Genomic DNA, 115,343 nt, shown 5'->3' with positions numbered 1-115,343 from the left:
TGATCACCGCAATACGCGCCAACTCCTCATACGGGATCGTGATATCCGTATGGCACTGATAATACGCCTTCGACACATCTTCTTTGCGCAGGATGGATACGGAGTTATCCTTGGCTATAATCTCCTTCCCGTTGGGATTATATACCCTGACATCCTCGCTCCAGCTATAGCAAGTATCCCCTACCGCAAAATGAGGACCCATCTTCTCGGCGATCAGGATCGGCATCTTCTCTTCGATCCCGTATTTCCTCGCCGCCACATAAGCCGTGGTGTTCGTCCCGATGGCGAACTCTCCCAGCGGGAGGGACGGGTGCTTATGGAGGATATTGTCGAAAATGTACTCCTTATTCTCTGTCTCCTTCTCGAAATTCCCGCAATGGTAATCCGTGATCATCCCGTCGGCAAATGTGATCTCAAGATCCCTGTACTGCAGCTCATTCAGGTAGACCTTGCTTACATGCAGTGTTCCGTCGGTCCCTTCAAGTACCGGAGAAGTGAATACTTCCCCTACCGGTATATTCACGTCCGCCACGCAGTTCTCGAATATCGTCTCTTTCTCCGGATTGCCGAGCTTATGCAGATACACCTTAAGATCCGTCCTGTTGCCGTTGCCGCCCAGGATATGGACATATTCACCCTGATCCAGGGCATCGATCAACGTCTGCTGTACCCGCTCATAGGTCTTCGCATCCAGGGTATTGATACGGATGATCTCGTCGAAGATCTCTTCATACTGTTCCCCGATCTCCGGCAGCGGATAGGCAACGATCGTAAAGCTCCTCTCATCACCCCTGATATACTGGTTGACGATCTGGCTCTGCCGGCTTAAGAAATGAAGCTGCAGTTCCTCCTGCTTCTTCGTAAGGCGGATCACTTCTTCCTTCTGCACAGGCGTAAACGGCTCTTCACCGAACATATCAATACATGCCGGCCCTGCCATCTTTCCTGCCTGGGCCTTATGGCGCTCATATGTGGTCTGGATCACCTCAAGCTTGCGCTCCACGAACTTCTTATCCAGGAATAACGCCTGGTCATTGCGATGGTCATACTCATACTGCTTATTGGCGATCGCCCCGTAATAGCCGATCTTCAGGTGTTCTCGCTTCGTCAGCACGCTGACCGGAGAACGGTTCACAACAGGTCTTAGGCCCATTTTCTCAAAATTCTCTATAGCCCTGCGGATCACCCTCTCGAACCCAAGCACATAGCGGATCTCCACAACACCCTTCTTCGACAGATCCTTCCCTGTATTGACGAATCCTGTTCGAAAGCCTTCTGTGTAGACATCTGCCATCTTCCGGATCACTTCCTCCGGAAGTCCGCTGAGATGCCGTGCCGTGCGAAGCTCGTTCTCACTGATATACTCGCCGAACCTGTACAGGTACCTCAGATCCTCAAGGTCGCTGTTCCGAATGATATCCACAGCAAAGGACACTTCCGGATCGACCTGTTCACGGATCCTGTCTGCAGCAAACACATCACAGTAATCACTGGCATACCAGTAAATATGATCCCTGATCTGACTGATCCGCTCATTCTCCGGCGTCTCCTCCTCGAACAGATTATAGACCGCTATCAGAAGCTCATACAGAATATCCAGATACTCTGTCTTCTGTTCAAACACATATGCAACAGCGCCCCGAAGCTCCGTATACAGGAAGCTTAAGATCTGCCCATATTCCTCTCCCAGCTTCCGAACCGCATAAGACGGGTTCGCATAGCTTGTCTCATACGCCCCCGGCAAGATATCCTGATACAGCCGCCGGTTCCATTCTGCAAGCTCGCCAAGTCCCATCTCCCGGAAGGTTCCGTCTGTGAGCTTCATCCTGACCTCATCGATCATCCCGACAAAATCAGCCATCTTCCGAAAATACTCCCGGAAGGGAGGCTTCACCGTCTCCTCAGTCCTGATATCACGGATACGTCCCGCCGCTAATTCATATCTCTCATCTATCATCTCACAAGCCCCCTGATAAATATTACCGCAAGTCCGAGAAATACCGCCGTATTGATGCCGATTCCCACCTTGCACGTGATGTAGTTCCTGTCTCTCTCCTTAAGGCCGCGCAAACCCAGCCATATCCCGATTCCGGTAAGCGCCATGGTCCCCAGTCCCACAAATCCTATGAGCATACCGACCTCTCCCTTCTCCCGAAAAGAGATAGACACCATTAAAAACAACAGAAGAAGAACCACAAAAGCATAACCGCAGGAATAGATCCCTTTCCTCGCATGGCGAGGCTTCGCCTGTCCATACTTCGTGATTCTCTTCCTCTGCTTCTCTCTGGCTTTCGCCAGCGCCTTTGCCCTATCTTCTTCTGTTACGATCTTTCTTCCTATTAACATATCTTCTCCTTACTGCGGCGCAGATTACGAATATGACATAACCCGCAAGCCCTCCTATGGTATTCAAAAGCAGATCGTCCACATCGAAGCTGCCCACCTTCGTGATCAACTGAAAAGTCTCTACACAGAGACTAAGCCCGAAACTATAGAAGACCGTCGTGAAAAAACTCCTGTATCGGCTTGCCATCGGCATAAAGAAACCAAACGGCATAAAAATGATCACATTTCCAAACAGATTCGTAAACATGGCAAACATGCCGACCTGGTCCCTGTAATTCCAGAATCTCTTGATCTCCCTGAAAAGCACAAGGTTATAACGGTACTCCTCCATCTCGCCTGTCCGCCCATACCAGTCAGAAAATAATAGAAAATATATAATAAACGCAATATACAATACAAATAATATCTTTCCTAAAAACCGGATTCTCTTATATCCTTTCAAATTCAAACAGCAGGATCCTTTCTAAAACGTAAGTCCTTTTTTCCATTTTAGCAGACGCGCTCCGCTCACGATCGTAATAATGCCGGCTGTGATCCCCACGATCGTCACGACAACACCTACCGCAATACTTGCGATCCCGGCAAAATTCATCGCCTTATAGATCTTTTCATTCATACAAGCCTTCCTCCTATACACCGTACTGTTTATAATATGCGTCAATTGCAGCTTTTAATGTATCATCAATAATAATTCTTCCCCGGCACTCCCTGTTATAAAGATATTCTACCACCTCGTCCATGGTCACAATCGCATTCGCCCCGAATCCATACAAATCCTTGATCTCATCTAACGCGCATTTCTTCCCGCCTTTGCCGACCTCCATGCGGTTCAGCGATACCATAAGCCCCTTCACTTCCACGTCTGCCTGGGCCTTGATAATCGGGAAGGTCTCTTCGATGGATTTGCCGGAGGTCGTCACATCCTCAATGATCACTACTCTGTCTCCATCCTTAAGCTTACTTCCCAGGAGAATCCCCGTATCACCGTGATCCTTCACTTCCTTGCGGTTCGAACAGTACCGGATATCCTTCCCGTATAATTCGCTGATCGCCATCGCCGCCGCAACCGAAAGCGGGATTCCCTTATAGGCCGGCCCGAACAGTATGTCAAAATCAAGACCGTAGTTATCGTGGATCGCTCTCGCGTAGTATTCTCCGAGCCTGCGAAGCTGGGTTCCCGTCACATAGGCGCCTGCATTCATGAAGAACGGCGACTTCCTCCCGCTCTTCAATGTAAATTCTCCGAATTTCAAGACATCAGATTCTACCATGAACTCGATAAATTCCTGCTTATATAATTCCATCCTTCTAAACCTCCCATATCTACAGACTTTATTCTATCATAACTCAAATCTATTTTCAATTTATTCCTGCAGGCAACGAGCCAAGCGAGCATGCTTGCATGCACATTTGGCGACTGCAGCAGGGTCTTTGACTATCTCACCGCGCCGACCAATTCCCGGACGTCATTCATCCGATTCTGCCTTAAGTATTCTTCTATCCCCTCGATGATCTCCATCGTCACCGCCGGATTATGGAAATTCGCCGTTCCCACCGATACGGCGCTGGCCCCCGCGAGCATCATCTCGATCGCATCCTCAGCGCTGGCAATCCCCCCCATACCGATGATCGGAACCTTCACAGCCTGGGACGCCTGATATACCATCCGCACGGCGATTGGGTGAATGGCTGGACCGGAGACGCCTCCCGTCTGGTTCGCCAGAGCAAAAGTCCGCCGATGGATATCGATCTTCATCCCCGTCAGCGTGTTGATCAGAGATACCGCGTCGGCTCCTCCTGCCTCTACAGCCTTCGCCATCTCGGCAATATCCGTCACATTGGGACTGAGTTTCATGATCACCGGCTGTTTCGCGTACTTTTTGACTTCCTTGGTAATATCCTCCGCTGACTTAGGACTCTGTCCGAACGCGATACCCCCTTCTTTTACATTAGGGCAGGAAATATTGATCTCCAGCATATCTACAGCTTCATCCGCAAGCCGTTCTGCAACCTCGCAGTAATCCTCAGCGGATTTCCCGCAGACGTTGACAATAATCTTCGTATCATACTGTCTTAAGAAGGGAATGTCTCTCTCACAGAATAGATCGATCCCCGGATTCTGCAGTCCGATGGCATTCATCATCCCTCCATAGACTTCCGCGACCCGGGGCGTAGGATTCCCCGGCCACGGAACATTGGCAACTCCCTTCGTAGTCACCGCTCCAAGTCTGTTAAGATCTATAAACTCCGCGAACTCCGCACCGGAACCAAATGTACCGGACGCTACCGTCACCGGATTCTTCCATTCTACTCCCGCAATATTAACCTTCATATTCATCAGATCTCCACCTCCGTCGACAGGAATACCGGACCGTCCTTGCAGATCCGTCTGTTATGCACATTGCTGTGGCTGTCCCGCTCCTTCGTCTGACAGACACATCCAAGACAGGCGCCGATCCCGCACGCCATCCTCTCCTCCAGAGATATATAGCATACAATGTTATTTCTACCAGCATATTCCTTGACCGCGCGCAGCATAGGCCCAGGCCCGCAGGCATAGATAATATCCGCGGCAAGCGCATGTCCGGCAATGGCATCCAGTACATTCCCCTTCGTCCCCACACTGCCGTCCTCCGTGGAAATGTAGACTTCACCGTTCCTCTCAAATTCCTCTCTAAGGAACGTATGGGCATCACGGTACCCGACAACGATCTGCTTCTTATCACATTCCAATTCTTTGGAAAGCTCCAGGATCGGAGGCACGCCGATACCGCCGCCGATCAGGAACGCCTTCTTCCCCGCGGCTTTCTCCATGGGAAACCCATTCCCCAGCGGCCCGATGATCGGAATCGAATCTCCGGCGCTCAGTTTGGAGAATTGCTCCGTACCTGTCTTCTCACCTGTCACACGGTATACCACACGCAGCGCCGCACCCGCCTTATCAATCTCACAAATACTGATGGGCCTTGGAAGCAGCTTGCCCGAGTCCATGGTATACATAGATATAAACTGGCCCGGAACCGCATCCGGCGCAGACTCCGCCTGAATCCACATACTGTATATCCCGTCCGCAAGCTGCTCCTGCGATACCACAACCGCTAACTCTTTCCTTCTCTTCTTCATTACATTTCTCCTAGTCATAATGTATTGTTCAACGCTTCTCTGATATCCGCAGCCATATCCTCTACCGCAGCCCTTGAGGCTTCCCCGAACGCTTCTTCGCCGTATTTTGCGTATTTCTCCTGTCTGTACGCAGCAATGATCCCGCGGGAGGAATTCACGATAGCGCCAAGGCCGTCCTCATTAAAGAAATGCACCAGATCCTTGCCTTTTCCTCCCTGTGCGCCGTATCCTGGCACCAGTATATATGCCTTGGGCATGATCTTCCTTAAGACCTTCCCCATCTCCGGATAGGTAGCGCCCACAACCGCTCCCACATAGCTGTATTCCTCGCCCATCAGGCTTTCTCCCCAGGCAGCCACCTTCTCGCCTACCAGTTCATACAGAGGCTTGCCGTCCACCAGCCGATCCTGGAATTCGCCGCTTGAGGGATTCGAGGTCTTGACCAGTACGAAGATCCCCTTCTTCTCCTCCTTACATACCTTGAGAAATGGGTTCACCCCATCTGACCCCAGATACGGGTTCACCGTCGCGAAATCCTCATCAAAAGGCGCGAAAGATCTGCTTCCCACCTTAACATGCCCCAGATGCCCCACCGCATATGCCGCCGAGGTAGAGCCGATGTCTCCTCTCTTCACATCGCCGATCACCACCAGCCCTTTCTCCCTGCAGTAGTCCACCGTCTTCTTGAAAGCCATAAGCCCCGGAATCCCGAACTGCTCATACATGGCGATCTGCGGCTTCACCGCCGGGATCAGATCGTAAGTCTGATCCACGATCTCCCTGTTAAACTGCCATATCGCCTCCGCCGCCCCCTCCAAGGTCTCGCCGTACTCTCCAAACGCTTTCTTCTGTATGTGCCCCGGCACATAATCCAGCATCGGATCAAGCCCTACGACGATGGGCGCTCCTGTCTTCTTAATATTCGCTGTCAACTGATTGATCATCTGCTTTATCTCCTTTCATACACAACCCTACCGTCCACCAGAGTATATACCGTCTCTCCAGTCACCTCATATCCGTCAAACGGCGTGTTCTTCCCCTTCGACACAAATGTATTCTTATCGATCTTATAAGTCCTTCTCGGATCGAAGATCGTAATATCCGCAGTCTTCCCCTCTGAGATACTGCCCTTGTCCTCAAGCCCCAGGATCTTCGCCGGATTATAGCTCATCTTCTCTGCCATATCCATCACAGTCAGTACGCCCGTCTTCACAAGAGAAGTATAGGTAAGCGCGGCGGAAGTCTCAAGCCCTACGATCCCAAACGCCGCATCTTTCATAGACTTGTCCTTCTCTTCGCCGGCATGGGGGGCATGATCCGTAGCGATCACATCCATCACCCCGTCTTTCAGGCCCTGCTTGAGAGCCTCCACATCCGCCCGGCTCCGAAGCGGCGGATTCATCTTATAATTGCCGTCGTCTTCCCTGATATCATCCGAGCTCAGGATAAAATGATGCGGGCATACCTCCCCGGTCACCGGAAGTCCTTCCTCCTTCGCCATCCGAAGAAGCTTCACACTGTCTGCCGTGGAGCAGTGGCACAGGTGGAGCCTCACCCCAGTCTCCTTCGCAAGCAGGATATCTCTCGCGACGATCACATCCTCCACGGCATTCGTGATTCCCCGAAGCTCCAGCCGCTCGGCGTTCTCATCCGCATTCATAACTCCCCCTTCTACCATCGTCTGGTCTTCGCAGTGGGCAAATACCGATATCTTGCACTCCTTCGCCGTCTTCATCCCCTGTCTGTAGAGCGAAGCGTTCATAACAGACTTGCCGTCCTCGCTGACGGCATGGCAGCCTGCCTCAGCCATCCCCCGGATATCTGCCAGTTCCTTCCCTTCCTGCCCCTTCGTAACGGCCCCAAGCTGGATCACGTGAGTTAGGGATTCTTCCTTCGCACGTTCATGAACCCTTAGAACCTTCTCCTTGTCATCTGTGACCGGCTTTGTGTTCGGCATGGCGCACACAGTCGTTACCCCGCCCTTCACTGCCGCTCTTCCTCCGGTCTCCAGAGTCTCCTTGTATTCCAGCCCGGGATCCCGGAAATGAACATGGAGGTCGATCAATCCCGGCAATACATAACAATGCTTCGCGTCGATCACCCGGTCAGCCTGCCTGTCAATGTGCTCTGCAACCTTGCAGATCTTATCTTCCTCAATGTACACATCCGATATCCCGTCTTTTCCGGTAAGCGGATCTACTACATGTCCGTTCTGAATCAGAATTGTCATATACACCCCATCCTTTCTAGTTTCACTATATTCTATCATACCAAATACAAAAAGGGAATGCCTAATGCATTCCCTTCTGAATCAATTCATTCTACCCGATCTTCTCTTTCAATACTTCCAATGCCTGATCCAACTGATTATCAGCCTCAGGATCTTCTTCGTTCTTCTCGTACTCGATCTCCACATCCGGGGTGATACCTTTGCCGTTGATATTCCTCCCCTTCGGGGTGAAATACTCCGCGATCGTAAGCTTCACACAGGTTCCGTCCTTCAAGTCGAATATCTGCTGTACGACGCCCTTGCCATAGGACTGTGTCCCCACGATCGTACCAATCCCGTAGTCCTGGATCGCTCCCGCATAGATCTCCGATGCACTGGCGCTGTTGCCGTTCATCAGGACTGTCAGCGGCAATTCGAACCGGCGCCCGGCGTCAGATTTCGTCTCCTGCCTGTTGCCGTCCTTATCCTCCGTGTAGACGATCAGCCCTTCCGGAAGCATAAGATCCAGCATCTCGCAGACCGTGCTTAAATTGCCGCCCGGATTATTCCGAAGATCCACGACCAGACCCTTCATGCCCTGATTCTTAAGGTCCTCCAGCGCCTGCTCATACTGCTCATAGGTCACCAGGTCGAATTCCGAGACCGCCACATAGCCGATTTGATCCTCCAGCATCTCATACTTTATCGTCTGCGCCTGGATCGTATTTCTCACCGCCGTCACCGTGACCTCTTTCCTGTCGTCGCCGCGGTATACCGTCAGTTGAACTTCCGTCCCCTTCTCTCCCTTGATATGGGATACCACTTCTGTCAGATCCTTGCCTGTCACTTCCAGATCTCCGACCTTATAAAGGATATCGTCGTCCTGCAGACCAGCCTCCATAGCAGGGGACCCCTCATAGATCTGCACCAGCGTTACGATCCCCGTCTTGACATCCTGGCTCAGCACCGCGCCGATTCCGTCATACTCTCCTTCCGTGGTCTCCACGAGCATTCTCGTCTCCTCTTCGTCATAGTAGACAGAGTAGGGATCTGACAGCCCGCTTATGAATCCCTTATAGATTCCTTCTTCAAGCTCCTCTTCGTCTACTTCGCCAAGATAGTTCTTATCGATCAGCCCTTTCAATACAGACATCTTCTTATCCGTGTCTGCAGAATGCCTCCCTGTGCCGGCAACGAAACTTCCTGCCCGCAATCCGCAGGATACAAGCCCTACGATCAATAATACAGCAAGGGCGCCGCAAAGCGCCCCTTTTATAAAACTCTTCTTATCCTTCATTCGACCTCTACCTTCATATATCTTCTCTTTGCCCGCACAGCATGGGCTTGAACTACAGATAGTTACGCGGATTCGTCGGCGTCCCGTTAAGCATAACCTGGAAATGCAGATGCGGACCGGATGAATTGCCTGTTGAACCTACCGCACCGATATTCTGCCCCTTGCTTACTGTCTGTCCCGCGCTGACATACATGGAATTGCAGTGCATGTAATATGTCTGCAGGCCATTGCCGTGGTTGATTACGATCAGATTACCCGCGTTGCCGCTATAACTTGCGGAAGTGACCGTCCCTGATGCCGCCGCATAGATCGGAGTCCCCGTTCCGGCCGCAAAATCCATTCCCTTGTGGTTGGTACTCGCACCCGGGATCGGCTGTGCGCGCCATCCGAACTCGCTGGATATATAAGTGTATCCCGGACAAGGATGGGTGAACATACCATTGCCCGATACCACGGATGCCCCGGCAGAACCGCCGCCGCTCCCGCTGGAATTACGTGCCGCAGCCGCTGCGGCAGCCGCGGCTGCCGCCTCTTTCTGCTTGCGCTCTGCCTCTGCCGCCGCTTCCTTCAGCTTCTTTAACTTCTCCTGCGTAGCGCCGATATCGTCACTGAGCTGTGCGATCTCATCTGCTTTGTTCTCCACAAGGTCATTCAACTCACCCTGCTTCACAATCAGGTCATTCTGCATGACCTCGAGTTCTTCATACTCCTTCTTAAGAAGCGCTTCCTGCTCTTCTACGTCCTTGACGATCCTCTGGAACTCCACCAGCATATCCCGGTCATATTCAGATATCGTCGAAATGTACTCCGCATTGTTCAGAAATTCACTGATTGTCTTGGACTCGCACAGAATCTCTATAAACTGTGCATTCCCGTTCTCATACATGTACTTGATTCTCTTCTTCATGCTTTCGTACTGGTCATTCTCGTCGACCCTCGCCTGTATCAGTTCTTCTTCTTTCGCACTGATCTGGGTCTCCTTCTCGTCGATCTTCGCCTTCGTCTCCTCCATCTCGGCGACGATCGCACTGAGCTGTCCCTCTAAGGCACTCTTCTCCTCTTCTGCGGCCTCCTTCTTCCTCTCAAGCTCTTCCGCCTCCTTCTCAGTCTCACTGATCTCCGAAGCGCTTGCCTGTGAGGCAAGACCAAGACAAAGTACCAATATCAGCAGCAGACTGACTGCCTTCCTTCTTAATATCATATGTCCCCTCCATATTATTTATAACTGATCTGACCCGTAATCTGTTACCAAATTATACCTGAATTATACCTTCAGATGCTTACGGATCGTGAAGAAACTTCCAATAAAACCAATTCCTACTCCAAGCGCGATCCCGACCGGAAGAAGCGTCTTATAGACATCAAATACCGGAAGGAAATCTATGATATTGTTCAAAAGGCTGAACTTGGTCATTATATAAGAAACAGCCTTATCATACATAAAATACAGCATCACCAACGGAATCAGCGCTCCGATTACACCGATCATCAGACCCTCTATCACGAAAGGCGCCCGGACGAAACCATCCTTCGCCCCTATGTATTTCATGATCGCAATCTCCTCACGCCTTACCGTGATACCCATGGTTACTGTGTTGCTGATCAGGAATACGGATACCGCGAGCAGGATCGCAATGATCGTAACCGACACATATCCCACCAGCTTATTCACACTGGTCAGAGTCTTAGCCACAACATCAGAACGGTTCACCTTCCTGACTCCCGAAAGCCCCTTCGCGAATTCAACGATATCCTTCTGCCTGGAAACATCTGACAGATACACCTCGAAGTTATCGGAATTCCCCAGCGGATTGTCTGTCTTGAATCCATCCGCAAGATCTCCCGCCTCTCCGAAATAATCATCCTTGAATCTCTCCCATGCCACCTCGGCGCTGACGTATTTGACTTCAAGGACGCCTTCCGCATCCGCAAGCTGCTCCCCGATCTTGTCCTTTGCAGCCTGCGTGGTTCCCTCGTCGAAGAGCACGGTAATCGCAACGCCCTCCTCAGCCTTCTCTACTATGTAATTAAAGTTCACTACAATGGAGTAGAACAGGCCAAACAGGAAGATACAGGCTGACATCGTCGCTATAGACGCCACGGAGAACATCTTATTTCTCCCTATGTTCTTAACCCCTTGCTTCATCGAATATCCGAATGTACTAATTCTCATTTTTATACCCACCTTTTTTCTCGTCGCTTACGATGACACCCTTTTTCATCGTAACGACCCGCTTCTTCATCGCATTTACAATCTCCTGGTTATGCGTAACAACCAGTACGGTCGTTCCTCTGTCGTTCGCCTCTTCAAGAAGCTTCATAATCTCCCATGAATTTGTCGGGTCCAGATTACCGGTCGGCTCATCCGCAAGCAGGATCGCAGGCTCATTCACAATAGCCCTGGCAATAGCGACTCTCTGCTGTTCACCGCCTGACAATTCCTTCGGAAATGATTTATACTTCTGAGCCAGACCCACAAGCGACAGCGCCGCAGGGACCTTCTTCTTGATGATCCTGGTAGGCGTCTCTGTAACACGCTGGGCAAACGCTATATTATCATAGATATTCCGGTCCTTAAGCAGACGGAAATCCTGGAACACGACCCCGATCCCTCTCCTGTACATAGGAATCTTACGCCGCTTCATCCGGTTCAAATTCTGACCGTTCACAATAATGGTCCCCGATGTAGGCGCAAGCTCTTTCATAATAAGATGGATCAATGTAGACTTACCCGATCCGCTGTCGCCCACGATGAACACGAATTCACCCTGCTCGACCTTGAGATTCACGCCGTTTAACGCAGCAATCCCTTTAGAGTATTCTTTTGTCACTTCTTTTAATTCGATCATACTTTCCTCCTGATTATTACTATGCATTCCCGAAAGATACTGAAAACACATTAATACTCCATTGATTCCATATACTTCATATACTTTACAACCATAAGGGCAATCTTAAAAGTAATGGCATCCTCAAACACTCGAAGATCCAGGCCGGTACTCTTCTGCAGCTTATCCAGACGGTATACCAGCGTATTACGGTGGATATATAGCTGTCTGGACGTCTCTGATACATTCAGATTATTCTCGAAGAACTTGTTGATCGTCGTCAGGGTCTCTTCGTCGAAATCATCCGGCGACTTCCCCTCGAAGATCTCACGGATGAACATCTTACACAGCGGGATCGGAAGCTGATAGATCAACCGCCCGATACCTAAGGCGCTGTACGCGATCACATTCCTGTCCCCAAAGAAGATCTTACCCACATCCAGGGCAAGCTTCGCCTCTTTGTAGGACTTGGACACCTCCTTGATATCGTTGACGATCGTTCCGTATGCTATCAGGACATCTTCTTCCCCATCTTCTACAAGCAAGGCATAGATACTCTGGGCCGTCTTCTCTAACTCCGCATGACCGTCACTGGGTTCTAACTCCTTCACTATGATGATATTCTTCTCATCGACCGCCGTCACAAAGTCCTTCGCGCGGTTACCCAGAAGATTACGCACATTATCAAGAGCATTGCTGTCCTTCTCATGCTTTGTCTCAATAATATATATAATACGTCTTACCTCTGTGTCAATATGTAATTTCTTGGCACGGTTATATATATCTACCAAAAGTAGATTATCAAGCAGAAGATTCTTAATAAAATTATCCTTATCAAACCTCTCTTTGTATGCGATCAGAAGATTCTGGATCTGAAACGAGGCAATCTTCCCTACCATGTATACATCATCGCTGCCGCCGTTGGCAAGAAGCACATACTCCAGCTGATGCTCGTCAAAGATCTTAAAGAACTGATATCCCTGTACCACCTGACTGTCGGCAGGGGAGTCGACAAAAGAGACTACCTCTTCTTCATAATCCGCCTGCTCTGAAAATGTACTCGCAAGAGACTTGCCATCCGTATCCATAACACAGAAATCGATCCGCGTAATTCCTTTCAAGCCTTCAATCGTATTCTGAAGTATTTGATTAGATATCATATTCTATATCCTCCCCTCATTTCAATATGCATAATTCACAACAAAAAAAGGGACTGTCTGGTTAAAATGCATACCGCTAGACTCTATATTAATATATATAGACAAAAAAATAAAGAGGAAATCATACTTTTTTGTTGATTTCCTCAATTTTTAAGAATTTCATTTGATTTACAGCCATGTACATAGTGACGAAAAATCATCTGCGCTTGCTCTTCTCAATCTCTTTTTTAAAAATATGCCGGACAAAAAACTGGGCGATCCTTCCCTGTCCCGCGCCGTTCTTCCCTACCGGTATGTTCTCTTTCCCAAGGCCGAGCCACAGCCGGGCATCCAGAAGGCTCTTGTTCTTCAAGATAAATTCTTCTTGCAGCGGAGACGCCAGCGCCGCGAGGATACAATCCACTTCCCCGCCGTTGATATCATTCACCAACATATCGTCCGCCCGGTTACTGGCAGATACCTTCGCAAGCCCTACGACCTGCAGCCCGTAATAATTCTTCTGCAGATAATCGAAGATCGCCTGCCCCTCAGCCTCGGATTCTACCAGAAGATAGATCCTCTTGTGGTTCTTATGCAGATACCTCATGAACATCTTAAGAAAGACACGGCCTTCCGTCTCCTGAAGGTGCTTCCTGTCCGTGATATCCGCCGCTTCCAGGATCGTCTTATCTCCCGCCAGAATCAGATCAAATCTGCATATATCTTCCTTGAGCTGCTGCATACTGTCCATCTGCATCAGTCCGCCCACCGTTGCCATCTCTACGATATTCACCGGTTCCGTTCCCATGTATTCCATGGTCTTCTTCATAGCTTCTTTTGCTGAACAATTATCTATATCAATATCCAAAACGCTAATCTTACTGTCCATATCCTCACCCGTAAATGAATTTTCCAGTTTTTCGATTATAGCAAATGGACCTTTTCTTTTCAACCTTTATCGTTAAATGTTCATACTAATTAATATTCGTAATAATTTCGTTACTTTTAATGTGCATCCGGACATTGACTCAGTTCTTTCTTCTTCTTTGTCATCAGCCCTCCGATCCTCCCGGTTTCCTTTGAAGAGAGGGATCTCCATCCTTCCTCCATCACCTTGTCAAGAAGGCCTAATTCTTCAGCAATCTCGTATTTTAATTTTTCTTCCTGTGTCAGCTCGTCAAGCCGGATCGGCTTATTCTTTTTACCTGCCATGGATATTCCCCTTTCACTCTTTTAGAACCGCAGGACGATATCCCATATACGGTTCTTTCACTAAGTATTAACAGGAGTGAAGGGGAATATACATCTTAATCTAATATCTGCCCGGCGCGTCCGGAATGATGATAGCCGCGACGATATAGACGAAGATCCCGGTTCCGGTAAAACCGAAGATCGCCAGCACCAGCCTGATCAATGTCGCGTCTATGTTAAAATATTCTGCTATGCCTCCGCATACTCCGCAGATCATACGGTTTTCTCTTGAACGATATAATTTCCTTGGTTCCATATATTTCTCCTCCTACTCAAATTCTATGATCACAGAACCTACGCCGCCTTCAATCTTGATCTCTTTAGCTGCGCCGTTATCAATGCTCTGCTCTCTCCCAAGTCCTGAATAACTGCTGTCTCCGCAGATGATCTCCCCGATACCGCATTCGATATCATAGTTGTATTCTTCCTCCTGACCGGACGCGGTATACGTGATACTTCCCACTCCGCACTTCAGATCTGCCTGGCTTCTGACGTCTCCTCTGGCCTCGACCGTCCCTGCGCCGCAGTTAAACTCTGCTTCGTCCGCCAGAAAATCGTCTACGATCGCCTCTCCGGCTCCCACCTCTACCGCCAGGTCCTTCGTGTAGATGTTCTCGATATACAGCGTTCCTGCACCCAGACTTAAGGATATTTCCTTGAATGTCGTCTCTCTGGGGAGCGTAACCGTGATCGTCCCTCTGCCTACATTATTCACACCGTATATTTTCTTCTTGCTGGTAAGCTTAAGCTCACTGCCTTCCTGATAGCACCGAAATCCTAACTTCTGGCTTAAGTTATCCGTGTCCACCCGGATCTCGCTGCCTTCTCCTTCCTGGAACCTTACTTGCCCGGCAAAGATCTCCATATCGATCTCTGTCACTTTGTCAAAAGTCTTATGGATATTCTCTGCGGTCCGCCCGGGATCCTCCTTACTGCTCCCCCATCCGTTGTTATGCCATCCGATCCCGTACGGGAAACGGTCATGTATCATACCTGTTGTAACCCCCATTCCAAATGCAATCGCGCAGCATACCAGGCCAAGCGCCAGAGCTGAGCCGCACACGATCCAGAATATCTTCCATCCTCTTCTCATCTACACCACCGCCCTTCTCTGAAACGGCCGGCTTACGATCCACACGAATCCTCTGCATATCCCCGGAAGGACGATCATACATACCCTTACGCTTGCCACAGTAAGCACTACGCCCACAACGGTAAGGATCAGCCCCGTTCCGATCAGCGCCAGACCGACCGCGATCTCCGGCGCCAGACTCACCAGCCCCGCTATGAATACACACACACCTGCGAACGCGATCGCAACCGACGCAATCACCAGCGTGAAGAACAATACCAAGATCGTGAATCCCACAGCGGCTATCGTAATCAGAATTGCGGCCGCAACCGGAATACCGACCGGAATCGCCACGAGAACAAGCATGATGATCAGAAAGATCTTAAGCGCGCCGTTCGTCCTTGGCGGCGTCTGTTCGCCGCTTCTCTCATAGCCATATCCATGGTAGTCATATTCTCTCCGGCTCTGCTCTGTGTTCCGGTATCCATGCCCTTCCGACTTCTGTCCGCTCTCCTTGTATTCTCTTCCGACAGGCACATCCTTATTCTCGAATCTTGAATCCGTATATCCCTTCTCGGTGAATTCTCCATGTTCCTTGGAGGCACCTCCAAGATCCGCCTTAATCGTTGCCGCCACCTGCGCAGGATCGCCAAGCTCAGCGATTACCTGCTGCTCATTCTCTTCCCCTGCATCATCAAAATAATCATTATAAAACTTCATTGCATCTCTTCGTTCCTCTGCCGGAACATCCTGTAACAATGCGGCTAATTCTGTCATAAATTCTATGCGGTTCATACAGCCACTCCTCCCTTAAACAATTCATTGATCTTAATCGAATAGCTCTTCCATTCCCTCCGGTACAGATCCAACTGCGCCATGCCTCTTGCCGTCACCTTATAATAACGCCGGTTCCGTCCGTCGATCTGCCTGTCGTACACTTCCAGGCATTCATCCTTCTGAAGCCTTCTCAGCACTGGATACAGGGTGGATTCAGATACTTCTATGGTCGTCCTGACATCCTGAGTGATCTTATATCCATAGGTTCCTTCTTTCTCTCGGGATACGACCGCTAAGACGATAGCATCAAGGAGAGCCGCTCCGGTGTTAAATACCATATACTCACTCCTTTACTTGGAATATAATAATATCTATTCATACAATATTATTTTTATGTTCATATTATATGTTGTATAATATGATTTGTCAACCTATATTATAAATTTTTTTCAACTACACGGCTGCAAGGCAAAGAAATAAGACACAGCGCAGGTAATGTCAATCTCTTGTCAAGCAAGGTCTGTACTGCTCAGCTCTGACGCTTAAATTTATACTTACACTCTCAGAGTACATTGGATTTTATTTTCTCATTTTGCTTTATCAACGCAATCTTATTTAAGCCATAAAATCCCTGTATTCTGCTTTTTTAACTTTTGTTGTTATCTGCTCCTTCACCACCTTTCCACATGGTCCTCTATATCAACCGTATTTGTATCTTTTTAGCGATCTCTTCCTTGTATTCTCTCAATGGAGTCTCTTTCATGGATTCCAGTATCCTCCTGTGCTTTTGCTCCCTACTCTGCTTTACCTTTTTCCATATTTTTTCCCAAGCCTCCATGATCTGGCTGATCATGTGCCCAATCTGGATCAGATAATAATGGTTTTTCAGTGCCTGATAATTCCTGCTGTACTGGTGTTCCAGATGGTATCCCTGCCTTTTCTGCGCGTTGAACCCATCATTCTCGATTCTCCATCTCATCCTTCCGCGCTCCACCAGTCCTGCCACATTTTTTCTGGTGATTGGCAGATCTGTGAGAAACCAGAATTCTTTCCGGATCGTTTCTGCTTTTCCCTTTTTCCTGCCCTTTTTGCAGATATGCTCCCCGCTTTCTCCATACTCTGCCAGATTTACCTGATGTCCTTTATAATCTATATCTGTCACGTAATCATACCATTCCTTCCCAGTCTGTGTTTCGCGCTCCTGGTAATTCTTCTCCATTTCTTTCAGTTCTCTGTATTCTTCCCCAATGCTCGGGATGCTCCCCTCCTTATACCGCAGGATATACCGCCAGTTTTTTCCTTTGCATCTCTCAAAGAAACCTTCACAGGCATACAGACTGTCCCCGCACAGGCAGATCGGCAACCTTGGAAACGCTTTTTTCAGCTTTTCCATTAAACGCCAGCAGGCCTTCCTTTCACAGTCCTGTTTCTCCATTTCTTTTCCCTCTTCATTATCCACAAATTCCGTCTGAATACTGATCAGGATTTTCGGATGCAGTACCAGCTTTGCTTCCAGCACATAATAATAGTTCTCCTGATACTCTTTTTCCGTCCCCTTGTTATGGGTCCGGTGCAGGCTTTTCCCATCCAGTTCCCTCCGGCTGCTGCAAAGCTGCGTTCCATCTATGATCACCTGCCAGTACTTGCCCCTGATTCGCATATTTTCAAAAGCCCGGCTGCAAAGAAGCCTGCTGCAAAGGCGGTTTAAGATGTCCTGCAATTTTTCCGGATCTACTTTTTCCAGATACCGGTTGATGGTTTCCCAGTAGGGAAGCTCCTCCACGGTCTGTTCCTCCCCGGATAGATGCCAGATGTTTTTGATCATTTCACTGGAATTGAATTCTTCACTTGTTTTCCTCATACTGCTGATGTAAAATAGAGAAGAAAGGATACGGGTCATAAGAAGTAACACAGCAGGATAGGTAATATAGCTCTGGTTTCTGGGATCTGGAATCTGTTTTAACAGGGGTAAAAGATCTGGGAAAAAATGCCGGATTAGCTTGGCTAATTCACATGCAAGGTTCAACTGTTCCAGGTGTTCCCTAACCTCTTTTCTTCTGATTTTTATTCTTGCTTCATAGTAAAACCTCCTCTCTTTTATGGTGGTGCGAAAAAATAGTTGTTTGGTTACTTCTATTATCGCGCATCTTCCCATAAAATGGGAGGTTTTTTTATTAATTTTTTTTTAAGCGTCAGAGCTGTGTACTGCTATAATAAAAATGCTGTTTCAGGATAACAGTTCAGGTATTCAAATATTTATACTTCGGGAGGAATACAAGATATGAACCAACAAAAGAAAAGTCTGCTGTCCGTACATATCGCCGTACTCGGATTCGGCTTATCAGGTTTGTTCGCAAAACTGGTCGGACAGCCGGCGATCGTGATCGCCTGGGGAAGAGTCGTCTTCTCTTCCATATTTTTATTCATATTATTAAAGGCACGGAGACAGTCCATAACATTAAACTGCCGGAGAGATTATCTTCTCCTTGCATCGGCCGGGATCCTCCTAGCGATCCACTGGACAACCTTCATGCAGTCCATACAGGTTGCGACCGTGGCGGTGGGAACCTTGACCTTCTCGACCTATCCGCTGTTTGTCACCTTTTTGGAGCCTTATTTTTATCATGAGAAATTACAGAAAACAGATGTGGTCTGCGCACTTATCATGCTGGCAGGAGTAATGCTGATCGTGCCGGAGTTCCATCTTGACAACTCCATGACGCAGGGCGTGATCTGGGGAATGATCGGAAGCCTGTCATATGCGCTGCTGTCCCTGATGAACCGGAGATTCTCAGGCAAATATCCCGGGACGCTGGTATCGCTGTACGAGCAGGGAACCGCCGCCCTCGTGCTGTTCCCTGCGCTTTTTATCCTCCTTCCCGCGTTCACCGCAAGAGACATCGCAGGACTTCTGATCCTTGGTATCGCATTCACCGCGGGATCTCACTCCTTATTCATCAGCGGTCTTAAGCACGTGAAAGTACAGACTGCAGGAATCATATCCAGTCTGGAATCCGTATACGGGATCCTGGCGGCGCTTGTGGTCCTTAAGGAAGTCCCCGGCCTAAGAGAGCTTATCGGCGGCGTGATCATCATGGGAGTAGTCTTCTACTCTACCCTGGCTTCCGCCGGCGAACAGCACACCTCCGACTGACGGCAGCATGATTCCGTCCATCATGCGCCGTTATCACGTTATCATAAAAAGCGGAGCATCACGGCCGCCGCGCACTGCGCCGCCAGGATCACCGGAAGCCCCACGCTGAACTTCGGATGGCGCGTCTTATGCCGGAATACCTTCATTCCGGCATATGCGCCTACGCTTCCTCCAAGCAATGCAGCCGCGATCAGCGTCTTCTCCGGCACTCTCCACTGGTGGTGCACCGCGCACCATTTATCATATCCAAATATCCCAAAACCAACGGCATTTATCACGGCTAGATACATTCCTCCAATACTCATTCTTACACCTCTACCTCCTGTCCGATCGTAAATGAATAGATGATCTTCTCCTTTATCTTCTTCTCTGTCATCTGTTCCAACGCCTTTCCATAATAATCAAGCTGGGCATGATATTTCTCCGCCAGTTCTTCTGCCCGGAAGACCTTATCCGTCTTGTAATCCAGCACCACAAGACCGTCCTCCTCTTCAAAATACACGTCGATGATCCCCTGTACCAGGATCAGCTCTCCCTCCTGTTCCTCAGGATAGATCTCCCTTGCATCCACGCCAAGGACAAAGGGCTGCTCCTTCCATAGCTTCCCCTTCTTCGCCGCCTCCTTCATCCTTTGGCCTGCAGAGCTCTTAAGAAAGCGAAGGATATCCTCTGTCCGGATACAGTCCGCCATCTCCCGGCTCATCTTTCCTGCTTCTTTGAATGCCTCTGCCGCGGCGCTCAGATCATCCGCGTCATATTCCAGAGAGAAGTCAAGAAGCTCCATCAGCCTGTGGTACGCTGTACCTCTTGAGGCGCCGGTAAGCTCTTCCTCTTCCTGCAGGAATCTCGGGATCAGCGGCACTACATCCGGCTCCTCGTAAGGTGTCTCACCGTTTTCCAAGGATTCCTCCCCTAAGGATTCCAATAAATAGATCCGTTTCTTAAGCTCAGACACTGTAAACTTAAGCTTCTGATTCCTGCTGTCCTCATAAGGGTAACGATAGGCAAACTGCCTTTCGATACTCTGATTCATCTCCGTATCATAGACTCTGTCCGAATCCCAATTTTCCAGAGCCGCCCGGTGAAGCCTGCCTGCCGTCTCCTCCGTCACCTCTTCCCGCACGATATCCTCGAAAGTCAGAACTTTCCTTACGATCGGTACGTCTTCCTTCACCCTCATAAGCGCAGGAAGAATCCAGTCCCAGTATGTGACCGCTTTACTCAGCCGCCCAAATGACAGCGCTTCCTCCTTGCGGTTCCTTACCATCTCATATCCGGCCCATTTTTTCTCCAGATTCGATATGGTCCCTGTAATGATCAATTTCTCCTTCGCCCTGGTAAATGCTACATACAGCACCCGCAGCTCTTCCCCAAGACTATCCAGCACCTCTTCCTTCTGCATGGCTTTCTTGATAATACTGGGACTCTTGGTTCTCTTCTCAATATCAATGGCATCCAGCCCCGCTCCCATCCTGGAGTGGAGGATGACGCTGCTTCTCGCATCCTGCATATTGAAGCGTTTCCCCATTCCCGAAGCGAATACAACCGGGAATTCCAGTCCTTTGCTCTTGTGGATGGTCATGATGCGCACGGTATCCGACTGCTCATCCTCTATGCTTGCCTCTCCGTAGTCCACATTATACTTCTGAAGCTGCTCGATATAGCGCACGAAATGAAACAGCCCCTTATAGCTGGCCGCCTCAAAACTCCTCGCTTTCTCCACCAGCATATCCAGGTTCGCCTTCCTCTGCCGGCCGCCCGGCATGGCGGCAGTCAGGTCCCCGTATCCCGTCTCTTCCAAGATCTTCCACAGAAGCTCGTGCATCGGCGTATAGGGAACGATCCTCCGAAACCTGTCTATCTGTCCCAGACAAGCTTCCAATTTCCCCCGGACCGCCGGATCCTTCCCCTCTGCGCGGTAGCTTAAAACAGCCTGACAGAAGGGAAGCCCCCTGTACTCTGCCCTGATCACCGCCAGCTCTTCTTCCGTCAATCCGCCAAAGGATGAGGCCAGTACCGCTGCCAACGGGATATCCTGCCTTTGGTTATCAAGAACCCGCAGATAGTCAAGCAGCACCCCGATCTCCTGTGTCGCAAAATATCCTTCCCGCGTTCCCGCGTAAGCCGGAATTCCTTCCCGGTTCAGCACCTCGGTAAATAGATCGGCGAAGCCTTCCACACTCCTTGTGAGGATCACGATATCCGAATAGCGGACCGGCCGGAACTCTCCCGTCTTCTTATCGATCACCTGATGATGCGACCTAAGTTCCCGGATCCGGGCAGCGATCGCCCTGGCTTCCAATTCCCGTTCGCCGATCCCTCCGGAAGTCTTCCCTCCCTCCGGATTCCGGGCGGCTTCCTCCTGCTCATTCACATCGCTGTCAATGATCAGCACCTCCGTCTCAAGATTCTCACCTTCTTTATAATCCGCCCCCACGTACAGCGCCGCCTGGTCGTCATAGGCGATCCCGCCAAGCTCACGGGTCATGATCTGCCGGAAGATATGATTCACACTGTCAAGAACCTCCCGTCTGCTGCGGAAGTTCTTATGCAGGTCAATACGCTGTTCTGCCGGCGCAGCCTTCTCAGACTCCAAGGCGCCGGAACCGGTCTCATCTCCCGGTTTATCTTCCTCCGGCAGCGCATATGTATGAAACTTCTCCATGAAAAGCTCCGGCCTTGACAGGCGGAACCGGTAGATACTCTGCTTCACATCCCCCACCATGAAGATATTATAGCGCCCCTTAGATACCGTAGAGATACTGGTAAGGATCGTCTCTTGTATCAGGTTGCTGTCCTGGTATTCATCGATCATGATCTCCTGAAACTGTTCCTGGTATTCCTTCGCCGCCGCAGACGGTACAAAGCCTTCCCCGTCTTCGCCTCTTTCTGTCAGGATCCTGAGCGCATACTGCTCCATATCGGAGAAATCTATCATATTCCGGGCGCGCTTCTTCTCCTCGAATCTCTGTGAGAACGCCTGCACCAATCCGGCAAGCTCTTCCATCGCCGGACGGCACGCCTGGATATCCAGAAGCATCCCTTCCGCATCCTGATAGAAATACTGCTCCGCCAGATCTTTCACGATCCCCTTCACTTCATCCCGTATTGCCTTAACCCCGGCCACTTTCTCCTCCGATACCGTCTTATCCCGGTTTGCCGCAAGCCGCACCCAGGAAATCTTAGCCGCCGCCCTGCACATTTCCTCAAAATCACTGACAGATATCAGCTTCTCTATAATCTGCTGATCCTTAAAGAGCGCCGTTTCATAAACCGCAGGTCCGTCCGCTTCCTGACAGAGGGCGATCCCGGCCTCTATAAGCTCTGCCGCTTCCTTAAGATATCCCGCCGTGTTCTTCATGATCAGCCGTATAGAATCGCTTGCCTTAAGCTCTTCAAGCGTATCGATCTGATAAGACCTCACACAATCCCGGATCCATCTATCGGCATCCGGATAGCTCCGGGAGTATTCATAGATCTTAAGGATCAGCTCTTCGATCTTCTTATCATTCCTCCCACTTCCGTATGCAAGGGTAAAATCAAGAAAACGCTGCTCTTTCTGCTGATACTTCTCCTCTAATACCTCTCTTAGCACATCCTGCCTAAGCAGCTTCAATTCACCCTCTTCGCCCACACGGAAGCCCGGATCAATATCGATGGCATGAAAATGATCCCTGACCACAGACAGACAGAAGCTGTGGATCGTGGTGATCCGGGCATTGTGGATCAGCGTCGCCTGCTGCTTTAAGTGTTCGTTATCCGGTTCCTCCTCAAGCTTACGCTCTATGGCATTGCGGATACGCTCCTTCATCTCTGCCGCCGCCGCCTCTGTAAATGTTACGATCAGCAGATGATCCACATCCACAGGATGGGTTCCTGAAGTCAGCATCGCAATGATGCGCTCCACCAGAACTGCCGTCTTCCCGGAACCTGCCGCCGCCGACACCAGGATATTCCTGTCTCTTAATTCGATGACCTGCCGCTGTTCTTTCGTCCATGCTACGCCCATCACTTACTCCTCCCCTCTTCTGCCATCATTGCCGCAACCGCTTCTTCCTTGCTCATCTTCCCGATATCCCGGTATTCATATCCCGGAATCTTCATATCAAATCCGCAGATATGCCGGTACTGACAGTAATCACAGCCCGTCTCCTGCCCCTTCCGGTAAGGGGAAACTTCCGTCCTCCCCTCAAGAATTCCCCGATGTGCTTCCTTAACCTTCCTTGCCGCATGCCGCATCATTAGCTGAAACTCCTCCTCTGGTACTGCCTTCGAGTTCTTGGCAAGGCTACCGTTCTTATTATATTTGATCGGAACCGCAAGAGACTCCCCGCTCTGGCAGCGATCCATATGCAGGAGCACATCGTCCTTAAGATTGATCAGCCCGTCCGGTTTAAGCTCCTTCAAGATGGCTTCCTCTTCCCCCCCTTCCTTCTTCTTATCCACCAACGGATCGTGGATCCGATAATAGAACACTCCTGCCGGAACCACCTCACGGTCAGGATAAAGCTGCTCCTCAAGGCTGACTGCCGCATCCATATAAACCATCAACTGCAGCTGCAGTCCATGATACAAGGAGACCACATCGAAAGCCTTACTCCCAGTCTTATAGTCCACCACCTTCACGTAGACCTTCTCCCCCTCTTCATAAGTATCGATCCGGTCGATCTTCCCGTTCGCGAAACGGATCTCATTGGCAGACGGACGGAAATCCCCCGCCTCAAGCTGCTTAGTCAGCGCCCACACCGTCCGCTCAAGCATCCGTTTCATACGAACGATCAGATATTCATCCCGGGCAGAACTATAGAGGATCGCATTCCCGTAATCCGTGACGGCTTCCTCCACGCTCTCTTCTATATACTGCCTTCTGGCATCCTCCGAGACAACCGTCCAGTCAAGGCCGTCCTTCTCAAGCTTCTTCGCATATTTCTCCAGGGCGCTGTGACACACGTTACCCAGATCCACCGCCTGAAACTCATACTGCTGCCTCTCTCTGAGCCCAAGGCCGTACGTCAGGAAATGTGCAAACGCACAGACCGCAAACCGCTCCATCCTAGTAATACTGTCCTCAAAATCCTCCCCGTAGAGCCTCCTTGCCACAGCCTGGGTCAGACCATCCGCCGGCCGGCGGTAATACCCTGCCGCAAGCAGCTCTTCCACCTTCTCCTTCCAATTTCCGCTCTTCTTATACCAGCTATACAGCTCCTTCCACACATCATCCATGCCGTTATCAAGACTTCTGAGCCCCTGGATCAGATACTCAAGCCCCATCTTCTCTGTCAGCTCCCGCTCCTTAAGCGTCTTCTCCTCCTCGTCCACAACAGAAAGCAGCGGATACATCCTCCTTAAATCCTGTATCAGATATGCCGGACGGATGCTCTTGCCCTCCGCGGACACCTTACTATAGTAGATCTTAACCTTCTCCGAGGGTTTGGTCAGGTTCGAATAGAGGTAGAATTTCTGGATATACGCTCTCTCCTTCCCGCCCGGCGCCAGCGCCAGCTTCTCCTTCTGGAAATGCTCCCGGTCCCGCTCGGACAGCAATCCTGTGCGAAGCAGCGCCCCCGGAAGCTGCGAATCATTGGCTCCAAGAAAGAATAACGCACGGATGTCCTTAAGCCTGGTCCGCTCCACATCTCCAGCTACCACCTGATCTGTCCCCGGCGGGATCACGCCCACCCGCGCCTCCTCAAGCCCCGCGTCCAGAAGGCGGCAGTATTCCTCAAGACCAACCCGCTCATCTCCCAGAAGCTCCACAAACTTATCGAATAACTCCACAACAATCCGGTACACCTGAGCATATTCTTTGGCAAGGGCAAGCTCCCCCATCGCCTGGAATTCTTCTTCCTGCCTCTTAAGCCTTACCTGAAGCTCCTCTCTGACCATGAACTCATATACTGCAAGCGTAATATCCCTGACCGTCTTCTGCCTCTGCTTTAGCACGAACATCAGCGGATCTGCCTTCTCCACCAGCAATACCCGGAAATGATTCATGCGCTCCAGATCCTTCGCACTCATACCCTTAATGAGACGTACCCATCTCTCCTGCCATCTCTTATATCCCTTGATGCCAAGGCCCAGGACATAATTCTCCAGTTCATCCACTTCTTCGAAGGTAAAGCCGGCAAGATTCGTCCGAAGGAAACGGAACACACTCTCATAGGTGAAGTTCTGCTCTGCCATATTGAGAAGGCTCCGGATATATTCTACGAAGGAATTCAAAAGCACACTCCTCTTGTGATCCATGAATGCCGGTATCTCATACAGATCAAACGCCCGCTCAAGATAATCTCCGTACACATCCATATTGCTTACGATCACGCCGATCTCCCGGTAACGCATCCCCTCTTCGCGCACCAGACGCCGGATCTCCCCCGCCGCGGCCAGCGCTTCCTCCCTGGGATTCCTGGCGGCGTGGATGCTCAACGCGTCTGTTTCCTTGTCAAATGTTCCGGCTCCGTAGCGGAACAGGTTCTTCTCCAAGAACGCAAGCGCTTCGTTACCGCTGAACCGATATACCGGCTCTTCGTATCTGCAGATCGGTTCTTCTATCTCAATTCGGCTCTCTCTCGCCAGAGAAACCAGTGTAGTCACCATATGCTTGCTGAGCGCAAATAACTGATATGGGTGGCGGTACACATACGGATTCTCCCTCTCATCCATAGTCACCGTCACCATAACCTTGCGGCATCTTCGCATAAGCTTAAGAATCAACCGGTTCTGCACCGGCGTAAAGCCTGTAAACCCGTCCAGAACAACGGTGCTGTTCCCCAAAATTTCCGACTGCCCCACCATACGGTTCAATACATCCAGAAGTTCCTCCTTCGTGATATATTTCTTCTCAAGATACTCCGTAAATCCCCGGTACAGGACCCCGATATCCTTTAATTTGTAGTACAGCCTGGAATCCTCGCCGATGGTCTCCATCACCTTCTCTAACTCCTCCTGCCCGATATCATACTGGGTGAATTCGGAGATGACGGACTTGACCTCGCTGATATAGCCAAGCTTCTTCATATTCCCCTTCAGGATACACAGCTCATCCTCGTAATCCCCCGCAAGCTTGCGAAGGATCAGATTCTTCCCCTCATCGTCAAGTACGGGAAGCATCTCCCCGCCGATCTCTTCGAATACGCGGTAAGCGAGCCTTGCAAAGCTTAGGACGTCGATGTTCATGATCCCTTTCCTTGGATGCATGGTAACCAGGTCCTTCTGCGTCTGCATGGTAAACTGCTCGGGCACAAGGACGATGTAATTCTGCTTCGGGCAGCGCATAGATTCCTCGATGATATGATGATACAGGTGATATGATTTGCCGGAGCCTGACGGCCCGAATATGAATTGCAGGGACATATGCTTTCCTCCTCATTTCATGGTATTGTTTTATTGTACTATACATATTTTCCAAAAACAATCATCAAAATATACCCTGTGCAGTTCCTTGTTCCAAACCGCACAGGGCATTTCTATCCCGCAAATTACCGTTTTTTGATACTGTGTCCTAACGCCACCTGCTCCAGATTCGCAGGCAGGTTCCTGATTCTGCGTCCCGTTGCGTCCGCGATCGCGTTCACGATCGCAGGCGCAACCGCACAGGTCGCCGGTTCTCCCAGCCCCTTTGCACCAAGCGGTCCATATCTTCCCGGAATCTCCAATACGATCGGCGTCGTCTTCGGCATGTCAAGTGATGTAGGGATCAGATAACCGTCCAGATTACGATTCATGATCTGTCCTTTATGAAGCTCCACCTCTTCCATAACGGCATAACCTACCCCCATGCTCACACCGCCCCGGATCTGCCCTTCTGCTTCCGCCTTGTCAAAGGCATGTCCTACGTCGTGCACAGCGAAGAATTCATCGACGCTTACGAATCCTGTCCGCGTATCCACCGTTACCTCCGCAGCCGCAGCCCCGTATACATAGGAGAGATATGCGTCGCCGACACCGCAGCTCTTATCATATTCCAGGGGCGGGGCCGCATAATATCCAAGGGCATTCAGATGATCGCTCGCTGCGAACACATCGCCGATCACCTGCTGAAGCGAAACTTCATTGTCCGGCTGACCGGCCGCAATGATCTTATTGTCCTTAAACTCTACTTCCCGGGTATGCAGATACTTCTCCGCATAAGTGATCAGTTTCCCGCGCAATTCATCTGCCGCCCGGTAGATCGCACCGCCGGAGAACACCGTTCCCCGGGTTGCCACCGTCGGTCCCGCATCTGTAAGGAAGGTCGTGTCCACTCCGCTGTAACGGATCTTTTCATGGGGGATTCCCAAAGCCTCGTGAACGATCTGCACCACCATTGTACTGCCTCCCTGGCCTACCTCCGCGATACTGGAACAGACCGATACGCTTCCATCCGTCTAAATAGAAACCATTCCGCTGGCGGTATCGATCCCCTGGCCTGCCGCCCCGAAGGATTCTCCTCTGTGAAGCAGCGATATTCCTAACCCCTTCTTGCTGCGTTTGTGCATCTCATTATATTGCCGGATCCTTTCGCGCCGCGCCGGGAAATCCACCACATCTTCCAATGCTTCCAGACACTCGGGGAGAGTAACATCCTCCATGATCTGGCCGAACGCGGAAGGTTTTCCATTTTCCAGCATATTCAGCTTCCTGACCTCAATCGGGTCTTTCCCCAGATATCCTGCTATCTCATCGATCAACATCTCTGAACAGAAGTCCACCTGCGGGGAACCAAATCCCCTCAGCGCATCCGAGTAGACCTGATTCGTATATACGCTTACTGCTTCTGTATCGATAGCAGGGACACGGTAAGGTCCGGAAGCCTCGATCGCCATACGGCTGGTAACCGGGAATGTCTTACTGGTATAAGCGCCCCCGTCCAATGTCAGCCGGATCTTCATCGCAAGCAATCTGCCCTCTTCATCGAACCCAACCTTATAATCTGCAAAAAGCGGGTGACGCTTCGTGCCTTCTATAATAGATTCCTCCCGATTCAAAACCACTTTGCACGGACGTCCCAGCAGGCGGCTTACCAATGCCGCCCGGGCGGATGCCATTGCAATATCATAATTCTTCCCTCCGAAAGATGCGCCTATAGTCGTCAGCACGACACGCACATCCGTAAGCGGACATCCCAGCGTCTCCGCAACTACCTTTCTGATGGGAAACGGACTGTTCACCGGACAGCGCACCAGCGTTTCCCCTGTGGCAGGATCATAGGAAGCCACCGCCGCCTCCGTCTCAATACACACATGCTGTACCCGCGGAGTCGTATAACTGCGGCTGATTACGTGCGGAGCCTCGACCAATGCTTTCTCGGCATCTCCCCGCCGGGTAATATACCTCGCGATACGATTTCCCGTCTCATGAACCTGTGGAGCATCCGGTTCCAATGCCTTCGTTGCATCCAGAAGAGCCGGGAGCTCTTCATATTCGACCCTGACCCTCTCTGCCGCATCTTCCGCAGCAGAGAGGCTTTCCGCCGCTACCAGCGCAACGCCGTCACCGATATAACGCACCCTCCCGAGACACAGAACAGGCCGCTCTCTTGGCAGCGACGGGATGCCGGGGATATCCTCAGCCGTAATGATCCGTATAACTCCCGGCATCCGGGACGCCTCCTTGCAGTCGATCGAACGGATGATTCCATTCGGCACCGTGCTGCGGACAACCTTGGCGTATACCATCTGCGGCAATTCAATATCATTGGCATAGACCGCCCTGCCAGTTACTTTTGCTAAAACATCTTTACGTTTATTCATTGCACTTTCCTTTCACCCATGCCGGAGCGCCGCCCAGATGAGCGGAAGTCCGGCTCCGATCTGCAGGCCGATCCCCTTCATCCGGATCGGGAATACCTGTAAAAGTGTAGCCAACGGAAGCGCCTGTGCCATCTGCGGCATCCCTCCGTTCAAGTCAAACACAAGATCATGCTCTTTCTGTCTTTCGTATCCATTTTTTATCTCCTTTTCATTTCTACTCCTTTTTACTTGCATGCCGTACCGCCTGTCTTTTTACATCGTTCAGTTGTCTCCTCCCTCCTCTTCTTATATTTTCCAAACAATACCGGCTCAAGATTGCAAGGATTAAGCATGCATCTTCCATGTAACAAAAAAGGAGCCTGCGACCTTTGTGAAAGGTCGACAAACTCCTTGCTTCTGAATACGATTTTGTTATATTTTTATTGTAACAATTTTTTTCTATTATGTCAATATTTTATTAAAAATATCTATACCAAGCATCTATATCGTCTCTTTACATCAGCATATTGATCAGAAAGCTATTGTCCCCCTCCTGCTTCTCATCATCCGCATTCTGGGCGACCTGGCCCATGCGCTCCTTCGCCTTCGCGAGCATCGCCTTGACCTTCTTGACCTCATTCTCGTCGCACATATCGTTGGCAAGACCATTCTCACAGTCTGATAAATCCTTTTTCAGAAGGCTTATGACCATCTGCACCTGCTCCGGCGTCTTCGCGGAGGCAAGCTGTCTTGCACGCTTCCCCTGGTTAAATCCAACCTTGCCTGAGGGCTTCTTCTCTTCCTCCGCACCCTGCGTCTGATCGGCGCCGATCTGCAATTCGTCAAACTGATTCTCCTTCAGGAGATCTGAATCCTTCGCATTCCCTTCCGTATTCCCCGGCTTCTCTGCCATGATCTCTGCAATACGGTCTCCCGCGAAGATCTCGTCAAGCAGTCCTTCCGGTATCGGCTTCCCGGCAGTCCATCCCGGCACCTTCTCCTTGATCGAATCAGAAACCTCCTGCGAAAGCTTAAGTCCCAACTGCCCAAGTGTCCAGCACGCAGACAGCCGGTCCTCCCTGTCGAGCGTCTTGTAATACTCATTCAAGGTTCCCTGGTAGGCTCTCTCCTCTGCCGCATTATCTCCCGACATCCCGTTATACTTATAATATGCCTGCTTCACATTCTTAAGAACATGCTCCTTCATCTCATCGGACACATCGATGATCTTCTTATAGTCCGATCTGCCGGTAACCAGCATCCCCTCCACCCCATATGAATTCTTGAAATGTCCGGATCTTAAATCCTCAATTGTGTTCAATACTGCCTTCATCTTGCTCTTCTCCCTTCATTATCATATCATTTCGTAACATTACCGCCAGGATAAATGTCCTGCCTTTCACCTTCCAGTCAACCGTCCCCTGGTATTTCTCTGCCGCGCTCTTGATATTCATCATCCCGATCCCATGTATCTCCTTGCCTTCCTTATCACTTACCGGGAACTCCGCCTGCGGCTTTCGCCTCACACTGCCGTCAAAACTATTCTCAATCTTCAAAAGCAATAACTGCCCTCTGACCAAAGCTGCCAGCCGGATATATGTTTTCGCCGACGCATCTCTCTTCTTAAGCTTCACGCAGGCTTCCATGGCATTGTCCAGCGCATTTCCAAGAATCATACCGATATCATAGCTTCTGATATGCAGCGCCTCCGGAAAGAGCAGCCCCTCAGCATTCAGTTCAATCTCCGGTATGCTGCGGATGATCTCGTGATATTTCATATTAAGGAGGGCGTCCACAACCGCATTCCCCGTCCGGAATGCAGGCTCCATCTGATCCATAGTCTGATCGATCTCGGACAGATATCTTTTAAGCTCCTTTGTCCCCTGTCCCTCGCTCACCGAAGCTAATTGCTGAACGACAGCCAGAGTATTCCTCATATCATGCTTCATACTCTGAATCCCGGAATGGAGCCGTTCAATCTCTCCGATATGCTCCTTAAGACCTTCCACCTGTTTCTCCAGAACGATCCGGCTGTTCTTCTCTCTGTTCAGCTTCAGGATATCCTGGATGGACTTGACCCCGTACAGGACCGATGCCAGAGACAGCAGAAGAATCGCCGGAAGCACAGCCATCAGTACCGGATATCTGTGGTATAGGAATTCCTGGGAATTCTCTTCCACTATTACGAATGTCACCCGCAGCAAGGTACACAGAAGCAATGCCGACAACGCCGGAATCAGGATGAACAAAAGCTGCGTTCTCGGCATATCAATATCCTTCTCCCGGTAATCCCTCACAATGCGCCTAAGAGAACCCCGGATCAACAGAACCGCTATCATGATCTGAAGGAAATGCATCCCTGCCACGCTGATTTCTGACAGAAGCCGGAAGGTCTCAAGCTTCGTGAACGTTCCCGTCTTCAGACACCAGTTCCACAGGGAGAGTAACAGGCCTGACGGCCAGTCCATCAATATGACTGCCAGATAGACGCTGACGCCGATCACAGCCTGGAATGCGACCGCAAGGAAGCATGTGACCGCATGGCGCGCCTGATATAAGAAGAGCGCCAGAACCGCAAGAATACAGAGCGACACCGCCTGCTTCCCGATCACGGCACGGCTCTCATACTCTGCCGGCCAGATCACATAAAGCAAAGTCCGAAGCAGCGTATAGGATACCGCCGCAATGAGACCGCCGCACCGGCCCTTCACTCTGCACTCCAGGAAGCTTCCGAAAAAATACTGCAGATAATATCCCTGAGCCAGAAATAATACAAACTGCATAAAAGAAAAATAGAATTCCATCGGTTTAGACACAGGATACTCCTCACTTTCAAAAGAGTTTCTTATGTTAATATCGGCAGAGTGATCCGTTTGTATTGATAAAATGGAATAAAACGACCGTTTTTGGGAATAAAATACTGCCGCTGCCTTTTCACACCAAAAAAGTACAATTCACATCAATGCCGGGGATAAGAAGTAATGACTACACAAAAACTCTTGTAATACTGAAGAAAATACACTATTATATTCTTGTTGTATTATATATAAATGTTTGATCATGTAATGAATCTTAAAGGTAGGTGTCTATAATGGATATAGCAAAACAAATCATTGACCAAAGAATAAATAAGATATTAGCAGATAATCAGGAAATTTTTACGGATAACGATAATGAGAGAAATCGTTCCAAAGCATTTTTGCTGCTAGGAGTTGCTGCCTATTTAGACATTGATCTGATGGAGGCAGTACAGTTTTTGACTGATGGGGGAAACGACGGGGGATTTGACGCAGCTTATATTGTAGAAGCACAGGATTCACAATTAAATGTAGTATTGTTCCAATTAAAGTATTCAAGAAAACTGGATAAAGACAGTAATTTTCCGGCTAATGCAGTTGAAAAAGCTGTGAATACCATAAAATGTGTGTTTGATCCTTCTACGCATATTGAATTAAATGTACAGAGCAGAAAAAAAGTAGAAGAGATTCGATCTTTTATATTAGACGGTGCAATTCCATATGTGACATTCGTGATGCTTAATAATGGTCTGGCCTGGAATCAAGAGGGTCGAAATCATATTAATAATGCTTTTGCAGGTCAGAGCCAAGTTCGATTTGAGCATTTCTCCCATATTGATATTATGCGCTATATTAATAGGGAACAAGTTATTAATACACAAATTTCTTTGAGCGGAAAGGCTATTCAGGAAAATTTTAATTATAAAAGAGTAATTCTCGGACGTGTTTCCGTAATGGAAGTATACAAATTGATGGAAGAATTTGGGGATAGTCTGCTGGAAAAAAATATCCGTCGCTATTTAGGAAAAAATGTAGTGAATGATGGAATCACAGAAACTCTATTGGATACAGATAAACGTCAGAATTTTTTCTTTTTCAATAATGGGGCGACAATGATTTGCAAAAAATTTAGTTTTAATGCGTTGCAAGAACAGAATTGGATGGTTAAAACGGATGACTTACAAATCATAAACGGTGGACAAACATGTAAAACGATACATCAAACTGTAAAAGAAAATCCCAATCTGGATTTTTCACAGACATATCTGTTAGTACGTCTTTATGAAGTGGAAGACACTGAAAATCCGGGTATCATTCAGGATATTATATATGCGACAAATAGCCAGAATCCGGTGGACTTTAGAGATTTAAAATCAAACGATGAATGTCAACGGATTTTGGAAATCGGCGCACATGATCTGGGATACGTCTATAAACGAAAGAGAGATAATACATTAAATATAAATGCGATACCATCGACAGTCGCGGCTGAGGCTGTCTTCGCAGTATGGCGGGAATGTCCGCATTTGGCAAATTATAGACGTAATGAATTTTTTGATAAATATTATTCATTGATTTTTGATAACCTGAATGCTGCTCAGATGGTGGTTGCTGTACTGATATTTCGTTATTGTGATAATAATAGAAAGAAAGAGAGTGAACTGGATGGAATTAAGGAGCACCGATTGTATAGTCAATATTTTTTGTCATATATGATCGGTAAGCAAATATTAAAAAAGTCAGGTATTACATTGCAAAAAATCACTCATATTAATTTTAATGAAATAAAAAATTACTTTGAACAAAACAAGGAATTGATGTACAGTAAGGCAGAACAGGCAATGGTGAATATCCTAAAAGACTATTTTAACAATGAAAATCTGTCGGAGATAGATGGACGAACGATGGCGGCAGCATTTAGGCGATTTGATATCATGGAGCGATATCTGAAAAATGAAATGTGGTGGGAAGAAAATATGGAATGAGAGTATCCTTTAGACACAGGATACTCCTCCGTTCTGTAAAAACCACATATAGGCCTTCACGAATTCACCATGCTTCTTCTTAGTCAGATAGACCGTCCCGCCGCCGGCAAGACTGATGCTGTCCGCACTGTACTCCACGATATACGCCATGTTGACCAGATATCCCCGATGACACCTGTAGAAGCGCTCATCCAGTTGCTCCTCCAGCCCGCTCATGGCGGCATAGATCTCTATCGTCTCTTTTACCGTGTGGATCTCCGCCTTCTTCGCCTTGCTCTCTATATATAAGATATCGCCCTGATCTATGGTAAGGCTTCTCCCCTTCGTTCGGACGAAGAGCTGCCTGCGCCGCCCATCCTTCTTCTTCTTCGCTTCCCCGACCGCCCGGCCGAGAACTTCGCGAAGCTTCCCCTCATCTATCGGCTTCAGCAGATAGTGAAACGCCGACACATCGAAGGCTTCAAACACGTACTCTTTCATCCCTGTGACAAAGATCAGTACCGTATCCTCCTGCTGCCTTCGAAGCTCCCTCGCCGTATCGATCCCGCTTACGCCCTCCATCTTGATATCCAGGAAAATGATATCGAACTTCGTATGAGCGGCAAGCAGGCCTTCTCCTGCGGCGTAAGACCAAACCGTGCAATCCGTGAAATATCTGTGTATGAAGTTCTTGACCTGTTCTCTGATGATCCTCTCATCATCGACAATCGCTATATTCAAAGTCTCACCTTCCGCTTTCGAAAACCTGTTATTTGCATTATATCTTAAGCGGTTCCCTATAAACCGCTTCAAGCGCCACATGTATCGCGCCTAAAACCCCCTCCTGATTCTCCAGCTCAGAAAACACCAGCCTAGGAGGATATGGTACGTGTACTGCAAGCATCTCACTCCACTTCTCGGAAAACAATCTGCCGATGCTGTTCCCAAGTCCGCCGGATATGATAACCGCTTCCAAGTCCAATACTGCTGAAATATTGATCAGCGAAATTGGTAAGTAGGTAAGTCCCTTACGGGGCTTACCCCTCTCAGAACCGGACGTGCAGCTTTCCCGCATCCGGCTCCCTGCAAAGCTAATACATCTACAACTATCCGTATATACTTACATAGATACGTGGTCGGACGAGTGGGAATTGTCTCATCAATTCCTTATATCCTTCCTTTGTATAGCTTCTTCTCTGGCTTCTTCTATTCAGCCAGTAGAATAACCTGAACCATACTACATTATAGAATGAGTTCAGGCTTCTTGAATTGTCAGTAATTCCGTAGTAATGATAGTAACCAGTTAAGATTTCATTCAGCTTCTTTACTATCTGGTTTATACGTAGAAATCTCATATCTCTTATCGTAGCATTTATTTCCTTGCTTTTCTTTGCTAGTTTTTTCTTACTGGTCTTCCTCTTCACTCTGAACTTTCCCGTTCTTCCATGCGAACAGTAATGCGTGAATCCGAGGAATGTAAAGGTCTCCGGTTTCCCGTCTCCACGTTCTTTCCGGTTCCTTTCTGCAAATCGGCCGAATTCTATCAGCCTCGTCTTTTTCTCCTCCATTTCCAGTCCAAAGTGCATCATTCTGCGCTTTAAATATTCATAGAACATCTCTGCGTCTGTTTTGTATTGAAAGCAGACTACAAAATCATCCGCATATACCACCAGCCCTGCGTACCCTTTCATGATCGGCTGCATTTTCTCCTTGAACCACCACACCAGTACATAATGCATATATATGTTTGCGATTACTGGTGAGCAGACCGAACCCTGTCCGGCTCCTTCCTCTGTCTCTTCATATCTGTAATCTTCCATGATTCCGGCTTTTAACATCCGGCGTACCAGCCTGATGATATTTGGGTCTTTTATTCTTGATTCTATGAACTTTATTATCCATTCATGGTCCAAGTGGTCGAAAAATCCTTTTACATCCGCATCCAGTACCCAGTTTGTCTTTTCTTTTTCCAGCATTCCGTTCAGCTTTCTTAATGCCTTATGACAACTTCTCCCTGGTCGGAATCCCATCATTTCATCATAGAAATGCGGTTCGAACACTGCTTCCAGTACTCGTCTCAATGCTTCCTGCACCAGTTTGTCTTCATAGCAATAGATACTGAGCGGCCGTGTCTTTCCGTTTTCTTTCGGTATCTCCACTCTTTTTGCTGGCTTGGGCTTGTACGCTTTCTTCTTAAGCTTTTCCTCTAATTCTTCCAGATTTTCCTCCAGCCTTGCCCCGTATTCCTCTTTGGTTATCCCATCGGTTCCTACTGCTTTCTTTCCATCCATTTCCTTGTGGCACTCTTTTAATAATTCCTTATTTATCAAATGCCCTATGGACGTAAATACCATGTCTGGATGTTCGCCTGATAGTTGTGATATTCTCGCCAATTTCGTTTCCATAGCTCCTCCTGTCTCTGCGTACAGTCTATGTTTCCTCTTTGATATGACTTTGCATGGCTAGCCTGCGAGGACAGGCATTTCTCGACTTCCACTGTATGTTTTACCGTGTACTATTCGGCCATCCGACTTCTGCTGGCCATTTGCGGTTCTCCCTTCGACAGTTGTTCCGCATACCTGATGTACGCAACTCATCTGGAACCAGACAGACCTCCTCCAGTTGACTTGAAATCCTTGATTGCATGACCAACCTCAAAACTCCGGGGAAGCAACTGTATTCTCGCTCTTAGTGACTACAGTTGTGTTGCTTTCAGTGTATAGGAGCACCTCTGCCTTCCCACTTTCATTTTCATATCGAAGCTATGTGCAGTTATGCCCTGCAATCTCGCTGTCTACGCTTAGCAGACAGCATCTCTGCTGTCCACCCAAGACTCGCTTGGTGCGGTATAGCTTGTACCTTACACCGTAGGACTTTCACCCACCGAATTCCAAGCCCTTAGCTGGGCGCACCCTACATACAAAAATATCTCATCCAGAATAAGCTTCGCATAGACGTCGTTTTTCTTATATTTCTCAATCAGCTTATTGATCTCATCCTGGAAATCAGGCCGCATGATATAGTTCTGGATCTTATCTCTGGATATCGTATTCTCCAACACTCCGACCTCGTCAAATTCTGTCCGAAGCTTCGACGGATCCCCTACCATGAATCCAATCTCTCCCGAAGCCCGGTGTGCCCCCGGATATAATTCACCATTGATGATAAATGCAGCCCCGACACCGACTCCGTAGTTGATCAGCGCAAAATTCTTAAGCTCTCTGCCTGCCCCATGCCACATCTCCCCAAGCGCACCCAGATTGATGCTGTTCTCAATGACGACAGGCACCGTAAATTCTTCCCCGATCTTCGTTCTGATCTGAGCCAGATCGATCGGCGGCAAAAAGGGGGCCAAAGTAACACGGTCTTCTGAAAGAACTCCCGGGACGCCGATACAGATGCTTAAGATAGCGGATTTATCCTTTCCGCTGGCTGCAGCGACATCTAAGAGCATCTCTCTGAGCTCGTCGACAATCCCTATCCCGCCGTCTTCAGTGTTCGTCGGCCTCTCAAGGCTTGACAATTCCCGGCCGAGAAGGTCCGCGAACATCACCCGGATGCGGAACCTCCCAAGATCGACTCCTAATACAAATCCCCGTTCCGCATGATAAGACAGCAGCGTGGATTTGCGTCCCAGGGAATTGTCCCCCTCACCGACCTCCACCACATATCCGATATCGATCAGGCTCTTTACATTGGACGAGACCGCCGGAAAACTCATGCCCAAGTGCCGGCATAAGTCCGCCCTTGACATCGTTCCCCTTGTCCTAAGGCAGTTTAATATCAATATTTTATTTGATTCTCCCAATGCTTCAGGCGTGCCGCCTTTTGCTTCGGGTATACTGTCCTTACTCATAAGACCTCCCCAACGAATATGCAGTCCGCATTTATTGTAATTATTATATCACTTTCATTTCACCGCCGCAATTATTATGTGATCTACCCTATCTGCTGGTACAACTCCACATAAGAATCCCGCATAAAACAAATCTGCTTTTCCAGCAGCGCATCATGTTCTGGATTCTCCTGTATTATCTTCAAAGCATTAACCGCTTCCTCCATAGAATCATACTCTGCTTCCCATATCATGGTATTGACCGCTCCCTGCTTGACTGTCTTTTTCATGCTGTAAACAGCGTTGTTTCTCAACTGTTTTTCAAGCAAAATAAGTCCATGAATTTCACTCCCGGTTTTATCATGGTTCTCCATACCTTTGGCAGGGATTTGAAATGGAACCCACACATCCTCTGCCTGATCTCTGAGGGCGGCTACAGTGATAACGGTTTCTGGCGTAATGTCAATCACTTTAACTATACTTTCCTCCGTAATTCTTTCCGCACCGCACTTCTCAATGTAATGGAAGCCAGGATCGGACACTCTTTTAAAAATGACGATGACCCGTTTGAAGACGATTTTGGAGAAGAAGGTTTTTATATCTTCTAAATCCTTGACCGTCTGTTTTGTATACCTTAAACACATATCTATCTAACATATGTTTTTCTTTGTGTCTCAATAGGTCGGAATTTCCTATAAAGCAGCGAAAGCACTTCCTATACGATAAAGGCGGTGATGATGCAGGAACCTGGGGGGAAAAGGCAGCGACACGATGCAGGCAGCGGAAGGGAGCTTCAACAAGAAGTCCCCCCCATGAGCCGAACGGCATCAAAGACCCCGAATATTCCATCGAGTGCGGCGTGCAGGAATTAAAAGCCGCCCTTGTTTCAGTCGAGGTGGAGAACCCGATTGACCTGGAGCGTATCAAGCTCGCCTTGCAGGGCTACAACTTCGGCAACGGGTATATCTCATGGGCGAAGACCAACTACGGCGGCTATTCCTATGCAAATGCGGTGGAATTTTCCGCAATGCAGGCACAGCGGCTCGGTTGGGAGAAGTACGGCGACACGCAATAGCCCGCCCATGTGCTGCGCTACTACCCATACGGGCGGGCATTCACAAGTGACGGCAATCAAGCCATTATGGAAGTTGCCTTAACGCATCTCGGCAACGAGGGCGGGCAGTCTTATTGGAGCTGGTACGGCTTTGGCGGGCGTGTGTGGGAATCATAAAAATTCGAGAATGGGGTGGTCTATACCGTGGAGGGCAACTCTGGGGATGCCCTAACTATTAGTTGGACAGGGCAAAAGGAAACCAGAGGTCAATCCTCTGGCTGCTCTTTTGCCTTACATATCCCCTTCGCCGTCCCCGCTATGATAGTCAGTTCCGCTTCATCAAAAAAACATCCAATTGACTGCGTAAGATTATTTTTCTTGCCAAAGTCCATGCGATATAATGTTGTAGTGAACATTTACGGTTGCAGACTTGTTATAGTTCATATTGATGGATATAATATTATGGTATGTTGGGCAGTCAGATATATTTGAATATATGGCAGCACAGGAAAGCGAAAAAATAGAACGTATCACTTCGGTGGGTACGGCAGATATCTAAAAAAATCAGATTGAGGGCGCAATAAACATCTATCGGATATGGCTTATTCTGAAAGATACACAAAAGCCTGTTGATATTCGAAAAAAAGTAGGAACTTGACCACTTTTTGACTTTTAAGCTTTATAATATTTTGGATTAGGAGGTTTTTGCTATGGCATATAAGATACTCATTGTTGATGATGAAAAAATGCTGACTGAATTATTATCAAGCCACTTGCAGGATTGTGGATATGAGACTTTCGTATCGGAAGATGCGGAGCAGGCAATAGCAATGTTGAATATATATCCAGATTTAATTTTGCTTGACATCAACATGCCCGAAATGGACGGATTAGAACTATGCAAGATTATCCGTAATAATGTTACCTGCCCTATTTTGTTTTTGACAGCTCGGATTACAGAACAGGACAAAGTAAACGGTTTGCAGGTCGGCGGCGATGACTACATAACCAAACCTTTTAGTTTACAAGAATTGACCGCAAGGGTGGCGGCTCACCTGCGGAGGGATGAGAGAAGCAAGTGTACTCCTAAAATCGTATCTTCACAAGGCTTAATTGTAAATCTTGCTGAACGCAAAATTTTTTATGGAGAAAGGTCGCTGAACTTATCAAATCGTGAATTTGATATTGTCGAGTTTCTGATGAGTAACGCTAACCAGATATTTGATAAAGAACGGATATACGAAGCCGTATGGGGCTTTAATGCTGAGGGCGACAGCAATGTTATTAAAGAGCATATCCGAAAAATCAGAAATAAACTGACTGAAGCTACGGGCAAGGAATATATAGAAACAGTTTGGGGGATGGGATATAAATGGAAAAAATGAAGAAAGTAAAATCTGTTAAAAGTGCATTTATCTGGACGGTTGCCATTACAATGATAATTGTTTTTACATCCTCTGCTTTGACAATTTATATCTGTTACCATGTGCAGAAGAATATCCTCCCCGATTCACAGGAAATTTGGCTGCATACACAGACTATTATGGCAGATGGGACGGTATCTGAGGCAAAGCAAAGATTGATACTTGATGAACCTTCTAAAGTGTCTATACTTACCCCCGCTAAATCGGAAGAAGAAAAGTTGGGGGATACAGAATTTACAATAGAGAGAATAGAATCCAGCTTCTCCACACTCCGCCCAAAACAACAGTTACTATATAGAGCAATAAGCATTTCTATGGTAGGGCTTCCTTTTATCTATTCAGTTATAGGAATCATGTTATGTGCATGGTGGTTTTATAGGAAAAAGCTATCGCCGCCAATTCAGATTCTTGCAGATGCAACAAAGCATATAAAGGGTCAAGACCTTGATTTTACAGTTGCTTATAACAGTAACGATGAATTAGGCAGGCTCTGCACAGCTTTTGAAGAAATGCGGCAAGCTTTGTATGATAACAACCGACAGCTATGGAATATGATTGAGCAGCGGAAAATTTTACAGGCATCAGTGGCACATGACCTCAGAAATCCGATTGCGATTATAGAGGGCTATGTCGAATATATGCAGCAATGCTTTACAAATGGAAGTCTGAATGATGAGAAATTGCAGCATACACTATCCAACCTTGCGATAACCTCAAAACGACTTGAGCGTTATACAGATTATATTCGTGATTTGAATATCATTGAAGAAACCGAAACAAAGTATTCTGTCGTTCAGCTACCAGATTTTTTGAAAAATGCTACAGAAAGCCTTTCACTTATTGCAGGACAGCATAGCCTGGAGATTGAATATCATTCTACAGTATCCGAATGTCAAGTAAAATTAGATGAGCAACTATTTTACCGTATTGTTGAGAATATCTTTTCTAATGCCATTCGGTATGCTAATAGCAAAGTGAGTTTCCTATACACATTTATTGATGATGTACTTACTATAACCATTACAGACGACGGCAAAGGATTTTCAAAGGCAATGCTCCGCAAAAAGAATACCTTTCTTTATTCTGAGGATAAAACGGGTGAACATATGGGACTGGGATTGGCTACAAGCCGTGTCCTTAGCCAGAAACACGGCGGATGTTTAGAACTTTCAAATGTTACTCCGAGTGGAGCTTCTGTAACAATTAAACTTGCAGTCCACAAAATGAGTTGATATTTTTATTTCTGCGAGCAATGAGTCAAGTGCCGTGCTTAAAGCCAACCATGGAGGATTTGCATAAATCCAATGCAGCGTTTAACATTTCAACGGAGCGTTTCTTGAATATGGTGTTTCTTGTGATATTATAAAATCGGAAAGAAGGTGAAAATATTGAACGTTCAAAAAACAGGCAGTCTGATTGCTGCTATCAGGAAAGAACAAAATCGCACGCAGCAGGATTTAGCGAATGAATTGGGAGTATCAAGTGCAGCTGTTTCAAAATGGGAACGAGGTATCGGATTTCCAGATGTATCTCTTATTGAACCATTAGCTGCATCCCTGGGGATTTCCATAGCAGAATTATTCAAGGGCAAAAGAACAGAAAACAACGTTGCTAACGAATATGAAAGTCTGTTGTCAGATGTTGTAAAAGTATCAGCAAATGAAATAACCAAGAAGAAAAAAATAACGAATTGGATGATTGCTATTACTGTTGCTGTTCTTTATTTGATGATTTCTGTAATATCACACAAGTGGGAAATAACCTGGGTGGTCTGGATTGTATATTGTTTTTATCGGATTTTTACTGAATATATCTATAAAAAATATTAGGAATCTACAGAAATGTAAGAAACGGAGGAAAAAATGGTCGATTATTCACAATTTGAGGCAAGTGTAAAATCCGGCATCCATGCAGATGTGAGCCGGATACGGCAAAAGGATGAAATAATAAAAGCCGTCGTCAAAAAGCGGAGAAGCTCTGCGATAATCTGCGTGTGTTTCCTATGTATGTCAGGAATTTCTTTGTTTAAAAGCTGGATTCCCGCCGTTATCTGTTTCCTTCTTGCATTGTTTTTCCTATGGCGGGCTGTCGGAAAATTTTCTGACGAGTATTTACGGGAAATGTACGAGGAGGGGCTTTTGGTTCCCGGCATGATCGTGAAAATGGAACCCCTTACTATCATGGCAATCGCAAACATGACCGCGCGGGATGGTGCGGCAACCGTAAATGGGTGCTACTGTCTGGAGGTAAAGGAGCTTGACGGGGCGCAAAAAATTCTATTTGAAAAAATCCCCTGCTCCTGTTTTTTCTGCTATGAGGGCGGCGATTACCATTCTTCCTTCCAGCCCCATCCTCTCTATTGGGGAACGGCAGATCAGCAGTCTGTTCAAGAAGCGCTAAGACAGGTGGAGGAAGACAACAAAGAAAATACCCGAGATGAATGGGAAGTGCTCAAGGAGGTTGCGCGGCAGTTCCCTGATTTGGGAAACGGAAATTTGATTTTATTGGATGAAAATTACGTTCCCTTCGGTAAAAAGAACTACATGGACAGCAACTATAAGCCCCTCAATGAAGAAGCTGACACCAAGTAATATGTTCCATTTAGGGAAACGCTGATGAAAGCGTTTCCCTCGTCGCAAATTCGGGATTGATGGATGAGATAAACCATATGAGGAATGCAAAAATGATGACGATTTGGTCTTGTATCTTTCAAAGAATTTGTGAGATGACAACTTCCCATTTGACATATTGGAAAATCAAAATATGATACCTTTGCCTTAATCTTTAATAAGGTGTACTGAGATTATTTATTTTTCGGAAGAAACGTAGATGGAACGAAAAAATAAAATTTTGAAAACAGTTTCAGTTGTTCTATTGTTATGCAGTTTTGCTGTACCAATGTATAATATTTTTCCTAATGGGCTGATAGTCAATCAGGATTCATGGTTTTTTACTGAAACTTTTAAAATACTTTTTCAAGAGGGGGTAGGAGCATTTAATTATCTTGGTGTTGTATTTCATCTGGCTGTATGGATTCCCGCTATCATACTATGTATCGGTTCTTTTGCACAGATGGACAAGATTGTTCGCTTTTCGGCAGGTATCGGCATTGTCCTTCTTTTGATAGGTCTTCTGCTTGCTGTTGTTTTGACAAATGAAATAAAATTGATCCATCCGATTGTTGGATACATTTGTATTGGATACTGGATTGACTTAATTTTATTCCCATTTATTGAGCAACATAAATACATAAAGAGTAAGACACATAATACGCAGAACCAGCAGGCTTGTGAGAAATCACAGTTTGTTGGTTTTTTTATGTAATTTTCTATTCCTTGACCGCATTTTGACATTTGGTTTTTATAATTGAAATACACCAAATATGACAGGAGGATAAACAATGCGAAAACGAATATTATCATTAGTTATGATTTGCGGCTTGCTATTCACTACGACAGCTTGCGGAAATTATAACATAGAGGACGGGAAAGCTCCCCCGCAAAACACGGAAGAAAATCCATTCACAAAATCAGAGGAAGATGGCTCTTTAGGTTTTCTCAGCCACGAGGAAGTGAGTCCCACCAGAGCTGATGACCAAAGTGTTTTACCGTATGAGTATAACGGCGGAGAATTTATCTTGGACTATCAGTTTGTATCAGAGGGAAAATTGGATAACATAGGCTTCCTGCTCTTTTTGGACGGAAAGCCGCAGGCATACAAGGTGAATGATACGAGGGCGGAATATGAGTATCTCCATTGTTTCCAAACATCAGAAAAACACGAAGAAAAATTTTCGTTTGTGTTTACACCGAACACGGGAAAAAAAGGTGATACCCTAAATATTTCAATCATGAGCATTACCAATCCCGCTTTCCAACCCGATATGAAAGAAACATCAAGTTACGGCTGGTATCACCAACACCTTGAAAGAGTGCTGAAACTGCATTTTAATGAGGATGCTCCAGACAGCGATATCTTTTATGGAGAAAGTGAAAATATTTTTCGTGATGTCAGCGTTGCAGAAGAAAAAATCACTTCCTCTTTTATTGAAAATGAGCTTGTGAAAAACGGTTGGGATGGAATTACTATGGATACATTGGATAGCGGCGTTTATTCGACTATTTCCTATGATGGCGAATTAGTGTATGACAATATCAATCTTACCAATAAAGATACGCTTACAGTACGTTACACGATTTGCGGAACGCCGGGTACAAGGTATGGCATATCATTCTTCTTAAATCATAAGCCCATATCGTTTGATAAAGTGATTTCATACGATGCAACATTAAGCAAAGGAAATGTGTGGATAATTGAAGCCATCATAGACCCCTCTAAATTAGATGACTTCAATACTTTCTATGCGGTAGCTGTTGCTACAAGCAATGATTGTTCTACAAATAAGACAGGCTCAATTCTGCTTTATAAGGAGGGCTGAAAAATGAAAACGAGATTTATGTGCATTATGCTTATACTTGCTTTTGCTCTTAATCTGTCAGCTTGTGGTAATAGTCAGGAAAATGTGAATCGTTCTGAAAACGAAAGCTCCATAGATGCACCACAATCCGAAGAAGATAACACATCGGAAAAAACAGGAAGCGGAAGCAGCGACAATAATAAGTCCAACCCACAGAATAGTGATACAGATAAAAGTACTATGGATGTTGGCACAGTGAATGGCTCGGCTTTCTCTGGAAAGGTCAGCGGCTGTTATTATGCTGATGGCAATCGGATTATTGTTGCAGCAGATAAGCTCTATCTTTATGATACTGGGAAAAGAGAGACTATAGCAAGTGCGGATATTTTTTTGAATGAGTTATGTGTGCAGCCTTATTCGGACGGATATTTCATTGTCGGTGAAGAAAATGACAGCGGCAGCACGGGTTCGTTTGCAACGGCACAAAGCAGTAATAGAATAAAAGGATACCTATTAAATAAGGATTTTGTTGTTGTGAATACGATTTCCTTTAGTGGGCTGCTAAATGATGATTTTGTCCTCCAAATGGCGAGTGTCGCCATTTCACAGGACGGAAAACAAATCGCTTTCGGCGGATTACAAGGACTTTACCTCTATGATACTTCTTCCCAAAAGGTACGTACCATTCTGAGCTATTCCGAAAATGGCAGGGCAAATAATATGGAGATTGTAACGATGGATAGTCTTGCATTTACGGGAGATAAAACTTTAACTTATGTAGGCATGGGAATAAGCTCTAATGGCGGGGATGGAGTCTCTGTTTATGGAACAGTATTTACAGACAATGCAAGTCTTAGTATTACAAAAAAAGCCGACTATGAAGTGAATGTTGAAGAAGTTCAAAAGGGAGGGAATATACTTGCCATGCCCCAGAGCTTTAACAAAAATAATGGGACGCTGTTAATGCTTGATACTGCATCTAATACAGAAAAAAAGATTACATTCTCAAGCAGCAGCGAAGGAAAGGACGGGGTTTTCTGCTCTGAGCAAGGTAAATATGTTGCTACTTCCATTTTGAGAGAGGCAAGCGTAACAATTAATATTTATGACACAGTATCGGGAAAAGTTATCCATACTGAAACGGTCAAGGACAACAACGGTACTTACTTCCAGCGTGTCCCGCAGATTTTAATTTTGGATGAATCCGACGCCTGTATCGTTGTGCTTGGGCGAGGTATTGGCGAGGTAAGCACCTTGATAACAACATTTGGCTTTAAGGGGTAATAATCTATGAAAGTATCATTTCAGAATGTTTCAAAACAGTATAAAGGTAAATATGCCCTAAAGAATTTTACCACTGAACTCTCGGAGGGCGTCTATGGACTTTTAGGGGCTAACGGCGCAGGAAAAACAACGCTGATAAATATATTTGTCGGCATTTTGGGCAGCGATAATGGAACTGTTTTGATAGACGGTCAAGATGCAAAAAAAATGGGCAAAGACTTTTTATCAAAAATCGGATATATGCCGCAATACCCTATCTTCTATCGGGATTTTACGGTAATAGATTTCCTGTTATATATGTGTGCATTAAAAGGAATCCCTGCGGAACAAGGAATAGAACGAGCTTTTAAGCTTCTGGGCATTGTCAACCTTTTAGATGCGAAAGATAAAAAGATTGGCGCTCTTTCTGGTGGTATGCGGCAGAGAGTCGGCATTGTCCAGGCAATGTTAGGCGACCCTAAAATCCTTATTTTAGACGAGCCTACGGCAGGACTTGACCCAAGTGAACGCATCCGCTTTCGCAATTTGATTTCACAGTTTGCACAGGGACGGACGATTTTGCTGGCTACCCATATCGTTTCTGATGTCGAGTGTATTGCAAAAGAGATTATTATTCTCAAAGAAGGCACTTTGATTACGCAAGGAACTACCGACGTATTAGAACAGAGTATCTATGGTAAAGTGTGGGAAGTGACAACAAACGCCAAAGAGGCTGCCTGTCTTAGCAACAAATATTATGTCAGTAATATGAAGCAGCAGGGCGAAAATTTTTCAGTAAGGATTGTAAGCGATAGTTCGCCCGCAACAAACGCAGTAAAAGCTTCCCCTAACTTGGAAGATGTATTTTTATATTATTTCCGCGGGCAATGAGTCAAGTGCCGTGCTCGCACGAGCATTTGACGAATGCCGCGAGAGTCGAAAGACATTGGAGAGAAAAAATGACACGCTTAATCAGATATGAATTTTACAAATTGTTTTGCAAGCGGTCAATACTTGTTGTACTTATTCTGTTCAGCGTAATAAACCTGTTCAAAATAAATAATGAATTTCATTCCTATTCCTACTTGGCAGACGGGAAAGACAGCCGCAGTTGGAACAGCGTGTATTGGCAGCTCTATGAGAAATATCGCGGTGAGATAACTAACGATAAAATCAACAATCTTCTTGACCTATATCAGCCGTTAGCAGACGCTACGGCTGATATGACGGCAAGCACAGACACAGATGACCCGAATACGATGACGGGAAATATATATAGTGACGAAAACATCTTAGAAAAATACTATGTACAGCCTATGGAATATTTCTATAATTATCGGACCTATGCTTCGAAAGCAGCAAAGAAGGCAAAAGAAAATGCTGCATTTTACAAGGAACAAGGACTTAACTTTGAAGTGCGTAAAAACAGTGTAATTTACAATCTTTATTCTGGACGGAATATACCAGCTTTTGCCTATCAGGAAATGTATAACTATTATTTAAACTATGATTTTTCAAATATATTGGTTTTGTTCCTTTGTTTATACGGAATTATCGGCACTTTCGTCTATGAAAAGGAAACGCAGATGGATATGCTGTTACTGACGAACCCTAATGGCGGTAAAAAAACCGTATTCGCTAAAATTGTTGCAGTTACTTTGTTTGTAATAAGTGTTGTAATATGGTTTTCCGTACTGGATTATCTTGGTTTTTCCTTTTCATTTAGAACAATGGAAGGATATAATCTTCCTCTGTATGCCATCAGCAATTTCAGTACGGCTGCGGTAAACTGCAATTTGTGGCAATATGTAGTTCTATCCGCAATTACAAAAGCAATCGGCATATGGACTATGAGTATGGTATTCCTATTGATTTCCATGTTTTGGCGTAACGCTCTTATCCCATTTGTCGCTGACTTTGGAGCAGCCTTATGTTTGATTATTACAGGTGCGTCACAGAGTTACTCAAGCAATATTTGGCTAAAGATAATAAACCCATATTCGCTGCTCACTAACCGCATTTTGTTCGGTAAGACTGAATTTATCGGTTTTGCGGGCTATCCGATACAAAGTTTTTTGGCAGCTATTATTTTTGCTGTAATATTGGGAATGGCTGTAATAACGGTAATGGTTATACTTTCTAAGAAGAACTGCCATTGCCGGGACAGGAGGATAAAATGTCTGGATTCATGTACGAAATAAAAAAGATAATGCTCCACCAAAAAGGGCTTTGCTATATCGTCCTTGTTCTATTACTTGGCACCATTTGGCTCGTTGCATCAGACAATCCTTATAATAGTGCAATGGAACAGTACAAAAGTGAATATGAATGGTATCTTGAAAAGGTAAATGGATACTGTACTGATGAATCCTCTATCTATCTGGAACAGGAGGCAGAGAGAATTGCAGAAGCCAAGGGGAAGAAAAGCTATCTTTTGGGAAGCTACTATGATGGCAAAATCAGTGAAAGTGAATATAAAAAAGAGAGCCAGGAAATCAAAAATGTTCTGGAACATCAAAATGGATTTGAAGTCATATATCAGCAATATCTCTACATCTGCGAAAATGCCCAAAACCGCTATTTTCTTCAAACGAACGGATGGACGGGGCTTCTTGGCAAAGGTACGCTTAATTTTGTCCTCTTCCTTGGCATTTTGCTCTTGGTTACGCCCGTATTCTGTTCCGAGTATAGCTGCCAGATGGATGCTTTGATTTTGACCGCAAAAGAGGGACGAAAAGGCTCTTTGCATAAGCTGCTCATTGTTATTTCAGGCGTCCTCTTGATGTGCGTAAGCATATCGCTCATTGAATACGGATTTTACAGCCTCAAATATGGACTGCCTAATGGGAATTATCCCATCCAAAGCCTTAGTTACTTTGCAGGCAGCAACAAAAGCATAACTTTATTCGAGGGATATATATATATAGGATTGCTCCGTCTTTTTGGCAGCGTGTTTTTAGCAATGTTTCTTATGTTTATTTCTGTTTTGGCGAAAAAATATGCGGTGACCCTGCTTGCAGGTGCAGTATCGGTCATTATTCCCTATGTGGGTCTATCCAAAACAATTATTTACCGTCTGCCGCTGCCTTTGCCATTTCTGCTCGGAACAGACTTTTTTGCAGGAGATATTGTTTTAAGTGATGCTTTTACAGGTGATGAGAAAATTGTTTTTGCAGAGATTCATACTATTACACTGCTGATTTTGTTTTCAGTATCCGTATTCTTATGTATTTTGGCTGCCGCTTGGATTTTACGGAGCAATTCTAACAAATGGCAAATGAAAACAAGGAAAATGCGGAATGTACCGACTCTTGCTATCATACTTAGTTTTGTATTGACAATGACAGGATGTTCAGATAACGGAAAAATCCAGAATTCTATTTATAATTCATCGGCGGAATATGATTGTATGGGCTATGAAATAACACAGGACGCAGAATCTTTTGATTATTATCTTAAAAATGCTTCCACGGGAGAAATGCTTCATTTAGTACGCTCACCTATGTTTGGGGCGTTTTCTGATGAAGAAAAGGTATGTGCGTTTTGTGTATGTTCACCATATCTATATTATACAACATCGGTTACGGAGAGCTATGTGAACCGTGTCGGAAACTATAACAGCAGTATAACAAAAGTGTCGGTAGTAGAACTTAATTTAGATACTTTTGAGGAAAAAATCGTTTTTGAACAGATTACAAATTCTGGCCGTTCCCTCTTTGGCATTGATTATGAGACGGGTGATAAATGGAAGTTTTTAGAGTTCCATCATGATTTTTTTATAAATAATGACAGCATATTTTTCATTGGCAATGATGGTATAACAGAAGTAAACCGTTTCACGAAAGGCATTACAAAACTTGACGTCCCTACAAGTGGAAATATCTCATTCGATGGAGAAAACATTTTTTACAAAAACGAGCAATCGGTTTTAACAAGGTATCATGTTCTAAGCGGCGAAACTTTTACTTATGAAAAAGTAGTTGCGTATGATTTCTGCATGGATGAGCAGTCGATTTATTATGTCTCCAGAACAGACGGAAATCGTGTATATTCCTGCGACAAGGATGGGAACAACAAAAGATTGATTAGCGATACGCCCGCAATGTCGGTTACTTGTGATGCCGGCAACATTTATATATTAGCAAAAGAAAGCGGGGAGAACATCGTTTTATCAAAAAGTCGTTGAATAATGCCTAATTCTTGACCAGTTTTTGACTTTCCTATGAAACAATATATTTTGGAAAAAGGAATGAGGAACAAATGCGGCAATGGATAAAAAACAACACAGAAAGAGAAAAAAGGTCAAACGGCTTGTGATAGCTTATCTGCTCAGGGCAGTCGTTATACTGATACCAGTAATAATGATAATACTTATGATTTGCGGCTGTCTTTACATATGCGAAAAGTTTACAAAGGAAGATAAAAAAACAGATATATGCACAGATATATATACCAATACATATACAGATACGAACGCTGGCAATGGTACTGCTCCTATTACTTCAACAGCTGACTACGTTTCAAAGTTTTGCGTCATCATAGATGCAGGACATGGCGGAAGTGACGGTGGGACTGTCAGTGGAAAGATTATAGAAAAGGATATTAACCTTTCGGTTGCATTGAAGTTAAAAACGATTCTGGAGGATAACAATATTGAAGTTATTCTGACCAGAAACTCCGATGAGAAGATGAGCCTTGCACAGCGGACTTCTGTTGCAAACGATTCCAATGCAGATTTTTTTATCAGCCTTCATTGCAACTATTATGAAGATGATGCGCAGATAGCAGGTTTGGAATGTTATTACAATAGTCCAGACGCAACGGAAAGCAAAGCATATGCAGAAAGCATAATCCATGCAGTTTCGCTAAGCAATGACGTGAAAACGAGATATGCAAAAACCGAAAACTATTATGTTTTGCGGAATACTCAAATACCTGCTGTTCTGGTGGAAATGGGATTTCTTTCAAATTATTCTGAGAGTCAAAAGCTGTTAAATAACGACTATCAGGAAATCTTGGCGCAGAGAATGGCAGAAGGAATTTTTAACAAGATAAAGGGAGATGAAAACTTATGAAGAATCATTCAAAAGGCAATAACAATAAAAACGAAATAGAACTGTTATTGAGAAAAGCACTTAGAATAAAACAAAAACCCAGCCAAGAACTAAATGACTCTATTATTCGTCAATACGAAAAAAAATATTGAGCAAAGAAAAATTACCCGCCTACTATCGGAAGTGCAAGCAAAAAGTTTTGATTGAGCACAAAATATACAAGTACCAGTCATCAAAGAGCCAGACACTTTAGATGCAAAGCCAATGAACGTGTGAGCAATCATAATTTGTTTTTTACATAACAAACTCATCTCCACCAAATTAAATGATGTGACTCTGTATAATTTTGACTTGTGCCTAAAATTGGCTTACAGCTCGTAAGCCAATTTATTCAGACAACTCGTTCTCTATTTCTTCAACCATCGGCAGGCTGCTCTTAAATCCTTCACGAAGTACTTTCGTCAATTCATATTCCGCAATCCCGATTGGCTGTGAAATATCATCAAGTGCATACTCGGCGACAACATCATCCTTATCCTTGCAGATAAGAATTCCAATCGTTGGATTGTCCTGTTTTGTTTTCATTTGCTTATTGACAGCAGTCACATAAAAATTTAATTTTCCTGCAAATTCTGGCTTAAATTTCTCTGTTTTTAACTCTACGACAACATAGCAATGCAGACGGACATGATAAAAAAGCAAGTCTATATAGAAATCGCTTTTACCGACACGCAAATGTACCTGTCTGCCTAGTACACCGAATAATAAGTAACCAGCCATATAACTTGCCTGATTTTCCATCTGCGTCGTTGTTGTCAATCGGCGTAGCGCCCACTACGCCTCATTCCTCCGCCTTGCATATGAAAAATCATTCTGCGTTATATGGCTAGTACATCATTGCATAATTAACAGTGTATAATGTGCTTGATATCTGCGTCAGATGTGCGTCTACAAGCCGACGGCGTAGCGGGCTACGTCTAGGATTGGAGGCGTGCAGCTGGCACAGATAGCGAGTGCAGAATTCACTGCTAATTACGCAATGCTGTACTAGTACCTAATTCCAATAGAAACTGAGTAATCTGGTTGATAAGAGCCTCTTCTAATTCCTTTTCATCATATTCTTCCCTCAGTGTCAAAAAATCAAAATTGTACGGATTTTTCAATGTCTGTTCTGCTAAATCAGACTGAGGTTCTGGCAGCTTTAACTGAAAATTAGTAACAGCTTTACCCTGTCTACTATATAGACCTCCGTCTATTTGATGCTCCAAGACAGTCCTGCTCCAACCGTTATCCATCGTTTTCTGTATATAGAATAAGGCTTCTTGAATATCTTTACACTTATACATAATTCTCTGGTTATATCCCCACGGGATACCTTTAACCATTTTTTCAATTAGTTCCATTTGGCTTACAGCCTGTAAGCCATTTTCATCGGAGTTGTAAAATTTGTACCAATATCGTATACTTTTCAAATTTTGTACCGAAAATCCTGACATATCAGGAAAAGTTTTCTGCAAATCTTTGCTCATTGTTGTAAGAAAAGCATCGCTCCACTTTGCATTTTTCTGCTTTGCAACGATATCTCTGCCTATATCCCAATACAAATCAAGCAGCTCATAATTTACCTTAACAGAAGCTTTTATTTGGCTATGTTTTATTCTGTCTTTTATATTCGCTATCCATGCCTTATATTCATCATCCACCACAAAGCCGACCTCTCTATTTGCCACTTATATTCCTCCTTCAGTATATCCTATCCAGAGCTTGCGTATTCGTCTCCTAATTTTACCATACACTGATGAATTTTTCCACCTCCGCAAAAGTTAAAGGTGGCATGCTCTACTCTATAGAAGTCTAATCTCGCATCCATTAACATCTGATATATCGGCACCTTCTTAGGGCGTTCATACTTCTCTTTTATTTCTTTCAGTTCACGTTCCTGCGTTATATTTTCTTTTGCCTCCAATTCCTGCATTATATTCCGATCATGCCTTTCCTCGGCTATCTTCTTCAACTCTTCCATCGTTTTTAGTACGCTTGGAGATACTCTGTCAATCATAATCGCATAATTCACACCATCTTCAATATCCTTCGCATACTTTTCAAAAGCCTGGTCTAATGCAGCAAGTTCTTCTTCCATCGTGAGTTTTCTATAGCGTTCTATTCTTCCATTACTCATAAACTCTATCCCGTTAAAGTCATCACCTGTGCTGTTATCTTGTATCCACACTTCCCTGGTGCCGTCATTATATCCATCTACAATCTTATTATACATATGTGTATATGCTTTCATCAAATTCCCGACATGACCGCTAATATCTAAAAAATCCGCTTCTTTTGATTGTAAATCATTATACATCTTCCGCAAATCTTTAGATATAATCTCTGTACTGTCGCATGTCGTTAGTGTATTGACATTAAGATGAGACTGAATGTAATCGTACACTTTCTGCTCTTCTTGCGGCATTGGTATATAATGTAAATTTCCTTTTATATACTCAAGACCCTCTTGCGAAATATGAACCTTATCTTTTGAAACCGGATTCATAAACAGCGTTAACTCATGTAATTTCCCCATGATATTTGAGTTTTTATTATTTCCATTCTGATGGCCATTACATCCTTGGTTCAACTTTGCAAAGATATTATTATAATTCCCATAAACCTTCATTTAGTATCCTTCCTGACTTCTTCCATCAAGTTCATCATATTCTATTTTATATCCTTTATCATTATCATTTACAACTCTGTAACATCCCAGAGGTTCCTCACATTGTTTTTGCCTGAATGTGTCAAAATCTCCATGAATGATAGCTTTTTCTTCCGCCTGTTTTTCATTTATCGGTACATTCTTTATTGCCTCCTGTCTGGTAGTCTTAATCTCAGCGGTGATTTCATCTAATTTCTTTTCCAATAGTTTTATATTCTCTTCCGGCGTCTCTCCATTGCCAGAAGTTCCTTTCATTAACAATAATGAATTTTGTATTGACTGTTTTTCAGCCTCCAAAGCTTCTTGCCTCTTCTCCCTTGCTTTATCCATACTTTCTAAACCTAAGGGTTTCGCTTGCTTGTTATTTTTTACCATCGTCAATGGATTGATATAATTGGGTCTTATATTATTGATCATCGTTGTCTGCCTCCATATTCGTTTATTTTAACTCTCACTTAGCATATCGGATTTAATCTTATTTTTACAAGACCCATTTCGTAAACGGTCATTCCATGTTCGCAAACGGCAGCAAACACAATAATATTGACAGTCTGAAGCAATTTTCACTTGTTTCTATTTCCATTGTTCCTTCATATTTTTCAACAATGTGTTTAATGTTTTCCAAACCAGTTCCATACTCGAATGTATAATTCTCTGGAAGCTTTGTATTCGTTACTTCTGCAATTAAAAAGTGATGCCTTCTACGCACAGCGATTACTATTTCAGGATGAACATTCTTTTCTTTTATACAGGCTTGTATCGCATTGTCAATTGCATTTGCCTTTTTTTGCTTCTTCCAGATATATATACTGCCTCTTTATTTGATCCTGCAGCCTTTTTGTTCTGTCTCTTCTTTGGATAACGTGATAATCTTACTAACTAATTTCAAAATAATAAAAAAAATAGCACATGCTCCCAAAATCCATATCAAAGCCCAAAGATCAGACTGATCCTTAAAAGACTGATTCATCCGCATATCCAGTCCAAGCCCGCTGCGGACTACCCACACAATAAATACACACGGCAGAAGCAGTGCATATAGATAAGATGATATTTTTTGCTGTCCTGTATAGGCATACTTTTTAGCAACAAATTGCAATGTTATAACTAATAATATGGCCAGCGTTCCTGACACAAGCATCTGTATTACGATTCCTATGCACTCTCCAACATTCTGCTTTACCAGCCAGCGCATAGAAATTGTCTGGAATCCCTCCATAAAAGTAGAAAGTGTCAAAACAATCATTGTTGGAGCAATTGCAGCTATCCACTTCAGATTTAACAAAAACCTGCAAAAGCAGACGATAAGCCCCATATGCAGAATCAATCTGGGTACTCCTGCACTATTGCAATACATCATTAAAAATGTAAGCGTATCACTTAACAAAACATATGGTATCATATACTTTTTACCCTGTATCCCGGTAAAACTTTGTATAAAACTAAATTCCGCGGTATAAAGCCAACCATTAATAAATAACCACCAAATATAAAATCCAATGGAAACAATTTGCAACTCTGTTTGTTTACGCCTTGAAACTAATATTCTATCTCCTCTCGAGATGATTGCCGTCCCTTCTTCCCGCCCTATAACATACTTCATATTTATAATATAGCTTCTATGACAGCGGAAGAACCCCCCGTCCAATTCATTCTCCAACATATCCAATGATCCCGGGTAATCGTAAGCGTCTTGCATCGTATGGATGATCACTTGATGGTTAAATACCTCACAATATAAGATATCATGTATATCAATTATTCTCGTTTTTCCTGCCTTCACAAGCGTCAGCATCTTATGATCTATTTGTTCCAATCGGCCTATTGCCCTATCCAACGCCAAATAAAGACGTTCATCTGAGACAGGTTTTATCAAATAATGTACAGCATCCACCTCAAATGCATCCAAAGCATACTTCTCATAAAAAGTAATAAAAATGATACGGCTTTTGCGATAGAGCTGTTTTGCAACCTCAATCCCGCTGATCCCCGGGAGCATCATATCCAAAAGATGTTTCTACTTTTTGATGTAATTCTTCTAATATATATTTTTCATCTTCACATACAGCTATCCTATACATTTCTTTTTCCTTCTTTGCCTGCCAAAGGACATTCTATTCTATTACAGTTCTTCTATAAACTGCACTCCTTTTTCATGTGCCAGAACCTCTATGATCTCCGCATGCGTACGATGTATCTGGCTGGAAACCGTCACCGTATAACTGAGCGTTCCCGGCTTCCCATTCCTTTCATATCCGAAGAAGCCTTTATTCACCCGGATATTGCTCACCTCCAGCTGATGCTCCCTGGCATACCGCAGCAGCCCGCTGAAAGCGCCGTTTTCAACATTATACTCAATATACAGATCCAGATATCTTGACTTCCTCCTGATCCAGATATCAACCTTAAGAAGCCCTGACACCGTAAATACGATTGCCAGTCCGCCCAAAACGGCGCCCTCGTAAAAACCGATCCCGATTGCCAGTCCGCAGCATGCGGCAGCCCACAGACCTGCCGCCGTCGTAATTCCCATAATCTTATTCCTTCCGGTCAGCACGATCGTTCCTGCCCCCAGGAAACCGATCCCGCTGACCACCTGCGCTCCCAGCCGTACCGGATCTCCGGTCTGATATGCGGTACATACATATTGATTGGTCATCATCACCAGAGCCGACCCCAGACATACCAGAATATACGTCCGAAGCCCCGCCGGACGGTTCTTGGTCCCCCGCTCTATCCCAAGTATACCGCCGATAAGAACGGACAGAATAATCCGAAGAGTAATTGATAAAAGATTTAGGTCCCGAAGATATTCCATCACTGCATCACACTGCTCCCAGCTTCCCATTTTGCTGTCACCTTCTCCCTCTTCTTTGGCGCATTTATCGTGCAAATATCACTCTCTGACAGATATCCTTATTATACCATCACTGTTCTTGAATTTCACCTGTAATCTCCCCATAAGCCTGACCGTTGCGGAGCAATATCGCCCTTGCCTCCCGGAAAACAAAACCGAAATCTCAGAGACGTAAAAAAAGAATCCCACAGAACCTCCAACTCTTAAAGACCTGGGGTTCCATGGAATTCTCTCTAGATTTGACATATTTATGTTAGTTTAAAAAACGCAAAAATGATTCATAAAAAAACTTTTCCTTTTTTTCCTCATTATTTTGAGGTATCCCCATCCTGCTAAGCGCCTTTTGAACCGCTGTTTTTGCCGAATACGCAGTATTGCCTAAGATATCGCGTCCTCCGCCATTATAAGCACTCACCATTGACATGGCAAACAACTCCGTCAAACAAGTAAGCTTCCCTCCTGAATCCATTCCATACCCATTCATACCGCTTGCTTTCTCCGCTTTATTCCAGGCATCTTTCACATCATTCGGCGCCGATGGCCCCAAAATGTCCAATCCATTATATGTGTTTTTACTTTTTGCAGTCTTATTATTATATGTATTTACATGATTGTTTGTATAAAAACCTACTTCCATAAAATCACCCTCACATTTCTTTGCTATATTTGCAGCCAGTCTCTCTCTTGCAGCATTGCAGTATAATTCCATATTTTTCCTGGATTCCTCAGAAATACCCTCAAAAAAAGATACATTTAACAGATATTTGTTGTCATTACTGTCTGGGCCGGCAGTATTCTCCGTATAATTGAGCAGGAAATTAAGCTCATCACTCCATTGGGCAGCCTGCCCTGCATGACCGATTCTCCTCCATGCATTGATCAATGTCTGAGCTCCGGAAACAAAATTAAATCTTTCCTGAAGTCCCTTTTCCTGTCCTTGCATACAATCGTAAGGATTTCCTATCGTTCTATCTCCCGGCTTGAAGTGTGCCAATGCCTGCAATTCAAGGGTGCTTGTATTATATGGATTAATTTGCTTCACGTTGATCTTTTCTTCAAAATACTTTCCATGCTCATCTACACCTTTTGCAACCAGAACAGGATAGTCGTCCGTAGACTCCGCGGCATGGAAAAACTTATACCCACAATTGCCCGTACTATAATAAACAGTAATTGAGTTACCATCTTTTAAAGCATATTTACCTGGTATTTTCTCCAAATCGTCCCAACTGATTCCCTTTCCAACAGAGGTTTGTTCAATGTAAACCGCATTACCAGATATTCTGGTTTTGAATACATCGCCCGAACTGTCTTTCCAGTTTCTACTCGGCGTCTGGTATCTTGACCGATCTGTTGACGGAGAATGATTTCTATACAAAGTATCTATCATTCCAAATCTTCCTCCTTAAAATTAAAATTGTATCTATATAATATTTTTTCTTTTTTTACACGTCAACCCATTGTCCGTAAAAATGCATTTTTGACTGTCAAAACCTAAAACAAAAGCTTAACTTGAAAAACCTGATCCTTACTTTGGTACATGATCATTCCCTCATATTTATTTACAATTCGTTCCACACTTTTCAGCCCATACCCGTGCCTCATTTTATTCTGTTTCACAGACACAGGTCTCCCATCCTTCATAACCGGCGCTTCACAAACAGAATTTTCTATTTTTATAAATAGTAGCTGTTTTTGATTCTCTATTTTTATGGATATCCACCTATCCGCACTCATCTCCATTCTTTTACACGCTTCAATGGCATTATCCAACACATTGCCTAACAGGGAACACGTTTCACAATCATTAAATAACCATTTTACAATAGGTACTGTCTGGATCGTAAACGCTATTTCCTCCTGTTCTGCCAGAATCCTCTTCTGCTCCAGCAGCATGTCCGCAATCTGGTTTCCTGTCCAGACCTTTCTCTCTACATTAAAAAACTCCTGTTCTATTTCTTCTATATAATCATCTATCCCTTCATAATTTCCTTCTATCTTATAATTCTTTAAGACTAACATATGATGCTTCAGATCATGGGATAACTGCCGGTTCTTTTCCATAACTGTTTCTAATTCTTCATATCTTTGCGTCACCATGGCATCACGCATAATCAGCAGTTCCTTCTCCTTTTCAAGCGTCTTATTCTTCAAGTACACCATTCCTGAAAAAAGAATGACAAATACAACTACCAAAAGAGAAAGCCCCGCTATCCCGCCTTCCTGCTCCTTTCCTTCACACATCATTCTTACAATTACAAATTGATAGAACCTTAATATCAGGCACAGCATTATCATAATGATCAGCAATATGCTCTGAAATTCACGTATATATGCTTTATCAAATTTCTGTCTGACGATCTGATATACACAGCACGCAACGATAAGCCTAACACATAAAAAGAGTATACATTCCATTGTTGAATTCGCAAATAAATAGACCGCATTTTTAAAATCATGTCTTATTACTATCATACTCATAAAAGCTGCGAAAAAATCCGCCAGCGCTACAATGGTATGATACAAAATAGTTATGATAATTCTTAAAAATCTATACCGCCCATTTATCAACATCACACATATACATGTGGTAACAACACCTATAAGAAATGCAGTACTCGAAAAAAAGATCAGACTGCGATTTCCTCCTATATTTATACCATTTCCGACAATACTTACATATAGAATTACCCAATCTTTTTTTCGAAAATATTCTTTCTCTAATACTGTTCCACACAACAGCCAATACAACATTCCGCTTTCAAAAACAGCAATCCCTATAAGAAGAGCCTTAATACCCATTACAGATTCCCCCTGTACAGACTGATCTGCTCTTTTATTTTTTTGAAGCTGATTCTATTGACGAAGATCCTTGCCCCATTATCCATCTGGACCATACCATCCTTCATACTGGCAATGTGCGAAACATTTATAATATGTCCTCGTTCAATTAAAATAAATTCTTCGCTTACGAGTTCTTCGCTCAGTTTTTTTAAGGAAATCCTTTCTTTATAAGCGCCGTGTGCGGTTATATAGCAAATATATTTTGCTCCCTTTTCCTTTTCTATATATATGATATCCTTATAATATACCCGTACCTTGCTTGTAGGCGTACCGATCATCCTGAACTGCTTCTTCTCCTTCTTCACCCGGTCAATCAACTGTCTCAGAATAGACGGCAGTCTCTTTTCCATATCATCCTTGAGAATATATTGATATGCTTCTATGATATAACTCTCTGCCGCATACTCAAGATATGCCGTCAGGAATACCAGATATGGGCCGCCGCCCTCTTCGTGTATTCGCCTCCCTAATTCCAGACCGCCCATGTCCGGCATATCAATATCCGAAACCAAGATATCAAACTCATATCCCTGTTCCATTTCCTGAAGAAAATCCTCCGCCCGTGTATAAGCAGAGAGGTTCACTTCATCCTGCGGCACGATCTCATTCTCCACACACTTTCTGACATTTTCTAAAATTGCAGCCTCATCATCTATAAGTGCAATATTCATCACCTGTCTTCTCCCCTGTCAGATCCTATTTTGCCTCACATACTTCATATGATACCACAAATCGAATTAATTTCATCTATTTGTCCTCAAAACACCTCTTTTGACCATGAAAAATATCCGAAGCCGCATTTCATTCCCCAAGAATATAATATTTTCCTTTGTTTACATTGTGAAACACAACTTCCTCTTCCCGGACATATAGCTTACAGGTATTCTCCCATAAAGTATTTTCCCCGTCCTGCTTTATCACTTTTCCGCAGTGATATGTATATTCTCCAATCTGTTTGTTCAATGCTTTTTCCATGATATCCTCCACTGCGTCAGATATCTTCATCGACTGTAAGCCTCGGTTCCATTTTCCCAACAACTGATTGATCCGCATCTTCTTCAAAGGTATCTTCTTACTTCCCCAGCTTCGTTTGGGGAACACATCTTCCTCTTTCTCCCCAAGTGCCTCTAATACAGCTTGGAATTTTGCCCTCACGCTCTCGTAAGGATAGCCCATCTCCAGGTAAGCATAGATATGCCATACTGCTTTGTCCAGATACCTCGCATCACCTGTTGTCTCGTACTTCTCTCTGAGCCAGATAACACTCTGTTCTAATACTTCTTTGCTTGACAACCCAAGGGCTTCTATATTAAAAAGCCCCAATTTGATAACCTCTACCTCCATACTATTGTATCTCTTCATTCCATACTCCTTTATATTTATATAAAACCACGTATTACACTGCATACCATAGATTATAACAGACAGCATATCGTACCGCATCATATTGTCCGCGAAAACTATGTTTTTGACTTCTAAAGTCAAATATCTATGTAAGTTCCGGCATCCTTCAGCATAGCAGACGCATGCTGAACTAGAAGTTCATCTATTTCCTCTGACTTATCACATCCTTTTTTATTTTAACCCTTCTGATCCTCCATTTCACACTATTATTATATACAGACCGCGATAAAACGCTTGCAAATTCCGAAATAAACAAGCATAATCAAATATAAACAAGTTAAAACACGAAATCCTCCATTCACGATCCGGCTGGTGTGGAATTTGGAAAAGCTGCTATGAAAAACTGAACTTGAAGTTGCTATAGAAACTGTTAATTTGAAGGAGTTATGAGAAATGTATTGTATATTAGTGACAGGTATTCCGGCAACAGGAAAAAGCACTATGGCAAAAGCCATGTCAGAAAGGATGAAACTTCCTGTTATTTCAAAAGATACTATAAAAGAATTGCTGTTTGACAATGTTGGTTTTCAGTCGAGAGCAGAAAAAGTAAAACTTGGAATTGCCAGTATGGAAATCATGTATTATGTCGCAGGTCAGCTTATGGAAACAGAACAACCTTTTATCTTGGAGAATAATTTTGAATATTCGTCAGAACATGGAATCAAAAACCTCTTAGAAAAATATCAATATCCCTCATTGACCATTACCTTAACAGGTGATTACAAAGTCATTTACCAGCGTTTTCTGAAACGGGAAAACAGCCCTGACAGGCACAGAGGGCATATAGTGAATGACTGTTATCCAGAAAAGAAAGAGAATAGTCCGAATACTCTAATAACAAAAACTATTTCTTATGAAAACTTTGTTTGCGGAATAGAAAAGAGGGGATTTGATGCCTTTTGCGTTGGCGGCAGGCAAATCAAAGTTGACACAACAGATTTTTCAAAAATTAATATGGAAGAGTTAATTTCACAGATTGAGACATGGAAGGCGGAAATCCTGCATAATTGACGCGCATGTTTATTGGGAAAAGGGCAATGAGAAAAGAGAATCCCGTGGAGCTAAGACTTAAAAACCTAAATTCCACGGAATTCTTTTTCTGTCTCTGAGGTCGTTTCCCGTTTCTCTCCTTCTGACCAGGAATGACTCTTCTCTGCCTAATATGATGATTTACACTTCACATCATTCGCAGTGACCGTGTATAGATTGACGCCGTTAATGCTTTCAATTGCCATTCTTTATCTCTGTCCTTCGATCTGTTCTTCTCAAATATATCCATATAAAAATCAAGCATTTTCTGACACCGTGATGCATCATCATAAAAATGATTGATCAGATGCTTTGAAATCAACTGCTTATATCCATCAACGAAATCCATCCGATCTGTAGGACCCAAATAGCTTCCCTGCGAAAAGTGGCAAATCTCTTCATCCGGCTTATAATGGACCTGTAATGCCAACATTTCTAAATAGGTAGCATTATGCGGATCAATATCGTTCAAAGAAAACGTCTGTTCCATTTCTCTGCCATTCGCGTCTATCGTTCTTGCAAATATCACTGGATTTTCTTCTGTAGAACCTTCTGCGTACCACATAGCATAATCCATTACGGCATTGCAGCCTAAAGCAATAGAGCCTTCTTTATTCTTTAATAAAGACGCTGCATCAAACGTACGCATAACACTTACAGTTGAACCAGATGGTGCTATCTCGCTAAAAACACTACTTTTATTCTGAACAGCAAAGGTACGCGGTATCGGTGAATATCTCTGCATGTTTCCTATCGTTATACTCATGTTACATAGCCTCCGTACTATATATTCTATTCTTTATTGAGAATGATGCATATATCTTAAAGCGCCCGCTTCCTGGAGATATACGCCGGTATAACACGCTCTGTGAATATTAATATTCTTCAAAAACTGCTCAAGGAGATCGTCTTCCCACTCATCATCCGTGATCGTATTCAGAAGTTCGTACAGATTAAAACCTTTCGCCTCACTCATTTCATACCTTAGATTGACATTCCCTTCTGCACTTCGGTTCCCATAGGTAACCCTCAGCAGGCCATCGAACGATGTACTGTTACGGTCTACCAATTGCCCGCCCATCGCATCGACTTCTTCCTGCGTATACCTGCTCTCCTTATAGAGAAATACGAAACCTCTTGGCGGCTTCATATCCACATCAATAATATCTCCCTGCCTGCACTCATACAATGTCCAATGCTTCATATATGCATTGAAACTCTCATATATCGAACCTGCCATCTTTGTATCCAACGGAGCTTTCGTCCCTGCGTCCTTCAACATATCAGACGCATGCTGCGTTAGAAGATCGTCTATTTCCTCGGATTTATAATAGTAATCGGAATTATAATATACAAAATTCCGGTTGCCGGGCATTCCATACTGATCCGCTATCTGCTTACCTTCATCATGATTTGCGCCAAAGGCTTGCCGTACCAAATACAACTTAAAGTGCTGATATACCGAAGAGACTACTTTACCATAATATTCTGCATCATCTTTCACCGCAACACCCATCTCGCAGTCAAATTCATGAATCTTTCCAACTAAGCTGTCAAATTCAGCTATCACATCCTCAATGGACTTATTTCCTGAATAAACTCCATCAAATAAATCCTCAACTCTCTGAACGGAGCTTCTATCCCCTGAAAGTGATTCATATGCATGTACACGGTTTTTACATAGTTTAAGCTTCTCTATCCACGACAAGTTATCAGATATATGAACAGAATCCTGCCTATTGCCGGCAGCGAGCGGTGTCGCACCGCTTGCTGCCTCCTTAATCTGTACATTATTTCCGGCATTTGAAATCGTCTGCTTATAAGATGTATTTTGAACATTTCCAATCATCTTTAATAGATATCCTCCACACCGCTCATGTATTTATATTCTACGCTGATCTTCGGTTTTATCGAGTAGCTTCCGCCTGGTGAACGCAGCCATATCTTCCAAGTTCCGTTTACAGAAGCATTTCCTCCGCCATCATAGTTTATAGCGTCAAACGGGATATCTATAGTAGCAGCATCATTACCCATTGCTTCATTTTCAGGAATAATGCTTTCTGTAGCTTGAGCAATATACCCATTTCCAAATATCAGGAAACAGATACTTAATAATACAATTATACTTTTACACTTTTTCACTCTTCATTCTCCTTGTATTATAAATTTATAAGATATCTTATGTTTCCTAAATTATACACATTATTTTTTATATTTCTACCCTTTGGCACTAAGGCGCATTTTTTGGCACTAATCAGCATTAATCAGACAAAGTAACACCCCGCCATATCCATTAAGAAGCCCCGGATTCACTTTCTCCTGCGGCAACAATCGCACCTCTTCCCTTTGAAAATACCGACGATACATGATATCACCTTCTCCCAGCACCTCGGAAGCTTTCTCTAATATCCAGAGATTCCCGCATATCCCATGGCACAGGCACCAACTGTCCCGTCTCCAATATTCCTTAAGCTTCCGATATGCCCTCTGCATATCGGTCTCTATATGCATCTTCCATTTTGGATTATCCGTATACTTATAACACTCCATTCTTGAATATAAGATTCCCGGCGCTCCATGACACCACGCCGCCGGTCCGGTCTCATCCGCTCGCCGTTCTCCTTCACGTACATCAATCCAGTTATTAATCTCACGGCAGTACAGAGATTCCTCATATTCCCATGCTTTCTCTGCCAGTTGTTCATATTTATCATTGGAAGTCAACGCCCACAGATGAATCATCGGCATCAGTATCCCGCTGTTCCCGTGCGCTGCTCCTGCCATAGGCGCTGTTCCTTTCTCCGTGACCCATCCGATTCCCTTCTGCTGCTTTTTTGCTGCTCTTTCCAGTACACTCATTGCTCTTTCTGCCATATCCAGATATTCCTCATCCGGTGCAATCTCATACAACATTAGTAATACATGCGCCGCCCCGGCATTTCCCGTCAGAAGATCATATCGTGTCTCTTCTTCAATCAACTGCGACACTATACGCGCATGTTTCTTCGCATACTCCAGATAGATTTCTTCTTTCCCCGCCTGATATAACAGCAGATATGCATACAAGATCGAACCTTCGCCTTCATACGCTCCTGTATTTCTGGACTGTAGCTTGTCCGGCGAAGATAAGCCCTCATCCGTATACCGGAACAGCCTCCGCCTTAAAGTATCATACATATCGGCAATCCCCTGTCTGTTAGAATATTTTACCAGGCAATACATCAATACAAGCATTCCAGATAATCCGTCATAAAGGTAAACATTCATCGGGCGCATCGTCCAGTTGTTCCTGTTATCATCAGACAATTGGACGGTATACCAGCTCACTTCACTGTGCTCCTGATTCCACACCGCATACTGGAGCAGACGTTCTGTTAGTTTGGTAATATTCTTTTCCAGTATTGTAAGATCTCTCTTTCTGTCGGCATTCAGCTTCAAGAAATACTCTTTCTCCGACCGGTATATGCGGTTCAAGTAACGATCTGACTTTTCCGGCATCAACTCCATTGCCAGATCAATATATTCACACTGCTTCTCCATATCCGCACCACTAAGTCTCTTAAGCTTCTGATACAGCAGTTCTATCGGCCTGCATGTAAAATATTCTCTGACTGTCCGTCCGCGGCCATCTCTCAGATCTTTGGAATTCATAGCATAATAAAAATATGGAATATCACCATCCCGCAAAGAGGATATCTCACTGTCTACAATCTCTTTCTCATGCTCTTTTCTCCCCTTCCACATAGAATAGAGGAATATCTCACGCTCTGCGCCGTCCCTTAACAGACTTGGATGATAGGAACTTGACAGAATCATACTGTAACGCTGCGTATCCGCGATCAGATAACGGCCGGATAATCCTTCTAAGTTCCGCAATATATTGCAGAACTCCTCTTTTTTCCTCATAACCGCACAGTAAGCAGACCGGAATCCACTCTTCAGATTCCCTGCATACAGTAACGGTTCTTGAAACTCTCCCTTGATGGTCGCAAGATTCTGATTTCTCGAAGATTCTGGATGCCGGTATTCAATCCTCATATCAGAAGTCCCGCCCTGGACAACTACCGGAACCTTGAACGGGTAGCGCTGCCCTTCTATCCCGCTTATCATACTGCTGTCAACTCCTCTGCCATCCCGATTCCAATGATAGAAGGGCAGCATCCCCGTATACAATACTGATTGTGACAATTGGTAACAGATCTCTTCATCCGCAGTAGTCCGGTTCTGATTATATCTGATGTTCGTTAAGGTCTCCAGGTCGATCAGCACAGGATATTCACCTGATGCAACAATATTCTCACAATGCATATCCTTGGTTCCCAATAAATATGTCAGGAACAATTGTACACCTAATCGTTCATAATAACATTCCAATTCTTCCTTAGAATCACAGGACGCATATTCAACAATCGCGCACCAGCTATGATCTGAATAGGACAAGATTGCATATTCATATTGATCGATCTGTGTCTCTTTGGACAGCCATTGCAGCATTTCAGAATATTTCTTTTCTGTTTCCATGGAACGCGGCTTACATAGAATCTCCATCCCATTATCCAGAAGAACTCTTACAACATACTTTCCCTTATTATGTACATCTGAAAAACCGCCTTTTAATCCCTGGATATGATCTACCGATCTCCCATTGCACAATCTCTGTTGTATCGCCTGCTTATCCGTCCGAAACCAATTCATAATGTCCGTATAGAATTCCGCCGTATTCTGAACAACTTCCTCTATACAACGGCACAAGACAGGATAGTATTCAAATATTCGCCGTACGAAGTCCCCTTTCGCAACGATCTCTTTACAGAAATGCTCATATTTTTCTCTTGCGTTCTCTCCCTCCAGATGCCCGGCGCTGTCATGATCATGCATCTCAACGATCAAAGTTCGGATAGAAATATCTTGCAGGTGCATCACCAATTGCTCTTCAAAATCTATAAATACACTTTGAGAAATCTTATCTTCTTGAATTTTTGATCGCAGCAAATGATATCCATAACCAATTATACCTTTGTAAAACCCGGTGAAAAACAAATTGTTTTTCACGCCGTCTTGAGCAGAATATGCCTCGTCCCCCCGGTAATTCTCTATAAATTTGATAAAATCATCTGTTCTTGTTGTACTGCTTTTATAGGGTTCATCCTTTAAATAACAATTAAAATTTCTATAATTGTGCAAAAGTAATTCAACTATATTTTGTCCCAGCAGTTTTTTCCAGTAAGTATATTTTTGAATATTGACAGTTTCATTCTTTTCAGAATATTTTCGTTCAAATAAGTATGTTGTTTTTCTTTCATGAAATAATAAGTTTTTCTCCATACAATTTAATTTATATATTGTAAACTCATTATATTATACAATATCTCCTTAAAAAACTGATCAACAACATTTTAAAGTAAAAACTACACCACACTTCATTGTATATGTATACTGATTTTCCACTGTCTCTTCATCTGGAATCAACTGTTCAATTTCCTCAAGTTCCTGAGACAAATCACCTGCATAAATAAAATTAGAATTTTGTTCCATATCATATAACTCCTCATACATAATCTAATATTTTCTCCTAAAAAGATATAACAACCTCAAAGATATTTTGTTCAATCTGAAAAGTAATTACACCGTTATATTTATACACAACACGTTCCACACTTTTTAATCCATATCCATGTTTCCGTTTATCCTGTTTTACAGATACCGGCCTCCCCTTTTTCATAGCCGGCATCACATCAATAGGATTACTGATTCTTATAAACAGAAATTGCTTCTGCTTCTCAATCTGTAATGATATCCACTTATCTTCTTGTTTTATCCTTTTGCACGCATCAATTGCATTGTCCGCAAGATTACCTAACAGCGAACAAGTCTCATTATCCGTAAACGGCCAGTCATCAATAGGGACAATATCAATATCAAATACAATCCTTTCTTTCTCTGCCAGGACTCTCTTCTGTTCAATCAGCATATCTGCAACCGGATTACCGATCCAAGAATATACTTTAACTGAGAAATATTCCTTCTCCACTCCATCTATATAATTACAAATCCCTTCACAGTTTCCCTCTTTTCCATATCCTCTTAAAATAATAAAATGATTCTTCAAATCATGTGATAACTGACGATTTTGTTCCATTACACTTTCCAATTCATGGAACCGTTGTGTCACCATCTCATCACGCATAATCAAAAATTCTTTTTCTTTCTTAAGAACTTTATCCTTCAAAAATAATCCACTTATAAAAGAAATAAGCAACAAAATACTCACAAGAGATATCCCAATGATGCCTGCTTCGTTCTCTCTATTTTCGTATATCATTCCTACAATTAATATTTGGTATTTCCGCAGCATCACACACATAATTATAGCAATAACCAATAAAATACCCTGGAATTCATAAATATATAATTCTTCTAATTTTCTCTTATTAACTATACTTATTCCCCCTGCTACAAGAAGTCTTGAACAGGTAAAAAGAATACACTCCACCCATGAATTCGCATAAGAATAAACCACTCTGTCAAATTCTTGCCTTAAAATCATCATTCCCATAAACGCAAAGAAAAAATCTACTAAAGCCGTTACAGTATAATATAAGATAATGATAACAACTACCGTTTTTTTATGTTGCTTTTTTATAAATAATATACAAATACAATTAAAAACAATACAAATAACAAATATATCCTGTGAGAAAAATGTCAAACTGCGATTAATCCCCAAGAGCACTCCCATCACGGCAATATTTCCCCATATAATACCCCATTCTCTTTTCAGAAGATATTCTTTATCCAAAACAGTCCCAAACAACAACTGATACAAAAGCCAAATCTCAAAAGTCGATATTAGTATCAGCATAATTCCTACACCCACTATAATTTCCCCTTATATAGATGAATACGCTCTCTCACCTCTTTGAAATAATTTCTGCTGACAGTAATCTCCTTGTCATTGTCCATCAGAATCGTTTTCTGCATACTGACAATATGATTGATATTGATAATACAGCTGCGTTCTACCATGATAAATGCCTCGCTGTCAAGTTCTTTAAGTAATCGTGCCAGCGTGATCCGTTCTCTATAGATACCATCTACAGTTATATACTGTATGTATTTGTGTCTGTTTTCTTTCTCGATGTATATGATATCCTTGTAATAGACCGCCACCTTGCTCGTCGGCGTACCAATCAGCCTGAATTGAAGTTTCTCTTTCTTTACAAGATTAATCAGTCTCCTTAAGATACGCGGAAGCCTTCTCTCCATCTCGTCCTTAAGTATGTATTGATATGCTTCTACCCGATAGCTGTCAATAGCGTATTCCGTATAGGATGTCAGATAGATCAGATACGTCCGGATTCCCTGTGCTCTCAGCCTCCTTCCCACATCAAGCCCGTTCATCTCAGGCATTAAGATATCTGATATCAGAATATCAAATTCATGTCCCGATTCCGTCTCCTTAAGAAATTCATTCGCACTCGTATAGGTGAAGAGATTCACCTTATCTGTCGTTGACACTTCCTTCTCGACACATATTCTGATATCTTTTAAAATTGCTTCTTCATCATCTAGAATTGCAATATCTATCATAGACCTTCTCCTCATTAGACCCCAACTATTCCAAGCCAAATACTGATTCTGAATGGGTATACATAATTAAGTATACCACAAAATCCATATTTATCATCTCTTTGGCCCTAAGATGCATATTTTGGCTGCAAACAGTAAAAATAATATGTGGCTTTTACCACGAAAATGGATTAAAACCGCATATTTATGTATAGAGGATGTTATATAATTGTTACAAAGTAAGCAGAGTGGATGTTGCATCATTGTCACAATAATATGTATTCTAACCAACTTTTATATTTCACTCAAATTGACCAGGAACAATAAATCCTATTCCTTCTGCTTTCATAGCCGCTCGTAAAGCTTTGTCCGAAGTAACTACATATATTGGATTTTCTTCGGTAGAATAAATAATAGCTGTTGATGCGATCAATGCATCCTGAGAACCAAATTTATGTCTTGCTGCATGCATCATAAATCCTTCTGCTCTATTAATTATCTCCTCATTTATTTCCAATACATTTATTTTTAAAATAGAGCTTCTCCCATCTATCATTTCTTTAACTAATTTTTTCATTGCAGCACACAACTTTTTATTCCATGGTCTGGTTCCTTCAAAAAAATATCTTTTTCCGCACTTCTCGCCCTCTTCTGAAATTTGTCGTCTACAAGTCTGCCACTGTGAAGGTACTCCTCTACCATATTTTCCAATTACAGACAATATCTCCAATTCGGTAATCTTAGAAATATAACATTCTCCTTGTCGTATGTCTGCAAAATCATATCCGTCCTTCCTTACAGTTTTTCCAGACAAATAGCTAAGTAATTCGAAGAAAGCATTCGTATCTAATAAGTATTTCTTCATTTGCGCTGCTTACTCCTCTTCATTTAATTTTGCATCATCCATTATTGCCTTCATATCATCCATAGAAAAAGGTTCTAATTTTTCTTTAATCTTATCTATAAGTTCCTGTAAATCAGAATCTGGGCCTTTGTTCACATATCCATCTATTCCAATATTTGCCAATGCCTTTATATCTGCAAATTCACTAAAATTAGTATAAATTATCACAAACACATATGGTCTAATTTTTCTTATTTCTTTCAATACATCTTCTCCACTAAGCTTCGGCATTTTTAAGTCTAGCAAAATCAAATCGTAATCCTTCTTTTTAACTAACTCTAAACCTTTCACACCATCCTCTGCAATATCAGCATTTATTCCATTTAACTTTAAGGCCCCCTTTACAGGTTCAGCAGTCATTATTTCATCTTCTATTATTAATACTCTATTCATTTTTTCCCTCTTTTCTTGTTTTTTTTGATATAGCAATTATAAATTTAGCACCATTTTTAAACTCTCTATCCACTTTGATATTTCCATTAAATATTCTGACAATATTCCATATTATATACAAGCCAAGCCCTTCTCCACCTCCATTTTCATCATTAATACATTCTTTTGTTGTGAAAAAAGGTTCAAAAATTTTCCCTAAATACTCTTTCTTAATTCCAGTTCCATTATCTTGAAAAGTTATCACATATTCATTTTCCGTTTCAGAAATTGTAACCAAAATAATTCCTTTTTCTCCATTTTCCTTTATAGCATAAATGGAGTTTCCTATTAAATTATAAAATATTTGATCGAATTTTATATTATCTCCAAATATTACAAAATTAGCATTCGCCTCCAATTTCCACTCTATATTTTCTTTACTTAATCTTGAAGCAAAATCTTCAAAAATACTATTTATTTCTTCAACCACATTAAAATTAGTTTCCTCATTTTTCTCAGAAGTAATTGGTGAAAATCTATCTAGCATTTTTTTTATTCTGTACGTTTGTGATAATATATTTTCTAGTAATACATTTAATTCTGCATTTGTATTTACTCCCTTATCCATTTTCATCTGAAATAACTGTACACCATAACGTATATTTGTAATGGGTTGTCCTAATTCATGGGAAAAACCTTTTAATAATTCACTCATTGATATCAATTTTCTACTATGCTCAAGTTCAGCAAATAATTCTTGAATGGTCACCAACAATGCTTCTGCTGCATCATCTTCCTGCTGATTTCTATCTTTATAAGTCTTCTTTCTTAGTTTCTGCTTTTCTGTAATAAAAGACTTAATTTTCATTGCTTTATCAAGCATACCAAATTGTAAGTAAAAATTATATAACGTTCTCATTATCGGTATACTATTTTTTCCACATATTTCTATTTTTTTTAACGCATTATTTCTATCTTCAATGCTCCCTATTTTAGAATAATAAAACACTAATTCGTATAATATATTAAATTCACCTTGAGTTTTAATATCTGGATGTTCTTCTGTATATTTTTCTGCTTCCGAATAATCATCCAGTTTTCTACATATTCTAAATAATGTCCTCACTGTCACTTTATCCTGATCATATGCAAGTATAGCTACAATAAGTCCTAATGCTTCTCTATATCTTCCTTTCTTCTCCATCGACGATACAATAGACTTATCTATTCTTCTATTCGATATGTTATGCTTAATCCCTAATACTTTATAAAACAAAATATAAATTTCAAACGTATTTTCAATTTTACGAAGATATGATCTTGCTTGTTGAAATTTTTTATCATTTTCAAACAGAGAAAGTTGCGGTAAATCTATATAATGCGATATGATTTCACATATAGTTGCTATTACATCTTGATTCAGGATTTTTGTATCTAATATTTCCCTAACTTTTAATAAATATCCACTTATATCTCGTCCCGTCTCATAATAACGCTTCAAGAATTGTGCAAAATGTTTTGCATATTCCACATTATTCTGGATTTTCATTAAAAAATCAATATATGCCATTCCTGCAGCTTCATAATTATTTTCTTGAAAATATAAGTCGCCTAAAAATTTTTCAAAAATATTTTCCTCTGGATATCTTTCTTTTGCCTCCAAAGCTATCGTTATGGCTTCTTCAACATTACCATGATTTCTACTTTTAGAAATTTTTCTTGAGTAACTATATTTTGATATATTTTCCATTACTCACTCTCCAAAATGATTTTCTTATAGTTATTATACCAATTACATTTTAACATGTACATTAAAATTTCCACTTTACCTCCACTTTTCCATCATCATACACATATATCCCATTCACATACTTATCCAACATCTCCTTTGACGCTTTTCACAATCACTGCTCTCAGCTTTATATGCTTCAAACAGGTGCTGTAAGTCATATTTTTACTTACTTTCTTCCATGTAACCTTATTCCTTTGTAATAATTCTGCTGACCGCAAATAGTAAAAACGGATCCCACCACAAAGTGAAATCCGTCTCATCACGCTAATCTTTTCTTCATATAATACCGTTCATGCCCCCGCGGGCAATCGTCAAGCACCCCAAATACTTCATAGCCCAGCCCTTCATAGAATTCCTTCGCCTGGAAATCAAACGTATCCAGATGGATTAGATACGCCCCCTTCTCCCTGGCGGTCTCTTCCGTCTCCCGAAGCAATCTCTTTCCGATCCCATTGCCCCTGCAGCAATCGGCAACCCACAGCACATCCACATCCGCACAGTTCCAGCAATACATCCTGGCAATGATCCCTGCAATCACCTCTCCTGATTCTGCAACTGCCTTCCTGCTAAGATCAACAAACAACTCTTCCTGCCTTGCAGGAACCTGTGTCAGGTTGTAAGCGACCAACCGGTCAACAATATATCTCTTATCCTCTTCTTCGCAGGCTTGTATCTGATACACCTAGACGCTCCTTAACTTCTCCGCAAATTCATTACTCAGAGTGATCTTCGCCACGTAAAACACATCTCCGGTCATGTAGACAGTCCAGTCGTCCTCAATCTCCACCTGAAGATCTCCTCCCGGCATATGGACGATCACCTTATTATTCGTCATCCCAAGCTTATAGGCAACTCCGGCTGCCGCACACGCGCCTGTTCCAGACGCCAGCGTATAGCCTGCGCCTCTCTCATAGATCTCGATCGCCACATGTTCCTTGTCAATCACTTTCATGATCTGTGTATTTACACGATTGGGGAAATATCTTGCCATCTCGGCATAGTCGCCGATCTTGCACACCAGCGGCTTGGAGATCTCACGCATCGGAATCACGCAGTGCGGATTCCCTATGGACACACAGGTAACCGGATACAGGGTTCTTCCGAATACCATATCCTCATTGATCACCTCACGGCTCTCACCTGTTACCGGAATATCATCGCTGTTGAAGGATAACCGTCCCATGGACACCCGCAGACGGCTTCCGTCTTCGTTCAGGAAGGTTACCTCCGCCGGTCCGTTGCCCGTATATAATTTGAAATTCTTTTTCTGTACATAGCTTGCGTCCTTCAGATATTTTGCGAAGATACGCACACCGTTTCCGCTGGTCTCAGACTCACTGCCGTCAGGATTCCACACCTTCACATGCATACCGTCTTCCCCAAGGATCGGTCCTTCTAAGACACCGTCCGAGCCAAGCCCTGCATTACGGTCACAGATCATCTTCACATTCTCCGGTGTCAGCTTAAGCTCATTTTTATTCGGATCAAATACCACATAGTCATTGCCAAGCCCATGATAACGCTCCAATACAACCTTCATATTCCTTACCTCCATACCCTGTACGGGATATTCTTCCTGATTACGATTCTATTTACATCTATCATAACAGGCATTATTTCCCTTTTCAACACAATTCATGCTAATTACCTTGCAAATAGTGCCATTTTATAATATGATGTACTCAAAACATTTGCATACCTAAAAAGGAGGCGTACCATGGATCAGTATGTTAAAAAAGGCTATCTGAACAGTGAATTCCGCCTGTTCCATCTGACAGACCAGGAGACCCGCGAAGTCGAATACCACTACCACGATTTTGACAAGATCACCATATTCCTTAAGGGCTGTGTCAGTTATTTTGTAGAAGGCAAATCCTATGACCTGAAGCCCTATGATATCGTACTCATAAGGCACAATGACCTCCACAAACTGACCGTGGATAACTCTACGCCTTATGACCGGATCATCGTCTATATCTCTGTTAATTTCATGAAGGCATACCAGACAGACTCCTACGATCTGAGCTATTGCTTCCGCAAGGCAGAAGAAGAGCACTCCAACGTGCTGAGGATCCCTTCTCCGGAAAAAAGCTCGCTGTTCCGCTCCATCACACGCCTGGAAAAGTCCTTCTCAGACGACGGATATGCGGCTGACTTATTCCGTCAGGTGTTGTTCCTGGAATTCATGATCCACCTGAACCGCGCTGCACAAAAGGACCGGCTGGAATTCATCGATACAGACAATTGCAACTCCAAGATCCTGGATATCCTACAATATATTAATGATAATCTGAATGGGAAATTAGATATTGACTCACTCGCCGAACACTTCTATATCAGCAAGTATTATATGATGCGCCTGTTCAAGCAGGAAACCGGCTACACTCTTGGACAGTATACTTCCCAGAAGCGGCTCCTGCTCGCAAAAGAACGGATCCTATCCGGCATACCCGGCACACAGGTTTATTTTGACTGCGGATTCAAAGACTACTCTACCTTCTCAAGGGCGTACCGGAAGTTCTTCGGCGAATCTCCGCGGGACACACTGTCCCTTACCTGACGCTGACCCTCCCGCAGATCGCAGCAGGAACATATGCTCTCACGAAGATTCCCTCCTCCCGGTAATCTTCCTCCTGCATCTCACCGTATCTACGAATCAGCTGGATCTTACCCGCCTCCTGATAAGGATACAGCTCTTCAATATATACCTTCTGTTCCCGCAGCACCGCTTCAACCGTCTTCATAAGCTCCGGGATCCCCTGCCCTGTCTTAGCCGACAGCTTCACCGTGTAATCCGCATGAAAATCCCGTATCACCTTCTCTTCCTCTATTCGGTCCTGCTTATTAAAAACGGTGATAACCGGTTTATCCGTCACTTCCAGGCTTCTCAGCGTCTCATATACTGTATGGATCTGCTCATCCATCTGCGGATTCGACGCATCCGCCACATGAAGGATCAGGTCCGCATACCTCGCTTCCTCTAACGTACTGCGGAACGCCTCGATCAGATGATGAGGCAGCTTGCGGATAAATCCTACTGTATCCGTAAGCAGAATCTCCTGTCCTCCCGGAAGCTTAAGCCCTCTGGTAGTTGGATCCAGCGTCGCAAACAGCTTATCCTCCGCTAGAATCCCCGCTCCGGTCAATGTATTCAGAAGGGTAGACTTCCCTGCGTTCGTATACCCTACAATGGCCGCGACCGGAACCTGCTTCTTACTTCTCTGCTCCCTTGTAATCTCCCGATGACGCCTGACATCCTTAAGCTCACGGTTCAGTCCGGCGATCCTGCTCTTGATCAGCCTTCTGTCCATCTCCAACTTCTTCTCCCCCGGCCCTCTGGTCCCGATCCCGCCGCCAAGCCGGGACATCGCTCTTCCGAATCCCGTAAGCCGGGACTGACGGTACTTAAGCTGCGCCAATTCTACCTGTATCTTTCCTTCGCTGGTTGACGCCCTTGCAGCAAAGATATCAAGGATCACCAAGGTTCGGTCCATAACCTTGGTATCCAGCTCGTCCTGCAGGTTCTTCATCTGCACCGGCGATAATTCATCATCACAAATAATACCTGTTGCCTCCAATTCCCACAGCAGGTCTTTGATCTCTTCGATCTTTCCTTTTCCTATATATGTCCCCGGATGAATCTGTTCTCTGTTCTGTATCACCTTGCCAACCGTCTCAGCGCCGGCGGTATCCGCCAGTTCTTCCAGCTCCTCCAAAGATCTGCAGGTATCATCCTGCTCCGCCGTGCTTACTCCTACCAGGATCACACGCTCTGTCTCTTTTCCGATCTCAATCATACCTTTGCCGTCTCGTCTTGAATATTCCTTTCTTTCCTGCTATCTTGTCTCTAAAAACTGCAATTCCTTCTGCGCCGCCGCATCCTCAGGATATTCTGCAATATATTCGCCGAGCCGTGCTCTGGCATTCTCCCAGTCTCCTGCCTGTTCCAGCGCCACGATCAGATTATACTTCATCTCCTGATTCAGTTCGGCGCTGTTCCCCTCCTGCTCGATTCCCACCTGGAAATGATTCTGGGCGGATACAGCATTGCCAAGCCTAAGCTCACAGTTCCCAATAAAATTATAGAGCGTTCCCGTCTTCTGCGCGCCATTCTCCAACGCATTCCGAAATGCCTCGCCGGCGCCCTCATAGTCTTCCTGCTCCCATTTGGCGATTCCGATCCCTCTGTAGGCATCCCCGATGTTGACCTCGTCCTCCACCGCCTCCTCAAAATGCTCGATCGCCTCTTCGTACTGCCCGTTCTCCAGACATTCCACTCCCTTTTCAGATGGATTGCCGCAGCCGGTCAGGCCGGCTCCCACCAGAAAAACAGTCATTATGATCCCTATGTGCTTACTATTCAGATATTTCTTATCTATACACTTCATATTATTACATTTCCTTCTTCTGAACGTATGGTGAAATTACTATACCGTATATTTGGCAACCCAGGCGGAATTCAAGAATGCCACAAGCATTACGCCCAGCTCCGCAAGAATCGCCTCCCACATGCTGAAAAATCCAATGACCGCAAGAGCAAGCACCACAAGCTTAATGAACAGCGCAAATACAACATTCTGGTTCACAACCTTCAATGTCTCCTTCGATATCTTAATGGCATCTATGATACCCGGCAGTTCGTCTTCCAACAGAATGATATCCGCCGCCTCAATAGCAGCCGCCGATCCAAGCGCTCCCATAGCAATTCCTACATCCGCTCTCGCAAGCACCGGCGCGTCGTTAATCCCGTCGCCGACACACACCAGCCTCTCCGTCCGATCCTGGATGCTCAAGAAATCTTCTACATGCTCTAGCTTATCTTCCGGCATCAGATTCACATACGCATAATCCATCTCCAGCTCTTTGGCAATCGGTATGCTTCCCTTCTCCGTATCACCAGTCAGCATGACGAGCACTGCATTGCATTTGTCCTTCAGATACTTGAATGTATCCTTCGTATCCTCCTTCACAGAATCCTCGATCACAATATAACCCGCATAGATCTTCTCCACCGCGACATAGAGTATCGTCCCTGCCTGCCTCACATCCGTACATGCTATATTCTGCCATTCCATGAGCTTTTTATTCCCCACAAAGACGCGTTTCCCTTCGAATATGGCGCTCACTCCATACCCTGGCATCTCACGCATCCTGTATACCTTCTTCTTATCGACCTGTCTTCTGTACTCCTTGAGCAGAGATTGCGCGATCGGATGATTCGAATAGCACTCCACATGCGCCGCTATCTCCAATAATTCCTCTCTTGTCATGTTGAACGCCCTGATATCCGTAACTCTGAAAACTCCCTCCGTCAGGGTTCCCGTCTTATCAAATATAAATGTATCCGCCTTCGACAGATCCTCCAGGTAATTCCTTCCTTTGACCACGATCCCCTGGCGCGCCGCCGATGCGATCCCTCCAAGAAATGCAAGCGGTATGGACAGCACCAGACCGCAGGGACAGGCGATCACCAGGAAGATCAACCCTCTGTAGATCCAGGTATCCCAGTTCCCATAGGAAAACGACAGGGACGGATAGATCATGATCGCAAGCGCACATAAAAGAATCGCCGGCGTATATATCTTCGAAAACCGGCTGATAAATGTCTCGCTGTCAGCCTTCTGATCCTGTGCTTCCTCCACCATCTTCATAATCCTGGTCACCGCAGAATCTTCATACGCCCCTATTACCATCGCTTCCACCGCCGCACTCAAGTTGATACATCCGCTGTATATCTTATCTCCGCTTCCCACAGACCTTGGAAGAGCTTCCCCTGTCAAAGCCTTCGTATCAATATCCGATATCCCGTATGTAACAATGGCATCCGCCGGAATCCGCTCTCCCGGCTTGATAATGATCGCATGTCCCGGTCTTAAGGAAGATGGATCCACCTTGAATTCTTTGCCGCGGACAAGCCGTGTTGCATACTCCGGCCGTATATTGATGAGATCTTGGATCGACCGCTTCGTATTGTCCGTCGAGAATGCCTCGAACAGCATCCCCATGTTAAACAACAGCATGACAAATACACCTTCTGCATATCTCTCAATCCCAAGCGCCCCGGCTGTTGCAAGAATAATCAGCGTATATTCTGTCATAAACTTCTTCTGCATCAAACTCTCCTGAAGCCTTCGGAACGCCTCAAAACCAACGATCAGATATGCGGCAAGAAACCATACAAACTTCACTTCGGCATCTAATGTATAACGTGCAGATGTTATAACAGCCAAAATGTACACAATACTCCCCGCCAAATAAATGATGCATCTTCTACCCAACTGCTTTGTCATGCTACTGTCCCTTTTTGATAACTATATGAAAATCATTCTGTAATATGCTCCATCCCCTGATTGATGATCATCTGGATATGCCCGTCAGCCAGCGAATAGAATACGGTCTTCCCTTCCCTTCGGTTCTTCACAAGCTTCATCTGCTTCAGTACCCGTAATTGATGGGAAATCGCAGACTGCGTCATCTTAAGAACCTCGGCAAGATCGCAGACACACATCTCTGATTCCAACAGCACGCATAATATCTTGATCCGCGTAGAGTCTCCGAAAACCTTATAGAAATCTGCCAACTCCTTCAAAAGTTCTTCGTCCGGCATCTTCCCGCGAACCGTCATAACTGCCTCGTCATGGACGTATGTCACATCACAGCATTCGACCTCTGTCTTCTTCATATATGCCTTCCTTTCAATAAATAAGGCGAAAATCCGCCCATTTAATTATGCCAAACAGTATCTTGGATTTCAACCGTTTGGCATAAAATAAAACTAAAATTAATATTTTCGTAATGTTTTCTAACTCTTTCTCACCGTATACAGTACACGAATTGAGTTCAGCACGCAGAGCATCGCCACACCCGTATCGGCAAATACCGCCATCCACATATTAGCATACCCGAAAAATCCCAAGATCATAACCAGGAATTTGACTGTCAGAGCAAATACAACGTTCTGCATCGCAATCCTTCCGGTACTACGCGCAATGTCTACAGCCTCCGGTATTGCATCCATTGAGGACGTCATGAATACCACGTCGGCCGCCTCGATCGCCGCGTCGGCTCCGCTTCCCATCGCCGCTCCCACATCGGCCCCCGCAAGGACAGGCGCATCATTGATCCCGTCGCCGACAAACATAACCGCGCCGTGCTTCTCTCTTATCTTCTGCAGGTTATGAAGCTTATCCTGCGGCAAAAGCTGTGCGTGTACCTCATCTATCCCGGTCTGCTGCGCCACCGCTATTGCGCTATCCTTCGCATCCCCTGTAAGCATTGCTGTCAGAAGGCGCTGGGACTTCATTCTGCTCACTGCACTGCCCGCCTCTTCCTTGATCTCATCTGCGATCACAAGATATCCTTCCAGCCTGCCGTCCACCGCGATCAAAACTTCCGTTCCGTATACATCCTTCTGATATCTCCCAGTATCTATCTGATAGTCCTCCATCAGCCCCCTGCTTCCGCAGAGCACAGTCCCTTCCGGGAATACTGCACGGATTCCTTTCCCGGATATCTCCTCTGCCTGCTCCGGACGCGTAAGCGTAAGCTTCCTCTTCTGTGCTTCTGTTACAATGCTCGTTCCAATGGGATGAGTAGAACCCAATTCACAGTCGGCCGCAATCGTAAGGATCTGCTTCTCCGTCAGCCGGTCCATGGTTACGATCTTCTGCACTGCAAAATTCCCCCTGGTGATCGTTCCAGTCTTATCCATCACCACCGCCTTGATATCCTTCAAAGCTTCGATCGCAACACCGCCTTTGAACAGGATCCCCTTTCTCGAGCCCGCACCGATACCTGAGAAGAACGCCAGCGGAACACTCAGCACCAGAGCGCACGGACAACTGATGACAAGGAAGGTGATCGCCGTATAGATCCAGTAATTCCACTCCCCGGTTATCAATGACGGAACGACAGCCGTCAATATTGCCGCCGCCACCACCGCCGGCGTGTAGATCCTTGCGAATCTGGTAATAAAACGATCGATCTTCGGCTTACTGGCAGCCGCGTTCTCCACAGAATCCAGGATACGGCTGACCATGGATTCACCAAGCGGCTTCTGTACCTCAAGCTTCAGCACACCCGTATCGTTGACACACCCAGAATAGATCTCCTTTCCCGGAAATACCTTCACCGGTACCGGTTCACCGGTTACAGGCGAGGTGTCGATCTGGCTCTCTCCCTCTATGATCCTCCCATCCAGAGGAATACGGTCGCCGGGACGGATCAGGATAATATCGCCGGCCCTGGCGTCCTTCGCCGGAATCGTCCGGGCTTCGTTCCCTTGTACCAGACTGACCGTCTCCGGACGAAGGTCAACTACCTCCATGATCTGCGAACGGCTGCGGCTCACCGCAATATCTTCGAAGATCTCTCCGACACGGTAAAACAGCATAACACCCACCGCCTCCGCAAAATCTCCGATGGCAAACGCAGCAAGCGTCGCCACACTCATAAGAAAATTCTCGTCGAACACATGACCCTTCGTCAGATTCTTCACCGCTGTCCATACGATCTCTAAGCCAAGAATGGCATAAGCGGCCACAAACAGCACAACGCCAATCTTCGATTCTGCCGTCGTCCTCTCTAATACTTCCCCGGCAATAAATAAGACTGCGCCTGCCGCCACCGACAGGATCTCTTTGCGGTTATCTGCAAACACGCTTTCTTTCTTCTTATATGTCACAGCTTCCTCTTCTCTTGGAGTCACGGTGACCTCTGATTCTATGGATGCGCAGATCCTCCTGAATTCCGGAAGCAGTTCTTCCTGGTTATCTGCCGCTACCGCAAGCTGCTTCGTCGCAAATGTGATTGTCGCCATCTTCACTCCCGGCAATTCCCGGATCTGACGCTCCATCTTCGCCGCACAATTCGCGCATCCCAAGTTATCAAGGATATAGACACGCTTCTCTACCCCCTCTGGCATAGACGCTACTTCCTGGCGCTGTACAGGCTCGTGGTCGTGGGCATGATGGCCGTGATCATGACCGCAGCCACAGTGATCATGATGTGTATGGTCATGGCCGTGATCGTGACCGCAGCCACAGTGATCATGATGTGTATGGTCATGGCCGTGATCGTGACCGCAGCCACAGTGATCATGGTGTGTATGGTCATGGCCGTGGTCGTGACCGCAGCCACAGTGATCATGGTGTGTATGGTCATGGCCGTGATCATGGCTATGGTTACAGCCGCAAGTATCTATCGTATTCCGTCCTTTCTCTTCCATGGTAAAATCCTCCTGAATTAAAAATGTTTCCCCTTTCATATGAATAGATATTCATATGTTCATACGGAAATGTAACCACAGAAAAAGGATTTTGTCAATACTTTTCAGGAGATTTACCCGAATATTTATCGCTGTTAGAAATTATGGAAACATCGGCTGCCAGAACTATATCATACTCATAATCTTCACATAATCCTCTGTCTTATCCCGCATAATGTGCATTCCCCGCTCCAACTGATTCAATGGAAGGCGATGCGTGACCAGCTTCGCCGGCACAATCCGCTTATGTTCCAGACGTTTTAACACATAATGCCAGTCGTCCGATTCTTCATGTGTAAATGCAGAATTCCACGTTCCCATTACCGTCAATTGATTCCGAAGGATCTTCCAGTATATTGATTTCTCCAGGTTCATATCCCCAAAGGGATTCCCAACCAGCATGATCCTTCCTGAAAAGGATGTCTGATTAATGGCCTGCACCAGTGTTGCATTCTTACCTACACACTCAAAGAATACATCTACTCCCGTCCCCCCGGTCCGTTCCATGATCCACTGGTCAGTGTCATATTCTCTGATGTCACAGTAATGATCCTCCTCAAGCCCCAGCTGCATAAGCGTCTGCTTCTGGAATTCTTTATTGCCGAATACAAATACATTCTGCATTCCCGCCTCCATAAGGAACATATACAGCAGCAAGCCGATCGTACCAAGACCGCAGATAGCAATACTGTCAGATTTATTTACCCCAATGCGCCTCATCGCATGAACTGCCACTGCCATCGGCTCTAACATAGCCGCCTCTTCATAGGTCACCTGCTCCGGCAGGCGTATCAGATTCTCTTCCGGAACTGCCGCATATTCCGCGAAGCCTCCGTCCCTTCGAGAACCCAGATAACTGTAATTCCGGCACATCTCATACTGCTTCTTACTGCACGGCGGACACAGTTTACACGGTATCAGCGGGAATACGCCTACCCGCTGTCCCTGCCATGCAGGATCTGCCAACGCTCCTGTCTGCACCACAATACCGGAGAATTCATGTCCGGGAATCAATGGGTGTATGTGGGCTCCCGTCTGATAGATCCGCGGAATATCAGAACCGCAGATGCCCGCCGCTTTTACGGCGATCAATACTTCATTGTCCTCAAGCGTTGGTCTGTCCGCTGTTTCAAGTCTCAAATCATTCTCCTTGTGTAAAACCCATGCTTTCATATCATTCACTCTCCCTTTCTAATTTGCAGACTCTCAGAATCTCTAAGCCAATTATTTGTTTGAAGGCAGATTTTTTATCAATGTTTCTAGTATTCGGGCAAGATACCGTTCAAATTGATTTTGCTCCTTTTCTGAAAAGTCTTGATAAAACAACATGTTCATCTGCTGAGATACAGCTTCATATTTTTCCTGCATTGATTTTGCATACTCCGTAAGCGACACAATGGTCTGACGGCGATTCTTTGGATTGATATTCCTTTCCACAATTCCCTTATTTACCATACCATTTATCACAACGGATACCGTATTTTTAGCAAGAGAAGTTTTTTCACTTATTTCGCTGATTGTAAGATTGTCAGTTTTCCATAAAATAAATAAGATTCTTCCCTGCCCGCCGCTTATTTCCATGCCATTTTCAAGTAATAGCCTTTCAAAAATCCTATCTTGAAGCTGCTTTATCTGCGTAATATAAAATCTACCCTTTGTTTCCAATCTATCACCTCTAATCCTATTAGAACAATTCTATATAGAACAATTATAAGTTTATCATAGCTGTGATAAAAAAACAACTTAAATTCGACATCTTCTTCCAACCCCCTTTACAATTTTACTCCTATATAGTATAATCCTATAAAGGAGGACATTGCTATGGAGATTCGAGGAGGCAATATTATTTCACAGATCAAGCGTCTGAGCGACAGAATCTTTGAACGGATCCTGTCTCAGAAGAATATTGATGCCTTCAATGGGGCGCAGGGCCGGATCCTCTATGTCCTGTGGCAGGAAGAATACATTTCCTTAAGAGAACTCGCTGACAGGACCGGGCTTGCCGCGACCACCCTGACCAGCATGATCGACCGGATGGAAGATTCCGGTCTTGTCTGCCGGATCGCCGATCCGACGGACCGCAGGAAGACTCTGCTTACGCTCACAGCAAGGGCGCGGATGCTTCAATCTGACTATACGGAAGTATCGGATCAGATGACGAATATCTTCTATACAGGTTTTACTGAAGAAGAGATCCGCCAGTGTGAGAGGATGCTTGAACGGATCCACACGAATCTCAAGAACGCAAGACCAACGATACAATGATGCCTGATACACATGATCGAAAGGAGAAATTATCGTGAACGCAGAAGTAAAAGACTTTGTAACACAGAAGGTAAATGAACTGATCGCAGCCTCTTCCTGCTGCCCGGAAGCTAAGGAGACCGCTCAGAACTGGCTGGACGCTCTTGGAACTGACAAGGAAACCGAGGCAACCAGGAATCTCATCGCAGAACTCGAAGAAGACATTATGCCGATCGACCAGTTGATCGCTTTCTCTGGATCTGAGGCCGGTGCACAGCTATTCGGAGAAGAACTGGCGAAGAATATACACGCCCACGGACAGGAATTGAAAGCTTCCGGCGCCAAATATTGTGATTGCGCCGCATGTGCCGCGTGCGAAGCGATTCTGGAGAAGAAAGAAGAGCTCTTATAACAGCCTTAATATCTGTGTCAGATGTTCCTCTGCAAGCCAATGTTCTACGCTCCGTTCCCTGCCGGACAAGCAGTGCCGGAGAGGCGCATCTGGCACAGATTGTAAATGCAGAATTTATCGTATACGCAATGAATCCAGATCCTTCCACTCATCTTCCAACATCGCCATCAATATGTCATCTGCATAAGTATCCCCATCTTTCACAGCGTCTCTCAGAACTCCCTCTCGCTTAAAACCCGCCTTGAGGTATGCTTGCTCCGCCCTCGGATTAAAAGAGAATACATCTAATTCCAACCGATGCAGATGAATCTGTTCAAAGGCAAAGCCGCAAGTCATACGGATCGCCCAGGAACCGATTCCTTTTCCCCGGAAATCACTTCGGAAAATCCCTATACGGAAATTCGCACTCCGCAGATCCCAGTTAATCTCATTGATAACACTTTCACCGATGATCTGTCCGTCAGGATCAACAATCAAGAAATCATAGCGGTTCTCATCATCAATACATGACTGGAAGAAGCTTACAACCTCATCTCGGGTAAATGAAGCTTTACACCCTGTAAGACGTGCAACCTCCGGGTCAAGCGGGTTATAGTTTTGCTGATAATAGTTTTCAGCATCATTTTTCTCTGAAGATCTGAGGATATATCCATCCTTCTCCCACATTGCTTTAATTTTTCCCATCACAAAAATCCTCCGTAAATTCATTTGACAAAAAAACGGAAAAAGAAGAGACTTTGAAGTCTCTTCTTGCAGCATCCTTTATTCCAGATTCCCCATCTCCATACGCTTCAGCATATCGTATACCTCAATCCTCTTCGCATTCATCTCCGGCAGCCCGATGAAGATCGTTCCACATATATACTTCTCTTCCTTGGTCTGTTCTATCCTTACCACCTTAAGAAATGCATGAATCACCTCGTCCGTCCAGATCTTCAGATTAGTCTCGTACACCGCCCCAATCTCTAATGGTCTGTCACAGATAAATCCCACGCCAGTCTTCGATACGTCCAGAACTTCAATCTCTACCTCCTCTTCCAATAAATTATCTCCCATATTTTTAATCAATAACTGAGCTGACAAACTCATACGCATGCTGTTTCTCTTCTCTTCCATCTCGTTTACTCCTTTCACAGCAATTCTTTCCTATTATTTTAGCGTATTTGTCTGTTTTTGTAAAGCAACGAACCCCATTATTGCATATCACGTCTCTGTACCAATAGAAGCACTTCTTTTTTCAATCTCTCTGAACAGACTTCCGCCTTTCATGTATAATAGTTGAGGATGAAAGAATATTCCTGAATGTATTCGGATTCCTTGGATAATCTATTTAGCCAGGCCTACTGGCCTGGTTATTTTTATATATATTGGACCTTTTTTTCATTCCAGTTTGGGTATAAAGTATCTCTATCAGGCTGAAACACCATCCCATGGGTATAATACTTAATCTAAATGAAAAGAGGCTATCACTATGAACAACAATACGAATCTGAAGCAAATCGTCATGACAGCATTGTTCGCCGCACTGGCATGTGTCGCGACTATGTCTATCCGGATCCCAACTCCCGGAACAGGCGGCTACATACATCCCGGAGATGCCATTGTAATCCTCTCCGGGGTCATCCTCGGACCAGTCTGGGGGCTTCTGGCAGCCGGGATCGGATCGGCTATGGCAGATCTGCTCGGCGGGTATTTTATCTATGTACCGATCACATTTGCCGTCAAGGGGCTTATCGCATTCATCGCAGGCATGATCTACCACAAGTTGGGGAAGACCTCCAAGACCCAATACACCGCTGTCATCCTCGGAGGAATCACAGATATCATCCTCGTAGCCGGAGGATATTTCCTCTGTGAGATCCCGCTGTATGGTGCATCTGCCGCGGCAGCAAGTATCCCTGCCAATCTGATCCAGGGACTTGGCGGACTTATCATCGCCTTCGTGCTGTACCCGCTCCTGCTTGCCGTACCAGATATCAGGAAGATAACCTATCACTCTCATGCATAACAGATATACAGACAAAGCTCCCGTGTATGGGTCCGTACACACATGACCTACGGACCCACGCGGGAGCTTTCAATGCCTTATATCTCCTGACCCTCTGCGATCAACGCCATACTTCTCGTGATCTGCTCCTGGTCAGCCTCGGTCAGTTCAAGGAATCTGCATCCGTATTCGAACTTCGCCGTCTCCTTCTCTATCACCCGCAGCACTTCACAATACATAACCGAAGGCTTATCTCCAGACAGTTTCACCTTCAGCAGAAATGTATCGCCCTTGTGATACCGGTATTCTGTTCCTATACTCGCTCCGCCCACACTGATATTCAACAGCCTGCAGACTCTCTCATCATCGCCGGGCGATACTGCAACCGCATCGATATCTGTATTCAGACGTGTGAAGGAACGCTCGTTCTCAACTCTTACAACCGTCAGATTTCTCACCTGCCATACATGCCTCTGTCCGGGTGTGACGATTCCCTCCATAAAGACAGCCTTTCTCTCACAGTCATTAAAACCGCGGAGCTTAACATAGAGAGATTCCGATCCGCGATATGACTCTATGTCCACATCCTGAAAAATATCCCCTTCCGAGAACTGATAAAGCTCTGCCGTATCCTTATACAGATTCTTAAGATTCGCAATAAAAAGCATACGATCTTCCGTGTCTTCCACCACTACGCGCATACCAGAGTAGATCTCAAGCTCCTTTATATCCTTTTCCTCTCTTTTCCCAAATATATCAAACAGCCTCACGTTGCACCCTCACTATCCTTTAACTAAAACTACAAATACAGATTCTTATATACCTTCTTATCCTCCACGATCAATACAAAACACAGCACTACAAAGAGACTGCCGGTAATCAAGACTGCCGCCCAGGCGGCGTCAGACGTTCCAATGCCATAGATAAAACCAATCAACAATTGATACACACTGGTGATGCCTGTACGGAGAACCCCTTCCACTCCATTGATCCTCCCTCTGTGGCTCGCCGGCATACGCTTCGTCAGGTATGGGCTCTCCGCAAGCATACTGAATACTTCCCCCCATGTCAGAATCACCATAGCTATGTAATAAACAGGGATCCGTCCGGCGAACAGCCAGAACATCGCAAAACCTGCCACCAAAAGAGCCTGTCCAAGCATGGTCTTAACCGTATCCGAAACCTTCGGGAACATTCTGGTGATCAGCGGAGTGAAGATAACTACCACAATACAGTTCACACTGGTGATCGACCCGAATATGACCGCACCGCTGCCGCCATGGATCCTCGCCAAATCAAGCGGCATCAGATAATTATACATCTGATAGGTTGCATAGAAGCCGCTGACCGCCAGAATATAGAGGATGATCATCTTGTTTTCTTTCAGAACCGTCCAGATCCCTTCTCCCTCCCTGCTGGTCTGATAAAAAGCCTTCTGGCTGGTATCCTTCATCGGAGTGATATCCTTCACCAGAAAGAAGATCAATACCGTAGAACAGCCAATCGCTGTTCCGCTCAGCAGAAAAGCCAGCCACAGATAATCCTGGAGCAGAAAACCTCCGATCGTCGGCGACATCACGAAGCCCAGATTCGTACAGAGATACTGCAGTGAATATGCCCTCTCCCGATCATCCGTTACGGTAAGGTCTGCCGTAATGGCATTATAAGACGGTTGCTCCATATTCTGACTGGTTGCGGCAATGAACATCAATATAATTGACACCGCAGACAAGGGGATCACCGCACAGATTACATAACAGACAACCGATATACTGTCCAGAAATACAATATTCATTTTCTTATTGAAATGATCCGCCATCTTCCCGCCTATCAGATTCGTCGGCAGCGACAGAATTCCAAACGCTGACATGACCCATGCAATGTGCTCGGCGCTCATTCCCATCTTCTGACTCAGGATCATAGTAAGCATCGGCCACACCATAGCTCCCATGGCAGTAACCAGGCGGCCGAAGCAGAGGATATAATTCTCCCTGCGCAATCCCTTATACATTATAATCCCCCCATAACTCTGCATCCATCCTTCTCAGCTGCTCTTCATCAGCACTGTCTGGTACTTTTGACGCTCGTATCATATTATAAAGGACAATCTATCTTTTGTATAGAGGATTTGTGCAAATACCGACCAAATTCAACACAATCTTCATTGAGAGGGGAATCCTCACTATAACTCCTGTTATTATCTTAATTCGTCCAGGACAGAACTTCCAATGGTTCCATCCGGCATATCCAGTCCAAAATTATCCGCGATCGTTGCTCCGATCACCGCAAAGGTCTGTGCATCCTCCAGCTTCCCGCAGCCTTCCATGGATGGGGAATACGCAAGGAACGGCACCTTTTCCCTCGTATGATCCGTGCCTATATGCGTTGGGTCATTGCCGTGATCTGCCGTAATGATCAGCAGATCATCTTCCCTTAGAAGTCCCAGCAGTTCTCCCAGCTTCACGTCGAATCGCTCCAGCTCCTTCGCATACCCCTCCACATCACGGCGGTGTCCCCACAATGCGTCGAAATCCACAAGATTCACATAACACAGCCCTTCAAAATCCTTCTTCGCAATCTCAATCGTCTGCTCCATCCCGTGTACGGAGCTCTTTGATTTGTTCGATTCTGTTAGACCTTCTCCGTCGAAGATATCGAAGATCTTTCCCACGGAGATCACACTAAGCCCGGCATCCTTTAATACATTAAGCGCAGTTCTTCCATATGGCTTCAATGCATAATCATGGCGGTTACTGGTCCTCTTGAACTCACCCTTCTTCTTGCCCACATACGGTCTTGCGATTACTCGGCCGACCTTCCATTCATCCTTCATGGTGATCTCGCGGGCAATCTCGCAGCAGCGATACAACTCCTCCAACCCGAAGGTCTCTTCATTTCCGCAGATCTGAAGAACGGAATCTGCCGATGTATACACGATCATATGTCCTGTGGCGATCTCCTCTTCCGCCAGCTCCTCCAGGATCTCGGTTCCGCTGGCGCTCTTATTTCCGATGATCACGCGCCCCGTCCTCTCTGACAATTCGTCCAGAAGCTCCTTGGGGAAGCCGTTCTCCGTAAATGTCTGAAACGGCTTCGTTATATAGAGTCCCATCATCTCCCAGTGACCGGTCATGGTATCTTTCCCGGTACTGGCTTCACTCAGATATGTATAATATCCCATCGGCCTCTCAGCCGCTTCCACCTGCTTCAGGGGATGGAGATTCGCCATTCCCAGCTTCTGCAGATTGGGGATATGGAATTCCTCCATGCGCTGTGATATATGACCGAGCGTATCCGTTCCCGCATCACCGTAGTCTGCCGCATCCGGTAAGGCTCCCACGCCAAGCGAATCTATCACGATCGTAAATATACGTCTGTATCTCTTCATTTCTTATACCCTCTTTCTCACTCTTTATGCTGTTTTAACTGCAATAAGCTTATATACTCGTTACTACCATCGTGACCAGTTCTTTGAAGGACTTTGCCACACGGTCTGCAGTTTCCTGCACCTCTTTGTGATTCAATTCCTGCTTGGACAAGCCTGCCGCCATATTGGTGATACAGGAGATCCCGCAGACCTCTAATCCCATATGGCGCGCCGCCATCGCCTCACATGCCGTACTCATGCCGACTGCATCGCCGCCCCAGATCCTTGCCAGCCTGACTTCCGCGGGTGTCTCATAATTCGGTCCTGTGAACTGTACATAGACGCCTTCCTTGATATCAATCTTACACTGAACCGCACATTTCCGGATCACGCTCTGTAAGCGCACACTATATACCTCGCTCATATCCGGGAATCTGGTTCCCAACTCTTCTATGTTAGGTCCGATCAACGGGCTTGGAACCCCTGTTGTGATATGGTCCGTGATCAGCATGAAGTCTCCAGGCTTATAGGTGTCGTTCACACCGCCCGCCGCATTGGTAAGGAGTATCTTCTTCGCGCCGAGCATTCCCATCAGACGGGTCGGCAGAACCACATCAGACATGGGATATCCTTCATAATAGTGTACACGTCCCTGCATGATCACTACCGGCGTCTCCTCCACATATCCGAATACGAAGCGTCCCTTATGCCCCTTGACCGTTGATACCGGGAATCCCTCGATCTCGGTATATTCGATGGTATCCACGATTCTGATCTCGTCTGCATAATCTCCCAGCCCGGAACCTAAGATCAAAGCAACCTCCGGCTTAAAATCAATCTTCTCTTTTACACTGGCCAAACATGTCATTAATTTGCTATACATCTTTTCACATTCCTTTCTTTGTTTGAAATTATGTTGTAAATAAATTATACATAATTTTCGTTCTTTTCAAAACGGCATCTGTCGTATTTGGTGGATTTTTATAATTTTAGGATATATGCACAAAAATATGTGCACATTTTTTACTATTTTTCACAAAAGAATTGCGTAATCGAACAAGAGGCAGGTGAGCCTCTCACCTGCCTCCTATAAATGAACTGCAAATCTTTGTAAAAAAAGCCGTCAATACAATTAACATAACAGGCTTTACAATCCTTGAGCCGCCCTTTTCAAAAACTGCAGCGCCGATATAATTTCCTGCAATACCAAATACTCCTGCTGCCAATCCCAATGTCCAAAGTACACGGCCATTCATAAGATAAACTGTAAATGCCGCTATATTCGTTGCCAAATTACTGATCTTCGTCATCCCATTGGCTTCCCGCAGATTCATATGAACCACCCCTGTCAGCAGCAGCAGAAAGAAGGTACCGGTGCCGGCTCCATAAAACCCGTCATACACCCCTACGCCAAATGCAACCGGAATACATAAGCAGATCATCTTCTTAGCGGTATACACTTCTCGTTTTTTATCAAAATCTTTTTCCTTCAATACGTAAAAAGCAACTACCGGAAGAACCAGGATCATAATAAATCCAAAGATCTCATCATCCACTAACATCCCCAATCCTGCTCCCGCCGCGGAACCCGCCAGGGCACAGACAATACACACAACAGCCTGTCTAAGCCTCACATATCCGTCTTTCATATATTTCCCCAGCGCGACGGCCGTTCCAAGTCCTGCCCCTAACTTATTCGTTCCGATCGCGAAATGGGGAGGCAGACCGGCGAGCATATATGCCGGCAGCGTGATCAGGCCTCCTCCTCCCGCAATCGCATCAATAATCCCGGCTATAAACGCCAAAGGACATATGATCAAGAAATGTTTCATTTCCAAAGACATCTATCTTCTTCCTCCTTTTTCACAGAGGATCCATACGGTCAAGAGGCATTACTCCTTTTTCAAAAAGATATCTCTGCATTTTATCAAGCTTCCTTTTATGATGTATAAATATCACCTTATTCTCGTTAAAAAATGCCACCGCAAGCAGATCGATCAATATGATCACAGATGTCATGGAATTCAAAAGGATAAAATGCCTGGTACTGCATATGATAGACACATCAGCCATAAGAGACGCCGGACTTGAGACTCTGTCTGAAAAGCACAGTATCTTGATTCCATTGACACTCAGATATTCTTCTACCGCCAGCGTCATCTTACTATATTCCGCAAATGAAAATACAACGATTAGATCCTTTTCATCTGCAAAAGCCAGTGAATGCAGGATTTCCGGCGTGGATTTGCTCCCGACATCCTCAATATTAAGCCCCAGGCGCGTAAAACGGGCATGGAAATACCGGGATAACGCACTGGAAAAATCACATGCAACACAGTAAATCTTCTTAGCATTCTGCAGCAGTTCTACTGCATCCTTAACAGCCTTTTCATTTCCCGCTTCCCAGATCGTCGCAAAATTCTCCTCCTGCTGCGTCTTATTCCGTCTGAAAAGCTCTTCGAACGGAAGATCCGAAAAGGCTTCTGTAGTAATAGGTGATGTCCAATCCGGCTTTCCTTCTTTCAACTGATTCCTCATATCCTGAAAACTTGTATAGCCGATCATTCTGGAAAATTTGATCACAGTCGCCTCTGTCGTCCCTGTAGCAGCGGCAATCTCCTTCAAACTTGCGAAACAACAAGTATTCGTATGCTGCTGAATATAATCCGCAATCCTTTTCTGCGTCTTACTTAACGTATCGTATTGATTCTTAATTTGCGTCAAAACATCCATGACCGTCTCTCCATTCTGCGTTGTATTGTCTATTCAAAAGTGCCTTTCATCTTTAATCTCTTTTTCCATAGTGCTTCCTGTCCTTTTGCAAATAACCCATCTATCTCCAGATGGTCATCAAGCACAAGTAAATCGGCATCCGCATTGACCGCAATACAACCTTTGATCCCTGTTTTTCCCAGAAGATACGCCGGTGTTGTTGTAAGAAGCCTGATCGATCGCTCCAAAGGCAGCCCTTTCTTTACCAGTATCTGAACTGTCTTATGCAGGAATTTCGGAGATGCATATGTAAGTCCGACACACTTTCCATTTGCATCAAAACGCGGCTGACTTCCGTAAGCATCACTGGATAGAGTAATGTGGTCCAGTTCTACCCCCGGCTGGTCAAGGGTATATAAAACAGTCTCTGCATTCTTCAAAAGCTCATCGTCATCACATCCGGCCGTAAAATCTATATATCCGCCTCTGCGCACAAGCTTTGCGCCCTGCTCTGCCAATTCATGATTCCTGTGCATATGTGTCGGCAGCAATTTATCCGGAGGAAGATCCGAATGATCCAGTGCATAGAAAATTGGTTCCAGACCCTTCTTTCCATTTCCCATGTGGATCGTTACCAGACCCGGAGCACCGCTTAAGAGTCCGGCTCTTCTTGCAGACGTTGCAAGACGTATCAATTCCTCTCCTGTAATATTGGAACTTCTATGATCAGATGCCGCTGTCTTGACTCCGATGATCGGCGGAATCATCACGATATCCTTCTCAACACTTTCTGTAATCGTTGAAGGCGGATATCCGTAGAAGCTTGTCAGCGCATACGCCGTAATTCCCTCTTCTGTCAAAGCTCTTGCTTTCGCCACCAGGTTTTCCACACTTCTCGTAATTCCATCCGTACCGAGAAGTCCTACTACCGTTGTAATCCCGCTCATAAGAAATGTTGACAGCTGTGATTCCGGTACTCTGGATGCCGGGCCTTTTTCCCCGCCGCCGCCGGTTATATGGACATGCAGGTCAATGTAGCCCGGAATGACATATCTTCCTTCCAGATCATACACTTTTACATCCGGCAGATTCTCATATATACTCAAATCTTCCTGAATCCGGCAGATCTTTTCGCCGGCAATCAAAATATCCTTATTTCCTAACGGATCAGGTGCATAAACATTTGCATTCTTGAGTAATTTAATCATAGACTTCATCTCTCCTATTCCATCTCTTCTTCATATTTGCACTTCTCTTCCTCGGTAATTTTTTTGATTCCGATGCCTGTGAACCCGTAGAAGATCGCAATGATAAATCCCACATAACAGAGTACCGCCCATGGCAGATAGTCCAGAACTTCCACGCCAAGACATGACGTCATATAAGCGCCCGCCGCAGACCAGGGAACCAGCGGAACAAATACCGTTCCAGCATCTTCCAGTGTACGCGAAAGATTCTTGGGGTGCAGCCCTCTCCTGACATAAGCCCTTCGGAACATCTCGCCCGGGATCAATATAGATAAATACGAATTTCCTGTTGAAACAGCCATAATCATACAGGAGACTACAGTTGAGGCGATCAGTGTACCTGTATTCTTTGCTACTGATAGAATCTTATTCAGAATTACATCCAACGAACCCGATCTGCTCATGATACCCGCAAAACAAAACGCACAGAATACCAGCAGACACGTGCTCATCATACCGGAAAGTCCTCCTCTTTCAAGAAGTTTTAGCACTTCCTCTGACGCTGTTTCCGGATTCCATCCCTCACGGCTCACCATAGATACTGTAAAACCCGTGGCGCTGCTTGTAATAACATTTGCAAAAGAGGCACCCTGAAAAATAATCGCTTCCATTCCTGCCACTACGCTGGAGAGTATCATGACCGGAATCGTTGGCTTCTGCATAATGGAGCCGACCAAAACTACTATAATAGGCAAAAGTAACAGAATATTCCAGTGAAACATCTGGTCTAATTGCGCCAGCATCGTTGTAACTGTCTCCGATGACGCGTCTGCACCTGCCGCAACTTTGCTTCCCGCTATCGCATATACAACAAGAGAAATGATACTTGCCGGAATCGTCGTCCACAACATGTGTCCGATGTGCTCATAAAGCTGGCTTCCTGCCGCGATCGGGGAAAGATTTGTTGTATCGCTGAGCGGCGATAATTTATCTCCGAAGAAAGAACCGGCCACCACTGCGCCTGCCGTCGCCGGCAGCGAAATGCCCAAAGTACCGGAGATACCCATCAGCGCCACTCCCATAGTCGCCGCTGTTCCCCAGGAAGTTCCGGTACAGACAGACACAATCGCGCTGATAATAAATGACGTCACCAGCATCCATCTGGGATTCACAATCTGGACACCATAATATATCATCATTGGTATCGTACCTGAAATCATCCATGTACCTACAACAGCCCCCACAGAAATCAAGATCAGTATCGCCGGCATACCGCGGGCAATCTTCTGACAGATCTCTTGCATCATATCATCCCAACTATACCCCAGCCTCCATGCCATGGTTCCCGCAAATACCGTAACCAATATTAATAACGGCTCTGTAGCCAGTCCCATCATGCCCTTCCCTACCGTGAGGACAACGAGCATAACTATAATCGGCATGATTGCTTCAGAAAATGTCGGAACTCTCTTTTCTTTGATTTTTTCTTTCTCTTCTATCATTTGAATCTCTCCTTATCAATCTTTGATTTCAATCTATTTAACAGAAGCGCTCCTTGAGATACTCCTATTTTATATGTATCTATTTACCTGTTCAATTCGCAGATTATCAAAATTAAGATTCAAATTTTTATATATTATTCACAAATATATGCAATAAATATCCTCGTTTTTTATGCATATACTCTAATTATCACCTATTTATCCGATTATTAAAGTAAACCACTGAATTTATTTTAGTAAGCAACGAACCACAAAGCGGGAATCCGCTCACATTCTTCTGCATCTCTTCCTGCCCCAGCGGCATGGGTCCGACAGCAAACGGGTCACCGCCCCCTTGCAGGTCAGAAGAACCGGTATCAGGACGATCAATATACAGATCATAAGCAGGCTCTTCACTCCGTACAGATCCATTACCAGCCCGGAATACAGCAGACTGATGATTCCTGTAAAACTGCTGTATATCGCATCCGCCATATTATGCCCCAGATTGCGGAACGCAGGAGAAACACTCTTCTCCGTAACACTTCTCATGGTAGGCAGCAGAATCCCCACCCCCATATTGTAGAGGAATGATCCCGCAAAGATCGCGCCCGGCGACGCGGCATAAAATACCAGTATCAAATTCAGGAATGGCAGTCCCGCAAGCAGCATGTAACGCAGACGAAGAGAATATCTTTCTATCCTGTCCGCCAGAGCTATGAACGGCACCTGCACAACCGCACAGATGAATGCATCGATCCCCAGATCGGAGACATTGCCTCCAACATTCTTAAGAAGCGGCATTTTCAGATTATTCACCGGCGCGATCGCAAGGCCCACCAGAAACAGAATCACGATCAGGTAACGATATTCCCCGCTTGCAAATACCTGATTCAGAGAACGAAGCCCGAATTTCCCGCCTGCCTCAGTCTTAGCATTCCCTTTATCCGATACTGCTCCCCTGCCTTCCGGGAGTAGGGCTGCAGCTGTAATGCCCATGATCAGAAATACGGTCCCAACAGACAACATAAGCGAATACCCAAATTCAGAGATCATCCTTCCAAGCACAACGGATGTGATTGCATAAAAAAACGACGGCAGGCAGCGGATCTTACCATAGACTGAGAAATTATTCTCGCAGATAAGCAGAAGCCAGGAGTCTATGTTCGTCGCATGCGGCAGACACACGAACCCAAGCAGCGGATATAATACTGCCAGCATCGGTATGCTTTCATAGGAAAAATAAATCAGATACATCAATACACCCGCCAATAAAAAGCAGGCAATCGACACCTTCCGATTCGTATGAAACCGGTCGCAGACCATGCCCCAGGCAAATGATCCCACAAATGACGCCAGCAAAAAAGACGCCATAAATATACTTACCATTGTATTGGTAATCCCTTTTGACAGCAGATAAGACATTAAAAATCCAATAAATGAAGCATGAAAACACCAGTATGATATCTCGATCACAGCAAATCCAATCCAATGACGTCTCTTAATAGTCTTCATAATTCTTCCCCTCTCGTAAAATTATTAATCAAATTATAGAAAACCATTGACGTTATGGGAATATCCTTTATAATCTGAAATATAGACAAAATTGAACTTGTTTGGAGGAGACGTGTCTATGCTACAATACTCAGCATATCTTTACGACCAGGATCTTGACAATTATAACGTGGACCTCCCTTTTCTGGTCCATAGCTGCGGCAAGATCTCTATGAACTGCGGCAGGAATCTCAATATAGACCGGCTAAACGGCAGGCAGGATTTTCAGATCATCTATATCCATCAGGGAAAGGGACATTTTATATTAGATAACAGGGAGATTGTACTGGATGAGGGATGTACCGTACTCTACTATCCGTTTGAGATACAGCAGTATTCCTTCCGGCACTTCGAGAATGCGCAGTTCTACTGGCTGCATTTTTCCGGAAATGATATTCCCGGTCTGTTAATAGAAGCCGGATTAGACCGGCAGATCATAGATACCGGCATGGCGTCCTACATCCCCGCCTTGTTCGAGGGTATCATCCGGGAGCTTATCATGAAACAGCCGGGATATCTTCAGATCGCCAACCTCAAAGGCCAGGAATTGGTCTGGCTGCTTGCGCGCGAAGCAAGGAAACAGGCAAACCGGAACCGAAACGGCTATAATGCAGAGATGGAGGATATCCTGGAATTCATCCACCGGAATTACTATCAAGATCTGGCCATCGAACAGCTGGCGAGAAGCTACGGGACAAGTACAAGCTGGTTTATCAAGGAGTTCTCCCGCTATACCGGCCTTACCCCCAAGAAGTATATCAATGAAGTGCGGCTGAACCATGCGAAGGAACTCTTAAGTTCTACCAATTATAATATCAGCAAGATTTCTAATGTGTGCGGCTTCGAGAATCCGCTGTATTTCAGCCGCTATTTTCAGAAGAATTATCATATGGCGCCGACGAAATACAGGGACATGGGGAGGCGTTAGTACGCCTCCCGCCGCCTTTACACAACCGCTTCTATCAGCACTTTCTCTCCAATCCGCAGCTCCTTGACCCCTATCTCCTTTTTCTTATTGAAGTTAAAGCTGAGCATGTATCCCCGGTCCAGATGATAGTATTCCAGATATGCCGCCAATTGCTCTTCCCCACGCTCATGATACGCATTCCCGCGCCACACCTTGAGCTCGATCACGAATTGTTCCCCGCAGTAATCCACGATAACATCTGTTCGTTCCATATTCCTGGTCCGGGACTCTATATAATAATTCCCGGTTCCGTTAATGATCGGCCGCAGATATAATAGAAAATACCGCCTTCCGTCTTCCTCATAGAATCTCCTGTCCTGATCACCATACAATTCATCAAAGTGCTCCACGAACCGCTCCAGCACCTTTCTCATATTCAGATGTCCGTTCTGAACAAATTGATTCTTATCGTGCAATGCAGCTTTGTAAATCTCTGTCTCCTGCATCTCTCTGCCTGCCAAAAACATATTATAAAGACGTGTCTCAAAAATCCGGTTAGCTACAACCACATAACCGTCACAAATCCTGACAAATCCAAACATCACCGCCATATCCGTTGCTTCATCATCCGGATTGTAAGTAATATTCTTCCCTTCAAAAAGCAATTCCGACAATACATTCCTAAGCTTTGGATAATCCCCCAGTTTATTGGATAAGGATTCAAATAATGGATTCTTCTCCGTAATCAGAAGGCGCACAGCTTCCTGTACCCCTGGTTCTGTCCACACTCCGCCTGCAAGTTTTAGCTTCCCGCTATGGAAAGCGCCCTCATCTAAGAGCTTGCACAGACGTGACACCAAAAATGGATATCCCGATGTATATTCATATATAAGTTCTGCTATAGAAGAAATATCCATCCCCGTCCGGCAATCCGCTTCATAGTCTCTCAGCATTCCGGCAATATCTTCCGCTGTAAAACTCATGTCTACATCAAATTCCGACGCAATGTTCCATGGGCTGTTCATCCTGTGCTCCGAATCCTTCCGAATCTTCTGCTTTAGATTCCGAATATCATACACCCCCGCCAGAATTACCGACTGGAAAGTCGGACGTGTCGTTCTCTGGTTAAAATACCCTCTCAATTGCGCAAGGAAATCCAAAAACACTCCATTATTGGACGCCGTGTCCACTTCATCGATCATCAGTACAATCGGTTTGGACGTTCCCCTGCACCACTCACTGAGACAGATAAACAAGCGTGCAAGCTTTACTTGCTTTTGTTCCCCATCTGCAAATGCTTTTAGCTGGTCTAATATCCCTGCAGGAACGTCTTCTCCTCCTACCGCCGCCATTACTTCTCTTGCAAATGCAGACACAAAGGAGGCCTCTGACTCAAAATCTTCATGACTCAACATCTGAAAATCCAGGCTGAGTACACAGTAATCATCTTCCAGATACCTCGCCAGGGCGTGCAGCATCGTAGTTTTCCCATACTGCCTTGCACGGTTTATCGAAAAATATTCTCCCCCATCTATCAAGCACCGGACCTCTTCCAGACGGCTCTCAAGGTTTACCATATAGTGCATCTCGGGCCTGCAGACACCTGTTACATTGAATCTCCTTCTCACGTCTCTCACCTGCCTGTCTGATTTCTTATTTACACAACCGCTTCTACTAACATTTTCTTACCAATACGCAGCTCCTTGACCCCTATCTCCTTTTTCTTATTGAAGTTAAAGCTGAGCATATATCCTCGTTCCAGATGATAGTATTCCAGATACGCCGCCAATTGCTCTTCCCCGCGCTCATGATACGCATTCCCGCGCCACACCTTGAGCTCGATCACGAATTGTTCCCCGCAGTAATCCACGATAACATCTGTTCGTTCCATATTCCTGGTCCTGGACTCTACATAATAGTTCCCCGCCCCATTGATAATCGGCCTCAGATACAGCAGAAAATATCTGCGTCCCTCTTCTTCTATAAATGTCTGCTGACGGTCTCCGTATATTTCATCAAAATGCATCACAAACTTCTCCAATACCAATCTCATATCCAGACGTCCGTCACAGATAAACTGATTCTTATCCCGCAGTGCTTCATTATAAATAGGTTCTTCCTGCATATCCGTTGATGCCAAAAACAAATTATACAGCAATACTTCGAAAATTCTATTTGCTATCACTACATTATGATCAGCCTTCTTAACAAAACCAAACATCAATGCTGTCTCAATCGAACGCATACCTACAACATAGGGAATCTCCTTCCCGCGAAGCAGAAGCTCCCCAAGCATCCTCCTAAGTTCCGGGTAATCTTCAAGCTTATTGAACAATGATTCAAATAAAGTATTGGATTCCGACAACATGATCCTCACTGCCGCCAACACACCTTCCCGGGTCCACACATTTTCTGTATGATTGCTAGTTACTTTCTCGTCAATCAACTTACAGAGATACGAAACCAGAAATGGATATCCTGACGTATAGTCATATATCATTCCAGCGATCTCTCCGACATCCATCCCAACCTTGCAATCTGCTTCATATTGCTTTAACATCCCAGCTATATCAGCAGCCGAAAAGCTCATATCCACCGGGAAATCTACTGCTATGTTCCATGGGCTGTTAAATTTATGCTCCTCCTCCGACCGAATCTTTCGCTTTATATTCTTAATATCATAGACACCGGCCAGAATCACCGAATGGAATGTCGCTTTGACATCCCGGTCTATATAGTACCCTCTCAGCTGCGCAAGAAAATCAAGAAATACCTGGTTATTACTTGCACTGTCTACTTCGTCAATGAGTAAGACAACAGGTTTTTCGGCCTTACTGCAGATTCCGCTTAGATACTCAAAGAGTTCAAACAATTCCAATTCTTCTCTATTCTCCTGCAAGGCCTGTTTCAAAGCACACACTGCCTGGGTGGCCGCACTATGTTTCTGTACACTCTCCATCGCCCGTACAAAGAGATTCGCGAATGCCAACGAAAATATATTCTCATTTCTGAACTTTGAAGCGCCTAATATCTGAAAATCCAGGCTGATCACCATATAGTCCTTCTCAAGGAAATCAGCTAATGCCTTCAAGGTTGTCGTCTTCCCGTATTGCCGGGCACGATTAATCGTAAAATAATCTCCTCGATCTACCATTTCCTTTATCTCAATCAGCCTGTTTCCAATATCTACCATGTAATGCAGCCCAGGCCTGCAGACACCTGTTACATTGAATCTCTTTCTCACGTCTCTCACCTGCCTGTCTGATTTCTTAATATTTATAATTGTACGTAACCCGCGATAAAATAGTTCCCCTCTCTTTAACTGTATTCTCATTTCCATTGGGCCAAATATCGATTGGCAGCTTCTACAACACTTTCCGGAAACCCAAAATGATCCAACAGCTTTATCGCATTTCTCTGCTCACAGATTCCCTGATGAAGCTTATAATCAAATACAATCTCCTCGTTCCTGGCCTTCTCACTGAAATAGTAATTCGCATAATGATCACTGTCTAGCAGATCAATCAGCTCCACATCATGGGATGCCACTATCACGATACAATTCTTACGCTCCAGATACTTTAAGATCGCTGCCGAAGCCGCGATCCTCTCCTGGCTGTTCGTTCCCCGGAGGATCTCATCTATTACCGCTATGACGAGGTTCCCTCTGTCAATCACTTCTACAATCCTCTGCAGCGATCTAACCTCTCTTACAAAATAACTCTCCCCCGCCAGCAGATCATCCCTGATCGCCATAGATGTATATACCTCTGCCTTTGCTATACGCGCAGTCTTCGCTGCACAAGTATGGATACTCATAGCCAATATCTCATTAATCGCGACCGCTTTAATAAAGGTGGATTTCCCGGACGCATTGGATCCCGTAACGATACAACTGTCATTCAGGCTGAAATCATTGTAAACCGGCTCTTCCAGCAATGGATTGTACATCTCCTCATAACTGATCCCACCCCCTTCATCGAACTCAGGAACACAATACATCGGGATACTTCTTCGGAATGAAGCCGCTGAAACCGCCATATCCAACTCCCCAAGCAGCTCGAACACCTGATAAATCACGGTTAAATATTCTTCCAACATCGTCAGGATTCGATTATACATCACAAAGTCAAATAAAAAGGCGCCCGTTATATACATCGCAAATACTTCCATAAAATCTGCTGAATATTTTCTTCGATGTCTTCCATTGATGAATTTCAAGGATTTTGTCAGTTTCCTGACAACCTCCTGATTCTCTCTAAATCCCCCGAATACTGCATCATTCTTCTCCTCTGCAAACTCTCCGCTGATCTTTAGAATGCTCTGTACTGCTATCATAAGATCCATATTAATCTCATACTTTCCTTTCATCAAAGCATAGATATTTATATTCACTAAGAAAATGATCCCCAAGAAAGCATACGCATACGTATGGCGCAAAAGGATGCTCATAACAATTGCCAAAAACAGCAGCAATTGCAGCAAATAGTAAATCCATATTTTACTCAGCTTAAAATGATCTAACCCATTCAAGAATGATGAGATATAATAATTATTCTCTCTTTTGCCTATACGCAATAGCTTTTTTTGTATATCTATTCTGGCGTCTTGATGATCCGTCACAAATATGATCTTATTTTCCAGAGCTTCCAGCCTCGAATCCTCATAGCAAAGGGTCCTCAGACTCCGATACAAATACTGATCTCCTACCGACGAACAGCACATATTAATTCGCGCAAAGATTTTATCCATACTAAGATCGTTCCAGGTGATATCATCTATATGACCCCGGCAGTCTTTGCTCTTCCTTTCCTTCCAAAATATCTTAATCTCATCAAAATTATAATCCTTATACTCTGGTTTCGCCCCGAATTGCTTCAAAAGCATATGGTGAGCTTTTTTCCGATTCATATGGGAACTATACAGACCGCCCACCAAAATAGCCGTAATCAATCCTGCTATAAGAAATAATTGTTCCACTTTTTCTTCTTCACTTCCTTCGTCTGGTCATTCCTGACAATCTGTCCGAAAACTGATTTCTACAAGTCCGTCAGTATCTTCCGCTGATATTTCTCCGGGAATATCTGCAGAAAAACAGGATGCCAACGGAAGAAAAGAGCCAGCCGGAGATCTCCATTATCTTATTCTGTATTACAGTTTATCACGAGAATCTTTCATGTGCAAATGAAATAAGATCACTTTTTATCTTGACATCTAATATTCTCCAAAATACAATAATGATGTAAATGCACATCAATGTTACAAATGTTGCAAAAAATGAAGACCAGTTAAAATCTCGGAGGTAGAATAAGATGAGTCTTAGAAAATGCGCATGTATTGATACTCTATACACTGAACTGGAATGGAAAGACCGATTCCAGGCCGCCAAGGATGACGGCTTTGCCGCCGTGGAATTCTGGGACTGGAGAATCCGCGATCTTAAGGAGACGCGGGAAGCCGCCGAGGCTGCCGGTATCCTCATCAGCGGCTTCAACGGAGACGCCGACTACTCGCTGATTGACCCGGCCCATAAAGGAAGATACCTGGAAGAACTGAAGAGATCCATCGAAGCCGCCAAAACCGTCAATGCCAGAAGCGTCACCATCCATTCCAACGCACTTGGCGAAGGTGGCATCGTAGTGAACTCCTACGATGATATTTCCGATACCGTGAAGCTCTGCTCCATGTACGACACACTGCTTGCCTGCGCAAGGCTGGCAGAGCAGGCAGAGATCAACATGAACCTGGAAGCTCTGAACGTCACCACCGATCACGTTGGAAATTTCCTGAAATACACCCAGACCGGTGCGGAGATCTGCCGTTTGATCGATTCCCCCAGGCTCAAATTATTGTATGACATATATCACATGCAGATCAACGAAGGCTGTATCTGCGATACCATCAGCAACTATGGAGACCAATTTGGCCACATCCACGTGGCCGATGCGCCGGGCCGACACGAACCAGGCACCGGAGAGATCAATTATAAGAAGGTTCTCCGCCATCTGGAGGCGCGCGGATACCGCGGACTTGTGGGATATGAATTGTTCCCGCTGACCGATACCAGACATGCGGTGCAGGCGATCATGGAGAATTGTTAAATTCTTAAAGAGCGTTTTCAAGATATTCTTCCAGACAAATTCCCCGCTCATACATCTCTGCCGCTGCCTCCGTCCCCACATAACGGTAATGCCAGACTTCCTCTGCCACGCCGGTAAGCTGTGTTTTATTCCCGGGATATCGGAAAATAAATCCGTATTTATAGCTGTTCTCCTGAAGCCATGAATACACATCGTAGGTCTCTCCGTTGATATCTACCGCAAGACCTAACTGATGTTCACTGTATCCCGGTACCGCAACCCACTGTTCTGCCAGCTTCTTTGCCTCGCTGTCCGGATATCCTTCTTTTTCATATTCCATGATCTTCTCACCATAAAGGCTTTGCTGCTTCTCAGGTGTCCGATAACCGGACACCACAAGCGGCAACTGTCCCCCGTTTCCTTCTCTCGCAGCATCCAGCATTTCCGTCAACGGAGCGTAGATACGTTCGTCTACCTGTTCGCCGCCCTGTACTTCTGCCAGCTTTGGTCTGTAGTCTTTTGGAATGTGATTTTTATTATTTACCAGGATCAGATTCCATGGTGTATCACCGCCCTTCCCATCCTGCTCATCATGGTTTACATTCCTTATCTGCCTGTCGTTCAAAAATAACTCTCTTCCCAGTTCAGCGTTACTTTTCCTGGCAAAGCCAATAATTATCATAAAAGAGAGCAAAACCACAACAACAATGCTAACTGTCTGTATCATCCCTGTTCTCTTGCGCCTGCGGCCACGATGTATATTTCTTCTGCCCTTTTTCTGATTATACTTTCCTGTCATAATAAAGCTCCTTTCTGTCTGTAAAAGTAATGCCCTTGTTCAATATCAATTGTACTGAACAAAGGCATCTCGAACTTTAATATGAAGTTGTTTCATTCCTAAGAAGATCCTAAGAAAATCCTAAGGCAGACAAACCATGACCGTAACCGTGTCGCCTTCGCTGGCAGCGCGGACAGACCCGCCATGCAGGACGGCAATCTCCTTTGCGATCGCCAGACCAAGGCCCGTGCCTCCGGTATCCGTAACACGCGCCTTATCCAGACGATAGAATTTATCAAAGAGGGAAGATAATTTTTCCTCCGGAATATGATTCCCTTCGTTCCGGAACGCGATCATGACCTGTCCGTCTGTTTCTCTGGCAGAGATAACAATCTCTGTACCGGGATAACTATATGCAGCCGCATTTCTCAAAATATTGCTGAATACCCTCACGATCTGATCCGGATCGGCATAAATCATCTGATCCTCATCAACCTCTAACACAACCGAATTCCCATGCTGTGCAAAGACGGGAGACATCTCATCGGATAGCTGTACCAGCATGTAATATAGATCGATCGGTTCTCTGGACAGCTTGATCTGCCTGGAATTATAGCGGGTGATCTCAAAGAATTCATTGATCATCTCTTCTAAACGATACGCTTTATCCAATGTTATATGAACATTTTTGGCACGCTGATCCGCAGGCATGTCCGGTTCCTCGTCGAGAAGGTTCAGGTAGCCGATCACGGAAGTAAGCGGAGTACGGATATCGTGGGCAAGATACATGACCAATTCGTCCTTCCGCTGTTCTGCAAATATGGTTTCCTGTCTCTGCTTCTCTAACGTCTGCTTCACTGCATTCAATTTACGTTCGAAGGGGAACATCTCTGCTGATAAATGTATCTGCCCGGCATCTTCCGCAAGTAAGGCATCAATACCCTGATTGATCTCCTGAAAATAGCGGCTCATCCAGCGGAATAAGAAGTAAAGCAACACAACGAAAATCAATAAAATTGCCGCAGCGAAAAAGATCTCTTTGCAACTTCTAAAATAATAATGATATATGAGAAATGCCTGTTCTTCTTCCATTCTCATAAAATATTCCAAGAACCACACGATCAAATTGCCGCCCCGCTGTTTCCACAGAAACAGGTATAATACGATCACCGCTGCGACGGAAATCACAGCGTTCACGCAAAACCGCAGCATGATCTTCATCTGAAATTCTAAATATTCGTTTCTGACGCTATCCTTCAATTTTATACCCAACTCCCCATATGGTTTTTATATATTTAGGCTTGCTTAAAGTGTCATTCATCTTCTCACGCAGATGACGGATATGAACCGTAATCGTGTTATTTGATTTGGTGTAATACTCATCCTGCCAGATCTGATGGAACAATTCTTCTGCACTGATCACACACCCTTTATTTTCCAACAGGATACGCAAAATAGAGAATTCCGTAGGAGTTAATACCAGCGGTTTATCATTCAGAAAGCATTCATGTGTATCTAACCTCATCATCAAACCGGAATGCGAGAGCATATGCTCTTCCTTCTCCGCTTCTCCTGAATGCGCCGGATTATATTTCTTGTAGCGCCGCAGTTGGGACTTGACCCTTGCTACCAGTTCAAGCGGACGAAACGGCTTCGTGATATAATCGTCTGCCCCAAGGGTAAGCCCCGTGATCTTATCCGTCTCTTCATCCTTGGCTGTCAGCATAATGATCGGATACGTATGTTTGGAACGAATCTTCTGGCACAAAGTAAATCCGTCTGTCTCCGGCAGCATAATATCCAAAATAGCAAGATCAAGCTCGGTTGTGTTGATACATTCGAGGGCTTCTGCGGCAGAATAGAACTTAAAAACAGTAAAATTCTCATTGCTTAAATAGACTTCTATCAGGTCGGCGATCTCGGCTTCATCATCAACGATCAATATTCTGTCAGACATAGGATTCTATTCCTTTCTGCGGGTTATCCTTAAAATTATAATACCCTGTTCGACAAATTATATCAAACAGGGCTGTTACATACTTTAATATACGATTATTTAATTCTTAAGATAATCCTAAGGCGATCACTTAGCCTGCAGATGGATCATCATCCCCATATAATCACCGCTTAAGCGGTCCATCCAGTACCCCGCGTTCATCAGCGCCGATCCGGTCAGGTTGAGCGCCGCATAAGTCTTCTCCGTACCATCCGCTCCTTCCCGGTGCACGTCCTCATTCCTGACCTCTGCGGAAACGGAGATAACCTTCGTCTCATATACGGTTTCTTCCTGCAGTCCTTTCAGCCTAAGCCTTCTCGCCGCCCCGAAATACCCCGGCAGCGCATGTATCTGGATATAAGTCAGAAGCGCCTCCTTCTTATCCTTAGACACGACCATCCAGCACGCATAATCCGGATTGCCCAGTGAATCTTCTATCCGGTAGAGGTCTCCGTCCTTCACAAGCCCGTGGTATTTATGATAGAGATCTACCTGCTTACGGATAACCGCTTTCTCATCCTCGCTCATCCGCGCAATATCCAGCTCGTACCCGAATGTCCCTGCCATAGCGACATACCCCCGCGTCTCAAGTGAAGTGATCCTGCCGGTCTGATGATTGGGCACCGCACTTACATGGGCGCCGATCGTTGAGAGCGGATAACACATAGAAGCGCCCATCTCAATCTTGATCCGTTCTATGGCGTCCGAGTCGTCCGATCCCCAGATCTGCGGGCTATAGTAGAGTACGCCCGGATCAAACCGGGAACCTCCCGCGGAACAGTTCTCCAGCAGAAGTGATGGGAAATCATCCCGAAGCCTCCCCATGATCTCATATACCCCCAGAACATATCTGTGGCACAGCTCCCCCTGCCGGTCTGCCGGAAGCGCCGCCGACGCCGTCTCCGTCAGGGTACGGTTCATATCCCACTTGATATACTCCACATTCGCGCCGGATAATACCTGATGGATCATACCGTAGATATGATCCCGCACTTCCTTCCTGGACCAATCCAGCACATATTGATGGCGGAACAAGGAGCGGTGTCTCCCCGGAATCTGGATCGCCCAATCCGGATGCGCCCGAAACAGCTCTGAATCCGGGCTTACCATCTCCGGCTCGATCCACAGCCCGAACTTCATCCCGAGATGATTGATCTCCTTCGCGAGACGTCCGATCCCTCCCGGCACCTTCTCTTCATTGACAAACCAGTCTCCTAACCCTCTTCTCTCATCATTCCTGTTCCCAAACCAACCGTCGTCCAGTACAAATAATTCAATCCCGCACTTCGCCGCCTCAGCCGCAATCTCGGTCAGCTTCTTTACGGTGAAATCAAAATACGTCGCCTCCCAGTTATTTACAAGGATCGGTCTTAAGGTATCCGGATAGACATCACGGATCAGATGCCTTCTGTACAGATCATGGAAGGTCCGGCTCATCTTCCCAAGCCCCTGGTCAGAATATACCATCACCACCTCCGGCGCCGTGAAGCTCTCTCCCTGTCCAAGCTTCCAGCTGAAATTAACCGGATTGATCCCCATCACGATCCGTGAGCCGCGGAAATGATGCCCCTCCGCAACTCCGAGAAAATTCCCTGAATATACCAGGTTCATGGCGAATACTTCCCCGGTATCTTCCGTCACATCCGAAGAGATCACTGCCAGAAACGGGTTGTCCGTCGGCCCAGACTCGCCCCGGGTACTTCCCGTCGTGACCTTCCCCTGGCGCAGCGGCGTACGAACCGGCCCGCATTCCCTCTCCCAGCTTCCATGAAGCGTCAGCACATCGAAGTTCTGATGGTCGAATTCCAGACAGCCAGACATTGCCCGCTTGAGATAGACAGCCTTCTCGTCTTCGTTCGTAATAAGCGCCGCGCGCGTGATCACATTCAGATGCTCGAAGACCGTATAGAGAAGCGTCACTTTAAGCTTCAGCACTTTATCCCTGCATACCAGTTCCAGCGTATTACAGTCGCCGTCCTCCCTCTCGAAGGTTGACGGCAATCCATTCAGATGCGTTTTCCCCGGATAGATCTTATGGGATTCATAACGAAGGTCACATGCATGGTACCCGTCAGCGGTTTCTACCTCAAGGCAATGTTCACGGTAATCCCCGCAGCCATAAGTCGGATATTCGAAGGGGACCGCATCCATGATCCGTCCCGCCTGCCCCGGCAGCACCGAAGGACGTACCTGATACAGCGGCCCATACAGATAGTTAACATCTGAATCTATGATCTTCTTCCCATAATATAAATGTGAGACAAACTTGTCCTCGTCAAAAATACCGATAATGTAACTGGTATCCAAAGCATCCAGTTTAAAAATCCCCGCCTGTTCGTTGAATAAAATACTCATAAGAATCTCCTCCTCTCTTTCTCCATTAAAACTACCGCATCCTTCCTCCATTTGTCAAGAATCTCTTCTGATAAAATGGTCAATCCGATAAGATATCTCCAATAGAAAACGTACATTACTGTTATTCAATTCTACATGCGTCAGATTCCGGATACATTCCAGCCGATACGTCAGGGAATTGCGATGGATGTATAAGCTCTGCGCAGCCTCTTTGATACTGCAGTTACATGCCAGGTAGATTTCCAGGGTATGATATAGATCCGTTCCGGCAGCATGGTCATAGCGTCTCAGAAGCCCCAAAGCCGGATGGCAGTATAATCCAAGCCGCTCCCGTTCTCTTGTAGAATCAAGCAGATCGTAAAAAGCATAATCCGAATAGAAGCTTACCTTCTCTTTTGGACATAGCTTAGACGCAAGCTCCAGAGCCCGAAAAGCCTGCGCGTACCGTGCGGCAAAATTCTCAACCCGGAAAAAAAGATTAGAAACACCGATCCGCAGATATTCTTTTGCCGCAAGATCTTCCAATGCTTCTGTCATCTCAAGAGACAAGCCAGGGGCATCTGCAAGTGGAACTAACGCGGCAATACCATTCTCATGGAATGTAAAACGCGTATCCGGCTGAATTCGTACCAACTCGCGCGCCACATCTTCTTTCAAATGCTTCTGCCCCAAATAACGGCTCTGCTGAATGCTGAGGGCGCACAGATGCATAGAAAACTGAAGTTCCGCAATAGCCGGGGCGATTTCTTCCGGAGGCGCGCCGATCAACAGATCATAAAGCAATTTCTGGTAGATTGTATTTCCCGGAACCAGATAGGGCGCATAGCGGGAAATCGCATCGCCTGCCGCCGAACTGATAACCGGTAACAACTGCAAATGCATAGAAGAAATAGGCGTCTCTTTCTCAAGCATCAGAACAATTCCTACAAAATTCCCCCGTATGAATATCTTACTGGACAGTTTCCGAAGCGGGGACGCATAGCAGGTAACCACCACCGGATCCGAGGTCCTGGCTGCGTTCTTCACAGCCTCGATCTCCTGCACGGCACTCACAAACTCATAGGTACAATACCCCAGCCGGATATTCTCTGCCCAGAGAGGATCATCAATTGTAAAAATCGTAGAATGTGCCAGTATCTTAAAATCAGCATCCAAAAGGATCAGCGAGTTCCCAAGCTTAGCCGCCGCCAGATTGATCACCGGCTCCATACTGCGGGAATGCGCCGCACAATCCATCATCTCTCCATAGAATCCCCGGCCGCGGGATTCATCCAACAGAACCTTCGCCGCATTAAACACCTGAAAAAGTTCTTTGGCGTCTACCAGGGCAAGGCTTGTATTCCCGGCCCAAAGAGGAGCCGGCGCCGTATTCTTCTCCGAAAAGGAGTCCAGACCGTCTATATCCCATACCAGCACACACTGTGAAGGCAGATTAAGGTTCGCCGTATTCTTTTTCAAAAAAGAAGCATAGCCAAAATAAAGGGTGTTGTTGTCAAATTCTATTTGTGTACCGTCAATAAACGCTACATTGTCCAGATTAAAGATATCCTTAGAATATATGATCTCGGCGAACGCCCCTGCGGAAACTTGATTCATCAGGGTTGTAAACAGCATAAAATCACCTCATAATCTTCTGCATTTCCTTTCACAAATAGTATAGTGCACGGTGCACAAATTGTCAATTTGGATTCGGTTAGCACAACCATTTTCATTTATCTTCATTCTGATTATAATAAGTGCATGATAAAGAACTGAATGACTTTAGAACCAAAAAAGGAGCGAATGAATATGAGATTTGAGAACAAGGTTGCAATCATAACAGGATCAACAAAAGGTATTGGAAGAGCTACCGCCATTTTGATGGCGCAAGAAGGCGCCAAAGTAGTTATCACAGGCACAACAGAGGAAGCCGGCAGCGAGGTTGTGTCCATAATCAAAGAAGCCGGCGGAGACGCATTTTTCCAGAAAACAGACGTTACCTCCGCAGAAGCGCTTGATGCACTGGTGAAGGCTGCATTGGATCACTATGGGAAGATAGATATCCTGGTAAATAATGCCGGTATAGGCGGCAGCCTGGCAAATATGAACCAGATTACCGACGCCGAATGGGACAAGGTGCTCGCCACCAACCTGACTGCCGCATTCCAGATCATGAAGCTTGTGATTCCTGTTATGGAAAATAACGGCGGCGGCACCATCGTCAATGTAGCTTCCATGGCCTCTACGGCGGCAGGCCGGGGCGGGATTGCCTATACAACCGCAAAGCATGGATTCTTAGGACTGACCCGTCAGATTTCCCTGGATCACGGGCATACAGGCATCCGGATCAACGCGGTTCTGCCAGGACCAATCAACACCCAGATGATCGCAAGGATCCTGGAGATGCCGCAGCATCCGCTGAATATGAAGATTAAGATGAGTCCTTCCGGACGTCCGGGAGAACCCGAAGAAGTAGCAAAAGCCATTGCCTTCCTTGCCAGTGATGAATCCAGTTATATTCATGGCGCCTCATTAGCAGTGGACGGCGGTTATTCGATTTTCTAACCAGATGAAAAGGAGTATTATTATGTATGATAGATTATTTACAGAAGGTAAGATTGGCTGCGTGACCCTGAAAAATCGTCTTGTCATGTCTCCTATGGGCATTGGGCTGGCGAATCTGGACGGCACGCCCAGCGAAGATATGATCGCTTATTATGAAGCCCGCGCCATAGGCGGTGCAGGACTTATCATCCCGGAAATCACCAGAGTCAATGATGTACACGGACCAGGTCTTATGCGCCAGTTATCCGTTACCCAGGACAGGCATATTGAACCCTTAAGCCGCCTGGCTTATGCAGTACACAGACACGGCAGCAAGATCTTTATCCAGCTCCATCATCCGGGCAGGGAGACAGTTACCGCTCTTCTTGGAGGCGCACCGGTAGTCTCTGCTTCAGATATCCCTTGTAAATACTTACAGCAGCCCACAAGAGCGCTCTCCACAGACGAAGTCAGGGAACTGATCGGCCAGTTCATAAGCGGAGCCATCCGGGTACAAAAAGCAGGCTGTGACGGTGTGGAGCTGCATTGCGCCCACGGCTATCTGCTGCAGCAGTTTTTATCCCCTTATACCAATAAGCGGACCGATGAATACGGGGGAAACTTTGAGAACCGTCTCCGCATGGTCAATGAGATCATCGCAGGCATCCGCGCCGCCTGCGGACCCGAATTCCCTGTCGGCGTTCGTCTGTCGGTTGACGAATTCCTGGATAAGACCGGCGTTACGGAAGAATACATCCACATTCAGGACGGCGTGAAAATCGCCATGGCTCTTGAAGCTTCGGGAATTGATTTCATAGATGTATCTGTGGGGATGTACGAAACCGGTATGACCTGTGTAGAGCCGATTTCCTTCCCACAGGGCTGGCGCCGCGATCTAATCAAGGCAGTGAAGGATCATGTGAAGATCCCGGTGATCGGCGTATCCTCCATCCGTGAACCCGCCGTGGCTGATAAGTTCCTGGAAGACGGAGTGGAAGATTTCGTATCCATGGGCCGAAGCTGGCTTGCCGATGAAGAATGGGGCAAAAAGGTTCAGGAAGGCAGAGAGCATGAACTGTGCAAATGTATCAACTGTCTGCGCTGCTTTGAGAGTTTAAATGAATATAACGCTGCCGGACTGCCTGCAGAGTGCGCGCTGAATCCGCGTCTCGCCAGAGAGAGGAAATACGGAGACCTGGCCCATGATCCTGCCCGTCACTCTGTCGCCGTTGTGGGCGGCGGTCCCAGCGGTCTGATGGCTGCCAAGACATTAGCCGAACGCGGCTGCCGTGTAACTCTTCTTGAACAGGGAGATACTCTTGGCGGAACGATCAATCAGGCAAAGATGCCGCCCCATAAGGAACGGATGGAATGGATCATGGATTATTACAAGGCCGCTTTTGACAAACTGGGCGTGGAAGTCCGGCTCAATACTGCCGCGACGGCAGATATGCTCTTTGACCTGAAACCAGACGCAGTCATAGTCGGTACCGGCTCCAAACCGGTGATTCCTTCCCGCATTCCAGGAGTCCAAAAGCCCCATGTTTACAGCATTCCTCAGATCTTGACAGGCGAAACGGACCTCTCCGGCAAGAAGGTGGTTATTATCGGCGCCGGCATGACCGGTATCGAGACTGCAGAGTATCTGGCTGTCCGTAAGTGCAGTGTAACGATTGCCGATATCCTGGATCAAGTGGCTCCCACCGCTAACCATACCAATGTAGGGGACGTATGCGGCCGTCTGGCAAAGCACGATACCAGATTCCTGCTGGGCCACGCTCTGAAGGAAATACGGGAAGATTCCGTGATATTAGAAAAACAGGCGGATCATACAGAAGTTACGATTCTTGCCGACGCAGTAATTCTGTCTATGGGATATCGTCCGGATACGTCCCTGGTTGATGAGCTGAATGCAAAGGGTATTCCGGCGGTTGCGGTAGGAAGCGCAGTCAAGGACGGCACCATCGCCCCGGCCACCAGGAGCGGCTATGAAGCAGCCCGTGCACTCTTTACCGAGAAGAAGAAAGAGACCGCATTCTATACACCCAAGTCCGATATCCCCAACTTCGGCAAGGTCTCTCTTATGGATGAACAAGAAGGCTTGTATCTGGCTTATCTGACGGACCCGCAGGCGATTGCCCGGATATTGCCTCCGCCGTTGAAACCGTTCTCCATGCCGGTTGTTACTCTCTCTGTCTGCCATATACACAAACCGACCTTCGCAGACGATTATTATGAGGCAATCCTGGGCGTATACGCAACCTATGGGAAATCTCTTGGATTATATCCGGTGGGATTGGTTCTTGGCGGACCGGGCGCTGAGATGGCTGTCCAATGCGGACGCGACAACGGCTCTATCCCAAAGAAACTGGGAGCAGAATTTGTAATCCGCAGAAATGATAATACGGTAACAGCAGGCGTTACCCGCCGCGGAACCCAGTTGGTTGACATCCATATGGAATTAGGGCAGTATAACAGTCCGCTCACCCATGCCCTGTACCAGAATCCCGGAAACGGAAAGCAGGTATTTGGCGGCGGCTTCTACTTCCATTTCGACCGGATGCCTGACGAAAATGGAGTTTCTCATTTCGTCAACGGGGCCCTACTGCAGAATCTATGTGAATATAACTACCAGTCCTGGGAGCCTGGCACAGCCTCTCTGACACTGAATTCTTCTCTGGACGATCCGTGGGCAGAACTGCCGATCAACACTATTGTGGGCGGCGCGTATTCCAGGAACAGTCTGTTGGTGCATAAGCTGAATCTGGTAGAGAAGTTAGACGCAGAAGAAATCGTGCCGTATCTGCTGACCGGACGGTATGACCGGACCGCATTCATGGAGACCGGACGGATATAGGCATAAGTCAGAAGGCAGCAGGGAAATGATTATATATGAGTACAAATATCATTTCCCTGCTGCCAAACGCCAGCTTCTCTTCTTCACGGAGCACTTCAAGATTCACCATCGCTTTTTCACACTCCTTAGCCTGTCATATTTTCTCCATTCGTTATCACCCCAGATACGCAATCGCGGCTTCCCGGTCCATCCAGATATGGATTCCGCCCCCGGATTCTGTAAAACGATCCGTCTCATAGCTTTCGGCCCTCACCCACTCTCCCGTCCGATACCAGAAATTCTCATCCACATAGGAATGGGCTTCCGTAAAACTCTGGGAATAGTCCTCGGTTCTTATCGAGAGCACCTTCGCCTTATCCACCCGTATCTCATATGTAGTTCCCTGCAGCCGCCGCGCATCCGCAGGTATCAACAACTGCACGATTCGCCTCCCAAAGCACACCTTCCACCCGATAAACGCCCCGCTCATCGGACACCGCGGCTCATAGAACTTCGTACGCTCATCCGCGGTTACTCCCCTAAGCGCCGCTCCATGAAGCGCCGCCGCAAAGATATCCGCACCGGATATATCAGCACCGGTCATATCGCAATATCTGAAATCTGCAGAATGCAAAAAAGCATCTTGCAGAATCGTCCCCCTAAGGCTTGAGCCTTGAAAAAATGCATTCGACGCAGAACAGCCCGACAGATCCGCGCCGTTAAGCCTTACATTCCGGAAATCACTTTTATCAAAATTAATTCCCCGCAGATTCCAGCCTGACAGATCCAGATCCTCAAAAAGACAGCCCGACAGATCAAGCGGCTCTCCCTCTCTTCTCTCAGAAATGATCCTCTCCAATTCTTCTGCACTGATCTTCCTTAACATCCAGCCACCTCTTCTTTCTTCATTGCGATTATCTAAACTGTACATTATACGGTCGCATCCGCACCATGCGGATGTCACAATACACTTATTCTACCCCGCTCCTTACTTCAATGCAAGACTTCTGTTATTTTTTATCATACACAAAATAGTATAGATTGCAACTTTGGAAAAAGAAAATAAATATCCCTTAGGATATTTTTCTTACTCGCTGAGGTTTTCATCTCCCCATTGTTTCATGTGTTCAAAAACAGGAATGAAGCTTTTGCCTAAGTCAGTAAGGTTATACTCCACACGGGGAGGGATTTCTTTGTAGTCATAACGGGTAATGAAACCGTCCGCTTCCAGTTCCCGAAGCTGCTTTGTCAGGCTTGATTCCGTAATGTCGCCGATATGCCTGCGAAGCTCTCCAAAGCGGTGTATATCCCGAAAGGCGATGTAATAGATAATTTCGATTTTCCATTTACCGCCTAAGATTTTTTGTATGGTAGAAATTGTTTTGCAGCGTTCAACAGCCAATGTACTTTTTTTCATTCCTGCCACTCCTTTCAAAGACAGTATAACACACCTTTTCTGAAAA

The 115,343-nt window shown here is 45.2% G+C and carries 108 protein-coding genes and 3 pseudogenes (1 of these 111 only partly in view); 26 read left to right on the top strand and 85 right to left on the bottom strand.

Features of this window, described 5'->3' with window-relative positions; translation table 11 throughout:
* The 21 genes from VSQ62_RS07180 to VSQ62_RS07080 all read right to left on the bottom strand — a co-directional run.
* On the bottom strand, positions 1–1,957 hold the 5' portion of the coding sequence (locus VSQ62_RS07180) for an aminopeptidase (protein ID WP_334633998.1). Its footprint begins 98 nt before the window's first position; the window shows 1,957 of its 2,055 coding nt (coding positions 1–1,957); it begins with the start codon at positions 1,955–1,957; its stop codon lies beyond the left edge, outside the window.
* Positions 1,954–2,346, bottom strand: a complete 393-nt coding sequence (locus VSQ62_RS07175; RefSeq protein ID WP_334633997.1) for a DUF6142 family protein — start codon at positions 2,344–2,346, stop codon at positions 1,954–1,956. Before VSQ62_RS07175 ends, VSQ62_RS07180 begins: the two co-directional genes overlap by 4 nt.
* The gene (locus VSQ62_RS07170) at positions 2,309–2,794 is read right to left on the bottom strand and encodes a VanZ family protein (protein ID WP_334633996.1); all 486 of its coding nucleotides are present in this window, start codon (positions 2,792–2,794) and stop codon (positions 2,309–2,311) included. Before VSQ62_RS07170 ends, VSQ62_RS07175 begins: the two co-directional genes overlap by 38 nt.
* 15 nt (positions 2,795–2,809) lie before the next feature.
* Entirely contained in the window at positions 2,810–2,962 is a 153-nt protein-coding gene (locus VSQ62_RS07165) for a hypothetical protein (RefSeq protein WP_334633995.1), read from the bottom strand.
* Positions 2,963–2,975: 13 nt separating this feature from the next.
* Complete coding sequence (gene pyrE, locus VSQ62_RS07160) at positions 2,976–3,650, bottom strand: orotate phosphoribosyltransferase (protein ID WP_334633994.1); 675 nt, start codon at positions 3,648–3,650, stop codon at positions 2,976–2,978.
* 131 nt (positions 3,651–3,781) lie between these two features.
* A complete protein-coding gene (locus VSQ62_RS07155; protein ID WP_334633993.1) occupies positions 3,782–4,684 on the bottom strand; it encodes a dihydroorotate dehydrogenase in 903 nt (300 codons plus the stop codon).
* A complete protein-coding gene (locus VSQ62_RS07150) occupies positions 4,684–5,469 on the bottom strand; it encodes a dihydroorotate dehydrogenase electron transfer subunit (protein WP_334633991.1) in 786 nt (261 codons plus the stop codon). The genes VSQ62_RS07155 and VSQ62_RS07150 overlap by 1 nt, the downstream gene beginning before the upstream one ends.
* Positions 5,470–5,483: 14 nt before the next feature.
* Positions 5,484–6,413, bottom strand: coding sequence for an orotidine-5'-phosphate decarboxylase (gene pyrF, locus VSQ62_RS07145; RefSeq protein ID WP_334633988.1), 930 nt, complete (start codon positions 6,411–6,413; stop codon positions 5,484–5,486).
* A 5-nt stretch (positions 6,414–6,418) separates the two neighbouring features.
* On the bottom strand, positions 6,419–7,699 hold the full coding sequence (locus VSQ62_RS07140; protein WP_334633987.1) for a dihydroorotase: 1,281 nt from the start codon (positions 7,697–7,699) through the stop codon (positions 6,419–6,421).
* Between the two features lie 91 nt (positions 7,700–7,790).
* Positions 7,791–8,975 (bottom strand): S41 family peptidase, encoded by a 1,185-nt coding sequence (locus tag VSQ62_RS07135; protein WP_334633986.1) that lies wholly within the window; start codon positions 8,973–8,975, stop codon positions 7,791–7,793.
* Positions 8,976–9,027: 52 nt separating this feature from the next.
* Positions 9,028–10,176, bottom strand: a complete 1,149-nt coding sequence (locus VSQ62_RS07130) for a peptidoglycan DD-metalloendopeptidase family protein (protein ID WP_334633985.1) — start codon at positions 10,174–10,176, stop codon at positions 9,028–9,030.
* 63 nt (positions 10,177–10,239) lie between these two features.
* Positions 10,240–11,148, bottom strand: a complete 909-nt coding sequence (ftsX, locus tag VSQ62_RS07125; RefSeq protein WP_334633984.1) for a permease-like cell division protein FtsX — start codon at positions 11,146–11,148, stop codon at positions 10,240–10,242.
* Entirely contained in the window at positions 11,138–11,824 is a 687-nt protein-coding gene (gene ftsE / locus VSQ62_RS07120; protein WP_334633983.1) for a cell division ATP-binding protein FtsE, read from the bottom strand. Before ftsE ends, ftsX begins: the two co-directional genes overlap by 11 nt.
* A 50-nt stretch (positions 11,825–11,874) precedes the next feature.
* On the bottom strand, positions 11,875–12,963 hold the full coding sequence (locus tag VSQ62_RS07115; RefSeq protein WP_334633982.1) for a PucR family transcriptional regulator: 1,089 nt from the start codon (positions 12,961–12,963) through the stop codon (positions 11,875–11,877).
* Positions 12,964–13,159: 196 nt separating this feature from the next.
* Entirely contained in the window at positions 13,160–13,831 is a 672-nt protein-coding gene (locus VSQ62_RS07110) for a WecB/TagA/CpsF family glycosyltransferase (protein WP_334633980.1), read from the bottom strand.
* Positions 13,832–13,947: 116 nt separating this feature from the next.
* Positions 13,948–14,154, bottom strand: coding sequence for an alpha/beta-type small acid-soluble spore protein (locus VSQ62_RS07105; RefSeq protein WP_334633979.1), 207 nt, complete (start codon positions 14,152–14,154; stop codon positions 13,948–13,950).
* Between the two features lie 100 nt (positions 14,155–14,254).
* Positions 14,255–14,449, bottom strand: coding sequence for a PspC domain-containing protein (locus VSQ62_RS07100; RefSeq protein ID WP_334633978.1), 195 nt, complete (start codon positions 14,447–14,449; stop codon positions 14,255–14,257).
* Between the two features lie 12 nt (positions 14,450–14,461).
* Positions 14,462–15,286, bottom strand: coding sequence for a DUF4097 family beta strand repeat-containing protein (locus VSQ62_RS07095; RefSeq protein WP_334633976.1), 825 nt, complete (start codon positions 15,284–15,286; stop codon positions 14,462–14,464).
* Positions 15,287–16,060, bottom strand: a complete 774-nt coding sequence (locus VSQ62_RS07090) for a DUF1700 domain-containing protein (protein WP_334633975.1) — start codon at positions 16,058–16,060, stop codon at positions 15,287–15,289.
* Positions 16,057–16,380: a PadR family transcriptional regulator gene (locus VSQ62_RS07085; RefSeq protein ID WP_334633974.1), complete on the bottom strand. Its 324-nt coding sequence runs from the start codon at positions 16,378–16,380 to the stop codon at positions 16,057–16,059. Before VSQ62_RS07085 ends, VSQ62_RS07090 begins: the two co-directional genes overlap by 4 nt.
* Before the next feature lie 356 nt (positions 16,381–16,736).
* A complete protein-coding gene (locus VSQ62_RS07080) occupies positions 16,737–18,197 on the bottom strand; it encodes a transposase (RefSeq protein WP_334633611.1) in 1,461 nt (486 codons plus the stop codon).
* 126 nt (positions 18,198–18,323) lie between these two features.
* Here VSQ62_RS07080 and VSQ62_RS07075 point away from each other — a divergent pair, with 126 nt between their 5' ends.
* Complete coding sequence (locus VSQ62_RS07075; RefSeq protein WP_334633972.1) at positions 18,324–19,196, top strand: DMT family transporter; 873 nt, start codon at positions 18,324–18,326, stop codon at positions 19,194–19,196.
* A 41-nt stretch (positions 19,197–19,237) separates the two neighbouring features.
* On the opposite strand, the gene VSQ62_RS07070 is transcribed toward VSQ62_RS07075, so the two are convergent.
* The 8 genes and pseudogenes from VSQ62_RS07070 to VSQ62_RS07035 all read right to left on the bottom strand — a co-directional run bounded on the left by VSQ62_RS07070 (position 19,238) and on the right by VSQ62_RS07035 (position 31,722).
* Positions 19,238–19,501 (bottom strand): DUF1294 domain-containing protein, encoded by a 264-nt coding sequence (locus VSQ62_RS07070; protein WP_334633971.1) that lies wholly within the window; start codon positions 19,499–19,501, stop codon positions 19,238–19,240.
* A 2-nt stretch (positions 19,502–19,503) separates the two neighbouring features.
* On the bottom strand, positions 19,504–23,205 hold the full coding sequence (addA, locus tag VSQ62_RS07065; protein ID WP_334633970.1) for a helicase-exonuclease AddAB subunit AddA: 3,702 nt from the start codon (positions 23,203–23,205) through the stop codon (positions 19,504–19,506).
* A complete protein-coding gene (addB, locus tag VSQ62_RS07060) occupies positions 23,205–26,549 on the bottom strand; it encodes a helicase-exonuclease AddAB subunit AddB (RefSeq protein WP_334633969.1) in 3,345 nt (1,114 codons plus the stop codon). The genes addA and addB overlap by 1 nt, the downstream gene beginning before the upstream one ends.
* Before the next feature lie 125 nt (positions 26,550–26,674).
* Positions 26,675–27,550 (bottom strand): annotated as a pseudogene (locus VSQ62_RS07055) (xanthine dehydrogenase family protein molybdopterin-binding subunit); the annotation flags it as partial.
* 12 nt (positions 27,551–27,562) lie between these two features.
* Positions 27,563–28,927 (bottom strand): xanthine dehydrogenase family protein molybdopterin-binding subunit, encoded by a 1,365-nt coding sequence (locus tag VSQ62_RS07050; protein WP_334633968.1) that lies wholly within the window; start codon positions 28,925–28,927, stop codon positions 27,563–27,565.
* A 12-nt stretch (positions 28,928–28,939) separates the two neighbouring features.
* A complete protein-coding gene (locus tag VSQ62_RS07045) occupies positions 28,940–29,161 on the bottom strand; it encodes a hypothetical protein (protein WP_334633966.1) in 222 nt (73 codons plus the stop codon).
* Between the two features lie 259 nt (positions 29,162–29,420).
* On the bottom strand, positions 29,421–30,239 hold the full coding sequence (locus VSQ62_RS07040; RefSeq protein ID WP_334633964.1) for a DUF3879 family protein: 819 nt from the start codon (positions 30,237–30,239) through the stop codon (positions 29,421–29,423).
* Complete coding sequence (locus VSQ62_RS07035; RefSeq protein WP_334633963.1) at positions 30,214–31,722, bottom strand: sensor histidine kinase; 1,509 nt, start codon at positions 31,720–31,722, stop codon at positions 30,214–30,216. The genes VSQ62_RS07040 and VSQ62_RS07035 overlap by 26 nt, the downstream gene beginning before the upstream one ends.
* Before the next feature lie 275 nt (positions 31,723–31,997).
* Here VSQ62_RS07035 and VSQ62_RS07030 point away from each other — a divergent pair, with 275 nt between their 5' ends.
* On the top strand, positions 31,998–33,689 hold the full coding sequence (locus VSQ62_RS07030) for an AIPR family protein (protein WP_334633962.1): 1,692 nt from the start codon (positions 31,998–32,000) through the stop codon (positions 33,687–33,689).
* 9 nt (positions 33,690–33,698) lie between these two features.
* Here the strand turns inward: VSQ62_RS07030 and VSQ62_RS07025 are convergent, their stop codons facing one another.
* From VSQ62_RS07025 to VSQ62_RS07010, 4 genes are all read right to left on the bottom strand, one after another.
* The gene (locus tag VSQ62_RS07025) at positions 33,699–34,409 is read right to left on the bottom strand and encodes a LytR/AlgR family response regulator transcription factor (RefSeq protein WP_334633961.1); all 711 of its coding nucleotides are present in this window, start codon (positions 34,407–34,409) and stop codon (positions 33,699–33,701) included.
* A 37-nt stretch (positions 34,410–34,446) separates the two neighbouring features.
* Entirely contained in the window at positions 34,447–34,743 is a 297-nt protein-coding gene (locus VSQ62_RS07020) for a hypothetical protein (protein WP_334633960.1), read from the bottom strand.
* Positions 34,744–34,774: 31 nt separating this feature from the next.
* Entirely contained in the window at positions 34,775–36,073 is a 1,299-nt protein-coding gene (gene ltrA / locus VSQ62_RS07015; RefSeq protein WP_004070134.1) for a group II intron reverse transcriptase/maturase, read from the bottom strand.
* A gap of 455 nt (positions 36,074–36,528) precedes the next feature.
* Positions 36,529–37,524, bottom strand: coding sequence for an ROK family transcriptional regulator (locus VSQ62_RS07010; RefSeq protein WP_334633959.1), 996 nt, complete (start codon positions 37,522–37,524; stop codon positions 36,529–36,531).
* A gap of 239 nt (positions 37,525–37,763) precedes the next feature.
* On the opposite strand from VSQ62_RS07010, the pseudogene VSQ62_RS07000 reads away from it, so the two are divergent.
* Positions 37,764–38,108, top strand: a pseudogene (locus VSQ62_RS07000) (transposase); the annotation flags it as partial.
* A gap of 117 nt (positions 38,109–38,225) precedes the next feature.
* A pseudogene (locus VSQ62_RS06995) lies at positions 38,226–38,722 on the top strand (lysozyme family protein); the annotation flags it as partial.
* A gap of 101 nt (positions 38,723–38,823) precedes the next feature.
* Here VSQ62_RS06995 and VSQ62_RS06990 read toward each other — a convergent pair.
* On the bottom strand, positions 38,824–38,949 hold the full coding sequence (locus VSQ62_RS06990) for a hypothetical protein (RefSeq protein ID WP_334637591.1): 126 nt from the start codon (positions 38,947–38,949) through the stop codon (positions 38,824–38,826).
* A 318-nt stretch (positions 38,950–39,267) separates the two neighbouring features.
* Between VSQ62_RS06990 and VSQ62_RS06985 the strand changes: the two genes are divergently transcribed.
* The 12 genes from VSQ62_RS06985 to VSQ62_RS06930 all read left to right on the top strand — a co-directional run bounded on the left by VSQ62_RS06985 (position 39,268) and on the right by VSQ62_RS06930 (position 50,867).
* Complete coding sequence (locus VSQ62_RS06985) at positions 39,268–39,942, top strand: response regulator transcription factor (RefSeq protein ID WP_334633958.1); 675 nt, start codon at positions 39,268–39,270, stop codon at positions 39,940–39,942.
* Positions 39,930–41,213: a HAMP domain-containing sensor histidine kinase gene (locus tag VSQ62_RS06980; protein ID WP_334633956.1), complete on the top strand. Its 1,284-nt coding sequence runs from the start codon at positions 39,930–39,932 to the stop codon at positions 41,211–41,213. Before VSQ62_RS06985 ends, VSQ62_RS06980 begins: the two co-directional genes overlap by 13 nt.
* 156 nt (positions 41,214–41,369) lie before the next feature.
* Positions 41,370–41,810, top strand: coding sequence for a helix-turn-helix domain-containing protein (locus VSQ62_RS06975; protein WP_334633954.1), 441 nt, complete (start codon positions 41,370–41,372; stop codon positions 41,808–41,810).
* A 33-nt stretch (positions 41,811–41,843) separates the two neighbouring features.
* Positions 41,844–42,572: a DUF3239 domain-containing protein gene (locus VSQ62_RS06970; protein WP_334633953.1), complete on the top strand. Its 729-nt coding sequence runs from the start codon at positions 41,844–41,846 to the stop codon at positions 42,570–42,572.
* A gap of 238 nt (positions 42,573–42,810) precedes the next feature.
* Positions 42,811–43,305 carry a hypothetical protein gene (locus VSQ62_RS06965; RefSeq protein WP_334633952.1) on the top strand — a complete coding sequence of 165 codons (495 nt, stop codon included), beginning with the start codon at positions 42,811–42,813 and terminating at the stop codon, positions 43,303–43,305.
* A 76-nt stretch (positions 43,306–43,381) separates the two neighbouring features.
* On the top strand, positions 43,382–44,419 hold the full coding sequence (locus VSQ62_RS06960; protein WP_334633951.1) for a hypothetical protein: 1,038 nt from the start codon (positions 43,382–43,384) through the stop codon (positions 44,417–44,419).
* Positions 44,420–44,422: 3 nt separating this feature from the next.
* A complete protein-coding gene (locus VSQ62_RS06955; protein WP_334633950.1) occupies positions 44,423–45,682 on the top strand; it encodes a hypothetical protein in 1,260 nt (419 codons plus the stop codon).
* A gap of 6 nt (positions 45,683–45,688) precedes the next feature.
* Positions 45,689–46,552, top strand: coding sequence for an ABC transporter ATP-binding protein (locus VSQ62_RS06950; protein ID WP_334633949.1), 864 nt, complete (start codon positions 45,689–45,691; stop codon positions 46,550–46,552).
* 68 nt (positions 46,553–46,620) lie between these two features.
* The gene (locus VSQ62_RS06945; protein WP_334633947.1) at positions 46,621–47,862 is read left to right on the top strand and encodes an ABC-2 transporter permease family protein; all 1,242 of its coding nucleotides are present in this window, start codon (positions 46,621–46,623) and stop codon (positions 47,860–47,862) included.
* On the top strand, positions 47,838–49,847 hold the full coding sequence (locus tag VSQ62_RS06940; protein ID WP_334633946.1) for a DUF5050 domain-containing protein: 2,010 nt from the start codon (positions 47,838–47,840) through the stop codon (positions 49,845–49,847). The genes VSQ62_RS06945 and VSQ62_RS06940 overlap by 25 nt, the downstream gene beginning before the upstream one ends.
* An 82-nt stretch (positions 49,848–49,929) precedes the next feature.
* Complete coding sequence (locus VSQ62_RS06935; RefSeq protein WP_334633945.1) at positions 49,930–50,736, top strand: N-acetylmuramoyl-L-alanine amidase; 807 nt, start codon at positions 49,930–49,932, stop codon at positions 50,734–50,736.
* Positions 50,733–50,867, top strand: coding sequence for a hypothetical protein (locus VSQ62_RS06930; RefSeq protein WP_334633944.1), 135 nt, complete (start codon positions 50,733–50,735; stop codon positions 50,865–50,867). Before VSQ62_RS06935 ends, VSQ62_RS06930 begins: the two co-directional genes overlap by 4 nt.
* A 235-nt stretch (positions 50,868–51,102) precedes the next feature.
* Here the strand turns inward: VSQ62_RS06930 and VSQ62_RS06925 are convergent, their stop codons facing one another.
* The 11 genes from VSQ62_RS06925 to VSQ62_RS06875 form a co-directional block, all read right to left on the bottom strand.
* Positions 51,103–51,534: a PDDEXK nuclease domain-containing protein gene (locus VSQ62_RS06925; protein WP_502957722.1), complete on the bottom strand. Its 432-nt coding sequence runs from the start codon at positions 51,532–51,534 to the stop codon at positions 51,103–51,105.
* Positions 51,535–51,743: 209 nt separating this feature from the next.
* Complete coding sequence (locus tag VSQ62_RS06920) at positions 51,744–52,445, bottom strand: PDDEXK nuclease domain-containing protein (protein WP_334633943.1); 702 nt, start codon at positions 52,443–52,445, stop codon at positions 51,744–51,746.
* Positions 52,446–52,468: 23 nt separating this feature from the next.
* A complete protein-coding gene (locus VSQ62_RS06915; protein ID WP_334633942.1) occupies positions 52,469–53,386 on the bottom strand; it encodes a hypothetical protein in 918 nt (305 codons plus the stop codon).
* Positions 53,387–53,842, bottom strand: coding sequence for a hypothetical protein (locus VSQ62_RS06910; protein ID WP_334633941.1), 456 nt, complete (start codon positions 53,840–53,842; stop codon positions 53,387–53,389).
* Positions 53,843–53,930: 88 nt separating this feature from the next.
* A complete protein-coding gene (locus tag VSQ62_RS06905) occupies positions 53,931–54,197 on the bottom strand; it encodes a GHKL domain-containing protein (protein WP_334637590.1) in 267 nt (88 codons plus the stop codon).
* Positions 54,198–54,242: 45 nt separating this feature from the next.
* Positions 54,243–55,427: a LytR/AlgR family response regulator transcription factor gene (locus tag VSQ62_RS06900; RefSeq protein WP_334637589.1), complete on the bottom strand. Its 1,185-nt coding sequence runs from the start codon at positions 55,425–55,427 to the stop codon at positions 54,243–54,245.
* 120 nt (positions 55,428–55,547) lie between these two features.
* Positions 55,548–56,318 carry an MgtC/SapB family protein gene (locus tag VSQ62_RS06895; RefSeq protein WP_334633940.1) on the bottom strand — a complete coding sequence of 257 codons (771 nt, stop codon included), beginning with the start codon at positions 56,316–56,318 and terminating at the stop codon, positions 55,548–55,550.
* A 217-nt stretch (positions 56,319–56,535) separates the two neighbouring features.
* Positions 56,536–57,672, bottom strand: a complete 1,137-nt coding sequence (locus tag VSQ62_RS06890; RefSeq protein ID WP_334633939.1) for a hypothetical protein — start codon at positions 57,670–57,672, stop codon at positions 56,536–56,538.
* A gap of 104 nt (positions 57,673–57,776) precedes the next feature.
* Complete coding sequence (locus VSQ62_RS06885) at positions 57,777–58,757, bottom strand: sensor histidine kinase (RefSeq protein ID WP_334633938.1); 981 nt, start codon at positions 58,755–58,757, stop codon at positions 57,777–57,779.
* Positions 58,758–59,083: 326 nt separating this feature from the next.
* Positions 59,084–59,797 (bottom strand): LytR/AlgR family response regulator transcription factor, encoded by a 714-nt coding sequence (locus tag VSQ62_RS06880; protein ID WP_334633937.1) that lies wholly within the window; start codon positions 59,795–59,797, stop codon positions 59,084–59,086.
* Between the two features lie 130 nt (positions 59,798–59,927).
* Positions 59,928–60,488, bottom strand: a complete 561-nt coding sequence (locus tag VSQ62_RS06875) for a hypothetical protein (protein WP_286154104.1) — start codon at positions 60,486–60,488, stop codon at positions 59,928–59,930.
* A 435-nt stretch (positions 60,489–60,923) separates the two neighbouring features.
* Between VSQ62_RS06875 and VSQ62_RS06870 the strand changes: the two genes are divergently transcribed.
* The gene (locus tag VSQ62_RS06870) at positions 60,924–61,541 is read left to right on the top strand and encodes a P-loop nucleotide/nucleoside kinase family protein (protein ID WP_334633936.1); all 618 of its coding nucleotides are present in this window, start codon (positions 60,924–60,926) and stop codon (positions 61,539–61,541) included.
* Between the two features lie 166 nt (positions 61,542–61,707).
* On the opposite strand, the gene VSQ62_RS06865 is transcribed toward VSQ62_RS06870, so the two are convergent.
* From VSQ62_RS06865 to dapF, 12 genes are all read right to left on the bottom strand, one after another.
* Complete coding sequence (locus VSQ62_RS06865) at positions 61,708–62,325, bottom strand: hypothetical protein (protein ID WP_334633934.1); 618 nt, start codon at positions 62,323–62,325, stop codon at positions 61,708–61,710.
* 33 nt (positions 62,326–62,358) lie between these two features.
* Positions 62,359–63,408 (bottom strand): hypothetical protein, encoded by a 1,050-nt coding sequence (locus VSQ62_RS06860; protein ID WP_334633933.1) that lies wholly within the window; start codon positions 63,406–63,408, stop codon positions 62,359–62,361.
* Between the two features lie 2 nt (positions 63,409–63,410).
* On the bottom strand, positions 63,411–63,701 hold the full coding sequence (locus VSQ62_RS06855; RefSeq protein ID WP_334633932.1) for a hypothetical protein: 291 nt from the start codon (positions 63,699–63,701) through the stop codon (positions 63,411–63,413).
* Positions 63,702–63,809: 108 nt separating this feature from the next.
* Positions 63,810–66,884 carry a type 2 lanthipeptide synthetase LanM family protein gene (locus tag VSQ62_RS06850; protein ID WP_334633931.1) on the bottom strand — a complete coding sequence of 1,025 codons (3,075 nt, stop codon included), beginning with the start codon at positions 66,882–66,884 and terminating at the stop codon, positions 63,810–63,812.
* Between the two features lie 60 nt (positions 66,885–66,944).
* Complete coding sequence (locus tag VSQ62_RS06845) at positions 66,945–67,115, bottom strand: hypothetical protein (RefSeq protein ID WP_334633929.1); 171 nt, start codon at positions 67,113–67,115, stop codon at positions 66,945–66,947.
* A gap of 16 nt (positions 67,116–67,131) precedes the next feature.
* Complete coding sequence (locus tag VSQ62_RS06840) at positions 67,132–68,436, bottom strand: sensor histidine kinase (protein WP_334633928.1); 1,305 nt, start codon at positions 68,434–68,436, stop codon at positions 67,132–67,134.
* Positions 68,436–69,149 carry a LytR/AlgR family response regulator transcription factor gene (locus tag VSQ62_RS06835; RefSeq protein ID WP_334633927.1) on the bottom strand — a complete coding sequence of 238 codons (714 nt, stop codon included), beginning with the start codon at positions 69,147–69,149 and terminating at the stop codon, positions 68,436–68,438. Before VSQ62_RS06835 ends, VSQ62_RS06840 begins: the two co-directional genes overlap by 1 nt.
* A gap of 280 nt (positions 69,150–69,429) precedes the next feature.
* The gene (locus VSQ62_RS06830; RefSeq protein ID WP_334633926.1) at positions 69,430–69,993 is read right to left on the bottom strand and encodes a type II toxin-antitoxin system VapC family toxin; all 564 of its coding nucleotides are present in this window, start codon (positions 69,991–69,993) and stop codon (positions 69,430–69,432) included.
* Between the two features lie 9 nt (positions 69,994–70,002).
* Positions 70,003–70,425, bottom strand: a complete 423-nt coding sequence (locus VSQ62_RS06825) for a response regulator transcription factor (protein ID WP_334633925.1) — start codon at positions 70,423–70,425, stop codon at positions 70,003–70,005.
* The gene (locus VSQ62_RS06820) at positions 70,418–72,154 is read right to left on the bottom strand and encodes an ATP-binding protein (RefSeq protein WP_334633923.1); all 1,737 of its coding nucleotides are present in this window, start codon (positions 72,152–72,154) and stop codon (positions 70,418–70,420) included. The genes VSQ62_RS06825 and VSQ62_RS06820 overlap by 8 nt, the downstream gene beginning before the upstream one ends.
* 301 nt (positions 72,155–72,455) lie before the next feature.
* On the bottom strand, positions 72,456–72,878 hold the full coding sequence (locus VSQ62_RS06815; protein WP_334633922.1) for a GNAT family N-acetyltransferase: 423 nt from the start codon (positions 72,876–72,878) through the stop codon (positions 72,456–72,458).
* Positions 72,879–73,736 carry a diaminopimelate epimerase gene (gene dapF / locus VSQ62_RS06810; RefSeq protein WP_334633921.1) on the bottom strand — a complete coding sequence of 286 codons (858 nt, stop codon included), beginning with the start codon at positions 73,734–73,736 and terminating at the stop codon, positions 72,879–72,881.
* A 177-nt stretch (positions 73,737–73,913) separates the two neighbouring features.
* On the opposite strand from dapF, the gene VSQ62_RS06805 reads away from it, so the two are divergent.
* Positions 73,914–74,756, top strand: coding sequence for a helix-turn-helix domain-containing protein (locus tag VSQ62_RS06805; protein WP_334633920.1), 843 nt, complete (start codon positions 73,914–73,916; stop codon positions 74,754–74,756).
* Here VSQ62_RS06805 and hflX read toward each other — a convergent pair.
* From hflX to VSQ62_RS06780, 5 genes are all read right to left on the bottom strand, one after another.
* Complete coding sequence (gene hflX, locus VSQ62_RS06800; protein WP_334633919.1) at positions 74,749–75,993, bottom strand: GTPase HflX; 1,245 nt, start codon at positions 75,991–75,993, stop codon at positions 74,749–74,751. The genes VSQ62_RS06805 and hflX overlap by 8 nt on opposite strands.
* A gap of 39 nt (positions 75,994–76,032) precedes the next feature.
* Positions 76,033–76,584, bottom strand: a complete 552-nt coding sequence (locus tag VSQ62_RS06795; RefSeq protein WP_334633917.1) for a tetratricopeptide repeat protein — start codon at positions 76,582–76,584, stop codon at positions 76,033–76,035.
* Positions 76,585–76,623: 39 nt separating this feature from the next.
* Positions 76,624–78,486 carry a heavy metal translocating P-type ATPase gene (locus tag VSQ62_RS06790; RefSeq protein ID WP_334633916.1) on the bottom strand — a complete coding sequence of 621 codons (1,863 nt, stop codon included), beginning with the start codon at positions 78,484–78,486 and terminating at the stop codon, positions 76,624–76,626.
* A 32-nt stretch (positions 78,487–78,518) separates the two neighbouring features.
* The gene (locus VSQ62_RS06785) at positions 78,519–78,878 is read right to left on the bottom strand and encodes an ArsR/SmtB family transcription factor (RefSeq protein ID WP_334633915.1); all 360 of its coding nucleotides are present in this window, start codon (positions 78,876–78,878) and stop codon (positions 78,519–78,521) included.
* A 120-nt stretch (positions 78,879–78,998) separates the two neighbouring features.
* Positions 78,999–81,119, bottom strand: a complete 2,121-nt coding sequence (locus VSQ62_RS06780; RefSeq protein WP_334633913.1) for a heavy metal translocating P-type ATPase — start codon at positions 81,117–81,119, stop codon at positions 78,999–79,001.
* A gap of 57 nt (positions 81,120–81,176) precedes the next feature.
* On the opposite strand from VSQ62_RS06780, the gene VSQ62_RS06775 reads away from it, so the two are divergent.
* Positions 81,177–81,443, top strand: coding sequence for a hypothetical protein (locus VSQ62_RS06775; RefSeq protein WP_334633912.1), 267 nt, complete (start codon positions 81,177–81,179; stop codon positions 81,441–81,443).
* A 144-nt stretch (positions 81,444–81,587) separates the two neighbouring features.
* Here the strand turns inward: VSQ62_RS06775 and VSQ62_RS06770 are convergent, their stop codons facing one another.
* Positions 81,588–82,634 carry a galactitol-1-phosphate 5-dehydrogenase gene (locus VSQ62_RS06770; protein WP_334633911.1) on the bottom strand — a complete coding sequence of 349 codons (1,047 nt, stop codon included), beginning with the start codon at positions 82,632–82,634 and terminating at the stop codon, positions 81,588–81,590.
* A gap of 51 nt (positions 82,635–82,685) precedes the next feature.
* On the bottom strand, positions 82,686–83,126 hold the full coding sequence (locus VSQ62_RS06765) for a MarR family winged helix-turn-helix transcriptional regulator (RefSeq protein WP_334633910.1): 441 nt from the start codon (positions 83,124–83,126) through the stop codon (positions 82,686–82,688).
* Between the two features lie 156 nt (positions 83,127–83,282).
* Between VSQ62_RS06765 and VSQ62_RS06760 the strand changes: the two genes are divergently transcribed.
* Together VSQ62_RS06760 and VSQ62_RS06755 are read left to right on the top strand one after the other, a co-directional pair.
* Positions 83,283–83,726 (top strand): MarR family transcriptional regulator, encoded by a 444-nt coding sequence (locus VSQ62_RS06760; RefSeq protein WP_334633909.1) that lies wholly within the window; start codon positions 83,283–83,285, stop codon positions 83,724–83,726.
* A gap of 34 nt (positions 83,727–83,760) precedes the next feature.
* Positions 83,761–84,117 (top strand): molecular chaperone Hsp90, encoded by a 357-nt coding sequence (locus tag VSQ62_RS06755; protein ID WP_334633908.1) that lies wholly within the window; start codon positions 83,761–83,763, stop codon positions 84,115–84,117.
* A 114-nt stretch (positions 84,118–84,231) separates the two neighbouring features.
* Here the strand turns inward: VSQ62_RS06755 and VSQ62_RS06750 are convergent, their stop codons facing one another.
* The gene (locus VSQ62_RS06750; RefSeq protein ID WP_334633906.1) at positions 84,232–84,801 is read right to left on the bottom strand and encodes a GNAT family N-acetyltransferase; all 570 of its coding nucleotides are present in this window, start codon (positions 84,799–84,801) and stop codon (positions 84,232–84,234) included.
* Positions 84,802–84,879: 78 nt separating this feature from the next.
* On the bottom strand, positions 84,880–85,251 hold the full coding sequence (locus VSQ62_RS06745) for a PilZ domain-containing protein (protein ID WP_334633905.1): 372 nt from the start codon (positions 85,249–85,251) through the stop codon (positions 84,880–84,882).
* Between the two features lie 337 nt (positions 85,252–85,588).
* Between VSQ62_RS06745 and VSQ62_RS06740 the strand changes: the two genes are divergently transcribed.
* Positions 85,589–86,125, top strand: a complete 537-nt coding sequence (locus tag VSQ62_RS06740) for an ECF transporter S component (RefSeq protein WP_334633904.1) — start codon at positions 85,589–85,591, stop codon at positions 86,123–86,125.
* Positions 86,126–86,202: 77 nt separating this feature from the next.
* On the opposite strand, the gene VSQ62_RS06735 is transcribed toward VSQ62_RS06740, so the two are convergent.
* The 9 genes from VSQ62_RS06735 to VSQ62_RS06695 form a co-directional block, all read right to left on the bottom strand.
* Positions 86,203–86,874, bottom strand: a complete 672-nt coding sequence (locus VSQ62_RS06735; protein WP_334633902.1) for a PilZ domain-containing protein — start codon at positions 86,872–86,874, stop codon at positions 86,203–86,205.
* Between the two features lie 29 nt (positions 86,875–86,903).
* On the bottom strand, positions 86,904–88,115 hold the full coding sequence (locus tag VSQ62_RS06730; protein ID WP_334633900.1) for an MFS transporter: 1,212 nt from the start codon (positions 88,113–88,115) through the stop codon (positions 86,904–86,906).
* A gap of 186 nt (positions 88,116–88,301) precedes the next feature.
* Complete coding sequence (locus VSQ62_RS06725; RefSeq protein WP_334633899.1) at positions 88,302–89,492, bottom strand: phosphopentomutase; 1,191 nt, start codon at positions 89,490–89,492, stop codon at positions 88,302–88,304.
* Positions 89,493–89,541: 49 nt separating this feature from the next.
* A complete protein-coding gene (locus VSQ62_RS06720) occupies positions 89,542–90,354 on the bottom strand; it encodes a purine-nucleoside phosphorylase (protein WP_334633898.1) in 813 nt (270 codons plus the stop codon).
* A 193-nt stretch (positions 90,355–90,547) separates the two neighbouring features.
* Positions 90,548–91,315, bottom strand: a complete 768-nt coding sequence (locus tag VSQ62_RS06715; RefSeq protein ID WP_334633897.1) for a sulfite exporter TauE/SafE family protein — start codon at positions 91,313–91,315, stop codon at positions 90,548–90,550.
* A gap of 19 nt (positions 91,316–91,334) precedes the next feature.
* Positions 91,335–92,204, bottom strand: a complete 870-nt coding sequence (locus VSQ62_RS06710) for a MurR/RpiR family transcriptional regulator (protein ID WP_334633895.1) — start codon at positions 92,202–92,204, stop codon at positions 91,335–91,337.
* A gap of 29 nt (positions 92,205–92,233) precedes the next feature.
* The gene (gene iadA / locus VSQ62_RS06705) at positions 92,234–93,391 is read right to left on the bottom strand and encodes a beta-aspartyl-peptidase (RefSeq protein WP_334633893.1); all 1,158 of its coding nucleotides are present in this window, start codon (positions 93,389–93,391) and stop codon (positions 92,234–92,236) included.
* Positions 93,392–93,405: 14 nt separating this feature from the next.
* The gene (nhaC, locus tag VSQ62_RS06700; protein ID WP_334633892.1) at positions 93,406–94,872 is read right to left on the bottom strand and encodes a Na+/H+ antiporter NhaC; all 1,467 of its coding nucleotides are present in this window, start codon (positions 94,870–94,872) and stop codon (positions 93,406–93,408) included.
* Positions 94,873–95,139: 267 nt separating this feature from the next.
* Positions 95,140–96,366 carry an MFS transporter gene (locus VSQ62_RS06695; protein WP_334633890.1) on the bottom strand — a complete coding sequence of 409 codons (1,227 nt, stop codon included), beginning with the start codon at positions 96,364–96,366 and terminating at the stop codon, positions 95,140–95,142.
* 118 nt (positions 96,367–96,484) lie between these two features.
* On the opposite strand from VSQ62_RS06695, the gene VSQ62_RS06690 reads away from it, so the two are divergent.
* The gene (locus tag VSQ62_RS06690) at positions 96,485–97,333 is read left to right on the top strand and encodes an AraC family transcriptional regulator (protein WP_334633888.1); all 849 of its coding nucleotides are present in this window, start codon (positions 96,485–96,487) and stop codon (positions 97,331–97,333) included.
* Between the two features lie 17 nt (positions 97,334–97,350).
* On the opposite strand, the gene VSQ62_RS06685 is transcribed toward VSQ62_RS06690, so the two are convergent.
* The 3 genes from VSQ62_RS06685 to VSQ62_RS06675 form a co-directional block, all read right to left on the bottom strand.
* Positions 97,351–98,940, bottom strand: a complete 1,590-nt coding sequence (locus VSQ62_RS06685; RefSeq protein ID WP_334633886.1) for an AAA-like domain-containing protein — start codon at positions 98,938–98,940, stop codon at positions 97,351–97,353.
* A gap of 29 nt (positions 98,941–98,969) precedes the next feature.
* Positions 98,970–100,556 carry an AAA-like domain-containing protein gene (locus VSQ62_RS06680; protein WP_334633885.1) on the bottom strand — a complete coding sequence of 529 codons (1,587 nt, stop codon included), beginning with the start codon at positions 100,554–100,556 and terminating at the stop codon, positions 98,970–98,972.
* Positions 100,557–100,642: 86 nt separating this feature from the next.
* Positions 100,643–102,292 (bottom strand): MutS-related protein, encoded by a 1,650-nt coding sequence (locus VSQ62_RS06675; RefSeq protein ID WP_334633884.1) that lies wholly within the window; start codon positions 102,290–102,292, stop codon positions 100,643–100,645.
* Positions 102,293–102,624: 332 nt separating this feature from the next.
* Between VSQ62_RS06675 and VSQ62_RS06670 the strand changes: the two genes are divergently transcribed.
* Positions 102,625–103,413, top strand: a complete 789-nt coding sequence (locus VSQ62_RS06670) for a TIM barrel protein (RefSeq protein WP_334633882.1) — start codon at positions 102,625–102,627, stop codon at positions 103,411–103,413.
* Between the two features lie 4 nt (positions 103,414–103,417).
* On the opposite strand, the gene VSQ62_RS06665 is transcribed toward VSQ62_RS06670, so the two are convergent.
* The 5 genes from VSQ62_RS06665 to VSQ62_RS06645 all read right to left on the bottom strand — a co-directional run bounded on the left by VSQ62_RS06665 (position 103,418) and on the right by VSQ62_RS06645 (position 110,135).
* The gene (locus VSQ62_RS06665; protein ID WP_502957721.1) at positions 103,418–104,191 is read right to left on the bottom strand and encodes a M15 family metallopeptidase; all 774 of its coding nucleotides are present in this window, start codon (positions 104,189–104,191) and stop codon (positions 103,418–103,420) included.
* 120 nt (positions 104,192–104,311) lie between these two features.
* On the bottom strand, positions 104,312–105,442 hold the full coding sequence (locus tag VSQ62_RS06660; RefSeq protein ID WP_502957720.1) for a sensor histidine kinase: 1,131 nt from the start codon (positions 105,440–105,442) through the stop codon (positions 104,312–104,314).
* The gene (gene vanR, locus VSQ62_RS06655) at positions 105,420–106,127 is read right to left on the bottom strand and encodes a VanR-ABDEGLN family response regulator transcription factor (protein ID WP_334633878.1); all 708 of its coding nucleotides are present in this window, start codon (positions 106,125–106,127) and stop codon (positions 105,420–105,422) included. Before vanR ends, VSQ62_RS06660 begins: the two co-directional genes overlap by 23 nt.
* A 126-nt stretch (positions 106,128–106,253) precedes the next feature.
* The gene (locus VSQ62_RS06650) at positions 106,254–108,521 is read right to left on the bottom strand and encodes an alpha-galactosidase (protein ID WP_334633876.1); all 2,268 of its coding nucleotides are present in this window, start codon (positions 108,519–108,521) and stop codon (positions 106,254–106,256) included.
* Positions 108,522–108,575: 54 nt separating this feature from the next.
* Positions 108,576–110,135, bottom strand: a complete 1,560-nt coding sequence (locus VSQ62_RS06645; RefSeq protein ID WP_334633874.1) for a PucR family transcriptional regulator — start codon at positions 110,133–110,135, stop codon at positions 108,576–108,578.
* Positions 110,136–110,309: 174 nt separating this feature from the next.
* Between VSQ62_RS06645 and VSQ62_RS06640 the strand changes: the two genes are divergently transcribed.
* Together VSQ62_RS06640 and VSQ62_RS06635 are read left to right on the top strand one after the other, a co-directional pair.
* Positions 110,310–111,065, top strand: coding sequence for an SDR family NAD(P)-dependent oxidoreductase (locus VSQ62_RS06640; protein ID WP_334633873.1), 756 nt, complete (start codon positions 110,310–110,312; stop codon positions 111,063–111,065).
* Positions 111,066–111,087: 22 nt separating this feature from the next.
* A complete protein-coding gene (locus VSQ62_RS06635) occupies positions 111,088–113,901 on the top strand; it encodes an oxidoreductase (RefSeq protein WP_334633871.1) in 2,814 nt (937 codons plus the stop codon).
* Positions 113,902–114,055: 154 nt separating this feature from the next.
* Here the strand turns inward: VSQ62_RS06635 and VSQ62_RS06630 are convergent, their stop codons facing one another.
* Both VSQ62_RS06630 and VSQ62_RS06625 read right to left on the bottom strand, forming a co-directional pair.
* Positions 114,056–114,766 carry a pentapeptide repeat-containing protein gene (locus VSQ62_RS06630; RefSeq protein WP_334633870.1) on the bottom strand — a complete coding sequence of 237 codons (711 nt, stop codon included), beginning with the start codon at positions 114,764–114,766 and terminating at the stop codon, positions 114,056–114,058.
* A gap of 201 nt (positions 114,767–114,967) precedes the next feature.
* Positions 114,968–115,297 carry a winged helix-turn-helix transcriptional regulator gene (locus VSQ62_RS06625; protein ID WP_334633869.1) on the bottom strand — a complete coding sequence of 110 codons (330 nt, stop codon included), beginning with the start codon at positions 115,295–115,297 and terminating at the stop codon, positions 114,968–114,970.
* Positions 115,298–115,343: the final 46 nt, after the last annotated feature.

The sequence above is a fragment of the Sporofaciens sp. JLR.KK001 genome (genome assembly GCF_036941055.1).
In the GTDB taxonomy this organism is placed as follows: domain Bacteria; phylum Bacillota; class Clostridia; order Lachnospirales; family Lachnospiraceae; genus Sporofaciens.
Note: the sequence above shows the minus strand (reverse complement) of the source record. Positions and strands in the feature narration are given on the sequence as shown.

Bases quoted from the DNA above. Each gene is read 5' to 3' on its own strand.
- VSQ62_RS06825 (WP_334633925.1), bottom strand. From the start codon at position 70,425: ATGAATAGAGTATTAATAATAGAAGATGAAATAATGACTGCTGAACCT.
- VSQ62_RS07140 (WP_334633987.1), bottom strand. From the start codon at position 7,699: ATGACAATTCTGATTCAGAACGGACATGTAGTAGATCCGCTTACCGGA.
- VSQ62_RS06935 (WP_334633945.1), top strand. From the start codon at position 49,930: ATGGATAAAAAACAACACAGAAAGAGAAAAAAGGTCAAACGGCTTGTG.
- VSQ62_RS06665 (WP_502957721.1), bottom strand. From the start codon at position 104,191: ATGACAGGAAAGTATAATCAGAAAAAGGGCAGAAGAAATATACATCGT.
- VSQ62_RS06760 (WP_334633909.1), top strand. From the start codon at position 83,283: ATGGAGATTCGAGGAGGCAATATTATTTCACAGATCAAGCGTCTGAGC.
- VSQ62_RS06790 (WP_334633916.1), bottom strand. From the start codon at position 78,486: ATGACAAAGCAGTTGGGTAGAAGATGCATCATTTATTTGGCGGGGAGT.
- addA (WP_334633970.1), bottom strand. From the start codon at position 23,205: ATGGGCGTAGCATGGACGAAAGAACAGCGGCAGGTCATCGAATTAAGA.
- VSQ62_RS06845 (WP_334633929.1), bottom strand. From the start codon at position 67,115: ATGTATGAGGAGTTATATGATATGGAACAAAATTCTAATTTTATTTAT.
- VSQ62_RS07110 (WP_334633980.1), bottom strand. From the start codon at position 13,831: ATGGACAGTAAGATTAGCGTTTTGGATATTGATATAGATAATTGTTCA.
- VSQ62_RS06955 (WP_334633950.1), top strand. From the start codon at position 44,423: ATGAAAACGAGATTTATGTGCATTATGCTTATACTTGCTTTTGCTCTT.
- iadA (WP_334633893.1), bottom strand. From the start codon at position 93,391: ATGATTAAATTACTCAAGAATGCAAATGTTTATGCACCTGATCCGTTA.
- VSQ62_RS06880 (WP_334633937.1), bottom strand. From the start codon at position 59,797: ATGAATATTGCACTTATAGATGATGAGGCTGCAATTTTAGAAAATGTC.
- VSQ62_RS06900 (WP_334637589.1), bottom strand. From the start codon at position 55,427: ATGATGCTCCCGGGGATCAGCGGGATTGAGGTTGCAAAACAGCTCTAT.
- VSQ62_RS06750 (WP_334633906.1), bottom strand. From the start codon at position 84,801: ATGGGAAAAATTAAAGCAATGTGGGAGAAGGATGGATATATCCTCAGA.
- VSQ62_RS06690 (WP_334633888.1), top strand. From the start codon at position 96,485: ATGCTACAATACTCAGCATATCTTTACGACCAGGATCTTGACAATTAT.
- VSQ62_RS06985 (WP_334633958.1), top strand. From the start codon at position 39,268: ATGGCATATAAGATACTCATTGTTGATGATGAAAAAATGCTGACTGAA.
- addB (WP_334633969.1), bottom strand. From the start codon at position 26,549: ATGTCCCTGCAATTCATATTCGGGCCGTCAGGCTCCGGCAAATCATAT.
- VSQ62_RS07040 (WP_334633964.1), bottom strand. From the start codon at position 30,239: ATGAAGGCAGTATTGAACACAATTGAGGATTTAAGATCCGGACATTTC.
- pyrF (WP_334633988.1), bottom strand. From the start codon at position 6,413: ATGATCAATCAGTTGACAGCGAATATTAAGAAGACAGGAGCGCCCATC.
- VSQ62_RS06775 (WP_334633912.1), top strand. From the start codon at position 81,177: ATGACCGCAGCCACAGTGATCATGATGTGTATGGTCATGGCCGTGATC.
- VSQ62_RS06670 (WP_334633882.1), top strand. From the start codon at position 102,625: ATGAGTCTTAGAAAATGCGCATGTATTGATACTCTATACACTGAACTG.
- VSQ62_RS06785 (WP_334633915.1), bottom strand. From the start codon at position 78,878: ATGAAGAAGACAGAGGTCGAATGCTGTGATGTGACATACGTCCATGAC.
- VSQ62_RS06630 (WP_334633870.1), bottom strand. From the start codon at position 114,766: ATGTTAAGGAAGATCAGTGCAGAAGAATTGGAGAGGATCATTTCTGAG.
- VSQ62_RS06710 (WP_334633895.1), bottom strand. From the start codon at position 92,204: ATGGATGTTTTGACGCAAATTAAGAATCAATACGATACGTTAAGTAAG.
- VSQ62_RS06740 (WP_334633904.1), top strand. From the start codon at position 85,589: ATGAACAACAATACGAATCTGAAGCAAATCGTCATGACAGCATTGTTC.
- VSQ62_RS06865 (WP_334633934.1), bottom strand. From the start codon at position 62,325: ATGAGTATAACGATAGGAAACATGCAGAGATATTCACCGATACCGCGT.
- VSQ62_RS07030 (WP_334633962.1), top strand. From the start codon at position 31,998: ATGGATATAGCAAAACAAATCATTGACCAAAGAATAAATAAGATATTA.
- VSQ62_RS06965 (WP_334633952.1), top strand. From the start codon at position 42,811: ATGGAACGAAAAAATAAAATTTTGAAAACAGTTTCAGTTGTTCTATTG.
- VSQ62_RS06650 (WP_334633876.1), bottom strand. From the start codon at position 108,521: ATGAGTATTTTATTCAACGAACAGGCGGGGATTTTTAAACTGGATGCT.
- VSQ62_RS06720 (WP_334633898.1), bottom strand. From the start codon at position 90,354: ATGTATAGCAAATTAATGACATGTTTGGCCAGTGTAAAAGAGAAGATT.
- VSQ62_RS06830 (WP_334633926.1), bottom strand. From the start codon at position 69,993: ATGAAGAAATACTTATTAGATACGAATGCTTTCTTCGAATTACTTAGC.
- ltrA (WP_004070134.1), bottom strand. From the start codon at position 36,073: ATGGAAACGAAATTGGCGAGAATATCACAACTATCAGGCGAACATCCA.
- VSQ62_RS07105 (WP_334633979.1), bottom strand. From the start codon at position 14,154: ATGGCAGGTAAAAAGAATAAGCCGATCCGGCTTGACGAGCTGACACAG.
- ftsX (WP_334633984.1), bottom strand. From the start codon at position 11,148: ATGAGAATTAGTACATTCGGATATTCGATGAAGCAAGGGGTTAAGAAC.
- VSQ62_RS06915 (WP_334633942.1), bottom strand. From the start codon at position 53,386: ATGAAGGTTTATGGGAATTATAATAATATCTTTGCAAAGTTGAACCAA.
- VSQ62_RS07175 (WP_334633997.1), bottom strand. From the start codon at position 2,346: ATGTTAATAGGAAGAAAGATCGTAACAGAAGAAGATAGGGCAAAGGCG.
- ftsE (WP_334633983.1), bottom strand. From the start codon at position 11,824: ATGATCGAATTAAAAGAAGTGACAAAAGAATACTCTAAAGGGATTGCT.
- VSQ62_RS06795 (WP_334633917.1), bottom strand. From the start codon at position 76,584: ATGAAGTGTATAGATAAGAAATATCTGAATAGTAAGCACATAGGGATC.
- VSQ62_RS07165 (WP_334633995.1), bottom strand. From the start codon at position 2,962: ATGAATGAAAAGATCTATAAGGCGATGAATTTTGCCGGGATCGCAAGT.
- VSQ62_RS06850 (WP_334633931.1), bottom strand. From the start codon at position 66,884: ATGGAGAAAAACTTATTATTTCATGAAAGAAAAACAACATACTTATTT.
- VSQ62_RS06970 (WP_334633953.1), top strand. From the start codon at position 41,844: ATGGTCGATTATTCACAATTTGAGGCAAGTGTAAAATCCGGCATCCAT.
- VSQ62_RS06835 (WP_334633927.1), bottom strand. From the start codon at position 69,149: ATGATAGATATTGCAATTCTAGATGATGAAGAAGCAATTTTAAAAGAT.
- VSQ62_RS06645 (WP_334633874.1), bottom strand. From the start codon at position 110,135: ATGCTGTTTACAACCCTGATGAATCAAGTTTCCGCAGGGGCGTTCGCC.
- VSQ62_RS06715 (WP_334633897.1), bottom strand. From the start codon at position 91,315: ATGTCTTTGGAAATGAAACATTTCTTGATCATATGTCCTTTGGCGTTT.
- VSQ62_RS07090 (WP_334633975.1), bottom strand. From the start codon at position 16,060: ATGAACCGCATAGAATTTATGACAGAATTAGCCGCATTGTTACAGGAT.
- VSQ62_RS06980 (WP_334633956.1), top strand. From the start codon at position 39,930: ATGGAAAAAATGAAGAAAGTAAAATCTGTTAAAAGTGCATTTATCTGG.
- VSQ62_RS06695 (WP_334633890.1), bottom strand. From the start codon at position 96,366: ATGAAGACTATTAAGAGACGTCATTGGATTGGATTTGCTGTGATCGAG.
- VSQ62_RS06930 (WP_334633944.1), top strand. From the start codon at position 50,733: ATGAAGAATCATTCAAAAGGCAATAACAATAAAAACGAAATAGAACTG.
- VSQ62_RS07045 (WP_334633966.1), bottom strand. From the start codon at position 29,161: ATGCAAGTAAAAAGGAGTAGAAATGAAAAGGAGATAAAAAATGGATAC.
- VSQ62_RS06770 (WP_334633911.1), bottom strand. From the start codon at position 82,634: ATGAAAGCATGGGTTTTACACAAGGAGAATGATTTGAGACTTGAAACA.
- VSQ62_RS06805 (WP_334633920.1), top strand. From the start codon at position 73,914: ATGGATCAGTATGTTAAAAAAGGCTATCTGAACAGTGAATTCCGCCTG.
- VSQ62_RS06940 (WP_334633946.1), top strand. From the start codon at position 47,838: ATGTCTGGATTCATGTACGAAATAAAAAAGATAATGCTCCACCAAAAA.
- VSQ62_RS06945 (WP_334633947.1), top strand. From the start codon at position 46,621: ATGACACGCTTAATCAGATATGAATTTTACAAATTGTTTTGCAAGCGG.
- VSQ62_RS07010 (WP_334633959.1), bottom strand. From the start codon at position 37,524: ATGAGTAAGGACAGTATACCCGAAGCAAAAGGCGGCACGCCTGAAGCA.
- VSQ62_RS06950 (WP_334633949.1), top strand. From the start codon at position 45,689: ATGAAAGTATCATTTCAGAATGTTTCAAAACAGTATAAAGGTAAATAT.
- VSQ62_RS06990 (WP_334637591.1), bottom strand. From the start codon at position 38,949: ATGGACTTTGGCAAGAAAAATAATCTTACGCAGTCAATTGGATGTTTT.
- VSQ62_RS06730 (WP_334633900.1), bottom strand. From the start codon at position 88,115: ATGTATAAGGGATTGCGCAGGGAGAATTATATCCTCTGCTTCGGCCGC.
- VSQ62_RS07150 (WP_334633991.1), bottom strand. From the start codon at position 5,469: ATGAAGAAGAGAAGGAAAGAGTTAGCGGTTGTGGTATCGCAGGAGCAG.
- VSQ62_RS06860 (WP_334633933.1), bottom strand. From the start codon at position 63,408: ATGATTGGAAATGTTCAAAATACATCTTATAAGCAGACGATTTCAAAT.
- VSQ62_RS06960 (WP_334633951.1), top strand. From the start codon at position 43,382: ATGCGAAAACGAATATTATCATTAGTTATGATTTGCGGCTTGCTATTC.
- VSQ62_RS07100 (WP_334633978.1), bottom strand. From the start codon at position 14,449: ATGGAACCAAGGAAATTATATCGTTCAAGAGAAAACCGTATGATCTGC.
- pyrE (WP_334633994.1), bottom strand. From the start codon at position 3,650: ATGGAATTATATAAGCAGGAATTTATCGAGTTCATGGTAGAATCTGAT.
- VSQ62_RS06725 (WP_334633899.1), bottom strand. From the start codon at position 89,492: ATGAAGAGATACAGACGTATATTTACGATCGTGATAGATTCGCTTGGC.
- VSQ62_RS06780 (WP_334633913.1), bottom strand. From the start codon at position 81,119: ATGCCAGAGGGGGTAGAGAAGCGTGTCTATATCCTTGATAACTTGGGA.
- VSQ62_RS06640 (WP_334633873.1), top strand. From the start codon at position 110,310: ATGAGATTTGAGAACAAGGTTGCAATCATAACAGGATCAACAAAAGGT.
- VSQ62_RS07135 (WP_334633986.1), bottom strand. From the start codon at position 8,975: ATGAAGGATAAGAAGAGTTTTATAAAAGGGGCGCTTTGCGGCGCCCTT.
- VSQ62_RS07095 (WP_334633976.1), bottom strand. From the start codon at position 15,286: ATGAGAAGAGGATGGAAGATATTCTGGATCGTGTGCGGCTCAGCTCTG.
- VSQ62_RS07130 (WP_334633985.1), bottom strand. From the start codon at position 10,176: ATGATATTAAGAAGGAAGGCAGTCAGTCTGCTGCTGATATTGGTACTT.
- hflX (WP_334633919.1), bottom strand. From the start codon at position 75,993: ATGATTGAGATCGGAAAAGAGACAGAGCGTGTGATCCTGGTAGGAGTA.
- VSQ62_RS07075 (WP_334633972.1), top strand. From the start codon at position 18,324: ATGAACCAACAAAAGAAAAGTCTGCTGTCCGTACATATCGCCGTACTC.
- VSQ62_RS06635 (WP_334633871.1), top strand. From the start codon at position 111,088: ATGTATGATAGATTATTTACAGAAGGTAAGATTGGCTGCGTGACCCTG.
- VSQ62_RS06910 (WP_334633941.1), bottom strand. From the start codon at position 53,842: ATGATCAATAATATAAGACCCAATTATATCAATCCATTGACGATGGTA.
- VSQ62_RS07085 (WP_334633974.1), bottom strand. From the start codon at position 16,380: ATGGTATTTAACACCGGAGCGGCTCTCCTTGATGCTATCGTCTTAGCG.
- VSQ62_RS07050 (WP_334633968.1), bottom strand. From the start codon at position 28,927: ATGAATAAACGTAAAGATGTTTTAGCAAAAGTAACTGGCAGGGCGGTC.
- VSQ62_RS07155 (WP_334633993.1), bottom strand. From the start codon at position 4,684: ATGAATATGAAGGTTAATATTGCGGGAGTAGAATGGAAGAATCCGGTG.
- dapF (WP_334633921.1), bottom strand. From the start codon at position 73,736: ATGAAGGTTGTATTGGAGCGTTATCATGGGCTTGGCAATGACTATGTG.
- nhaC (WP_334633892.1), bottom strand. From the start codon at position 94,872: ATGATAGAAGAGAAAGAAAAAATCAAAGAAAAGAGAGTTCCGACATTT.
- VSQ62_RS07080 (WP_334633611.1), bottom strand. From the start codon at position 18,197: ATGGGAAGATGCGCGATAATAGAAGTAACCAAACAACTATTTTTTCGC.
- VSQ62_RS06625 (WP_334633869.1), bottom strand. From the start codon at position 115,297: ATGAAAAAAAGTACATTGGCTGTTGAACGCTGCAAAACAATTTCTACC.
- VSQ62_RS06820 (WP_334633923.1), bottom strand. From the start codon at position 72,154: ATGGAAAATATATCAAAATATAGTTACTCAAGAAAAATTTCTAAAAGT.
- VSQ62_RS06885 (WP_334633938.1), bottom strand. From the start codon at position 58,757: ATGATAGTAATAAGACATGATTTTAAAAATGCGGTCTATTTATTTGCG.
- VSQ62_RS07115 (WP_334633982.1), bottom strand. From the start codon at position 12,963: ATGATATCTAATCAAATACTTCAGAATACGATTGAAGGCTTGAAAGGA.
- VSQ62_RS06870 (WP_334633936.1), top strand. From the start codon at position 60,924: ATGTATTGTATATTAGTGACAGGTATTCCGGCAACAGGAAAAAGCACT.
- vanR (WP_334633878.1), bottom strand. From the start codon at position 106,127: ATGTCTGACAGAATATTGATCGTTGATGATGAAGCCGAGATCGCCGAC.
- VSQ62_RS06890 (WP_334633939.1), bottom strand. From the start codon at position 57,672: ATGATAGATACTTTGTATAGAAATCATTCTCCGTCAACAGATCGGTCA.
- VSQ62_RS07070 (WP_334633971.1), bottom strand. From the start codon at position 19,501: ATGAGTATTGGAGGAATGTATCTAGCCGTGATAAATGCCGTTGGTTTT.
- VSQ62_RS06875 (WP_286154104.1), bottom strand. From the start codon at position 60,488: ATGAAGAGATACAATAGTATGGAGGTAGAGGTTATCAAATTGGGGCTT.
- VSQ62_RS07020 (WP_334633960.1), bottom strand. From the start codon at position 34,743: ATGCGGGAAAGCTGCACGTCCGGTTCTGAGAGGGGTAAGCCCCGTAAG.